89 protein-coding genes, 5 pseudogenes and 1 riboswitch are annotated in these 90,404 nt (G+C 61.8%); of the genes and pseudogenes, 50 read left to right on the top strand and 44 right to left on the bottom strand.

What is annotated here, in order from left to right:
* Positions 1-354, bottom strand: a pseudogene (locus HUI96_RS25335) (plasmid partitioning protein RepA); the annotation flags it as partial.
* 1,015 nt (positions 355-1,369) lie between these two features.
* Here HUI96_RS25335 and HUI96_RS25330 point away from each other — a divergent pair.
* The 3 genes and pseudogenes from HUI96_RS25330 to HUI96_RS25320 form a co-directional block, all read left to right on the top strand.
* Positions 1,370-1,606 carry a WGR domain-containing protein gene (locus HUI96_RS25330; protein ID WP_188257486.1) on the top strand — a complete coding sequence of 79 codons (237 nt, stop codon included), beginning with the start codon at positions 1,370-1,372 and terminating at the stop codon, positions 1,604-1,606.
* 183 nt (positions 1,607-1,789) lie between these two features.
* A pseudogene (locus tag HUI96_RS30340) lies at positions 1,790-2,044 on the top strand (hypothetical protein); the annotation flags it as partial.
* Between the two features lie 90 nt (positions 2,045-2,134).
* Positions 2,135-2,269: pseudogene (locus tag HUI96_RS25320) on the top strand (cold-shock protein); the annotation flags it as partial.
* A 68-nt stretch (positions 2,270-2,337) separates the two neighbouring features.
* On the opposite strand, the gene HUI96_RS25315 reads toward HUI96_RS25320, so the two are convergent.
* Positions 2,338-2,532: a hypothetical protein gene (locus HUI96_RS25315; protein WP_188257483.1), complete on the bottom strand. Its 195-nt coding sequence runs from the start codon at positions 2,530-2,532 to the stop codon at positions 2,338-2,340.
* A 982-nt stretch (positions 2,533-3,514) separates the two neighbouring features.
* On the opposite strand from HUI96_RS25315, the gene HUI96_RS25310 reads away from it, so the two are divergent.
* The 12 genes from HUI96_RS25310 (at position 3,515) to HUI96_RS25255 (ending at position 15,482) form a co-directional block, all read left to right on the top strand.
* Entirely contained in the window at positions 3,515-4,036 is a 522-nt protein-coding gene (locus HUI96_RS25310) for an arsenate reductase (azurin) small subunit (RefSeq protein WP_188257482.1), read from the top strand.
* 14 nt (positions 4,037-4,050) lie between these two features.
* Positions 4,051-6,729, top strand: a complete 2,679-nt coding sequence (locus tag HUI96_RS25305) for an arsenate reductase (azurin) large subunit (protein ID WP_188257481.1) — start codon at positions 4,051-4,053, stop codon at positions 6,727-6,729.
* A gap of 150 nt (positions 6,730-6,879) precedes the next feature.
* Positions 6,880-7,212, top strand: a complete 333-nt coding sequence (locus HUI96_RS25300) for an ArsR/SmtB family transcription factor (protein ID WP_188257480.1) — start codon at positions 6,880-6,882, stop codon at positions 7,210-7,212.
* 11 nt (positions 7,213-7,223) lie between these two features.
* On the top strand, positions 7,224-7,730 hold the full coding sequence (locus tag HUI96_RS25295) for an arsenate reductase ArsC (protein ID WP_188257479.1): 507 nt from the start codon (positions 7,224-7,226) through the stop codon (positions 7,728-7,730).
* A 60-nt stretch (positions 7,731-7,790) separates the two neighbouring features.
* Positions 7,791-8,834: an ACR3 family arsenite efflux transporter gene (gene arsB, locus HUI96_RS25290; protein ID WP_188257529.1), complete on the top strand. Its 1,044-nt coding sequence runs from the start codon at positions 7,791-7,793 to the stop codon at positions 8,832-8,834.
* A gap of 13 nt (positions 8,835-8,847) precedes the next feature.
* Complete coding sequence (arsC, locus tag HUI96_RS25285) at positions 8,848-9,270, top strand: arsenate reductase (glutaredoxin) (RefSeq protein ID WP_188257478.1); 423 nt, start codon at positions 8,848-8,850, stop codon at positions 9,268-9,270.
* Between the two features lie 114 nt (positions 9,271-9,384).
* Positions 9,385-10,116: an arsenical resistance protein ArsH gene (arsH, locus tag HUI96_RS25280; protein WP_188257477.1), complete on the top strand. Its 732-nt coding sequence runs from the start codon at positions 9,385-9,387 to the stop codon at positions 10,114-10,116.
* A gap of 136 nt (positions 10,117-10,252) precedes the next feature.
* Positions 10,253-11,119, top strand: coding sequence for a DMT family transporter (locus HUI96_RS25275; protein WP_188257476.1), 867 nt, complete (start codon positions 10,253-10,255; stop codon positions 11,117-11,119).
* 75 nt (positions 11,120-11,194) lie between these two features.
* A complete protein-coding gene (locus HUI96_RS25270) occupies positions 11,195-11,551 on the top strand; it encodes an ArsR/SmtB family transcription factor (protein ID WP_188257475.1) in 357 nt (118 codons plus the stop codon).
* Positions 11,548-12,975, top strand: a complete 1,428-nt coding sequence (locus HUI96_RS25265; protein WP_188257474.1) for an NAD(P)-binding protein — start codon at positions 11,548-11,550, stop codon at positions 12,973-12,975. Before HUI96_RS25270 ends, HUI96_RS25265 begins: the two co-directional genes overlap by 4 nt.
* Complete coding sequence (locus HUI96_RS25260; protein ID WP_337918629.1) at positions 12,972-14,186, top strand: MFS transporter; 1,215 nt, start codon at positions 12,972-12,974, stop codon at positions 14,184-14,186. Before HUI96_RS25265 ends, HUI96_RS25260 begins: the two co-directional genes overlap by 4 nt.
* Positions 14,187-14,285: 99 nt before the next feature.
* Positions 14,286-15,482, top strand: coding sequence for an IS256 family transposase (locus HUI96_RS25255; RefSeq protein WP_188257472.1), 1,197 nt, complete (start codon positions 14,286-14,288; stop codon positions 15,480-15,482).
* A 557-nt stretch (positions 15,483-16,039) separates the two neighbouring features.
* Here HUI96_RS25255 and HUI96_RS25250 read toward each other — a convergent pair.
* The 3 genes from HUI96_RS25250 to HUI96_RS25240 form a co-directional block, all read right to left on the bottom strand.
* Entirely contained in the window at positions 16,040-17,233 is a 1,194-nt protein-coding gene (locus HUI96_RS25250; RefSeq protein WP_188257471.1) for an IS91 family transposase, read from the bottom strand.
* Positions 17,234-17,236: 3 nt separating this feature from the next.
* The gene (locus HUI96_RS25245) at positions 17,237-18,142 is read right to left on the bottom strand and encodes a tyrosine-type recombinase/integrase (protein WP_188257470.1); all 906 of its coding nucleotides are present in this window, start codon (positions 18,140-18,142) and stop codon (positions 17,237-17,239) included.
* Positions 18,143-18,368: 226 nt separating this feature from the next.
* Positions 18,369-18,824 (bottom strand): transposase, encoded by a 456-nt coding sequence (locus HUI96_RS25240; RefSeq protein WP_188257469.1) that lies wholly within the window; start codon positions 18,822-18,824, stop codon positions 18,369-18,371.
* Between the two features lie 343 nt (positions 18,825-19,167).
* On the opposite strand from HUI96_RS25240, the gene HUI96_RS25235 reads away from it, so the two are divergent.
* Positions 19,168-19,614: a hypothetical protein gene (locus HUI96_RS25235; protein WP_188257468.1), complete on the top strand. Its 447-nt coding sequence runs from the start codon at positions 19,168-19,170 to the stop codon at positions 19,612-19,614.
* Positions 19,615-20,121: 507 nt separating this feature from the next.
* Here the strand turns inward: HUI96_RS25235 and HUI96_RS25230 are convergent.
* From HUI96_RS25230 to HUI96_RS25220, 3 genes are all read right to left on the bottom strand, one after another.
* Entirely contained in the window at positions 20,122-21,444 is a 1,323-nt protein-coding gene (locus HUI96_RS25230; RefSeq protein WP_188257467.1) for a type II toxin-antitoxin system HipA family toxin, read from the bottom strand.
* Complete coding sequence (locus tag HUI96_RS25225) at positions 21,444-21,698, bottom strand: helix-turn-helix domain-containing protein (protein ID WP_188257466.1); 255 nt, start codon at positions 21,696-21,698, stop codon at positions 21,444-21,446. Before HUI96_RS25225 ends, HUI96_RS25230 begins: the two co-directional genes overlap by 1 nt.
* Before the next feature lie 465 nt (positions 21,699-22,163).
* On the bottom strand, positions 22,164-22,451 hold the full coding sequence (locus HUI96_RS25220; protein ID WP_237684365.1) for a MarR family transcriptional regulator: 288 nt from the start codon (positions 22,449-22,451) through the stop codon (positions 22,164-22,166).
* A 154-nt stretch (positions 22,452-22,605) separates the two neighbouring features.
* Here HUI96_RS25220 and HUI96_RS25215 point away from each other — a divergent pair, with 154 nt between their 5' ends.
* The 13 genes from HUI96_RS25215 to virB11 are packed head-to-tail and all read left to right on the top strand — an operon-like array spanning position 22,606 to position 32,702.
* Positions 22,606-23,124, top strand: coding sequence for a hypothetical protein (locus HUI96_RS25215; RefSeq protein WP_188257465.1), 519 nt, complete (start codon positions 22,606-22,608; stop codon positions 23,122-23,124).
* Between the two features lie 3 nt (positions 23,125-23,127).
* The gene (locus tag HUI96_RS25210) at positions 23,128-23,802 is read left to right on the top strand and encodes a lytic transglycosylase domain-containing protein (protein ID WP_188257464.1); all 675 of its coding nucleotides are present in this window, start codon (positions 23,128-23,130) and stop codon (positions 23,800-23,802) included.
* A 6-nt stretch (positions 23,803-23,808) separates the two neighbouring features.
* A complete protein-coding gene (locus tag HUI96_RS25205) occupies positions 23,809-24,108 on the top strand; it encodes a TrbC/VirB2 family protein (RefSeq protein ID WP_188257463.1) in 300 nt (99 codons plus the stop codon).
* Between the two features lie 3 nt (positions 24,109-24,111).
* Positions 24,112-24,450 (top strand): VirB3 family type IV secretion system protein, encoded by a 339-nt coding sequence (locus tag HUI96_RS25200; RefSeq protein WP_188257462.1) that lies wholly within the window; start codon positions 24,112-24,114, stop codon positions 24,448-24,450.
* On the top strand, positions 24,443-26,824 hold the full coding sequence (locus HUI96_RS25195; protein ID WP_188257461.1) for a VirB4 family type IV secretion/conjugal transfer ATPase: 2,382 nt from the start codon (positions 24,443-24,445) through the stop codon (positions 26,822-26,824). Before HUI96_RS25200 ends, HUI96_RS25195 begins: the two co-directional genes overlap by 8 nt.
* Positions 26,824-27,522 (top strand): P-type DNA transfer protein VirB5, encoded by a 699-nt coding sequence (gene virB5 / locus HUI96_RS25190; RefSeq protein WP_188257528.1) that lies wholly within the window; start codon positions 26,824-26,826, stop codon positions 27,520-27,522. Before HUI96_RS25195 ends, virB5 begins: the two co-directional genes overlap by 1 nt.
* Positions 27,519-27,755 carry an EexN family lipoprotein gene (locus tag HUI96_RS25185; protein WP_188257460.1) on the top strand — a complete coding sequence of 79 codons (237 nt, stop codon included), beginning with the start codon at positions 27,519-27,521 and terminating at the stop codon, positions 27,753-27,755. The genes virB5 and HUI96_RS25185 overlap by 4 nt, the downstream gene beginning before the upstream one ends.
* Before the next feature lie 4 nt (positions 27,756-27,759).
* Positions 27,760-28,656, top strand: coding sequence for a type IV secretion system protein (locus HUI96_RS25180; RefSeq protein ID WP_188257459.1), 897 nt, complete (start codon positions 27,760-27,762; stop codon positions 28,654-28,656).
* Between the two features lie 51 nt (positions 28,657-28,707).
* Positions 28,708-28,977: a type IV secretion system protein VirB7 gene (locus tag HUI96_RS25175; protein ID WP_188257458.1), complete on the top strand. Its 270-nt coding sequence runs from the start codon at positions 28,708-28,710 to the stop codon at positions 28,975-28,977.
* 4 nt (positions 28,978-28,981) lie between these two features.
* Positions 28,982-29,653, top strand: a complete 672-nt coding sequence (locus tag HUI96_RS25170; protein WP_188257457.1) for a virB8 family protein — start codon at positions 28,982-28,984, stop codon at positions 29,651-29,653.
* Positions 29,650-30,507 (top strand): P-type conjugative transfer protein VirB9, encoded by an 858-nt coding sequence (gene virB9 / locus HUI96_RS25165; RefSeq protein WP_188257456.1) that lies wholly within the window; start codon positions 29,650-29,652, stop codon positions 30,505-30,507. The genes HUI96_RS25170 and virB9 overlap by 4 nt, the downstream gene beginning before the upstream one ends.
* Positions 30,508-30,518: 11 nt before the next feature.
* Positions 30,519-31,682: a type IV secretion system protein VirB10 gene (virB10, locus tag HUI96_RS25160; RefSeq protein ID WP_188257455.1), complete on the top strand. Its 1,164-nt coding sequence runs from the start codon at positions 30,519-30,521 to the stop codon at positions 31,680-31,682.
* A gap of 9 nt (positions 31,683-31,691) precedes the next feature.
* Complete coding sequence (virB11, locus tag HUI96_RS25155; protein WP_188257454.1) at positions 31,692-32,702, top strand: P-type DNA transfer ATPase VirB11; 1,011 nt, start codon at positions 31,692-31,694, stop codon at positions 32,700-32,702.
* A gap of 218 nt (positions 32,703-32,920) precedes the next feature.
* Here the strand turns inward: virB11 and HUI96_RS25150 are convergent, their stop codons facing one another.
* Entirely contained in the window at positions 32,921-33,928 is a 1,008-nt protein-coding gene (locus tag HUI96_RS25150) for an RcgR family putative quorum lactone hydrolase (RefSeq protein WP_188257453.1), read from the bottom strand.
* Complete coding sequence (locus HUI96_RS25145; RefSeq protein WP_188257452.1) at positions 33,918-35,531, bottom strand: RcgA family putative transporter; 1,614 nt, start codon at positions 35,529-35,531, stop codon at positions 33,918-33,920. The genes HUI96_RS25150 and HUI96_RS25145 overlap by 11 nt, the downstream gene beginning before the upstream one ends.
* 461 nt (positions 35,532-35,992) lie before the next feature.
* On the opposite strand from HUI96_RS25145, the gene HUI96_RS25140 reads away from it, so the two are divergent.
* On the top strand, positions 35,993-36,373 hold the full coding sequence (locus tag HUI96_RS25140) for a hypothetical protein (RefSeq protein ID WP_188257451.1): 381 nt from the start codon (positions 35,993-35,995) through the stop codon (positions 36,371-36,373).
* A 52-nt stretch (positions 36,374-36,425) separates the two neighbouring features.
* Here HUI96_RS25140 and HUI96_RS25135 read toward each other — a convergent pair whose 3' ends face one another.
* From HUI96_RS25135 to traA, 3 genes are read right to left on the bottom strand one after another with little or no spacing between them, the layout of a single operon-like run.
* The gene (locus HUI96_RS25135) at positions 36,426-38,180 is read right to left on the bottom strand and encodes a zeta toxin family protein (RefSeq protein WP_188257450.1); all 1,755 of its coding nucleotides are present in this window, start codon (positions 38,178-38,180) and stop codon (positions 36,426-36,428) included.
* 3 nt (positions 38,181-38,183) lie between these two features.
* Positions 38,184-38,453 carry a hypothetical protein gene (locus HUI96_RS25130; protein ID WP_188257449.1) on the bottom strand — a complete coding sequence of 90 codons (270 nt, stop codon included), beginning with the start codon at positions 38,451-38,453 and terminating at the stop codon, positions 38,184-38,186.
* Between the two features lie 16 nt (positions 38,454-38,469).
* A complete protein-coding gene (gene traA, locus HUI96_RS25125; protein ID WP_188257448.1) occupies positions 38,470-43,128 on the bottom strand; it encodes a Ti-type conjugative transfer relaxase TraA in 4,659 nt (1,552 codons plus the stop codon).
* Positions 43,129-43,348: 220 nt separating this feature from the next.
* Between traA and HUI96_RS25120 the strand changes: the two genes are divergently transcribed.
* The 3 genes from HUI96_RS25120 to traG are packed head-to-tail and all read left to right on the top strand — an operon-like array spanning position 43,349 to position 45,826.
* On the top strand, positions 43,349-43,573 hold the full coding sequence (locus HUI96_RS25120) for a TraC family protein (RefSeq protein ID WP_188257447.1): 225 nt from the start codon (positions 43,349-43,351) through the stop codon (positions 43,571-43,573).
* 49 nt (positions 43,574-43,622) lie between these two features.
* On the top strand, positions 43,623-43,886 hold the full coding sequence (locus HUI96_RS25115) for a conjugal transfer protein TraD (protein ID WP_188257446.1): 264 nt from the start codon (positions 43,623-43,625) through the stop codon (positions 43,884-43,886).
* A 23-nt stretch (positions 43,887-43,909) separates the two neighbouring features.
* Positions 43,910-45,826, top strand: a complete 1,917-nt coding sequence (traG, locus tag HUI96_RS25110) for a Ti-type conjugative transfer system protein TraG (RefSeq protein ID WP_188257445.1) — start codon at positions 43,910-43,912, stop codon at positions 45,824-45,826.
* On the opposite strand, the gene HUI96_RS25105 is transcribed toward traG, so the two are convergent.
* Both HUI96_RS25105 and HUI96_RS25100 read right to left on the bottom strand, forming a co-directional pair.
* Positions 45,813-46,082: a hypothetical protein gene (locus HUI96_RS25105; RefSeq protein ID WP_188257444.1), complete on the bottom strand. Its 270-nt coding sequence runs from the start codon at positions 46,080-46,082 to the stop codon at positions 45,813-45,815. The genes traG and HUI96_RS25105 overlap by 14 nt on opposite strands.
* Positions 46,083-46,136: 54 nt before the next feature.
* Positions 46,137-46,550, bottom strand: coding sequence for a hypothetical protein (locus HUI96_RS25100; RefSeq protein ID WP_188257443.1), 414 nt, complete (start codon positions 46,548-46,550; stop codon positions 46,137-46,139).
* A 261-nt stretch (positions 46,551-46,811) separates the two neighbouring features.
* On the opposite strand from HUI96_RS25100, the pseudogene HUI96_RS25095 reads away from it, so the two are divergent.
* Together HUI96_RS25095 and HUI96_RS25090 are read left to right on the top strand one after the other, a co-directional pair.
* Positions 46,812-48,010 (top strand): annotated as a pseudogene (locus HUI96_RS25095) (DUF1173 domain-containing protein).
* Between the two features lie 393 nt (positions 48,011-48,403).
* Positions 48,404-48,688 (top strand): WGR domain-containing protein, encoded by a 285-nt coding sequence (locus HUI96_RS25090; RefSeq protein ID WP_188257527.1) that lies wholly within the window; start codon positions 48,404-48,406, stop codon positions 48,686-48,688.
* Between the two features lie 45 nt (positions 48,689-48,733).
* On the opposite strand, the gene HUI96_RS25085 is transcribed toward HUI96_RS25090, so the two are convergent.
* The 15 genes and pseudogenes from HUI96_RS25085 to HUI96_RS25015 all read right to left on the bottom strand — a co-directional run bounded on the left by HUI96_RS25085 (position 48,734) and on the right by HUI96_RS25015 (position 67,135).
* Positions 48,734-48,898 carry a hypothetical protein gene (locus tag HUI96_RS25085; protein ID WP_188257442.1) on the bottom strand — a complete coding sequence of 55 codons (165 nt, stop codon included), beginning with the start codon at positions 48,896-48,898 and terminating at the stop codon, positions 48,734-48,736.
* 300 nt (positions 48,899-49,198) lie between these two features.
* Entirely contained in the window at positions 49,199-49,507 is a 309-nt protein-coding gene (locus HUI96_RS25080; RefSeq protein WP_188257441.1) for a DUF736 domain-containing protein, read from the bottom strand.
* 699 nt (positions 49,508-50,206) lie between these two features.
* Entirely contained in the window at positions 50,207-50,611 is a 405-nt protein-coding gene (locus HUI96_RS25075) for a type II toxin-antitoxin system VapC family toxin (RefSeq protein ID WP_188257440.1), read from the bottom strand.
* Positions 50,611-50,856 carry a type II toxin-antitoxin system VapB family antitoxin gene (locus HUI96_RS25070; RefSeq protein WP_188257439.1) on the bottom strand — a complete coding sequence of 82 codons (246 nt, stop codon included), beginning with the start codon at positions 50,854-50,856 and terminating at the stop codon, positions 50,611-50,613. The genes HUI96_RS25075 and HUI96_RS25070 overlap by 1 nt, the downstream gene beginning before the upstream one ends.
* A gap of 637 nt (positions 50,857-51,493) precedes the next feature.
* Positions 51,494-52,420 carry an ArdC family protein gene (locus HUI96_RS25065; RefSeq protein WP_188257438.1) on the bottom strand — a complete coding sequence of 309 codons (927 nt, stop codon included), beginning with the start codon at positions 52,418-52,420 and terminating at the stop codon, positions 51,494-51,496.
* Positions 52,421-52,754: 334 nt separating this feature from the next.
* The gene (locus HUI96_RS25060) at positions 52,755-53,342 is read right to left on the bottom strand and encodes a hypothetical protein (protein WP_188257437.1); all 588 of its coding nucleotides are present in this window, start codon (positions 53,340-53,342) and stop codon (positions 52,755-52,757) included.
* A gap of 481 nt (positions 53,343-53,823) precedes the next feature.
* The gene (locus tag HUI96_RS25055; protein WP_188257526.1) at positions 53,824-54,147 is read right to left on the bottom strand and encodes a hypothetical protein; all 324 of its coding nucleotides are present in this window, start codon (positions 54,145-54,147) and stop codon (positions 53,824-53,826) included.
* A complete protein-coding gene (locus HUI96_RS25050) occupies positions 54,147-55,031 on the bottom strand; it encodes a DUF7007 domain-containing protein (RefSeq protein WP_188257436.1) in 885 nt (294 codons plus the stop codon). Before HUI96_RS25050 ends, HUI96_RS25055 begins: the two co-directional genes overlap by 1 nt.
* A complete protein-coding gene (locus HUI96_RS25045; RefSeq protein ID WP_188257435.1) occupies positions 55,028-55,504 on the bottom strand; it encodes a hypothetical protein in 477 nt (158 codons plus the stop codon). The genes HUI96_RS25050 and HUI96_RS25045 overlap by 4 nt, the downstream gene beginning before the upstream one ends.
* Positions 55,505-55,594: 90 nt before the next feature.
* A complete protein-coding gene (locus HUI96_RS25040; protein WP_188257434.1) occupies positions 55,595-57,334 on the bottom strand; it encodes a ParB N-terminal domain-containing protein in 1,740 nt (579 codons plus the stop codon).
* Positions 57,335-57,626: 292 nt separating this feature from the next.
* Positions 57,627-62,717 (bottom strand): lactate dehydrogenase, encoded by a 5,091-nt coding sequence (locus HUI96_RS25035; protein ID WP_188257433.1) that lies wholly within the window; start codon positions 62,715-62,717, stop codon positions 57,627-57,629.
* A gap of 83 nt (positions 62,718-62,800) precedes the next feature.
* Entirely contained in the window at positions 62,801-63,199 is a 399-nt protein-coding gene (locus HUI96_RS25030) for a DUF3085 domain-containing protein (protein WP_188257432.1), read from the bottom strand.
* A gap of 10 nt (positions 63,200-63,209) precedes the next feature.
* A complete protein-coding gene (locus tag HUI96_RS25025) occupies positions 63,210-63,815 on the bottom strand; it encodes a DUF1419 domain-containing protein (RefSeq protein WP_188257431.1) in 606 nt (201 codons plus the stop codon).
* 861 nt (positions 63,816-64,676) lie between these two features.
* Entirely contained in the window at positions 64,677-65,576 is a 900-nt protein-coding gene (locus tag HUI96_RS25020; RefSeq protein ID WP_188257430.1) for a DUF3991 and toprim domain-containing protein, read from the bottom strand.
* A 218-nt stretch (positions 65,577-65,794) separates the two neighbouring features.
* Positions 65,795-67,135 (bottom strand): annotated as a pseudogene (locus tag HUI96_RS25015) (ISKra4 family transposase).
* 5 nt (positions 67,136-67,140) lie between these two features.
* Between HUI96_RS25015 and lspA (HUI96_RS25010) the strand changes: the two are divergent.
* Positions 67,141-67,677, top strand: a complete 537-nt coding sequence (lspA, locus tag HUI96_RS25010; RefSeq protein ID WP_337918626.1) for a signal peptidase II — start codon at positions 67,141-67,143, stop codon at positions 67,675-67,677.
* 31 nt (positions 67,678-67,708) lie between these two features.
* A complete protein-coding gene (locus tag HUI96_RS25005; protein ID WP_188257429.1) occupies positions 67,709-67,957 on the top strand; it encodes a hypothetical protein in 249 nt (82 codons plus the stop codon).
* 136 nt (positions 67,958-68,093) lie between these two features.
* On the opposite strand, the gene HUI96_RS25000 is transcribed toward HUI96_RS25005, so the two are convergent.
* The 11 genes from HUI96_RS25000 to HUI96_RS29150 form a co-directional block, all read right to left on the bottom strand.
* Positions 68,094-68,498 (bottom strand): hypothetical protein, encoded by a 405-nt coding sequence (locus HUI96_RS25000; protein WP_188257428.1) that lies wholly within the window; start codon positions 68,496-68,498, stop codon positions 68,094-68,096.
* Complete coding sequence (locus HUI96_RS24995; RefSeq protein ID WP_188257427.1) at positions 68,495-69,139, bottom strand: SCO family protein; 645 nt, start codon at positions 69,137-69,139, stop codon at positions 68,495-68,497. The genes HUI96_RS25000 and HUI96_RS24995 overlap by 4 nt, the downstream gene beginning before the upstream one ends.
* The gene (locus HUI96_RS24990) at positions 69,136-69,441 is read right to left on the bottom strand and encodes a hypothetical protein (RefSeq protein ID WP_188257426.1); all 306 of its coding nucleotides are present in this window, start codon (positions 69,439-69,441) and stop codon (positions 69,136-69,138) included. Before HUI96_RS24990 ends, HUI96_RS24995 begins: the two co-directional genes overlap by 4 nt.
* 6 nt (positions 69,442-69,447) lie before the next feature.
* A complete protein-coding gene (locus tag HUI96_RS24985; protein ID WP_337918625.1) occupies positions 69,448-69,978 on the bottom strand; it encodes a TlpA family protein disulfide reductase in 531 nt (176 codons plus the stop codon).
* Entirely contained in the window at positions 69,975-70,433 is a 459-nt protein-coding gene (locus HUI96_RS24980; protein WP_188257425.1) for a c-type cytochrome, read from the bottom strand. The genes HUI96_RS24985 and HUI96_RS24980 overlap by 4 nt, the downstream gene beginning before the upstream one ends.
* Complete coding sequence (locus HUI96_RS24975) at positions 70,430-70,567, bottom strand: hypothetical protein (protein WP_188257536.1); 138 nt, start codon at positions 70,565-70,567, stop codon at positions 70,430-70,432. Before HUI96_RS24975 ends, HUI96_RS24980 begins: the two co-directional genes overlap by 4 nt.
* A 34-nt stretch (positions 70,568-70,601) precedes the next feature.
* The gene (locus HUI96_RS24970) at positions 70,602-71,042 is read right to left on the bottom strand and encodes a DUF411 domain-containing protein (RefSeq protein ID WP_188257424.1); all 441 of its coding nucleotides are present in this window, start codon (positions 71,040-71,042) and stop codon (positions 70,602-70,604) included.
* Between the two features lie 27 nt (positions 71,043-71,069).
* Positions 71,070-72,548 carry a multicopper oxidase family protein gene (locus HUI96_RS24965; RefSeq protein ID WP_188257423.1) on the bottom strand — a complete coding sequence of 493 codons (1,479 nt, stop codon included), beginning with the start codon at positions 72,546-72,548 and terminating at the stop codon, positions 71,070-71,072.
* Positions 72,549-72,641: 93 nt separating this feature from the next.
* A complete protein-coding gene (locus HUI96_RS24960; RefSeq protein ID WP_188257422.1) occupies positions 72,642-72,974 on the bottom strand; it encodes a hypothetical protein in 333 nt (110 codons plus the stop codon).
* 89 nt (positions 72,975-73,063) lie between these two features.
* Entirely contained in the window at positions 73,064-74,152 is a 1,089-nt protein-coding gene (locus HUI96_RS24955; protein WP_188257421.1) for a HigA family addiction module antitoxin, read from the bottom strand.
* A gap of 121 nt (positions 74,153-74,273) precedes the next feature.
* On the bottom strand, positions 74,274-74,486 hold the full coding sequence (locus HUI96_RS29150) for a hypothetical protein (RefSeq protein WP_210320319.1): 213 nt from the start codon (positions 74,484-74,486) through the stop codon (positions 74,274-74,276).
* A 47-nt stretch (positions 74,487-74,533) separates the two neighbouring features.
* Between HUI96_RS29150 and HUI96_RS24945 the strand changes: the two genes are divergently transcribed.
* Together HUI96_RS24945 and HUI96_RS24940 are read left to right on the top strand one after the other, a co-directional pair.
* Positions 74,534-74,788, top strand: a complete 255-nt coding sequence (locus HUI96_RS24945; protein WP_188257420.1) for a plastocyanin/azurin family copper-binding protein — start codon at positions 74,534-74,536, stop codon at positions 74,786-74,788.
* Positions 74,789-76,109: 1,321 nt separating this feature from the next.
* Entirely contained in the window at positions 76,110-76,697 is a 588-nt protein-coding gene (locus HUI96_RS24940) for a hypothetical protein (RefSeq protein WP_188257524.1), read from the top strand.
* Between the two features lie 1,916 nt (positions 76,698-78,613).
* Here HUI96_RS24940 and HUI96_RS24935 read toward each other — a convergent pair.
* Positions 78,614-79,027: a MerR family transcriptional regulator gene (locus tag HUI96_RS24935; RefSeq protein WP_188257419.1), complete on the bottom strand. Its 414-nt coding sequence runs from the start codon at positions 79,025-79,027 to the stop codon at positions 78,614-78,616.
* Positions 79,028-79,173: 146 nt separating this feature from the next.
* Here HUI96_RS24935 and HUI96_RS24930 point away from each other — a divergent pair, with 146 nt between their 5' ends.
* The 3 genes from HUI96_RS24930 to HUI96_RS29955 are packed head-to-tail and all read left to right on the top strand — an operon-like array spanning position 79,174 to position 80,257.
* Positions 79,174-79,689 (top strand): copper chaperone PCu(A)C, encoded by a 516-nt coding sequence (locus HUI96_RS24930; RefSeq protein WP_337918624.1) that lies wholly within the window; start codon positions 79,174-79,176, stop codon positions 79,687-79,689.
* A gap of 48 nt (positions 79,690-79,737) precedes the next feature.
* The gene (locus tag HUI96_RS29960; protein ID WP_337918623.1) at positions 79,738-80,019 is read left to right on the top strand and encodes a transglutaminase-like cysteine peptidase; all 282 of its coding nucleotides are present in this window, start codon (positions 79,738-79,740) and stop codon (positions 80,017-80,019) included.
* Positions 79,967-80,257: a transglutaminase-like cysteine peptidase gene (locus HUI96_RS29955; protein ID WP_273033215.1), complete on the top strand. Its 291-nt coding sequence runs from the start codon at positions 79,967-79,969 to the stop codon at positions 80,255-80,257. The genes HUI96_RS29960 and HUI96_RS29955 overlap by 53 nt, the downstream gene beginning before the upstream one ends.
* A 214-nt stretch (positions 80,258-80,471) precedes the next feature.
* Here HUI96_RS29955 and HUI96_RS24920 read toward each other — a convergent pair whose 3' ends face one another.
* Positions 80,472-80,654, bottom strand: coding sequence for a hypothetical protein (locus tag HUI96_RS24920; RefSeq protein ID WP_188257417.1), 183 nt, complete (start codon positions 80,652-80,654; stop codon positions 80,472-80,474).
* Positions 80,655-81,335: 681 nt separating this feature from the next.
* Between HUI96_RS24920 and HUI96_RS24915 the strand changes: the two genes are divergently transcribed.
* The 7 genes from HUI96_RS24915 (at position 81,336) to lnt (ending at position 88,487) form a co-directional block, all read left to right on the top strand.
* Positions 81,336-81,989, top strand: coding sequence for a cytochrome c oxidase assembly protein (locus HUI96_RS24915; RefSeq protein WP_188257416.1), 654 nt, complete (start codon positions 81,336-81,338; stop codon positions 81,987-81,989).
* Between the two features lie 55 nt (positions 81,990-82,044).
* A complete protein-coding gene (locus tag HUI96_RS24910; protein WP_188257415.1) occupies positions 82,045-82,503 on the top strand; it encodes a copper chaperone PCu(A)C in 459 nt (152 codons plus the stop codon).
* Between the two features lie 215 nt (positions 82,504-82,718).
* The gene (locus tag HUI96_RS24905) at positions 82,719-83,726 is read left to right on the top strand and encodes a L,D-transpeptidase family protein (protein ID WP_188257414.1); all 1,008 of its coding nucleotides are present in this window, start codon (positions 82,719-82,721) and stop codon (positions 83,724-83,726) included.
* A 450-nt stretch (positions 83,727-84,176) separates the two neighbouring features.
* Complete coding sequence (locus tag HUI96_RS24900) at positions 84,177-84,911, top strand: L,D-transpeptidase (RefSeq protein ID WP_337918622.1); 735 nt, start codon at positions 84,177-84,179, stop codon at positions 84,909-84,911.
* Between the two features lie 66 nt (positions 84,912-84,977).
* On the top strand, positions 84,978-85,610 hold the full coding sequence (locus HUI96_RS24895) for a DsbA family protein (RefSeq protein WP_188257413.1): 633 nt from the start codon (positions 84,978-84,980) through the stop codon (positions 85,608-85,610).
* 180 nt (positions 85,611-85,790) lie between these two features.
* A complete protein-coding gene (locus tag HUI96_RS24890) occupies positions 85,791-86,495 on the top strand; it encodes a peptidylprolyl isomerase (protein ID WP_237684362.1) in 705 nt (234 codons plus the stop codon).
* Positions 86,496-86,930: 435 nt separating this feature from the next.
* On the top strand, positions 86,931-88,487 hold the full coding sequence (gene lnt, locus HUI96_RS24885; protein ID WP_210320318.1) for an apolipoprotein N-acyltransferase: 1,557 nt from the start codon (positions 86,931-86,933) through the stop codon (positions 88,485-88,487).
* A gap of 15 nt (positions 88,488-88,502) precedes the next feature.
* Here the strand turns inward: lnt and HUI96_RS24880 are convergent, their stop codons facing one another.
* Positions 88,503-89,072, bottom strand: a complete 570-nt coding sequence (locus tag HUI96_RS24880; RefSeq protein ID WP_337918621.1) for a transglutaminase-like cysteine peptidase — start codon at positions 89,070-89,072, stop codon at positions 88,503-88,505.
* On the opposite strand from HUI96_RS24880, the gene lspA (HUI96_RS24875) reads away from it, so the two are divergent.
* On the top strand, positions 89,071-89,805 hold the full coding sequence (gene lspA, locus HUI96_RS24875) for a signal peptidase II (protein ID WP_337918620.1): 735 nt from the start codon (positions 89,071-89,073) through the stop codon (positions 89,803-89,805). The genes HUI96_RS24880 and lspA (HUI96_RS24875) overlap by 2 nt on opposite strands.
* 473 nt (positions 89,806-90,278) lie before the next feature.
* Positions 90,279-90,404, top strand: a riboswitch (cobalamin riboswitch). This riboswitch is flagged as partial in the annotation.

Genomic DNA, 90,404 nt, shown 5'->3' with positions numbered 1-90,404 from the left:
CAGGTGTTCGGCATTGCGTCGATGAGGGACGTATTTCGCTGCCGAGCGGCTGTTTTTATCGAGGAAGTGCCGCATTTCGAGCAGTTGCTCGGCAGTGTATGAGCGACGGCCAGATGGTGTTACCATTGGCTGAGGACCCTTCCCTTCGAGGGAGAGATTCTTGAGGTACCCACTTGTAACGCCGAGATACTGGGCAGCCTCCGATAGCTGGAATAGCCGCAGTGTCTTTTGTGCGTTTGGCGGGAACATCTCCAGCCGATGCTCGTGAAGCATCGCAGAAAGCTCGTTCGCTTGCTGCGTTATCAGCAGATCCACCTCGGAAATTTCGTCCTTGATGCTCGCCGCAACATTCATCGAAAAATCTCGCACATGCACTTTTAACGTAATCTGGGCACATCAAGCGCATGTAGCCGTGATTCTCACGATCCGGCAAGAGGTTTTCAGTTAATGAAAGCTTACTGATGGTTGTTCGATGAACTCGAAGCAAAAGTTGACCGTGGTCAACTCACCCCGAGCTCCTTTGAGAAAGCAGGCGACCAGTTGCCGAGACCCGCATTTGGCCCCTTCGCCATTCCCACCGCGTCACATTCGGAGTGCCCAGACGCCCGACTCCCCCTGCCCTGGACTCGGCCTGCACTCTTGTGGTCTGCTAATTCGATGCTGGTAACCTCGACCAAAGCGGGCAAGCCATCTGCATGTCTGCAGCACCCAATCGGCGACAGTCAGCTCACTTCTCGGGGGCCTTCCTACGAAGCCCTATTCTGCCGTTCCCTCATCCGCCGGCGCAAGCGTGGTCCCGAAAAGCCGCCACACCAGGCCGGACGGTATCGGTATCACCAACGCGGAAAGACACGATCTCCCGTTGCATTATCATTATCCGGAATGACAACCCGGAGAGGCTAACTGAGTGTCGGTTTTGCTCCAATTTCGATTGGATGGCCAAGGTAATGTTCCCTGCTCTCCCGAGTTGGCGACTAAGGGCTCGGGAGGGGAGGGGGGCACTTCAAAGCCCGGACGTCTCGGTGGATTGACGCGGAAACGATCGCATCGCCGCTGATACCTCCCGCTCAACTCGGCTCTGGTGTGGCCAGACTGCCTCTGCAGTGTGATTCTTCGGCAGATCCATTTGCTTGGCATCCCGAGCGGCTCTGAAGGTCGGGCTCTCGAGGCAGGTGAAACCGTCAACACAGACGGGGCTGAGCTACGGACAGCGGGGGCAAGTGGCCCGCAGACGCGCCAGGCGCAACGCGGCCTTTTGCTCCGAACAATCCGATAGAGCGATCTTCCATCGAATCCATGAATCGATCCGGGCCCAGAGATTCAAAACACTCATTGGACGTCGATCCCGCCATTGGCGAGACTCTCTGCCATGTCAGACCACCACGCGCCCATCTCCCTGCGCCGCCTCGATCAAAGCCGCAACATGGCCCGCTTCTATGTGCTCTCGCTCCAGCCGACTTTGTTCGGCGAGGTCTCGCTCGTGCGGCACTGGGGCCGCATTGGCACCAAAGGCCGTCAGAAGATCGAACTGTTTGATACGGGTTGGGGTGCCAACGCGGCGCTTGCTAGCCTTGCTGAGAAAAAGCGCAAGCGCGGCTATCGCTGAAGGGCAGGGGGCCCCAAACGCTACTCTGCCCCCATCGCAGATCGCGAAGCCGACCCTCGCTTCGCAGCTCTCTCCGGAGGCTGAGCATGACTGCTGGGCAACCACCTGCTAGGCTCTGTCGCCCCGCCGCCGTCGGGGTGACCCGAAGCACAGATCACGTCTCATTAGGATGGCGGCTCGCGGCAGCCGATCATGATCGCTTACCGGCAGGAGGCGCTGCAACCTGCGCCGCAGCATTGTCAGAGGGACTACGCCGGCCGCGAGACCTCAAGTCCACTGAACCCAACGCCCAGAGGGATCCTGCACGGCAACCCCGATGGCTGGTTCAATTGGGCGGAGCAGGGGCGATACGAACTCACCTGGACAGGGAGGAAAGCGTTCGGACCTTGGCCGGTGACTCCTAAATGTTTAGTCCCGGCATTTGCTGGAGCGGATTGAGCCTGAAGCCTTCGGGCTGTGAAGCCCACGCCTTCCAGATGAACTCGTGAGGCCCTTGAAGGTCTCCAGCCTACCTGCCGTGCCGACGGCGGGAAGGACGTGTTCGTCCATGCCAGCGCCCTGAACCGCTCCGGCATTAGTACCCTCGTCGAAGGTCAGGGGGTGCAAATAAGCTACGCGCAGCGCCAGAATAGCCTTGAGGCGCGTAGCATCCGGTCTGTCTGAGCAGTGCTCAGTTGCCACTGAGACGAGGGTAGCCTCATCAGGGCCGCCCGTCCATTCGCTGTTGATGTTCAGCGGGCTCCGAGATCAAGCAGAGCGATCACGGCCCCGGCGCCGACCACCGCGATTTCCATTAGTCGAGCGGCCACTGTCTTGGCGCCGGGCCTTGCTCGCGTATCCACCACCAGCACGATTACCGTTGCCGATCCTGCGGTGAGAACCGTCAGGGCGACAACGGTGGTGAAGACGATTTCGAAAGGGTTCATGTCCATCTCCTCCCTTGGAGGAGGAGTGTCTCAGACTTGGCGGGGAGGGGGATGAAATTAGCTAGTTGGCTTCCGGAGAACGTTAGGATAGTGGGTTTTTCGCTTTTGTCAGGAGGCAATCTATCCCCGCTCCAGAAAATCGAATCTGACTAGCTACAAGCGCGGCATTCTGACGGCCTCCGTGTCCATCGAGTAGTTCCGCTCTCCCTTGCTCAAGACGCCCGCAGTTTCAGGTTTCGGGCATCCCGCTGCTCCATGAGCTCGGCAAAGCTGGATGCCGAGGCCTCATCCGAAATCGCTACCCGCCGGATTATCAAGGATTCCTTTGGCGGAATCCTTGCGGAGGTGAAGGATTGACCCATTCCCGGCCGTTCGGCTTCGGGAAAGACTGCTCTGCGCCGTTCTCTGACGTCCAACTAAAACGCCATCCGCTCCCGGAAGCTGCCATTCGCCCAGTGTGCCAGGGATGGCGTGCTAGGGTGGGAAGCGGAATGGCCGCTTTTGGGCGGGCATAGCAAGCAAGCGGACGTTCGGTCAGCCAACACCATCCACAGCGCTGCGCCCGATGTCGGACGTTGAGATCTGCGTTGCAGCATCCTGAAAGCAGGCCGCTCCGGCGGGTCACGCTGGGTTGCACAAATACCCGAGGTTGCCGCTGTGCCGCACGACGGCATTTGGCCGCCAAACAGCCATCAGAGCTTCAATTTCGCCAATAGCAACCCTTGTTCGATGTCTGTGACCCATATGGATGCCGCATTCAGAAAGAACTGCTCCGCTTGACCACCGTCCTGCATGGGAGCACAGTGAACGAGCGTTCGGAACCTGGACCTTCGGCATCGCATCACTGTTCGGCTTTCCGGACGCGGTTGCCCGCCTGACGGCGAACGAGATCGGTTTTTCCTCCATTTTGTGCCGCTGTCTCGCGGGCTGGCATGGGCCAGCGCGCGCTTGGCGCTGCCGCCTCGCGGCACGGGAGGAACGCATGGAACGCTGCAAGAGAATGGTCGACCTCGGCCGTCGCCGCTTCCTGCAGGGAAGCGCGATCGCGGCCGCCGGAGCGGCAGCCGCCGCCAGCCTACCCAGAGAGGCCAAGGCGCAGGCCGCAATGGCGAGGGTGGAGTATCCCTCGAACCGCCTTGCCAATGTCGCCGACCTAAAGGTCAATGAGCCGCTCGAGGTCGCATATCCCGACGAGAACGCGCCTGGCGTGCTCATCAAGCTCGGCCACCGGGTCGCAGGCGGCGCGGGACCCGACGGCGACATCGTCGGCTTCACAACGATCTGCCCGCACAAGGGATTTCCTCTCGCCTACCATGCCGATGACCGCACGTTGAACTGCCCTGGGCACTATTCCCGCTTCGACTGCGAGGCCGGAGGACTTGAGATCTGGGGCCAGGCTACCCAGAACCTGCCGCAATACACTCTCCGCGTTGACGACAAGGGCGACGTGTTCGCCGAGGGCCTCGACGAACTCCTCTACGGCCGCCTCTCCAACGTGCTCTGAAGGGAGGACCTGCCATGGCCTTCAAACGCCAGATCGACCGCCTGCCGATCATCCCGGCGGATGCCAAGGTCCACAATGTGGTCTGCCATTACTGCATCGTCGGCTGCGGCTATCACGCCTACAGTTGGGACGTGAACCACCAGGGCGGCACCGCGCCCGACCAGAACATCTTCGGGGTCGACCTGTCTCGCCAGCAGCCCGCCCAGACGGCAGCTTGGTACTCGCCCTCCATGTACAACATCGTCAAGCAAGACGGCCGGGACGTCCACATGGTCATCAAGCCGGACCCGGACTGCGTCGTGAACTCCGGGCTGGGGTCGATCCGCGGTGCGCGGATGGCGGAGATGAGCTACAGCCGCGCCCGCAGTACTCAGCTGCGACGTCTCACCGACCCGCTGGTGTGGCGCTACGGCCAGTTGCAGCCGACCTCGTGGGACGATGCGCTCGATCTCGTCGCCCGGGTCACCGCGCGGGTGATCGCCGACAAGGGCGAGGATGCGCTCTTCGTCTCCGCCTATGACCACGGCGGCGCGGGCGGCGGCTACGAGGATACCTGGGGCACCGGGAAGCTCTACTTCAGCGCGATGAAGGTGAAGAACATCCGCATCCACAATCGTCCCGCTTACAACTCCGAGGTCCACGGTACCCGCGACATGGGCGTGGGCGAGCTCAACAACTGCTACGAGGACGCCGAGCTTGCCGACACGATCATGGTGGTCGGAGCGAACCCGCTGGAGACGCAGACCAACTATTTCCTGAACCACTGGGTGACGAACCTGCGCGGCACGTCGCAGGACAAAAAGAACGAGCAGATTCCCGGCGAGGCGCACGACCGCGCCAGGATCGTCATCGTCGACCCGCGCCGCACCCCGACCGTCGCCGTCTGCGAGGCAGAAGCCGGGCCGGAAAACGTGCTGCACCTGAAGATAAACCCCGGGACCGACCTGGCGTTGTTCAATGCGCTGTTCACTGAGATCGCCGACAAGGGCTGGGTCGACCATGCATTCATCGAGGCCAGTACGGCTACAAAGCCAGGGCCCCAGTCAAAAGCCGACGTGGCGCATCCGGCGATCCTGACGACCTTCGCCGCCGCACGCGACGGGAACCGCACGTCGCTCGAAGAGGTCGCCGGGATCACTGGCCTCTCGCCCGATGACATCCGGAAAGCCGCGAGCTGGATCGCCGAACCCAAGGAAGGCGGGGCCCGCCGTCGCACCATGTTCGCCTACGAGAAGGGGCTGATCTGGGGCAACGACAACTACCGCACCAACGGGGCGCTCGTGAACATCGCGCTCGCCACCGGAAACGTCGGGCGGCCGGGAGGCGGAGTGGTTCGCCTCGGCGGCCACCAGGAGGGATACTCGCGGCCGGCAGCCGATTTCATCGGTCGTCCGGCTCCCTATGTGGACAGGCTGCTGATCGAGGGTCAAGGCGGCGTGCATCACATCTGGGGCTGCGACCACTACAAGACGACGCTGAACGCCGACGTGTTCAAGGCCGCCTACAAGGTCCGCACCGACAAGGTGAAGGATGCCATGAACCGGGTAGCCTATGGCGACCGACAGACGATGGTGAATGCCATCATCGCTGCGATAAACGACGGCGGCCTGTTCGCGGTCGACGTCGACATCGTGCCGGCCAAGATCGGCGAGGCCTGCCACGTGATCCTGCCCGCTGCCACCAGCGGTGAGATGAACCTCACCTCGATGAACGGCGAGCGGCGGATGCGGCTCACCGAGCGCTACATGGACCCGCCCGGCCAAGCCATGCCGGACTGTCTGATCGCGGCCCGTATCGCCAACAACCTGCAGCGCGTCTTCGAGGAGATGGGCAAGCAGGACCTCGCCGCGAATTTCAACGGCTTCGACTGGAAGACCGAGGAAGACGCCTTCATGGACGGCTACCACCAGCACGAAAAGGGCGGGGAGTACGTGACCTACGCCCGACTTCGCGCCATGGGCACCAACGGATTCCAGGAGCCTGCAGTCGGAATCGAAGGAGGACCGGGAGGTCAGGCCAGCTCGCTCGGCGAGACCACGACGGGGGGCCAACACGGCATGATCGTCCAGGGCCCGGCGATCGAAGGCGCACGCGGGAAGGAACCCGTGCAGGAGCAGGGACCCAATGCCGCCGCCGCGCAGGTGCCTACCACCGGGACCGAACGCATCATTGGCACAAAGCGTCTTTATGCCGATGGGAAGTTCAACACGCCGGACGGCAGGGCATTCTTCATGCACGCGGCTTGGCGCGGGTTGGAGGCCCCGGGCAAGCAGGAGCAGAAGGACACCTACGCCTTCCTGATCAACAACGGCCGCACCAACCACATCTGGCAATCAGCCTACCTGGACGTCGGAAACGAGATGGTGATGGACCGCTGGCCCTATCCGTTCATCGAGATGCATCCGGACGACATGAGCAAGGTCGGCGTAAAGGAGGGCGACCTGGTGGAAGTCTACAACGACGCGGGCTCGACGCAGGCAATGGTGTATCCGACGCCCACGGCCCGGCCAGGCGAGACCTTCATGCAGTTCGCCAATCCGATGGGCGTAATGGGCAATGTCGTCAACGCCGGGACCAACGAGCTGATCATCCCGAACTACAAGCAGACCTGGGCCGACATCCGCAAGCTCGCGGATGCGCCTGGTAGCGTGCAGCACCTGTCGTTCAAGTCGCAGCAGTACAGGGCCAGCTAACATATCGCGACTTCGGCCGCCGCGGCGCATGGCCGTGGCGGCTCTTTGGCTCCGAGCTTCCTCGGCTCTTCGGGAGAGCCGCCACTTCCCGGTTGCACATTTCCTTCCGCCGCCTTATATCCGCGCCGTTGTATCTGGATTTGCGGATATATGGATAAGACAGCAGCCCTCGCCGCCCTGGCGGCGCTTGGCCAGGACACCCGGCTCGAGATCTTCCGGCTTCTCGTGCGCGCCGGCGCGGATGGCATTCCGGCAGGCGAGATCGCGACGCGGCTGGGCACGGTCCAGAACACGACTTCCGCCCACCTCAAGACGCTCGGGCATGCAGGACTGGTCCGCGCCGCGCGCGAGGGTCGCACCATCCGCTACTTCGCCGACATGACTGGCTTCCGCGATCTGCTCGCCTTCCTGATGGAGGATTGCTGCAACGGCGCTCCGGAACTCTGCCAGCCCGCGATCGAAGCCATCACCTGCGGCTGCTAGGGATGCCTGCCATGACCCAAGCCTACAACGTCCTGTTCCTGTGCACTGGCAACTCCGCCCGCTCAATCCTTGGCGAGGCGATCCTGAACCGTCTCGGCGAGGACAGGTATAGGGCGTTCTCCGCGGGCTCCTACCCGAAGGGTACGGTCCATCCCTTCGCCATCGATCTGCTGAAGGGCATGGGCTACGACACCTCCTTCGCCCGTTCCAAAAGCTGGGACGAGTTCGCCGCGCCCGACGCTCCGCACATGGACTTCGTCTTCACCGTCTGCGACGCCGCGGCGGAGGAAGCCTGCCCCGTATGGCCCGGCCATCCCATGACTGCGCACTGGGGCATTCCCGATCCGGCGGCAGCACAGGGAACCGACGCCGAGAAGCACCTCGCCTTGGCAGAGGCTTACCGCATGCTCTCCAACCGCATATCGGCCTTCCTCTCGCTGCCGCATGCTTCGATCGACCGCCTGGCGCTGCAGCAGCGCCTCCGCGAGATCGGGCAGGCCTTTCCCAAACCCGGCTGAACCAAGGACCACGTCATGACGGACATCGCAGTCGAGCCGAAGCTCGAGGCACCCGCAGGGATCGGCTTCTTCGAGAAGTACCTGACCATCTGGGTCGCGCTCTGCATCGTCGCCGGGATCGCGCTCGGCCACATGCTGCCCGGACTCTTCGGGGTGATCGCCAGCGCCGAGATCGCCAAGGTAAACCTTCCGGTCGCCGTGCTGATCTGGCTGATGATCGTGCCGATGCTGCTCCGGGTCGACTTCGCGTCGCTCGCGCAGGTCGGCACCTACTGGCGCGGCATCGGCGTCACCCTGTTCATCAACTGGGCGGTGAAGCCGTTCTCGATGGCGCTGCTTGGTTGGCTGTTCGTTGGCTGGCTGTTCCGGCCGTGGCTGCCGGAAGCGCAGATTGATTCCTACATTGCGGGCCTGATCATTCTGGCCGCAGCGCCGTGCACCGCGATGGTGTTCGTCTGGTCGAACCTGACCCGGGGCGAACCGAACTTCACGCTGTCGCAGGTAGCGCTCAATGACGCGATCATGATCGTCGCCTTCGCGCCAATCGTCGGCCTGCTGCTCGGCCTGTCGGCGATCACGGTTCCTTGGGACACGCTCCTCCTGTCCGTCGTGCTCTACATCCTGCTGCCTGTTGTCGTGGCCCAGTTCGTACGCAAGCGGCTTCTGGCCACGGGCGGGCAAGCTTCGCTGGATCGGCTACTGGGCAGGCTGCAGCCGATTTCCCTTCTTTCGCTCTTGGCAACGCTGGTCCTGCTGTTCGGCTTCCAAGGCGAGCAGATCATAGCCCAGCCTCTCGTGATCGCCCTTCTCGCCGTGCCGATCCTGATCCAGGTCTACTTCAACTCCGGCTTCGCCTACCTGCTGAACCGGATCTCGGGCGAGCGGCATTGCGTGGCGGGCCCATCGGCCCTGATCGGCGCGTCCAACTTTTTCGAACTTGCGGTGGCGGCCGCTATCGCGCTGTTCGGCCTGAACTCGGGCGCGGCGCTCGCCACGGTCGTCGGCGTGCTCGTCGAGGTTCCTGTGATGCTGTCCGTTGTCTGGATCGTGAACCGCTCGAAAGGCTGGTACGAGCGAAGCGAAGCCGTGAAGCAGCCCACATAAAGAGGAGGTCCGGATGAGCATCACGATCTACCACAACCCGGCCTGCGGCACCTCACGCAACACGCTCGCCATGATCCGCCAGTCCGGCGAGGAACCGGAGGTGATCGAGTACCTGAAGAACCCGCCGTCGCGGGAGCAGCTGGTCGAGTTGATCGCCGCCATGGGTATCACGCCGCGCCAGCTGCTGCGCGAGAAGGGCACGCCTTACTCGGAACTTGGCCTGGACGATCCGAAATGGAGCGACGACGAACTGATCGACTTCATGCTGGCGCATCCGATCCTCATCAATCGCCCGATCGTCGTCACGCCGCTCGGCACGAAGCTCTGCCGTCCTTCTGAGGCCGTACTCGACATCCTGCCCAATCCTGACATCGGTCCTTTCACCAAGGGCGACGGAGAGGTGGTGATCGATGCCGATGGCAGGCGCGTGCGCTGAAGCTATTTCGAATTTTTTCGAATTAGCATTGACCCTGCCCGGGGAGACATCCTATATTTCGAGAGAATTCGAAATAGGCCGCAGCGGGAGGTCGCGGCCTCAATGGAGTTTCCAATGACCAAAGCCGCAAGTCCGCTCGACACCTTTCCGAATGTCGACGAGGACCAGTTCCAGCCCATCGACCCGGCCGCGCTCTTCGACGTGCCACGCGCCGCCCACCCGCCACGAATCCTGATGCTTTACGGCTCCCTGCGGGAACGCTCCTATTCCAGGCTGGCAACGGAAGAGGCGGCGCGGATCCTGCGGAGGTTCGGTGCGGAGGTGCGCATCTTCAATCCGTCCGGACTGCCGCTTCCGGACTCGACCTCGGCCGACCACCCGAAGGTAAAGGAGCTACGTGAGCTGTCGATGTGGTCCGAGGGACAGGTCTGGTGCTCGCCTGAGCGTCACGGCTCGATGACGGGCATCATGAAGGCCCAGATCGACTGGCTGCCGCTGTCCCTCGGCGGCATTCGCCCGACCCAGGGAAGGACGCTCGCGGTCATGCAGGTATGCGGCGGTTCCCAGAGCTTCAACGCCGTCAACCAGCTGCGCGTGCTTGGCCGCTGGATGCGAATGTTCACCATTCCCAATCAGTCTTCTGTCGCCAAGGCGTTCAACGAGTTCGACGAGTCCGGCCGCATGAAACCCTCGCCCTACTACAACCGCATCGTCGACGTGATGGAGGAACTGGTGAAGTTCACCCTTCTGCTGCGCGACCGGACTGGCTACCTGACGGATCGTTACTCCGAGCGGGTCGAGAGCGCTGAGGAGGTCTCCAGGCGGGTGAACCAGCGGTCGATTTAAGGCGGGTATTCACCGCGGAGAGGATTGCAAGCGCAGATCGACGGACGGATTATGCCCCGGGGCGCGACGACGTCGGCGAATGTCGTTTTGGGGATCACGTGGCAATTATCCGGGACTTTGACGCTGGGGCGGTCGCATGAGGCCCCGTGACGTTGCCTTGGCGGCCGCGCCTCCGGCGCTGTGGGCGATAGCCTACACGATCGCGAAACCGACCATGCAGAGCTTCCCGCCTTTGTTCCTGATGAGCATCATCTACGGAATCACGGCGATCGCACTGTATCGCCCCAATCCGAAACGGCAGACTCCGTTATGGGTCATCCTCGTTGGCTCGGTACTGGGGGGAAGCGTGCAAAGCGGCCTGATATTCAGCGGCGTCGCGCTCGTTCCTGCCAGTACGGCAGTCATGACAGTTCAATCCCAGGTCCCCTTCGCCGTGTTGGCTGCTTGGGCGATTGGCCTGGAACGGATAAATCGCCGCCGGCTCGCAGGAATCGTCCTCTCCCTCGGCGGTGTCGCCCTTGTCGTGGGGTTGCCGAACTCCGTGGGTGAAATTCGCGGCCTGCTGATGATCGTTGCAGGAACACTCTGTTGGGGCATCGCGCAGGCGCTCATACGAGCCAGATCGACGGAGGCGGGCGGATATCTCATGGGGGCGATGTCCGCGCTCGCGGTGCCTCAGATGGTGGCGATGTCGTTACTGTTGGAAACAGGTCAGGGTCGGGCCGTGCTCGATGCAGGACTCGCCGACTGGGGAGCGATCCTCGTTTTGGCGGTGGGCGGTTTCGTAATTGCCTACACGATTTGGTACGGGCTGCTTCGTAGCTATCGCGTCGACCAAGTGGCCCCGTTCATTCTTCTGATGCCCGTGATCGGCGTGCTTCTGGCGTCTGTGTTCCTGAATGAGCAGCCGTCTGCATTGGTGCTTTGTGGAGGCGCTGTCATTCTGGCAGGCCTCGGGTTGGTTGTCCGTGCGCCAAGGGAAACAGGTTTCCAAACCGCATAAGGCTTGACTCAGTCCTATTTCGAGGATTTTCGAAATTTCCTTGACGGCGCGGGGCAGTCCGACTAGCTTATTTCTATGGAACTCGAAAAAGCAGCACTGCAGCTCGAAGCAATCGGCAACCCGACCCGCCTCCAGCTCTATCGCATCCTGGTTCGCGCCGGCGCGGAAGGGCTCCCCGTCGGCCGTGTCCAGGAGAAGCTTGGCATCGCCGCCTCGACGCTGTCGCACCACATCAAGCGTCTCGTCGACGCAGGTCTCGTCACGCAGGAGCGGCACGCGACGACGCTGGTGTGCCGCGCCCATTATCCTGCGATGCAGTCACTGATCGGCTTCCTCGCCGACGAGTGCTGCGCCGACGGAAGCTGCCCTACCGAACCCGCCAGCCATCCGCCCGGCTGCACCTCACCCTCCGCGAAGAAGGAAACGACATGAACGCGATCACCTCCGCGGAGCTTCCTGTCGCCGTCATCGGAGCCGGACCAGTCGGCCTTGCCGCCGCCGCCCGTCTGGTGGAGCGCGGCCTTCGTCCGGCGATCTTCGAGAAGGGCAACCGCGTTGGCGCAGCGATCCTCGACTGGGGCCATGTCCGCGTCTTCTCGCCGTGGGACTACAACGTCGACGAAGCTGCCCGGGCGCTGCTCGCGGATGAAGGCATTGCCGCACCGGAGGGTGACTACCTTCCCACGGGTGAGGAGATCGTTGCGCACTATCTCGAGCCGCTGTCCCGGGTGCCGTCCATCGCGTCCGGCCTGAAGCTGGGAGCGGAAGTCACGGGCGTCACGCGCCTTAGCCATGACCTCATGTCCAGCGACGGCCGCGTCGATGCGCCGTTCGTCGTGCGGTACCGAGACGGGACCCGAGAGCACCGCCTGCTGGCGCGGGCCGTGATCGATGCTTCCGGCACGTGGTCGTGCCCGAACCCGATGGGGCCCGACGGCCTCGCCGTGACGGGCGAAGCAGAAGCAACGGACCTCATCGCCTACGGAATCCCTGATATCGCCGTCGCGGAACGCGACTCCTACTCAGGCAAGCGGACGCTCGTGCTCGGCAGCGGCCATTCGGCAATCAACGTGGCGCTCGCGCTGCTTGATCTCCAGGAGAAGATCCCCGACACCCGGGTCCTTTGGGCGCTGCGCCGCGACCGCATCGACCGTCTGCTCGGCGGTGGACTGAACGACCAGTTGCCCGGCCGTGGCGCGCTCGGCCTCGCCGCGAAGAAGGCGATCAATGAAGGCAGGCTGGACATGCTCGCTCCCTTCGTTGTCGACCGCGTCGTCCTGCACGGCACCCGACTGAAAGTCGAGGCGCGGCTCGGCAGCCGACCGATCATCGAGAAGGTCGACCGCATCGTCGTCGCGACCGGGTTTCGTCCTGACTTCTCGTTCCTGCGCGAACTCCGCCTGGGGCTCGATCCCGCGATTGAGGCACCGCCCGCGCTCGCGCCGCTGATCGACCCCAATGTCCATTCCTGCGGCACCGTCCCGCCGCACGGCATCCATGAACTGGCGCATCCTGAATCGGGGTTCGTCATCGTCGGCTCTAAGTCCTATGGACGCGCGCCAACCTTCCTGATGGCGACCGGCTACGAGCAGGTGCGTTCCGTCGTTGCCGAACTCGCCGGGGACCGGGTCGCCGCCCGCGAGGTTCGCCTCGTGCTGCCCGAGACCGGGGTCTGCGGCGCTCCGGCCAGCATCGCCGCAAGTTCCTGCTGTGGCGGCCCGGCCCCGACCACCACTAACGCGTGCTGCGCGGACGATGCCGCGGCCAAGGCGCATGGCCAGGACGGATGCGGCTGCTCGGCCCCTGTCGTCGAGCCTGCGGTCGCGAAGTCCAGCTGCTGTCAGAGCGCCGCGTGAGGGCGGCATCCGCGCCCGACGCGCCGGGCTGGTTCATCAGCGCGCTCGGGGCGGCCCAGATCTGCTCCTGGGGAACGCTGTTCTACGGCTTCCCCCTGATTGCCGAGGCGATGCGGACCGATCTCGGCTGGTCGAAACCCACGCTCTACGGCGCGGCATCGATCGGCATGCTGCTGGCGGGCCTCGCAGCCTATCCCGTGGGCACCGCGATCGACCGCGGCCACGGGCGGGTCCTGATGCCCGGCGCGTCCGTTCTCGCGGGCGTGCTGCTCGTTGCCTGGTCGCAGGTGGAAGAACTCGCGGCCTTCTACCTCGTGCTCGCGGTCCTGGGCTGCATGCAGGCCGCGACCCTCTACGAGCCTGCCTTCGCGGTCATCGCCCGCCGCGTCGGGCCGCTCAACGCCCGCAAGGGGATCACCGCGCTGACGCTGTGGGGCGGGTTCGCAAGCACGGTCTTCATCCCGATCATCCAGTTCCTGATCGAGACGCAGGGCTGGCGCGGCGCGCTGATGGCGATGGGGGCCGTGAACGTCATAGTCTGCGGAGGCCTCTACTTCCTCGCCATTGACCCGTCCCGCGATGCTCCCATGCGTTCCGCCGAACCGGGTGCACCATCCCCTGCTCTCGGACGGGCCGCCGTAGCCGCGGCCATGCGAAGGCCTGCCTACTGGGGCCTGATGCTCGCCTGGGTCTCCTATGCCTTCGCCTTCTCGTCGCTCACCTACCACTTCTTCCCGCTGCTGCTGGAACGCGGGCTGGATTCGTCAGGCGCGGTGGCGGTGCTTGCCGTGATCGGGCCTGCGCAGGTGGCGGGCCGCATCCTGGTTCGGGCGTTCGCCTCGGAGGCCCCGGTGCGGTCGGTGGGGTCGGGGATCGTGATCGTCTTCCCGCTGGCGGTCGTCGGCTTTTCCCTCGCTCCGCCTGAGGTGCTTGTCATTGCGGCCGTCGCGGCCTTCTACGGGGCCGCAAACGGCATGATCACCATCGTCAGGGGCATGGCAGTGCCGGAGATGGTGACACGGGACGGCTACGGGGCGGTGAACGGCTCGCTCGTCGCTCCGATGAACGTCATGACGGCGCTCGCCCCGCTCGGAGCTGCGCTCCTTTGGCAGGCCAGCGGAGGCTACGGAGCGGTCCTGGCCGCGATCTTCGCCGGATCCCTGACACTGTGCGCCGGGTTCTGGTTCGCGGCAGCACGATCGAAGGGCTAGGGGTAGCGTGCTGAAGGTTCTGCAAATTCGTCGCTGAGTGGCGGCCATGGCAGGCTGGTGATGTTCACGTCACCTGATTCCCTGGAGAGGAACGCCGCCATGACCAGAAGTGAGGGTACGACTGCGAGCGCCGCCGTCAAAGACATTCTGCTTTCGAGCCCGGACGGACTGCGCGAAGTGATCCGGACGGTACTGCAGGAAGTGCTCGAGGCGGAGATGGACGAGGCGCTCGGTGCGGCGAAGGGGGAGCGCACGCCGGAGCGGCTCGGCTACCGCTCGGGCCATTACGGCCGCACGCTGATCACGCGTGTCGGCAAGCTCGAGCTGCGCGTCCCGCAGGACCGGCAGGGCCGCTTCTCCACCGAGCTGTTCGAGCGCTACCAGCGTTCGGAGCGGGCGCTGGTGGCGACGTTGGCGGAGATGTACGTGCAGGGCGTCTCGACCCGCAAGGTCAAGGCGATCACCGAGGAGCTGTGCGGTCATTCCTTCTCGGCCTCGGCGATCTCGGCCATCAACAAGCGGCTGGACGAGAGCCTCAAGGCCTTTGCCGAGCGCCCGCTGCATGAGCCGTTCCCCTATCTCATCCTCGACGCCCGCTACGAGAAGGTGCGCGAGGCCGGCGTGGTGATGAGCCAGGCGGTGCTGATTGCGGTCGGCATCGACTGGGACGGCCGGCGCCAGATCCTGGCCGTCGACATGGCCGGTCGCGAGAGCCGCTCGGCCTGGAAGGACTTCCTCGTCAAGCTCAAGGCGCGCGGCCTCAAGGGCATCGAGCTGGTCGTGTCCGACGACCATGCCGGGCTGGTCGCGGCGATCGGCGAGGTGGTGCCCGAAGCTGCCTGGCAGCGCTGCTACGTCCACTTCCTGCGCAACGTGCTCGACCATTTGCCGCGCAAGCACGGCGAGGATTGCCGGGCCGAACTGCGCTGGCTCTACGAGCGCCGCGATCTTGCCGAGGCCCGGGCCGACCTCTCGGCCTGGCTTGCCAAATGGTCGGCGCGCTATCCCCGCCTGACCGCCTGGGTCGAGGACAATATCGAGCAGACGCTCACCTTCTTCCGGCTGCCGCGCCAGCACCACAAACACCTGAAGAGCACCAATATGCTGGAGCGCCTCAACGAGGAGATCCGGCGCAGAACCCATGTCGTGCGCATCTTCCCGAACGCCCACAGTTGCCTGCGCCTCGTCAGGGCGCTGGCCGTCGAAACCCACGAGAACTGGATGGAGGCCAACCGCTACATCAACATGGACGATCTGCGCGAGCACAAGAAGCTCGCCCTACGCCAAGCTGCATGACCAGTTCCATGGCCGCCCATTTGCAGAACTTGACGCACACAACCGGGCTAGGAGCGAATGGCTGCTGGGCTGAGCCGGGCCGAATGCCCTGGTAGGTCGTATTGAGACCATCCTGGGGTGGATCCGAACGACAGCTTTCGGGAAGCGGCAGCAGGTCGTGGAACGGCCGAGATGCGGTCGGAAGCAGTCGTTGAGACTAACCCCCGTTCAACGGCCGCTATTCGATCCTCGACGCCCGAAAGCAGAAGGTCTGTAAACGTGAAGAGTTTCGGGCGCCGGTAGGCGTACGAAAGTCCCCGAGGAAGGAACCCGCGGGTGACGGGGCGATGGCTATGGGGATTTCGATTTTGCGCTGGTGTCGGCGATGGCGCGACCGCCGTCGGCAAGCGCTGGGTTTGATGCGGACGGACCGCTTCGTTGCGGCTCCGCGCGGTCTCGCGGACCCGGCCCGCGGCTGGTTGCGGCGGTGTCGGCATCGATGATCGCGATTGACACGCATGGGTTCGTTGCCGGCGGCTGCGTGCCCGCGGCTGAAGGCTGGACCTGGCCATGCCGGGTCATGGGGCTTTCTCCCGGTTCGTTGCCGTCTTGCCCGGCGGTGCGCGCGGCTGCCCCCAGCCGGTGAACACCTCGATGACGATCATGCGTCCACCGCAGCATGGGCACGGCGGGCGAAAGTCGTCTGGCGCCGCCGATGGATCGTTAACGACGGGAGGCGCGGCCGCCAGCAGTTCGCGAGCGTGTGCGAGGCTCATCTTGCGGGAACCGCTGGCGAGCAGGCCGTAATGACGGATGCGATGGAAGCCGCGCGGCAGGACATGAAGCAGGAAGCGACGGATGAACTCGTCGGTGGCGAGCGTCATGACCTGCTGCCGGTCGGCGCCGTCGCGGCGATAGTTCTTGTAGCGGAAGGTGACGCCGCTCGCGTCGAAGGCGATCAGGCGGCGGTTCGAGATCGCCACCCGGTGGGTATAACGCGATAGATAGGCCAGCACCGCCTCCGGCCCGGCGAAGGGCGGCTTGGCGTAGACCACCCAGCGCTTCTTCCTGACAGGAGCAAGATGGCGCAGGAATGCCTGCCGCTTGGCGAGGTGCGCCGCCGATCCGAAGAAGGTGAGCCGTCCGGCATCGTGCAGCGCGACCAGGCGGGTGAGGAACAGCCGGCGGAACAGCTTGCCGAGCACCCGCACCGGGAGCAGGAAGGCCAGGCGCGACGAGACCCAGCACTTGCCGTCGAGCGCGATGCCGCCGCCCGGCACGATCATGTGCACGTGCGGATGGTGGGTCAGCGCCGAGCCCCAGGTGTGGAGCACTGCGGTGATGCCGATGCGCGCGCCGAGATGCTTCGGGTCGGCGGCGATCGTCAGCATCGTCTCCGATGCCGCCTTGAACAGCAGGTCGTAGACCAGCGCCTTGTTGTGGAAGGCGATGTCGGCGACCTCGGCCGGCAGCGTGAACACGACGTGGAAGTAGCCGACCGGCAGGAGGTCGGCCTCGCGCTCGGCAAGCCATGTCCGCGCGGCCGCGCCCTGACACTTGGGGCAGTGCCGGTTGCGGCAGGAGTTGTAGGCGATCCGCCACTGGCCGCAGTCCTCGCAGGCCTCGACGTGACCGCCAAGGGCGGCGGTGCGGCAGTGTTCGATTGCCGACATGACCTTGAGCTGGGCGAGGCTCAGGTGACCTGCATGGGCTGCCCGGTAAGCAGGCCCTGCTGTGCGGAAGATGTCGGCGACCTCGACCGAGGCGCGCACGGCTCAGCCGTCGGATATCTCCTCCATCTTGAACAGGCCGAGTTTGTCGAACGGGCTCGTGACCGTGCGCACCGTGCGGGTTGCGACCTTGGTGTAGAAGGCGGTGCTGTTCAGCTTGGCGTGCCCGAGCAGGACCTGGATGACCCGAATGTCGACGCCGTCCTCCAGAAGGTGGGTGGCGAAGCTGTGGCGCAGCGTGTGCGGCCCGACCCGCTTGTCGATGTCGGCGGCCTGTGCCGCCTCGACGACGACGCGATGAAGCTGCCGGGTGCTGATCGGCTTCATCGCGTGCTGGCCCGGGAACAGCCAGCCGTCGCGGTGCATTACGCCCTGTTGCCGCCCGACCTTCCACCACTGGCGCAGCAGCGCGAGCAGGTCCTCCGAGAGCATGGCGTTGCGGTGTCGCCCGCCCTTGCCGCGCTCGACGCGCAGCAGCATGCGCTCGCTGTCGACGTCGGCGACCTTCAGCATCGACACCTCGGCGACGCGCAGCCCCGCGCCATAGGCGACCGACAATGCGGCCTGGTGCTTGAGGCAGGTGGTGGCGTTGAGGAGCCGGGCGACCTCGTCGCGGCTCAGAACCACCGGCAATTGGCGCGGATGGGCCAGCCGCACGAGCTTGCGCGCCAGGTCCGGGCGGTCAAGCGTGTGGGTGAAGAAGAAGCGCAGCGCCGACACGATGCTGTTCATGGTCGGCACCGGAACGCCGTTATCCTGCTGCTCGACCTGGAACCGGCGCAGGTCGTCCGCTGTCGCCGTATCCGGCGGTCGGCCAAGGAAGCTTGCCAACCGTCCGACATCGCGGAGGTAGTTGCGCTGCGTCTCCTGGCTGAACCGGCGCATGTTCATGTCGTCAATAAGCCGCTGGCGCAGCGCGCTGACGCGTGCATTGAGAACGGGATCAGGCATGGTCAGGCTCCTTGTTGAAGAAGCCCGTCATGCTCTGCCGCTGCCGGACGACGCTCAATGCAGGCGCGACGCCCGACCTGTGCCCGCTACCTCAACCGTAAGCGCCCTCCCGCGCAGCGGGTTCGTTCGACGGCCCAGACAAGACGCTGATTATGTGACGCTAGTTCACACTCTCTAGGTTTCGCACGCGTTAGAAGGCGTGCTTCGATTGTGGAACTTAATCGGGTTACTCGATCCCCAGCTTCCTCTTTAGTTCCGCGTTCTCCCTGCGGAGACGCTCTGCAAGGAGGCTCTTGAGTCGCTTGTTTTCTTCCTCAAGCGCTATGAGATCTTTGAGGTCATCGCTGCTTGAGGCTGGCGCCGCGGCCTTCTTCCAATGATAATAAGTCTGGGCCGAGATACCGGCCTGCTTCGAAGCGTCCTTCAGAGTGGTTCCGCCGCTTATTGACTCCTCAATCTGACTGATCTTCTGAGCACGCTCCTTCTCGGAGTGGAGCTTCCGCCCAGTCGAAGCTCCCCCGACTGGTACTTCCTCTCCCTGCGACTTGCGTCTGGTGCCCTTCCTCCGAGCAGAACCGCTCGGAGGAGCCTGTGCCCGTGCCTTCTTCATCGCTTCCGGCGTCTCTGCTTTGGCGGGCTGTTCGGCGGCGACTTCCGATTCAGCTTGTTCAGGATCGGGCATAACGTGCTCCACTCGCCAAATGTGCGAAGTCCAGCATCAATACATGCGACATTGGAGTCAACAAGCCTTCGATGGCAGCGTGATGAGATCAAGGATGACCCTTCACATGACCAGCGTCGGATCGCGCCTACTTCAAGCGCGACCCGGGGCTTCGTGCTGTTGCGCATGCGAGCAAGGGGATTGCGCGCCAGACGCCTCGCCAAAGACGGATGCAGTCGGCCATCCATTTATGGATGCAATCCCCTTAGCAATTCGGCCCAGTCCGAGTTGAAGGAACCTCACCATTAATCGAAGAACTTGCCCTTATACAGCTCCCTGGAATTTGCCCGCAGCGCGTCACGCTGTGTCTGGTTTTGCGACCGACTGCCTGAGCAGCGCCGAAGTGCTGGGTGTGCGCGGCGTACTGGAGGACCGCCTGGGCTTTATCGAACTGGGCGCGGCACTGTATCAACTCCTGGGCACGGGCTTCCACCTCGGCCGCACCTGCGTCAGCATACGCATTGATCCAGCGGGACCTGCCTTTGCGTGTGGCCCCGACAATGTAGTAGGGCGAGCCAACCAGGTCTGCTACAATGTGAGCAAGCACTTGCATCGTGTCATAATCATCCTGGCGGTGAGCTTTGACAAAGCGCTTGATCAACTCGTCTCGCATCCGCTTCGGCCACTGCGATGCCGGCCCTCCATCAAGTGCATTCTTGCGCATGAAATCGGCCGCATACTCGTCTGCCGCGGCTTTCGTCGCGTTCCGCAGATGGACTTGCCATACGATCTTTTGATCAAGGACGATTAGAATGTAATAGCCCATCGAGAAGTCGGCGACCACTTCGTCGGCAGGCAGTTCTGGATTGACATTGGGGAATATAAGTTTCGATCGAAGTTTTATATATTATTGCCCTACTGAAAGCTTCAATGAGCCCCGCTGTTAACCGAGATGCTACAAAGGGGCGGCTTATTGATATGTGTAATCTACGTCGCCCAGTTTGCCGGGGTCAAAATTAATATGCGTCACGCGGGCGAGAAACGTAGTTGGAAAACTTCACTGAGCGGCACATCATATCGCGAGGTACCAAACAACTTCGCACGGACACATTTGGACGCCGCTCGCCATATCCAACATGGCACAGCACTTATTTTGCAGAGTGATCAGGGAGACGGCTACCGCTACGCGCCATCTTAGCGTGCGTCGTGGGAGCGCCGCCCACGTCATCACATGCAGCCTCCGGCATGACTGCCCCGCTCCCGATTCAGGGGCATCGTGTAGTTCGACTTTATGGATCTGCCCGAAAGAGGCGACTCGTTAGAGTTGGGAGAGCAGATCGCCTCCGAGCAGACGCGCGCGATGGATCATGGCTTGGCTCACCGAATCGATTAGCGCCGACGGAAATCCCTTAGGGAGCGATTCCGTGACAGCGGCCATTTTGTCGTTGGCGTTCGCGGCAAGGTCTTCGAAGATTGTGCGCATCAGGGGCGCGCCAACACCTGCGAGTTCGGCCGTTTGCAGGAAGTGGCGCGGCATGATGCTATCGACCGGGTAGTGGCGGTTCTTGCCCACCGACATGGCGAGCTTGAATTTCTTCTGTTGGATCTGGCCGGCATCAAGACTCGGTTGCGCGGTCAGCACGTCATAAAGCGGCGTCAGGCGGAAACGTCCGCCAGGACCGATGGTGATGCTGAAGTTCTTCGCGTGGCCGTCGGTGGCGCCGATCATCCAGAATACGATGCATGCGCGCAGGAAGGTGGAGATGTCCTGCTCCGGCGTGTCGCTGCCCTTTAGGAGCTGGATGATGTCACGCATGCCGGGGCCACCATCTGACTGATATTTGCGCGTCGGCGGCACGGAAAGGGCTTGGCAAATATCTTCCTGGGGCAGGCGCAGAAGACGGCCATCAGACGTCCAGCGGCGATCGAAGCGTTCGACGATGAGGGTGCGGCGGTCGCCGAAATGGGCAATTTCGGTGTGGGCTGCCGGCACGCCGAAGGCGGCGAGCAGCTTCAAGCAGAAATACTCGTTCTCAACGCTGTCCGAGAGGTCGATGCCATTCGGCAGCTGGCCAATCTGCGGCTTGAGGATATGAGTGGTGGCGGTGGTCCCGGCGGGCTTTAACCATCGCCCGTCTGTGCGCAGCAGGGCGGTCTTTTCCTGGGCGCCCGCAATTGAAATCCGGAAATCATCGTCTTCGCCCATGCCGAGGGGGGCAGCGGCGAGGTTGTTGATGATGGCGGCGACGTCGTCGTCGGTGACGGGGTTGCCGTCGACGGCGCCGGCCTTGCCGGGATCGACGCCGTCCGGGAGGAATTGCAGCGCGCCGACGCAGTCATGGCCCAGGGCGGAAAGCAGGCTGTAGGCATCCGTGCCGCCCGCGCCGACGCGCTCGGCGACGCGCTTGCGGATGGCATCGCTGTCCGGCAGCAGATTGTCGAAGACATTGATGACGGGCGCCCCGATATAGCGGTCCTCTCGCAAAGGCAGAGAGAGGGAGACTGGGAAGGTGTTCTCCCAGTCGAGCCATTCTTTGGCGTACTGGAAGTCGATGGCGCCGGTGGTTTCACGGCGCAGCACGCCGACGAGGCGGCTGTTTAGAAACACATTGAGGGGCGCGTAGGCCCGACGTCGCGCCATCAGAACAAGTCCTCAATATCAGCTTCGCTTGCCTTACTGCGGGGGCGGATGACGAGCTCGAGGTCGAGGGCGGATAGTGCCGCCATCACGGTGCGCAGCTGCACGGCGGGCTCGCCGGCCTCAAGGCGGGAGACGGTCCCCTGGCGCAGATGGATATGGCTGCCCAGCGCTCCCTGCGTAAGGCCGGCCTGCTTGCGGGCGCGGCGCAGGATAGCGCCGAGCTGTTTTTCGTTGCGGGCGATCTGGTCCGTCATGGCGAGCCTCCAATGACATTATACGGAGACGCGTATATAAAGTCAATATGCGCGTTTCCGTATATGAGCTATTTATACGGGATCACGTATAACTTAAGGATATACGGACTCGCGTATGAAGCTCGGCCTGTCCCGTTACAGCCTGGCTGCCTTCGCTTAAACGCCGCAACAACTAAGCCACTATTCTACCCGTTAGACGTTGCGGTTCTCGCCAAAGAGCCCCATCGAAAAATTTCGATCTTCAGTGAACCGGCCTTGGAAGCGCCAACTTCCGGGGCCGTTCCGCTTTTGCCGTATAGCTTCTCCCATCACACGGTTTGTCTACGCGAAACGAATCAGTCTGCCCGTGAGAGGAGGTGAGTCGCATCGCGGACTATGCGTGTGCGCTTGTGCGCAAGCAATACTGTGCGTTTTCACCATGTAATGGAAGACTTTTCACACAGCCCTACGACCGGGCAGCGTGGATCAGGCGCCGTAAACGCCCTGAAGCTTCTCGAAGATTTCCGGCGCGATCTCGTATTGCCGGGCCTTGCCACGGCCGATCGACGTGCGGCCCCAGGATTCCTTAAGGAGGCCGCGCACGACAAGTGGATCAATCGCTTCCTGCGCCGCTTTCCTTGTCATTCCAGTGACTTCCGTCACGTTCGTTATGGTCAGCGCCGTATCTGCCTTTTGCAGGGTGTACAGGAGATTCATCATGCCGAGTTGGCGCAGACGCGAATTTGGCGTCTCGTCGGGCAGGGGCTTTGACATGATCTCATGCGTAGCCAAGGTCGCGAAAACCGTGTTGTGCCAACGCTGATTTAATGGGCTTGGCATCTTCTTATCTATGCGTTATCGTACAGTATGGAAAGGTGGTGAAGCCCACGGACGGCTAGCCAATGGAGAGACAAACGGGGGGATCGGCATGAAAAATACGGTCATTCGGGCACTTTCCGCCTTTTTACTCTACGTTCCATTGTACACCTTTTCGTCGTCTAATGCGCGGGCAGATGACTGGGGCTGCCAGGTTCTCCTATGCCTTTCAAATCCCGGTGGCGCAACGCAGTACGCCGAGTGCCGCCCCCCGATTGAGCGGCTGTGGTCGCATCTGGCGAAGGGCCGATCCTTCCCGATTTGCAGCGGCGTTGGCTTCACAGCGACGAAGCCCCGTTATGAACCGTACTATTGCGATGCCGGGTTCCGGCTGGTCACGCGCTCGGGAGATCGGCGGAACGAAGTCGCCTGCGTCTCCACCGAACCCAAAGTCGTTAGCAGCGCCGTGTGCAGCTATCGTGACGATGGAGGAGCCACGGGTTCCTGGCATTTCGAAGACGGCAAGCGGGTTTGCAAGGCACTGGTCACCCAACGTCCCCATGTGCGCGAACAGCCCAGATATGTCGACGTTACCATCGATGGTGCCGGCCGCCAGCGCGTGTGGTTCTAGCCCATGCCGGTGGCCTTTCTCGATCTCGCTCAAAACTGCGCTCCGCAGATCGCCACAGAAACAATTGCCGCTGTCGTGAGCATAGAGAGTGGATTCCAGCCGTTTGCCATACGCATCAACACAGATCATCCGCTGGCCGCGCAGCCCAAAACCAGAGCCGAGGCAATCGAGACCGCGACAATCCTGATTGCCGAGGGCCACGATATCGACCTGGGACTTGGCGGGATCAATTCTGGCAATCTCGGTCGGCTGGGACTGTCCGTCAGCGACACATTCGACCTCTGCCTGAATATCAAGGCGATCGCGGCACTCCTGGAGGGTTACTACAAAATAGCTCTCCAAGGCGGCGCGACGAGGGCTCAGGCCGAAGCCGTCATGCTGCGGAGCTATTTCGGCAATGGCGACGCCTCCGTCGGCCAAATGGTGGGCTACGACAAAAAGGTGCTTTCCGAGCGCGAACGACTGTCCAGCCAACTTGGGAGCATCGAAATCGGCGAGACGCAGGCGCAGGCATTGCCTGCGCGCGAAAGGGCAGGGGAGTCGTCTGCCGCCACGGTCGACAGCGGTCCGGTCGAGAAGAGCCAGCAGCGGTCGCAGGCTTCAGTGCCGCGATGGGATGTCTACAACGTGGGGCGGCAATCCTCCGTCCTCGTCTTTTCCAACGAGCAAAAGGAGTGATGAACCATGAACCTATCGGCTCGCATAAGACCGTTCGCGGCGACCGCGACGATGGCCGCGGTATTTTCTCTGGCCTTGGTCGAGCCGAGCTTCGCCCAGGCGGGCGGCATTGAAAGCGTGCTGCAAAATATCGTCAACATGCTGACCGGCAATGTCGCGAGACTGCTGGCCATCATAGCCGTGATCATCGTCGGCATCGCCTGGATGTTCGGCTATCTCGACCTCCGCAAGGCCGCGTTTGTCGTCCTCGGCATCGGGATCATCTTCGGCGCGACCGAGATCGTCAACATGATCGCAGGAGGCTAGTGCGTGTCCGAGCGGATTGCCCTTGAGGAAGACACGCTGTTTCTCGCCTGCACAAGGCCGGCGATGATCGGCGGCGTGACGATGGAGGCGATGGGGATCAATATGATCTTCACGACGATCCTCTTCATCGTCGCGGGATCGGTGGCCTACGCCCTTGTAGGCCTCGTGTTCCACGTCATCTTCAAGGCCATCGTCAAGCACGACCACAACATGTTCCGAGTGTTGCTCGGCTGGATCGAGACGCGGGGTAGGACCCGCAACAGCGGGTTCTGGGGCGGATCGAGCCTCACGCCCATGAAGCTCGTTCGGCGCTATGACGAAAGGGATCTCGGCCTTGCCTAGTACCGCGACCGTCAGGAGCCGTGAGCTCGAACCCGAGACCTTCATCCCCTACGTCCGCCACGTCGACGAGCGGGTGATCGCGCTCGACTCCCGTGCCCTGATGGTGGTCATCGCGCTCGAAGGCGTGTCTTTCGAGACGGCCGACACGCTCGACCTCAACGCCCTGCACCGCGACCTCAACACGCTTTACCGCAATATCGCCGATGAGCGGTTGGCGCTGTGGACGCATGTCGTTCGGCGACGGGACAATGAGTATCCCGACGGCGAATTCGCCAACGCCTTCTCACGGACGCTGAACGACAAGTACCGGAACCGCATGATCGGCGAGGACTTGTTCCGCAACGATCTCTATCTCAGCCTCGTCTGGCACCCAGGCAAGGATCCCGCCGAGAGGGTGGCAGCGTTTCTGTCGAAGTTGCGCAAGGCGCGGCGACGTGGGGTGGAGCTTGATGAGGATGCCCTCAAGCATCTCGACGACACCATCGTCGACGTTACGGCTGGCCTGAAGCGCTTCGGCCCGCGCGTCCTCACCCTGCAGGAACGCGACGGCCTGATCTTCTCCGAGCCGAGCGAAGTGCTGCACCAATTGGTAGGTGGCCGCCGTGAAGCTGTCCCGCTGACCGAGGGCCGTGTTTCATCAGCAATTTATTCCGACCGGGTCATCGTCGGACGCGAGACGGTGGAGATCCGCCACGAAGGATCGAGCCGCTATGCCGGCATGTTCGGTTTCAAGGAATATCCGGCCCGCACGCGACCCGGGATGTTCGACGGCTTGCTCACCGTCCCCTATGAACTGATCCTGACCCAGAGCTTCTCCTTCCTGTCGAAGTCGGACGCAAAGACGGTGATGGGTCGCAAACAGAACCAGATGGTCAGCGCCGGCGACAAGGCCGAATCGCAGCTCGAGGAGCTCGACGATGCACTGGACGATCTGGAATCCAACCGTTTCGTTCTGGGCGACCACCACTTGACCCTCACAGTCTTCGCCCACTCGGTGAAGGAATTGACGGACAATTTGGCCAAGAGCCGGACCCATCTGACCAATGGCGGCGCAGTCGTCGCCCGCGAGGATCTCGGGCTTGAAGCGGCCTGGTGGGCGCAGCTTCCAGGAAATTTCCGCTATCGCGTCCGCTCCGGCGCAATCACCTCAAAGAATTTCGCGGCCCTTTCGCCTTTCCATTCCTATCCGGCCGGTCAGCGCGACAGCAATGAATGGGGACCGGCCGTTGCCATGCTGAAGACGGCGTCGGGATCACCGCTCTACTTCAATCTGCACTATGGTGACCTCGGCAACACCTTCATCGGCGGGCCATCGGGCTCGGGCAAGACGGTGCTGCTCAACTTCATCCTGTCGCAGGGCGAGAAGTTCGACGCGCATATCGTCTTCTTCGACAAGGACCGCGGCGCAGACCTCTTCGTGCGCGCGGCCGGCGGAACCTATCTGCCGCTCAAGAATGGCCGCCCGACCGGCTGCGCTCCGCTGAAGGGCATGGAACTGACGCCGGAGAACAAGGTGTTCCTGGCGCAATGGGTGACCAAGCTCGTCGGCTCGAAAACCCGCGAGCTCTCTGTCGCCGAGACGCGCGACATCGACAATGCCATCGATGGGCTCGCCGATCTGCCGGTGGAGCGGCGCACGATCGGCGCGCTGCGCACCTTCCTCAACAACACCGATCCCGAAGGCATCGCTTCTCGGCTGCGCCGCTGGGAGAGGGGAGGGCCCCTGGGCTGGGTCTTCGACAACGTCATCGAGGACATTGGCCTCGGCGACTTTGGTGCCGGTGGCAAGTTCGTCGGCTATGACATGACTGACTTCCTCGATAACGAGGAGATCCGCGCGCCGCTGATGGCCTACCTCTTCCACCGCGTCGAGCAGCTGATCGACGGCCGCCGGATCATCATCGTGATCGATGAGTTCTGGAAAGCACTTGCTGACGAGGGCTTTCGGGATCTCGCCCAGAACAAGCTCAAGACCATCCGCAAGCAGAACGGACTCATGCTGTTCGCGACACAAAGCCCGCGCGATGCGATCCATTCACCGATCGCGCACACCATCATCGAGCAGTGCCCGACCCAGGTGTTCATGCCGAACTCGCGCGGCAGTCGCGTCGACTATGTCGATGGCTTCAAACTCACCGAACGGGAATATGAGCTGATCGCGCGCGAGCTCTCCAATGAGAGCCGCCGCTTCATCGTTAAGCAGGGCCACAACAGCGTCGTCGCCGAACTCAATCTCGGCGGCTTCGACGACGAACTCGCCGTGCTCTCCGGCCGCACTGCCAATGTCGAGCTTGCAGACACGATACGGGCGCAGACCGGCGATGACCCGGAAGCTTGGCTTCCTCTCTTCCAGCAGCAAAGGAGTGCCGGCTGATGCGTATGCGCAATTCGATGATGGCCGCCGTCGCCATCCTTGCCCTGTCGGCCAGCGGCGCCGGCGCACAAGGGATTCCCGTGATCGATCAGACCGCGATCTTGAAGCACATCGAGAGCATCACCCAGCTCAAGTCACAGCTCGACGCGCTCAATCAACAGATCACGCAAGCCGAGCAATTGTTCGGATCGCTGAACAAACTGACGAACATGGCCGATGTTGCCTCCCTCCTGAACCAGCCTGAAATACGCAAGGCCTTACCGCAGGACTTTGCGGCGATAGAAAGCCTGCTCAGCGGCAACGGCTCGGGTGCGTTTGGCGATGCCGCCTCGAAAATCCTCGGCGACAACTCGACCTACCAATCCTCGGCGAATGATTTCTATGCCCAGGAGCTGACGCGCATTCAGAACCGCAATGCCGGCCAGATGAGCCTTGGCCAGCAAATCTACGATGCCGCCACGAAGCGTATCGACGGGATCGATCAGTTGCGCCAGCAGATATCCTCGGCGAGCGATGCCAAGGATATCGCCGATCTCCAGGCGCGCATTCAGGCCGAAAGTGCCTTCCTGCAAACCGATCTCCTGCGCATGCAGGGACTGCAGATGGTCCAGCAGGCGCAGGCCCAGGTCGAGGACCAGCGCAAGGCGGAAGACTGGCGCAAGCGCCTCGACACGATGAACACGGCGCTGTCGCAATGAAGCGTGCCGCGTCCCTCGTCATGATGGCATTGCTGGCGGCGTGTTCGGAACCGCCGCCGGCTACGGTTATCACCGTCAGCGAGTTTCTCGCCGACGAGAGCCTGCGCGCTGATCATATCCGAAAATGCCGCGAGAACCCCGGTGAGCTGGGGCAGACGCCCAATTGCGGCAATGCCGAAGAGGCGGAGGGCAAGGCCCGGCTCGAGCGCATGAACGGGGCGCTGGGGGGATAGCGCCATGTACACCGTCTTCGACTTTCTCGATCGCCAGTTCACGACGCCGCTCCAGAACTTCATCAGCTCCGGTACGAGCGGGATCAGCGCGTGGGTGACGGGACCGTTGACGGCAGCGCTGACCCTTTATGTGATCTTGTACGGATTTCTCATCCTGCGCGGATCGGTGCAGGAACCGATCATGGAGTTTGCCTTCCGGGCGATAAAGCTCGCCATCATCCTGATGCTGGTCAGGAATGCCGGGGAATACCAGACCTACGTAACCAACGTCTTTTTCGAAATTCTGCCCAGGGAAGTTTCCGAAGCTCTGAACACCGGCGGCACCCCAAGCGCGACGACCTTCGACAGCCTGCTCGATAAGGGCCAGAAGTCCGCTAACGATATCTGGGAACAGTCGGCGTGGCCGGTCGATCCGCTGACCGGTTTTGCCGGTCTGGTGGTGATCGTGGTGACGTTCATTGTCGCCTCGATTGGATACGTCGTGTCGCTGTACGCGCGCGTCGCGCTTGCAATCATTCTCGCGATCGGCCCGATCTTCATTGCGCTGTCCATGTTCCAGTCGACACGCCGTTTTACCGAGGCATGGATCGGGCAGCTCGCCAACTTCGTCATCCTGCAGGTTCTCGTCGTTGCGGTCGGCTCCCTGCTGGTCACCAGTTTCGCGACAATGTTCACCACCGTCGAGGCTTACAGCGACGTCCTGATGCGGCCGATCGCCGTCGGCGCCATCGGTCTGGCCTCCCTCTACGTATTTTACCAGTTGCCAGGGATCGCCTCGGCGCTGGCGAGCGGAGGCACCTCGCTCACCTATGGCTTTGCCGCGGGTCGCGACGCCCATCAAAGCACCGTCACGAGAACGATCGGTTGGGGTTGGCGCAGGCTGACCGGCAGAGGAGCCTGACGCCATCACCATGAGGGGCATTCCAGCGTGCATATAGTTCGAGTTGTAACAATGATGGGGCTGTTGGCCGCCGTCTCCGGCTGCGCGACGCTAAGCTACCCGCTGCCCAAATGCGACGGTTATGCCAAACGGCCGCTCAATCGTTCGATGTGGGATTGGGATGCTGGCAAAGCGCAGGGGGATCCACAGCAATCGTCGCTCGCTGGTGGCGACGGCACCGCATTGGCGTTCGCCGAGCAGTCGGCTGAAACAACCGTCGACGCCGTAGCCTTCGCCGGATTCGATGAAGCCGGCTCTCATACCGCCTGCCGGGCAGGGTAGGGGCATGGTGACGACAGACAGTCTCAAGGAATATTTCGACAAGGCGCGCCGCTTCGATCAGGACCGGATGGCCTCGGCCGAGCGCTCAAAGCGGGTCGCCTGGTTCGTTGCTATCGTTGCCAGTTTTCTGGCGTTTGTCTCGGTCGCCGCGGTCGTCGCACTGACGCCGCTCAAGACGGTCGAACCTTTCGTCATCCGTGTCGACAATTCGACCGGCATCGTCGACGTGGTGTCGGCCATGGCGTCGGCTGCCGGCAGTTATGACGAGGAAGTCACCAAATATTTCGCCGCCCGCTACGTTCGGGCCCGCGAAGGCTATGTCTGGTCGGAGGCAGAGGAGAATTTCCGGACCGCCTCTCTGATGTCGAACGCACCTGAGCAACAGCGCTTCGCCGCCGCCTATCGCGGCGGCAATCCGGAATCGCCCCAGAACGTCTATGGACGCTCGGCGACGTCCCGCATCGGGATCAAGTCGATCTCGCTCATCAACAGCAATGTGGTTTCCGTCCGCTTCACGCGGACAATCACACGCGGCGAAGACGTCCGCACAACCCATTGGGTGGCCACGATCAGCTATTCCTATAGCAACGCCCCAATTTCCTCCAGCGACCGGTTGGTGAACCCGCTTGGGTTCGTGGTGAGCGAGTACCGGGCCGATCCGGAGGCCTTGAATTGAGAAAACGATCGTTCCTTGCCGCGGCCGTCGTCGCGGCGCTGGCTACGCTTCCTGTTCAGGCGCTAGAGATCCCGGCAAGCGCACAGCAAGACAATCGCGTGCGTTTCGTCAACTACCAGCCCTACAACATCACGCGGATCGTCGGCACGATCCGCTCGTCGGTCCAGGTGGAGTTTGCGCCTGACGAAGAGATCGCCCATGTCGCGCTCGGCAATACCGTTGCCTGGGAAGTCGCGCCGGCCGGCCACATCCTCTTCCTAAAACCGCGCGAGAATCAGCCGGCCACCAACATCTCGGTGGTGACGACACGGCGGGACGGCTCCAAGCGCAGCTATCAGATGGAATTGGTGGTGCGCGACGGGTCCGTCGATGTGGGGCAGAACACGTATTTCTATGTGAAGTACCGATATCCGGCCGATGAAGCGGAGCGACGCCGCCTTGAGGATGAAGCCAAGAAGCGTGCGGCCGAGGCCGGCTATGCCGATCAGGTCCTCGGCATCCATGAACAATACGGCCCCCGCAACTGGCGCTATTCGGCGCAAGGCTCCCGCACGATCGAACCGCAGGCGGTCTACGACAACGGCAAGGTGACGACCTTTGCCTTCAGCGGCAACCAGGAAATGCCGGCGATCTACATCGAGAACTCCGACGGAACGGAAAGCCTCGTGCCGAAGACCGTCCAGGGCGATCTCGTGCTCGTTCACGCGATCAGCCGCAAGTTCATCCTGCGGCGCGGATCGGACACGCTCTGCATCTTCAACGAGGCCTATTCGCCGGTTGGCGTCGATCCGGGAACCAACACCACCTCGCCCTCGGTCGAGCGCGTGGTCAAGGTTCCGGCCGCCGGACAGTAAGGGAGGCCGACGTGTCAGACACGCCAGAAACGACGATCCCGGGCGAACGCGCGCAAACCACCACAGCGCGCAAAGTCGACAACAATCCCTTGCTCAAGCGCGGCGCCATCGTGCTGGCGGTCGCTGCTTTCATGGGTTTCGCCATGTGGTCGATGCGGCAAGGGCCGAAGGTGGACGTCGAGCAGCCGGGATCGGGGGCGATCCGCCAGACCACAGAGTTCGAACCGGCGCGGGCAGAACCCGAACCGGTGGTCCTGCCCGTACCGGAGATCAAGCTGCCGACGCCGGCCGTCGAGACGGCGGAGACGCCGGCCATCGACGAACTGCTCGACGCGGCAAGACGGGCGCCGGTGATGGCCTTTGGCGGAGGTCAATCAGGCAATAGTGCCAAGACGGGCGACGCGGCGACAGATTCGAACTTCGTTCCGGTCGACGGCCTGCTGGGGGGAGGGGGGCAGGGCGAGAACGAGGATCAACGTTTCAACCGGATGCTTAAGCCAACCGTCCTGGAAGGATCGAAGGCCGGACATCTCGGCAACCGCAACTTCATCGTCGCAATGGGGGCCTCGATCCCCTGTGCGCTTGAAACCGCACTGTCGTCGGATCAACCGGGATTCACCAGCTGCGTGATTACCCGCGACGTTCTCTCCGACAATGGCCGCATCGTTCTGATGGAGAAGGGCACACAGGTCGTCGGCGAATATCGGGGCGGTCTGCGCCGCGGACAGAGCAGGTTGTTCGTACTTTGGAATCGCGCCAAGACACCCACGGGCGTCATCATCACATTGGCGTCGCCGGCGACCGACGCGATCGGCCGCGCCGGTTTCGATGGCTACGTCGACACTCACTGGTGGGAGCGCTTCGGCAGCGCGCTGCTCCTGTCGGTGGTTGGCGATATCGCCACCTATGCCGGACAGGAACTACAGCGCAGTGATGTACAGGCGCAGGGCACGACAAGCGCTGGCAAAGATGCCGCCGCGATCGCCGTCGAACAGTCGATCAATATTCCGCCGACACTGATGAAGCATCAGGGCTCGCTCGTTTCGATCTTCGTCGCGCGCGATCTCGATTTCTCAAGCATCTACGGCCTGCGCGTGACCGAGCCGCGCAACACGATCTACGACCGCGCCGTGATGGGAGACTTCTATCCAAAATCCGACCTGGTGACGAAGTAGGGCAGGGGGATGGCGGAAAACTCCGATGCCGGCGTCGTCCGTCAGCTGCTTCTCCCTCTCGATTCCTTCCTGAAGGACAGGAGCCTCTACGAGGTCGTCATCAATCGCCCAGGCGAAGTGCTGACGGAAGGAACGGCGGGCTGGCAGCGTCACGAACTGCCGGAACTGTCCTTCGACAAGCTGATGCGGCTGGCAAGAGCGGTGGCAAGTTACTCCAATCAGGGCATCGACGAGACCCGCCCGCTTCTCTCCGCGACCCTTCCGGACGATGAACGAATCCAAATCGTGATTCCGCCGGCGACGACGCGGGACACCGTTTCCATCACAATCCGCAAGCCGTCGTCGGTCTCACTGTCAATGGAGGATCTGGAAGCGGGTGGTCTTTTCGAGAATGTGGTGGCGACCACCGATCGGACGTCCGGCGTGGATCCGCTGCTGGCAACTTATCGCAGCGGACAATATCGCGCTTTTCTCGAAAGTGCGGTTCGGGCGCGCAAGAACATCATCATCTCCGGCGCCACGGGCTCCGGCAAGACCACGATCTCGAAGGCCCTGATCCAGCACATTCCACAAGACGAACGGCTTATCAGCATCGAGGATACACCGGAGCTGACGATCCCGCAGCCGAACCATGTCCGGCTGTTTTATTCGAAGGGCGGCCAGGGGTTGGCAAAGCTCGGCGCGAAGGATCTGCTTGAATCGTCCCTGCGCATGCGGCCCGATAGGGTCCTACTGCAGGAGCTGCGTGACGGCACTGCATTCTACTACATTCGAAATATCAATTCCGGCCACCCAGGCTCGATCACCACTGTGCATGCGGATTCGCCAAGCCTGGCGTTCGAGCAATTGACGCTCCTAGTCAAAGAGTCCGAAGGCGGCCAGGATCTCGACCGCCATGACATCCGCAACCTGCTCAAAATTTCGATCGACGTGATCGTCCAGTGTAAAAGGGTTGGCGGCCGGTTTCGCGTGACGGAAGTCTACTACGCGGATCATGCGCACACTGTACCCACCCGTTAGGCAGACGCGCTTCGCAAGAATGGGCCTGCAGCCGCTCCATGAGTCCGCTCCCTTTGATTTGCGAGCGCAGGAAGCGCCATAAGCTGCCGCCCTTTTGCGCGGTTGCAATCGCCCCACGCGCCACAGGCACTCGGCAGGTCCCAGCAATGTGCTGCGTAGTGGAGGTCGGCGATGCGTCGCTTCTCAGGTATGCCGATTCAGCTGACGACAGAAACCGCTCAACGGCCGCGCCTTAGCAACCGCTTCAAGCTCAAACCTGCCAACAAAATGTAAGGCGGCATGGCCAGCGAATAGTGGCCACAGTTTAATTCAAGAACGTTGGGCCGAGCGCCGGTGTCCGTCAGCTTTTCTATGAATCTCGCCGACAACTCTGGCAAAACTACCTTGTCTCTCTTGGCCAGCACGACGTGTAGAGCGAGATCCGGCCGCGCCAGACGATGTGCGTAGTTTTCCAAGTTAAGCGGCGCCCAAGCTCGCCTAAGATTTGCCAGATGAACCTCAGGCTCAAGGCTATCGCGTATCGCGCGTGTCGCGCGACCCGTCCAAACCATATCGGCCAGACTCCCCGCCGTCAGAAACAACGAGGCTTTCGACACAGCCGGGTCATGCGCCGCGATCAATCCAGCGGCCCAGGAACCCAGGCTCATACCGAGAACCGAGATGTCTCCATAGCCTTCGCGCTTCAACCAACGAATGAGCTTTCGACCGTCCAATACTGCCTGCCTTACGGACTGGATCGTTCGACCGAGGTTGGCGCTAAGCATATAATCGGCGTGCAGGGATCCGGGACGGCTGCGCTCGAGGTGATAGGGCATGGCAACCTCGACAACCGTGATGCCGCGCTTCGAGAAAAAGCCGGCAATCTGGCCATTCCGGGAACTCGCATTCCAATGGTGAAAAATCACCAATGCATGGCTGAGGGACCCGCTGTCGGTGATTTTCACCCAGACGAGATTGTTTTCTTCGACATCAGTGGAAATGTCCGATGGAAATTTGAGCCATTCGCCTTTTCTTTCAAAGCCGCGGTCGTTGCCGCCCGGCTCTTCAAAAAAAGCGGAGTTGGCCACCGCCTGGTCCGCTAGGACACAAAACTCCTCGATCGTTTTTATCGTCTTCTCGCCTGGAAAGGCACGGTCGGCGTCAAGGATGAAATCACTTGTTTGCTTCCCTTCCTCACCGCGTCGCGCCCGCCGTTCATCCCAACGATCAAGCCAACTATGATACACTCTGATCGTTTCCTATTTCGCTCGCTCGCCGTCGGCCAAACTCGGGATCAATTAAACCATAGATCGCGCAAAGCACTCCAACGCCCAGAAGGATCGAGAACCCTGCAAATGCGTCGATCAGCAGGTAGCCAGCAACGAGCAGTACCACGACCGCCGACATCTTCCACAGGGGGACTCGGAATTGACTCCCGACGCCTAGACGGACGGCACCGTACAGAAAAACAAAACAGGTCGAAATGGCGATAAGAAGGCTGCTGTAATGCGTCGGCATTCTATAGCTGAAACGGTTGCTCATATCGGCGCGCTGATACAAGGCGGAAGACACATCGCTGACCAGCCAGCCCACGATATTATTGCCATTGGATACGAGGTACGAGCTTTGAAGCTTCATCACAGTGGCGATCAGAATGCCCAACAGCGTACACCGGAAGACCCATCGCATCACCTTGAAACTGGCTTCCTTTAAGTCGCGTTCAAAGCCCATCTCCGGCTGATTTTTCGATGACTCGCTGATTTTCCAACGGTCATCCACGACGGTATAAAGCAAAATGAGACCGGCGAAGAAAAGATAAAAACACAGGCCCATATATAGGTAAGCGAGCCCTGTGAACACGATTGCTACTGGTACCGATACGATCTCAGGCCGCACAATGGCAATCGAGCCCCAATCGGTCGCGTAGTTGCCACCGCCTTTGATTAACGGGATCAAACACACGCCGATCCACTGGAATAGGCCGGCGAACAGCAAACAAATCAAAAATACCGACCAAAATGAATAGGAGGAGGCGTCTATGATGTCCTCCCAGGCGTGGTTGCCTTCATTCGGGCTGTCATCTCCTACAAGCTTTGGCCGTTCTTCATGTTTCCATGAAGTCACCGCCCCAGACACAAAGGCCAAAAAGAGAGGCAGAAACACCATGAACACGAATGTCCAATTCGCGGCCCAAAGAAATCCGACTTGCTTAATGACGCCATCCGCACGGCCATATTTCACGTTGTGAATGCCGATAATGAACGACAAAAATCCAAGAGCGGAGATGCCCGCGAAGACCGAAGCCGGCAGATTCAGGGGAAAACCGTGACTAAATAATGCCTCCGATTTCCTGGCCAGACTGAAACGCCGCCTCGGACCCTTGGCGTCAGTATCCCGTGTCAGCTCTGCCGGGGAGTCTGTCTTGTCATCGAAGGTCGCAGTCAGTGCCGCATCTGGAATCTCCGGTGCAACGCTGCTTGCGGCTCGCTTCCATTCTCGTCTCTTGGCCGATAACCGCGATTGGGCGGCACTAAGCTCTACCTGCCATTCGCTAGTTGCGACCGGATCATTGCATCCAAAAATCCTCGCCAGCCAACGAATGTTGGCAGTGCCAATTCCCTTCTCGTTCTCTTGAAACCAAAGCTGCACCGTTCGCAGATCCACCCCAACCCGGTTGGAATCAATCTGTGAAATCGCCTCTGCAAGAAGCTCGGGCGTCCATGGGCCCGTAGGAAACCCGTCTTTGCCCAGCGGCCGACCCGCACCCGCAGCCGCCAATCGTTTGAATAATTCCTTGAAATCACTCCCGTCTCTCGGCGGAGGGAGATATAATTTTCCGTTTCTAATCAATGACTTAAAGTCTCTGCTTTCGTTCCGTTTCGCTAGATTTCGTATCCTATCGTGCCTTCGTCCTCAATCAACGTATTTATCAACTCGATTTTGGCCGGCACGGAGCGGATCGAATGACCGGCGGTTGTTGCGTGGGAGATGTTTCGCCAAGGCACTGAACTGCTCGGATCGGTCGCAGGGCGGTCGCCCACCTTACGATGCGTGATGACGCTAAAGATCCCGATGTTACAGGCACTTTTCCGGGCCGTCGGATGAGCAGGCCGAGTTTCAGATCATGGACCGTCGCACCTTCGGCCGGTTCCTTGGTCTTCTGGATGACGGCGACAGGGTCGACGCGGGTTGCTGGCAACCACCAACACCGGCTCCGAAGTGTGGGCCGATGCCCTCATGAGGGCGCGGGCAAGACCTCTCATCGGAATCGGCAGACAGATACCGATGCTACCAATGGAAGGAAGTATAGCATGCGCCTCATATGCGAAGCAAAATTAAGACTAGCAAACACCCCCTACGCAATTGAACACGCGATTAAAGACCTGACGATACATTGTCAATCCGTCTCCCAAAGTAATGGTCAATATGAACTCGCCTTCGAGGGAGCAACGGCAGCAATCCGCGCGCATGAGGGAGGTTTGTTGATCCGTGTCGAGGCAGAGGAGATTGTCATCTCTCATGGCACAAAAATGCTGATCGCAAGCCAGATTAGCTCCTATGCGATCAATATGCCGATGAATGTCTTGTGGGTTGATGCATCAGAGGAGCCGTTTGCAACTATCTTATCTCGCGAAAGGCTAGAGACATTTGAAAATAAGCAGGACAATTCAACCAAGCGCTATCGTTGCTAGCTGCCTGCGTATAGATCAGTCGACCAGTCCAGCTGACGGCATTGAGATGGAGCTATCTTTTGATCGAGATTGCAGCATTACGGCCGCGTTCCAATTGCAGTTGGGTCTGGCCGTGCACCGCCTGCATCTGAGACTGGACGCGCGCGAGCGTGGCGACACGGTCAGGAGAGACAGCGAGGTTTCGCGACAGTTGATCGAGATCTCCTGATTTCAAAGCATTTCGGTCCGTTGGCGTCAGCCGTCGATTGATCGACATCGCGATACCGTCCAGTTCCCGTCGCAACTGCGGGGCGGCATGCAACCTGCTGGCCTGCTCGCGAGCCGGCGCCTGCAGGATCCCCGTCAGACCCTTAGATGGCGCGCGGATTTCATGACGTTGGCGATGTTGTTCCTCGCGATGCCTGGTTTCGATCTGATGTCGCTCGAAATCGACCGTGCGGCCATAGTCTTCCATGGCGGCCGCGAGCTGCGGCAGATGCGCTTTGGCGGTCTGGCGCTCAGGGCTTTCGGTGCGGAGAAAACCTCGGCCCGCTCCAGCGATGGGTCCAAGCCCTCCAGTCCGGATGTCCTGTCCCGCGACGGAGCCCGTTGTGGCTCCATCGATGCCGTCGACCACCGCCGATGTGGCAGCGGCATTTCCATAGACTAGTTGCGATAACCGTTCGATTTCAGAACGCTTTTGCTCCAGCCGGGAGGATTGCCGCAGCTTGATGCCGATCTCGGCCTCCGTTAGATCGGGCAGGTCCCTTCCGGGAATGAGGACGCCTCCCGGTCGAACATGGCGGTCGGGTTTATCTTCCTTACTAATTCGGACACGAGAGCGTGCCAGAGAGTCTTCCCCATCGCTTGGAATGATGGGGCTCGGGTCGGTGCCGATCCGCTGCTTGATCTCCCTCGCCGTCTTCATGGCATCGTCCTCACCCGAACGGCGCCGCTCGGCCAGGAACCAAGCGAGATCATCGCGTGAGAGGGCCTTTACTTCATCGATCAGCGCCGCGGGAGCGCTACGAGCCTCCATGCGGGCCACTACCCTGGCCCAGACAAGCGCGAAGCCGTCGATTTCCTCGCGGGACAATGGACGGGAGCGCGTCTCATCGAGAACCTGGGACGCGGTCGTGGCCGAGCGCCATCGCCCATTGGCAAGCTGGTTGTCATAGACGGCTTCTCCGTCGGCCGACTGGATCACGACACGATCGGCGAGCTTTCGACGTTCGATACGCTCAAGGCTTTCGGTGAGGCCGGCAACAGCGGCGTCATGAACTGCCCGCGGCGGAATCCGCGCGGCAGCCCCGGCATGGTGCAGTTCCTCGAAACGGTAGTGGCAACCCTGCCAGCTGACGCGCGGACTGACAGCCAAAACGCGGGCCTCAATCCGATATCCGGCAGATCGTCCGGCGGTCATGATCTTCTCGACTTTGTCCGGCGCCCTCATCGTGGTTTCGAACATGACATGGACACCGCGCTTGGCGGCTGCGGCGAGCAACTTCTCACTCCAGATGCCAGCATCGCCTTGCGTGAAGCGCGACGCCGTCATCGGATCGGCATTCTGGTGCGCGACGAAACCCGGATGGTAGGATCGCAGATCGTCTCCGACGATGCGGATGGCGGGGCAGGTTTGCTCCAGCTCCGTGTGGCTGGCGGTCAGAAGAGCGGTCACGCCGGACCCTGGCTGACCACCAAGAACAATCAGAACCGGACGGTCGGCTGCCTGAATATCGTCAGGAAGATGGTCGGGCAGGATCTCGGTGCGGAAGATGTGTTCGTTCTGGGCCTCCGACAAGCGGCCATTGGCAACCTCATCCGCCATGGCTCAGAGCTCCCGCCAGAATTGCGCAGGGTCTTTGATCCTGGGTCCCCATTTCGCGATCACAGCTTCGACGGTGTCGAGATCATCTATCCGAATGCCATTCTGGACGGCGAGAAGCGCGCGGCGCCTTTCCCGCAGGGCCTCGGCGCCAGCCGGATCGTCCGCCTCGATGGCGGCGACGCGTTCCGACACCAGCCCACGCGCCTGGTTCATGATCTCGATAGCGAGCTCGGCCCGCACGATCGCGTCGAGATTCGTTGTCTGTCCGGCCATTGTTTTGCCCTCCCTGCTATCTGGTGATGCCCCTGGCCTGATTGAGCGCGCGCAGCTGGCGCTCGGCGATAATATCTTGAGCCCGGTCTGACCGAACGGCGTTCTGCAGGACCTTGAGGCGGGGCTGCATCGCCTCGAAGACCTTGCGCTGCGCCGCTGGAATCCGGTTGACGACGTCACCCTGTCCCCGGCCGATCGCGTTCGGCCCGAAGCGCTCGTCGAGGGCCTTGCTGACGGCCGAGAATTCTGCCCTGATTGTCGCGTCGAGCGCGCGGACAAGCTGCGTGATCTCCCGGGGGGATTTCTCGACTGCGGTTGCCAACCGGACCAGCTCGGCCTCCGCCCGCGGCGACAGGCCGGGCACCGCCACGCTCATTCGCTCCCGATCGGCAAGAAGGGCCGCCTTCTCGGCGTCGAATGCGCCCTGCCAAGCCTTGCCTGCCGAGACCACGTTGGCGGCAACGTCCTCCACGGCCGCAACCGCGGCCTTCCGTTCTTTCCCGGGAGCGATGAGCCGATCCATGACGCGGTCGGAGCCGCGCAATGGACCATAGGCAGCAGGGTCATTTTGCACGGCACGGGCGATACGCTCGGGCTCGACGCCCTTGACGACCAGATCCTCAATCGTCGCAAGAGCCGCGGCAGGATCGCGCCAGACGCGCTGCGCGGCCTCGACAAGCGCCGCGCGCTGCTGCCTGTAGCGGGGAACCTCCAGCGCGCGCGTTTTGGCTTCATCATCGACAGTTGCCGCGAACTCGGTGATAGCCGCGAGCATCGGCAAGGCTGGTGGCCTGGACATCTTTGGAGCCTTGGCGGGATCGTAGACCGCCGGCGCCACGATCCGCGAAGGATCGCGCTTTTCGGCCAGATATTGCAGTTCGTTGAAGCGGCGCACGGCCGCGAACAGCGTCGTCAGCTCTTGCCGTTTGGCCTCGGACGCTCCCTCGGGCATGCGCGCGACCATCTGCTTTTCGGCATATTGGTCGGCCTTTTCGGTAAAGGCGCTCCAGCCGAAGCGGGCGGTCAGCGCTTCGCCCACGGCCTTCAACTCCTGCACCAGCGAACGCTCTTCCGCGGCATAGGCAAAGGCGGTCTTGTAGGCACCCTCGCCGCCCTTCTCGCGCACCGCCTCGACTTCATTAAGCCGCGCCATCGCGTGTGGGGAGAGCGCAGGAACCGAAAGCGCCATGGCGGCGCGACGCGCATGTTCCCGGTTCTCATAAGTGGCCCTGTCACGCTTGAAGGTGTCCGCGTGACTGCGCGCCAGAGGCTGGAGCTCTGCGACAGCGGCGAGGGCCTCAGCCCGTTCCTTCCGCGCTCTCTGTCCATCGACCAGGCTGTCGCTGCCACGCACGGCACCAAGCATCGAGGGACTGCGAGCAAGATTTTCACCAAGCCGCCGTGGCTCGACATCGAAGTCCGAAGCTTGCGCGTTCAGCCGATCGAGAGCGGCGGCGGGATCGCGATAGATGCGCTCGAGCACGGATAGCAGGATCGCTTCGCGGTCCTTCCACCGTGCCGACGCCAGATGTTCGATGCGCGCGTCTTCTTCTAGAGAGCGTACAAAGCTCGCCTGTGGCGCGAGCAGATATCGTGCCTCTTCGTCACCCGGCGCAATGCCCGCCACCACGACAGATGCCGGGGCGACCGTTTGCGTCCGAACCGCCTGATCGTCATAGGAGACGCTGCGCTCATTCTCGATTGCAAATCCAAGCGCGATGCTGGCGCGCTCCCACAACCTTGCGACACGATCGCGTTGGGCGCCGATCCACGACAGATGCCGCTCCACGCCCTGCTCCATTCCGGCAGCAAGCTCGATAGCGTGATCCATGTTGCGGCGGCGGGCGAAGTCGACAATCTGGGCCTGGTAGCCAGCTTCGGATTCGTAATCGAGCGTGGTCGACTTGGCACCGGAGCGGGACAGGCGCTCGACCAATTGCTTGAACAGTTTCGGGCGATGGCTTTCCTGGTCGATGCGCTCCTGCCGGATTTCCGCCGTCTCGACCTGCTCGGCGGTCCAGACATTGCGCTCGACCTCCCGTTCCTCGAAGATCTTCTTGCCGGTTTCGAGATCCACGACCGGCACCTTCACGGTGACATGCTCAACATCGTCCTTGCGCAAGGTGACGGTGTCGCCGATCTCCACGCCGCCCTCTTTCATTGCCTTCGGCAGGCTGACGCCCCAGACGCGATGGACCACTCCGTCGTCGGTTTTTACGTCCGCATATGGGCTCTCTTTTGCATCCTCGTCATTCGGACGGAATTTCGCTTCGCCGGTTTCGACCAGTTCGCCGGTGACACCGGCGGCGTGGTCGATGCGCTGCGCCCTGCCCCATTTCTCGCGCGGCGTAAAATCCTCGTGCGCCATATAGAGATCGGCCTGATCGCGATGACGCGACATCGCCACATAGGCGAGATGCTGATCCATCATGCCGGTTGCGAGCACGAAGGTCCGGTCGACGGTTGCGCCCTGTGATTTGTGCACGGTCGCCGCATAGCCATGATCGATATTGCGATAGGTGTCCTGGCCGAAGGTCACCTCACGGCCCGCATCCAGCTTCACCGTGAGCAGCGTCTCGCCCCGATCGTTCGTCGTGCACATGACGGTGCCGAGCATGCCGTTTTTGACGTGCTGCACGGCAAGATGCTCGGCCCGTTTCTCAAAGAAGCGGGCATTCTCGAGGAAGATCAGTCGATCGCCAATGGCAAACTGTCGCGCGCCCCGTTCTGTCTGGTATGCGCGCTCTTCTGTAAGCGCGCCCTGACCTGCCATCACCCAGCGGATCGCCTGGTTGAGCTTCCCGACATCATCATTGGTTTGCGCCAGAACCAGCAGCTCCGAGCCGCTCAAGGCGCGGTTCTCGAATTCAGCCTTCCTTCTGTAGTCCTCCCTAGCCTGCCCCCAATCCTCAACGATCCGCTCGATTACTGCATCGCGGGTTTCAAGCTGATGGATGCGGTCATGCTGCGCATAAGCATCGAGCGCCTCTTCGACCTTTCCACGCGCGAACAGGCGCGACGCATCGCGCGCCCACTGTTCGCGCTGGCGGCGCACGCCGGTCAATTCGGCAAAACCGCTGCGCTCGACAATCGCCCGGAACGCCGCGCCCGCCTGGATCGGCTGGAGCTGCATTGGATCTCCGACCAGCACCGCTTTAGCACCCGCGTCTTCCACGATTTTGAGAACGCGCGCCAATTGCTCCGACGACACCATGCCGGCCTCGTCGACAACCAGCACATCGCCCTTCTGCAGTTCGTCCCGGCCGTCCGCCCAAGCCAGTTCCCATGACGCGAGCGTGCGCGATTTGATCCCGGAACTGTCTTCAAGACCCTCGGCGGCCTTACCGGCAAGGGCGGCCCCGATGACGCTACGGCCGTCTGTCTCCCAGGCAATTCTTGCCGCATCGAGCAAGGTCGATTTGCCCGCACCGGCCAAGCCGACGACGGCGGATATACCACTGTCACCGGTGACATGCCGAACCGCATCGACCTGTTCGGCGTCGAGCCTGAACGGCTTTTCCGGATCGCGGCTCTCCACCACGCCAATGGCGTCATCGACCTTTTCGGACGTTACGTTGAAGCCAGATCGACCCGAAAGCTCCTGCGCCGACTGCGCCATATCGTATTCGGTGCGCAGCATGGCGCGCGTGGTGAACACCGCGACGTCGCCAATCTTTCCGGTGTCCGGATCGATCTGCTGCGGCTTCAGCGTAACCAGATCCGACGACGCCATCAGTTGCGCACGGATATTGGCAAACACCGTCGGATCGTCGACATAGCGATGCAGCGCCTTGGCGATTTCGCGCTCATCGAATGTCGAGCGTTGGCGGCTCAGCTGCTGGAGCAATAGGCCGGGTTCGTCGGCAAGCCGGTCTGCCATTTCCTGCCGACGCGCCAGTGCCGCCGGGGCGAAATACATCTCCCTGCCTTTTCGGGCCAACGCCGCCTTTGCCGGTCCGAGATGGCTTTGGGCGATGCCGTCGAGGCCCTGCTCGGCATAGGCGCGACCATCAAGGCGGATATCATGACCGGCGAGCGCCAGATGCTTGTTGGCCGTTTCCGCCCAGCCGATCTTCCATGCTTTCATCGTGTCCTTGTCGCCGGCCCACAGCCGGTAGACGATCTTGCCCTTCGGCCGATCAGGGGTCACGACACGCAGCGGCTTGCCGTCGTCGCCGAGAACCGCGACCTTCTTCTTGCCGAAACCGTCCTCGGTCAAAGGCCGCAAGGTGGTCATCAGGTGGATATGCGGATTGCCGTCCTTGTCGTGATAGACCCAATCCGCGACCATGCCCTTTGACATGAGGTGGTAGCGCACGAACTCGCGCACCAGGGCAATGTTTTCCGCCTTCGACAGCTCCTCCGGCAGCGCGAAGATCATCTCGCGGGCAAGCTGCGCGTCCACCCTTTTTTCGAACCTATCGACGGCATTCCACAACACCTCGCTCGCGCCCGCGATCGTCCGGCCGTCGATCATGGTGCGCAACCACGCTGGGGTCTGATCCGGCAGCGCCAGCTCCTCATGCACAAGCTCGGCCTTGCCGCCCTCATAGCGGAAGCTCATCCCGGTCTGCTCTTCCTCCATCCTCGTACGATGGCGATAGGCTGCGGCCGAGACGACGCTGCGTCCCGCTCCGCGGCTGATCACCTGTGCCCGTACGAACATGATCGCCATGCGATCCAGGCCTCTCCCAAGCATGTCGCGTTTCGCGACGTATATTGCGCCCTCGAACAGATCGGGCCGCACGGCCGATGCCGTTTCTCGGGATGCGCCCTTGCGGGCGCAGACCAAAAATGAGCCTCAAGGCTCGATGGAAATAGCCTCTTTTACTATGCGTTTCTACACCTTATAACCGCCGCGAAGAAGAAGGCGACCGGAAAGGAAAAGGCATAGAATGCGTGCTAAACCATCGATTTCAGAGATTGACGCCCAGATTGAGAAACTACGCGAAAAACGCCGTGGAATTCTCGCCAAGGCCAATGAGCGCTTCGCGCGCGCGGCCGCCAAGGCGGGCCTGGCCGAAATGGACATTTCCGACAACGAACTCGACGCCGTCTTCGAGGAGATTGCCGCGCGATTTCGCAAAAGCCGCAAGGGGCCTTCAGGCGCATCTCCTTAAGCGCCTCGATCGGCGCATTCTGGCCCTGGAGCGAAGGCGGCGGCAGACGATGACAGAGGATCGCAAGAAGGACGCGCGGGAGAAGATCACGCTCGGCGGCTTGGTGGTGAAGGCCGGACTGCGACAAGCCGACCGCGCGTTTCTGCTCGGTGTGCTGCTGGAAGCCGGGACCGTGCGTGTCGGATCGGCCGAGCATCATCGGCTGAAAGTAAAAGGTGGGATGGCCTTCCGGCGTGACCGCATGAAGGGCGCCGAAGCGGCGGATGCGGGATCGCCCGTCTCCGACGGTTCCGAAACGACCAACGGCGAATAAGCGCCAGCGAAGGGATGTCGGACATGGCCGGGAACACGAAACTGAGGCCGGCGCTGCTATGGGCGATCGTGCCGGCCGCCGTGACAGCGATGACGCTGGCGATCACGTCATACAGATGGCAGGGAATGGCGGCCGGTTTCTCGCCTGGCAATTCCTATTGGTTCTTACGCGCTGCGCCCATTCCCAATCTGCTCTTTGGTCCGATCGCGGGACTGATCACCGTATTCGCCCTGCCGATGCATCGCCGCCGGCCGGTGGCGATGGTCAGCCTGATCTGCCTTCTCGGGGTCGGCGGCTTTTACGCTTTGCGTGAATATGCGCGCCTGTCACCATCCGTCGAAAGCGGCGCGGTGACCTGGGACGAAGCGCTGTCTTATCTCGACTTCTTCGCCGTCATCGCCGCGACCGTCGGTTTCGTCATCGTGGCGATTTCGGCGCGGATATCGGTCGTGGTTTCCGATCCGGTGAAGCGCGCCAAGCGCGGAACCTTCGGTGATGCCGATTGGCTCACCATGTCGGCCGCCGCAAAGCTGTTTCCGCCAGACGGCGAGATCGTCGTCGGCGAGCGCTACCGTGTCGACAAGGAGACGATCCGCGATGTGCCGTTCGATCCGACCGACCGAGAGACATGGGGTAGCGGCGGGACCGCGCCGCTGCTCACCTACAAGCAGGATTTTGATTCCACCCACATGCTGTTCTTTGCCGGGTCGGGCGGTTTCAAGTCCACCAGCAATGTCGTGCCGACGGCGCTACGCTATACGGGGCCATTGATTTGCCTCGACCCCTCGACCGAGGTCGCGCCGATGGTCGTCGAGCATCGGACGCAAACGCTTGGGCGGGAGTGTATGGTCCTCGATCCGACAAACCCCGTCACGGGTTTCAACGTGCTCGACTGGATCGAAACCTCCAAACACAAGGAGGAGGACATAGTCGCCGTCGCGCATATGCTGCTGTCGGAAAGCGCCCGGTTCGAATCCTCGACCGGCAGCTATTTCCAGAACCAGGCGCACAACCTTCTGACGGGATTGCTCGCCCATGTGGTTCTCTCTCCCGAATATGCCGGGCGGCGGACCCTGCGCAGTTTGCGCCAGATCGTCTCCGAGCCGGAACCGTCGGTTCTCGCCATGCTGCGCGATATTCAGGAGACATCGGCATCTGCCTTCATCCGCGAAACGCTGGGCGTCTTCACCAACATGACCGAACAGACATTCTCCGGCGTGTACTCCACGGCATCGAAGGATACACAGTGGCTTTCGCTCGATAATTATGCCGCCCTCGTCTGCGGTCGATCGTTCAAATCGAGCGATCTCGTCGCCGGCAAGAGGGACGTGTTTCTGAACATCCCGGCGGCGATCCTGCGATCCTATCCAGGCATTGGCCGGGTGATCATCGGTTCGTTGATCAATGCGATGACACAGGCCGATGGCGCGTTTCAGCGCCGGGCCCTGTTCATGCTCGATGAAGTCGACTTGCTCGGCTACATGCGCGTCCTCGAAGAGGCGCGCGATCGCGGCCGCAAATACGGCATCACCTTGATGCTCATGTACCAATCGGTCGGCCAGCTCGAACGGCATTTCGGGAAAGATGGCGCGACGTCCTGGATCGATGGCTGCGCCTTCGCCTCCTATGCCGCGATCAAGGCGCTGGAGACCGCAAGGAACGTCTCGGCGCAATGCGGCGAGATGACGGTCGAGGTTCAGGGCAAATCCCGCAATGTGGGGTGGAGCAATTCCAACAGCGGTACGCGCCGGTCGGAAAGCCTCAATCTGCAACGCCGTCCTCTGATCATGCCGCACGAAATCACGCAAAAGATGCGCAAGGACGAGCAGATCATCATCGTGCAGGGGCACGACCCTATCCGCTGCGGGCGGGCAATCTACTTCCGGAGAAAGGACATGGATGCCGAAGCTAGTCCAAACAGGTTCGTCAAGGCGAGTTGACCGCTTCATCGCTGCCCTGATCGAGCGCGTCGTATTCTGCGTTGCTCGGCCAATCGGTGCTTCGTATGATAGACAGCGCCGCCTCTATGGCCTTTTGCGCTTCGATCAAATCCGAGCGACGCATGGAGGGGTCGGAATAGATGCCGTATCCGTTGACGATCCGGCCGTTGAAGCCGCGTTGAAGCCGATCAATTGCGACGCCGACGTGGTCCTGAATCTGGTCCGTGGCGTTTGCCGCTTTGGTGATATTCGACATGCGGCCGTCTCCCTGAATGGTGTTTCTTTGAAGTCTGCCGGTGCGATCCGCGCGCTAGCGACGATCGCCGGCCGTTGGCGATGGCCGATAGCGGTCGAAGGGATCTTCTGCGCCGGGCGGCGCGAACCACCTGAGGAACAGATTGTAGCCGAGCGCGAATACGAACATGCCGATCGCCGAAGACAAGAAGAACCACCACGGCATCGGAGCGGCATCTGGATTAACGAAGACCCCGAGCGATACAGGCAGCATGACGATGCCGGCGAGAACGAGGAATCCGGTGAAGGCACGAAACGCGCAGGCGACGAAATAGAGCAGGTGCCATGTCGCGTAGAAGCCGGCAAGCCCGATTGCCTCGAGCACGTTGAAGGGCAATGCGATCACGAAGGGCATCGGCCGCAACGTCGCCTGCCCATCGCCAGGGGCAGCGTCGAGGGCGTGATGATTGCCGTTTGTGGGATCTCGCATGCGTTGTCCTTTCAGGGAGAGCTTCATTGTACCTGAAATTGGAAGAATGAGAATCGGTAGAAGTCGACCTGTGCAACGGGAACACCAGCGAACGCGTCGAAGTGGACGGCAGGACGTAGCGTTTCGCAGGGCCTTGAGCAGGATTCGATCGACGGCAGGTCGGCGACAATTGCAGGAGCAAGGCACATCGGCGGGCGGCGCGAAGCCAGCTACGCATGAAGAGGAGAATATTCTGATGATGATCGCTGGAACCGGAAGACCATGAGCCGGCATATCCGCATGGGCGGGATTGATGTTGATGCCGGAGATGGCGCGTTCGACGCGCGGTTGACGGACGCCTTTTCGCGTCGTGAACATCCGCTTTGCCTCTGCCAGGCGAAAGGCGTGCCAATGTATATCGCGCGGTTCGGCGACCGCCATATCCCGAAACGGATGCCGGGCACCGGGCGCAGCATGCGCCCGACTGCGAGTCCTACGAGCCGCCATCCGATTTGTCGGGCCTGAGCGCAGTCGAGGGCGAGGCAATCATCGAGAATGTGGAGGACGGCACGACGGCGTTGAAGCTCGGGTTCAGCCTGTCGAAGCTCGGCGGACGCACCGCGCCTGCAATCGGCGACAGCGCTGATCCGTGCGACGTCAGGACCGATGGTGCCCGATTGTCGTTGAAGGCGATGCTGCATTTCCTGTGGGACCGGGCGCAGTTCAATCGCTGGCGTCCGGCGATGGCCGGCCGGCGCAATTGGGCGGTGGTCCGAAAGTTCGTGGTCGAGGCGGCGTCGAGTTCGAGCGCCAAGGGAAAGCCACTTTCGGACACGATCTATGTCCCGGAGATGTTCGATCCGGAGCGCGTGGACGGAATTGTCCAGCGCCGGCAGGCATTTCTCAGCAGAGCGGTTCAGTCGCAGGGCAATCGCCGTTCGCTCGCGATCCTGATCGGCGAGGTGAAGGAGATACAGCCGGCTCGGTCTGGCTCACGCCTGATCGTCAAACACGCCCCGCGCTATCCTTTTATGCTGGCCGAGGATGTCACGCGCCGCATGAACAAGGTCTTCGCTCGTGAACTTGCGCTTTGGGACGCAAGCCCGGAATCGCATCTCATCGCAGCGGCAACGTTCGGGGTCGGCGTCTCAGGCATCGCAGCGATCGAGGCGATCGCGCTGATGACGGTCAGCGAACGGTGGATTCCGTCCGAGAGCCAGTATGAAGGCATGCTGCTTGACACGCTCACGAAGCGCGGTTCCATATTCACGAAGGGACTGCGCTACAATCTGCCGCCCACACAGCCGATGGCGAGCGTCGTGCTGACACGGGACGGGGGTCAGCCCATCGCGATGTACATCGTGCCCGATGACGCGGATGGCGCCTATCGCGAGACCCTCGACCTGCTTGTTTCGGAGAGCGGGATGGACTCCTGGATCTGGGACATCGCGGAAGGACCAATGCCTAATCTTCCCCGGTAAGCGGTGCGTGAAGGCCATCATTAGTGAACGGTCCCGCGGCCGCGAGAGGATCGTTACGCGACTGCGCGGAGACCGCTTGCGGGCGCCGGGAGCACCGATCTTACGGTGCGAGTAGAGCCGTCGCCGAAGGAGCTCGCCCATGATTTTCCGTACCAGAAGCCATGGGTCTTTGGCCGAAACGGCGACTCTCCCGCATTCTTGATACACCCCGATATCGACGCAGGGTGCGCTATGGTCAGGGGCGGGACGTCGGTCGAGGAAGGGCTTGCTCATCGATGGAGTGGACCACCACAGAACCGGAGAGACTTTTCCATCACCAAAATGAATCGGCCGGGTGCAACCGATTCAAAGAAGTCGTTGGACCTTGAACTCGAAGAGCGCGACTCTGTCCCTATGATCGCGCAACCCTACCAGCTTTACGTCGAACGGATGGATCCCACGAAGAACATGGCCCGCTACTACGCCATGTCGATCGAGGCGACGCTATTCGGAGACGTCTGCCTGACCCGCAGATGGGGACGCATCGGCGCGCGTGGCCAGGCCATGCAACATCATTTCAACAAAGAGGAAGAGGCCGTGCAGCTCTTCCTGGAGCTGCTGCGCAGCAAACGCGTGCGCGGTTACGGCCCGCGAGCGGGGTGCCAGCAGTGTAGTCGCCGGGCTCGGCGAACCCCATAGGCCGGTCGATCCGGCCTAAGAGGTTCGAGGCGGCCCGAAAGCCCCCTATAAAGGAGGCTCGGCGTTCATCAGCGCCTCCTGCTCGGCCCAGATGACTTCGCGCTCGGCAAGGGCGAGCTCCAGATCGGCCTCGATTTCGCGGCGCTCGTCGCGGTAGACAGCGTTCCGCAGCTCGGCGCGCAGTTCCTCAATGTGTTGATCGATCGACATGTCGTCATCTCCTTGATGTTGGTGAAAGACGACGCCGGCGGTCATGGTGGGCCGGAGGGGTCAAGGAGCGCGCAGCGACCGGCGGAGCCGGCGAGTGGGGGAGCCGAAATGCGGTAGCATTTTGGGGGTACCACGAAGTCCTTGGGGCCTTCGGATCGCCATGGCATCCTCGGACGATCTGAGCAGACTTCCCCCACCCGGTTGGCGGCAAAAAGCCGGAGCCAGGCTCGATGCCTGGTTCCGGCTTCTCGATACGCAGGAGGAACCCCGCCTGTGCGGCGGGGTCCTCTGTCGGGGCCATCAGTCCCGGTTGGGGCGGGACCAGATCAGCTGCAGGCCTTCCTCGCCTTCCACCTCGATCAGGGTGGCGTAGATCGGAGCGGGGAAGCTCGGGTCGTCCAGCTTGACCGAGAGGTAGTCGCGGCCTTCTGCGGAGACCTTCTGCCAGGCGGCGCCGAGTTCGACATTGCCAGAGAAGATGCGGAAGTGCGGTCCCTTGTCGGAGGGGTTTTCGATGCGGACCAGCTTGGCCTTGACGTTGAGGTTGAGGGTCTTGATCGAGCCGTTGAAGCCGTTGCCCGTGGAAGCGAAGGTGCCGATGGTAGCCATGTGTCTCATTCCTTTGTTGCTCGGGCCGCGCCCATCGCGACCTCGATGACGGTCGGTGGACCGGAGGCGATCGACGGGCACCCGCAGGGCTGGAACGAAGTGGAAGGCGGCCGGGAGAGACTTTCTTGAACCGCGAGGAATGGCGGCGCAGCCGTCAGGGGAAGAAAGTCGCGAAGGCCGTTGCCGGGACAAGATCGAGAGCCCGCTCTGGCGGGATCGGCCTTTCGGTCAGACCAGTCACATCGAGGACGCAGATGGACGTGGCTTTTGTGGAAACCGGAATGAAGACCGGCGTTTCCATCGTCGGCGTCATACACACGAGACAGCGACTGTCCGTTCGAGAGTCCATCCCGGCCACAGTCAGCCCGCGCATCACCTCAGATCCCAAAGGCGAGGACCGGGTCCCCATTGCCCCGCACCGGCTTCGAAACGGGGACGCACCGGAAGACCGGCGAGAGAACCGCCCGACGCTACGCGCCAGACTGACCCACGACTTGAAACCACGCTGCGTCTATCACGCGCGATTGGGGGAGACAGCCAGGAATGCACATCCGGCTCTCGTTCAAACGGGATCGTCAACCGATAGAGGCGGCCGCACAGGCGGGGTCCGTCGGGCGGCAGGTTTTGGTTCCGATCGCGGACCTGACGATCTCCAGGGTGGGAAGGCCGCTCGTCCGAGGCGCAGCGCCGCGGCGCTCGTCACGGAACTGTGGTGAGATCGGTTTGCCGAAACTCGTCGACCGTCGCCAAGATACGCACCGCGAAGTATTTCGCGCATGCGTAATGCAGGCAATCGCCGAGATTGAGACCATGTCGGCCGGAGCGGTACCGGTGTGCCGCCGACAGCGCCAACCTAGTGGTCTCGGATGCGGGCGGCAGATCGCGAACCTCGATCCCGCGCTCATCGAGGAACTCGACAACGATCGGCTCGACCTCTGAGACGGCGAGGGCGAACTTGTCGGGGCGCGCGAGACCGAGCACCGCCTCGAGCACGGCAACCGGCGAGGTGAAGGCGTTCTTCCCGGAAGCAATGGCATCGGAGACGCGGTCTGCTTCCGGCTCATCGGACAGCACGGCGATGATCGCGCACGCATCAACGAACATCACTCCGATTCCCACATCTTATCGAACACCTCGCGCGGGAGGGGTTTCTTCGCCGCCTTGCGCAGGTTGACGCCGTGCTTTTCACGCAGACGCGCGGCAGTCTGCAGCGGGCTCTCGGCAACACGGCGTCGTTCGATAGCCTCCTTCATCGCGATGACAATGGCATCGGTGATGCTGACACCGGCCATATGGGCAAACCTGCGCGTCAGCGCATCCGCCTCCGGATTGTTGACATTGATCGGCATGGAGCCTCCATGTAGATAGTTCTGCCCGATAATGTAGATGCTCTCATCTAGATTGGCAAGATTGTTGATCCGGTAGGGAACTGCCGCAATGCTATCCTCGGAGTGGAGCGCGGTCGGCCGGTTCCTCCGCTTCGTTGGGACAATCGGCAGGCCGCCCGCCTGGTTACGCCTGACTTGTGGATCGTCGCACCACCCCAAAATCACCTTTCGTCGGCCGCGACGCCCGGACCGTGAATCGGTCCCGCCGCGCGATCGGCCGAGTATGAACCAACCATCGGACCGATGGAGATTGCCTTCTGATAGCTGACCGCCCACGGCAGCCGCGTGCAGCGGCAATTGCCGGAAACACGAAGGACCGCCGAAGACGCAGCGCCACGCGGCACAGATCCGGTTTCGCCGCGCAGAGGCGCGAAAGCTCAATCGCATCGTGCCGCGTCAAACCGGCGATACGCTCGCGTAGGGGCGTGTCGCCGAGACGAACGCAAGGAGCCGCCCTTCTTGCCGCAGGCCGCGCGTCGGGCGGCGGATCTCGCCCATCCTGTGTCCTCACCAACTGAGATGGGCGTTGAGCTCGTCGCGTGTGACGGGCTCGAATGTTATGGGACTGATCCGGCCTCACACACCGGAGCTTGCAGCATCACGCCGCCTCCGCGACCTGTGTCACGCCCGGCTGGAGATCGTGCAGGTAGTTGACGGCGCGCTGGGCGTGGGCAGCTGCGGCAAAGATGAAGCGCTTCTCGTTCTTGAGAATTTCGAGCCAGCTCGCCAGATAGCTCGCGTGATCCGGCCGCGGCTCCAGTTCGGGGACGATGCCGAGGTCCGCCGCCAAAAAACAACCGCCGAGATCGGCGACCAGCTCTTCATGGGCGCGAAACGAGCGATCCTTGTGATAGCGCGAGAGGTTGCGATCGAGCCGCTTTTCCGAGCCGACCCAATGGGTCAGTTCATGCCCTAAAGTCGCATAATAACTCGGCGCATCGCGAAAGCTCTCGAATGGCGGCATCTGCACGATATCGAGCGCCGGATTGAAGTATGCCTTATCACCGCCGTGGCGGATGACAGCCCCGGTATTGGTGAAGAAGGCATCCGCGTGCTCGATCCTCTCGACCGGATCGGCCACCGGCGCAGGATTGCCGTAATATTGCGCCGGAAGGTCCTCGATCTGATCGGCGCAGAACACGGTATAGGCCTTGAGGAAGGGAATGCCGCGTTCGACTTCCTCGCCCCTCGCATCGGTTTCGGTTCGCGTGAAGCGGCTGGCGTAAACGACCATCGAGCCGGTCTCGCCCTTGCGGACATGACCGCCCAGTTCGACGCTCTGCTTGAAGGTCATCCAGGCGGGCGAGACGAACCCCCTCGCCACCGCCTCCGACCAGAGAAGCAGTGTATTGATGCCCTGATATGGCAGCCCGTTGTGACGGAGCGGCCGCATGATGCGACCCGTCGTATTCCCGGCGCTCCAGGGCTTTACCCACGGGCGCACGCCCTTCTCCAGATCCGCGACGATGCGGTCGGTGATCTTCGGGTAGATATCGACGCGGGGTTTGCTCTCTTTCCTGCTCATTTTCTTCAACCTCCATTCGAGGCCGCGCCAGTCGCGGCCGTCACGAGGTCCGCAAGCGCAGGACCGCAGGTTCGCGAACCCGCTCGAGAACAATCGGAAGGAGGAGAGATGTCGTCCGCGGGCCGCAACTTCAGTGAAGGACGGCGCAGCCGTTTCGCGGGGCGAGGACCGGAGCAGGACCAACATCCGTGACGGCCGCGACTGGCGCGGCCTGCAGGATCATTTTCATTTGTCGGATTAGGATGGCGGGCACACGCGAAGAGGCCGGCATCCGCAAGGACACCAGCCTCGATGTAGGAAGATGGGAGCGGAGCCGAAGCTAGGCCCGGGGCGGTTAGCCGAGGGCCGCCATCTGGAGATCGGCCACCTGCCGGCTGACGGTCTGGCCGGGATTTTCGACCTGACGCTCGTAGGGCTTCCAGGTCTCGCCGACGATATGCTCGTAGGCAGCCACGGCGCCCTCGGCCGCCATGAACAGCGCGTGCGATTGAAGACCCATGTCGGCGGCGAATTCCCGTTTGCGCTGGGCGTTACTGTCGAAGCCGACCGGACCGTCGAGATCCTCGTCGCGGACGTCGTTGGCGAGCTTGGCCGTGGCGTCTTTCGCCTCGGTGACGGCCTTGGAGTAGAACTGGCCTGCCCCGTAGGCGGAGCCGACATAGGAGCCGACGATCCGTTGCAGATGGATCTGCATCGCCTTGTCGGAAAGCCCCTCGGAGAGGGTATCGGCACCTTCGATCAGGCTCCGCTGATGGAAGTCGCGGATGCCGTCGCTGTCAAGGACGGGGAGGCCGAAGCTTTCGGAGATGAGGGCGGCCTGGTTGCCGTCCGGGCAGCAGAGGCGGACCATTTCGAGGGTCGTGGCCTTGCGAAGCGGGACGACGCGGGCCTTGGACTTGGGGGAGCGGGTTGAACTGGACATTGAGCTTACCTTTCTAGCGATGCCCTTCAGGTGATCCGGCCCTTGTCGGTCTTTCCTGCGGGTGCGGTCAAAAGGAACCGACGGAAGCTGGACGCTTCAGGGTCCGGACCCTGCCAGGCGAGCGAGGTTGGCTTGCGGACAAGCGGGGGCCAGTTCTTCACTGGTCCCTGCGCGGGACGCGAGCCGGCCTTGCCGAGATCGGCGGGGTTCCGGCGCTCCGCGGCGCGACAGCGGCCTTGAAGTGGCCAGCCGTTGGTTCAGACCGCAGCAAACCCGCCGGGAAGACCGGCAAGGGATGGTCTACGACACCGGCATGCTGACCGGTAAGCGCCTGGTCGACCCGCTCCGCCATAGTGTTCGATGGCCTGCCGCGCTTCCGAAGCGCATCCACGATTTGCCCCGGGCCGTTTGGTCACAATGGGTGCAACGACCATCGTCGCCACGGATAAATGGCGTCCTGCGGCGACAACGACATCCGGCGTCAAGCACAGAGCTCTTCTGGTTCGAGCTGCGCCAGCAACGCCGCGATGGCGCTTTCCTGGCGCGCCAGTTTTCGCGTCAAGGCGTCGATCTCCGGCTGACGCTCAGCGGTAATGGCGGCCAGATTGGCACGATACCGTTCGAGGAATGCACCGGGATCGGGCGACTTCCCCCGCCGATACGCGGTCTGGCGCGGATGCAACCGCGGTATCAGCGCTGTCATGCGCCGCGTGATCTGCCGGTCGATCATGTCCAACTGACGCTGGATTTGCCGGCGAGCTTCCTCCATGCGGAAGAGCCGCGCACGGCGAGTTGGCTCGACCATCACGCTGATCTCCCCTGCCTGCTGACAAAGCTCGACGGCCCGCCATAACCCGCGTGGCGCTCTGGATCGATGACGAAGCCGAAGCGGCCGACACGATATTCATCCGAGGGAACAAGGAAGCGGCGTTCCTCGCTGCCCGGCCCGCGCTTGCCGCCAGGAGTGGCGATAACCTCGGTGAAGCCGGATTGCTGATCGGAGATGATTGCCGAGACGACGATCCAGTCATCGCGGTGCTCCGCGAAAAATGCACGCTCATCCTTCTTCCAGGATTTACCGGGACCAAGCAAATTGCCGGTGATCGCCTCCCAGGCATCGGGGAAGCTGTCCTTCATCGTCTTTTCAGCAGCCTGGCGCTCGAAGGCGGTAAACAAGTGAGGGAAGCTGAATGCGACGATCGCCCAGGCCTCGTCCTCTTCATAGGCTCCGCCGGTGACGCGGATCGACTGATGTACCTTGCGGTTGCGGTCCGGCGAAAGGAGAAAGCCGCCATGGCCGGCCGTTGAGTGGAAGACAACGCCATCAGCATAGACGGTGGCGCCCTGTGATGGACCCCATGGTGTATTCGCCGTGGATCGCTCTTCGCGTCGGCCGAGCGCGATCTTCTCGCGTTGGTGCTCGGCGTTTTCCAGAACCTTTGCCCGGAACGCGTTCTCATCGGCGAGGTCGCCGCGATAACCATAGAAGTCGCCTCGCGTCCATTGGGCCATGGGCCGCCGGAAACGCCAGCCCGTGACAAGGAAATGGCGCCCGTCTCGGGCGGGAGCCATGGCAAAAGCGTGCTCGCCGACAAGGGCGACGGGCAGGCCATCAGCGCTTCGGCCAAACGAAACCCCCGGGAAACCGGGGGTTCCTATGACGTTGCTTTCGAGAGCAGATGCGCTCATGCCGCTGCCCTCCCCTCGACAATGTCGGCCACCACGGCGTCGGCGGTGACTTCCTGCAGCACGGCCTTCGGGTAACCGTGGTGGGTAAGCCATTCCTCGGCAGCAGCGCGACTCGCGGCAAGATGGACAAGCTCGGCGTCGTCGCCAGCCCGATCGAGAACGAGGACCGAGCCAATAGCGGGCCGTTCCTTGACCGCGAACTTGAGTTCGCTGTTCACCGAAAACGTCCGATGGACACGCAGGACGATCGTGCCCTGACTGCCGTAGTCACCCTCGTGGAGGGTGATGGACGCGGGAATCGTCGTGTTACCGACACGGGCTTCTGCCTGTTTGCGGATCAGCCGACCACCCGAGTTGCGGTTTTCCCAGGCGGCGAGCTTGTTGCGATGCCGTTCCGGAGGGCGTGGGGAACCGTCAGAATATGTCAGGGTCGAGCCCAGTGGCACGAGGTCGTAGATCAATTGAGCGGACATGGTTTTCTCCATGGTGTTGAGCGGAAAGCAGAACCGCCGCCGGTGATGTGCCGGCGGCGCGATGATCGTTCGGAATGGAAGAAGTGGCGCCTACTCGGCAGCCACCTTGTAGGCCTCCCGCTGCTCGTCGGTGAGATCCTCGTCCTGCGGAGCCGGACCTTCATCGACGTAGTCAAGCGCCGGGTCGACGGCCGCGTCACCGTCGAGCTCGTCCTGGGCTTCCGGCGTGGCGTCGTCTTCAGGCTGTTCGATTCGTTCGTTCTTCTTCAGCCACGAAACGAGCTTTGTCTGATCGGGACCGAACAGCGCCGACGGATGGACGAAGCGACCTTCCTTGAAGTGCTCGACCAGGGCCGCGCGGGTGTCCTTGACCTTCTGCCGGGGAAGGACCGACGTGTCCGCGCACGACGCCTCCAGCGCCGGCCGCGACAGGCACGAGAGGAAGTCCTCCGTACCCATGTTCGGCAGGAAGCTGTCCGCGCCGATCACATCGCCAGCCACACGGGCGACCACGCCGCCGTCCGAACGGTTTTCCCTGCACGACAGCACGTCGATCAGGAGTGAGCGCACGGCGACCCGAAGCGTATCCATGTCGAAGTCGAGCTTGCCCTCCTGATCGAACAGGCGCGCGGCATGTTCGCCAAGGCCGGCCGCCCCATAATACGAGATGTCGCGCGTGCCGGACGCCACTGTCACGTTCTGGCCGGCGAACGCCAGGACCAACAGCGCCATCAGCGTGTCGTCCTCGATCGGTGCCCGAGACAGCGCTTCATGCAGAGCATCGGTGCGCAGATCACCGATCATCTCGATGCCCTTGCGGGTGACATCGGGGCGGGTCTTCACGACGATCGCAGTATCGTCACCCTCGCCGGCCGTCTGCTCGCCTTTCTTGGGCTTCTTCGCCTCCGGCATGCGGAAATGCACCGTCTGCACCTTCCCCTCGCGATCAAGGTAGAGCGCCGTATGGTCGGACTTGCCCGGCTTGCCAAAGACGCGTTCCGCCTTCTTTGGCAGTTCGGGCTGGCCCCAATTGTTGGTCTCGGTGATAACCCCCTTCTTGGGGAGGTGCTGCGTCATCCACTCCTGCTGCGCGCCAAGGAATGCCTCGACGTCGGTGGTATAGCGGCTGTCCTGGTCGGCGGGTGCGAACAGATCCTCGACCCAGGCAATGCCGTAGGCCTGCGAGAGTTCGTCGCCGAAGCTGGCGTCCCGGGCATACATGCGGGTCTTCTGCAGGCCCTGCGCTACGCTCCACCAGGAGACCTGCGGGTCGGCCTTCGAAGGCTTGTGCTTCTTCCAGACCTCCTTCTGTTCGTCGAGCGACGCTGCTGCGATGGTGCGCAGCTGGCTCTCATTGGGCATATCGCCCTTGGCCATCTGGTCGAGCATTGCCGGCAGGACATTGGCGAGCAGACGCAGCTTGCGTATCTGGCGAACCGGCAGAGCCAGAGCGACGGCGATCGCTTCCTCGGTCCAACCGAGCCCGACCAGACGTTCAATCGCCCGCCACTGATCGACGGGATTGAGCTGTTCATGCGCCAGCGTTTCTGCGAGCGAGCGCATCGCACCGCCATCATCGGCTCGCTCGATCACCAGCACGGCGATCTCTTCAAGCCCTGCGGCGATGGCCTGCTTGACGCGGCGATGGCCGGCATCGATGACGTAGCCGTTGCCACCATCGGATTCCGGTGCGACGACAGGCGGCTGCACGATACCGACGGCGCGGATGGTCGCTAGCAGCAATGCGTCAGCCTGCGGGCTGGACTTTGAACGTCGCGCCTTGTCGGGGTTTCCCTTCAGCGCGCGCGGATCAACAAACTTCAGTTCCATAGAAATGCTCCTTACGGGGTTGCCGGACACAGCCAATCGCTGCGTCCTTTCTCGTCTTCTTCTCGAAGACACCCCCCGGCCCGCCGAGCTGGCGGACCGGTGCAACTGCGGCCGAGCATCCCTGCCCGGCAGGACAAGCGGGGCTAACAGCCCTGCGAAGGACGACGCGGCCGGGATTGCGAGCGGCGCGGTTGAGCGCATGCATCACCGGTTCGGCCGATCGGCGAACCGGATTTCCTCTTTCCCTCTTTCCTCCTTATCTTTTCGTCTTTCTCCTCTCCTTCACAGCGAACTATGCCGCGAGCGATTCCTTGGCTGGTTCGATGTCGGCTGCTAGGGCCGCCTCCACCTCCCCAAGCTGCCGTCGCTTTTCGACCAGATCGCCGGCGAAGGCGAACTCGGCACCATTGTCCCGGGACTGGTATGATGCGAGCCTGCGACGAGCGTCGGAAAGGCGCTGACGATAGCGCTCGCGGTCACCCTCGAAATCGTCGAGCGCGTGCTCGAGGCGCGAAATTGCTCCGAGTGGCGTGACCGTCATCGCGAGTTCGACTTCGGAATCCGCGCCGGTGCGCATCAGCACCGTGGTGTAGCGGTAGCCCTCTTTGCCGAAGCGCTGGCCGTCGAATTCGAGGTCGAAGCCGCCGAGGGAGGCGACGATGCTCTCGCCTTCCTGCTGAAGCTGCACCAGGGTCAGGATCTCCTTCATGAGCGCGCGGCCTGCCTCCTTGCGCTCAGTGTAGAATTTGCCGGCCACCGTCATGGAGAATGCCTCGCCGGCGGTCGGAACAAGAAGCTCGATATCCCGGCCGATCTCGGCAACCCGCCGTGTGCATAGCTCGATATCGCGCTCGGCGTCGCGAAACTGCCGGCGGACGGCGTGTTGATCGTCGATATGGGCGGCACGCAGGCGCTCCAGCCGGGCGACATCGGCTTCGAGCCCCGCCTTCTGCATCAAGCGTTGGTCGCCGGATGCGATAGCCTTGGCCATGGCGAACTGGTTTGCCTGCCCCTCACCGAGATCTTCAAGACGCCGGACGGAGGTATCGCCGGAGAGCGCTGCGGCGATGAAGCGGGCTTTGCGTTCGTTGTTCTGCCACATGGTCGCGTCGAGCGATCCTTCGGTGGCGTAGGCGAAGATATCGATCTGGTCGTGCTGGTTTCCCTGACGCACGATGCGACCCTCGCGCTGCTCGATCTGCGACGGCAGCCAGGGTACGTCCAGATGGTGGAGCGCCTTCAGCCGCAGTTGCGCATTGACGCCGGTGCCCATCGTTTCGGAACTTCCGATCAGGAAGCGGACTTTGCCCGCGCGCACGTCGCCGAAAAGCCGCTGCTTGGCCTCCGACTTTTTATAGTCTTGCATGAAAGCAATCTCACTGGCTGGCACGCCCATGCGGATGAGCTCGTCACGGATCCAGCGATAGGCGGAAAAGCCCCTGCTCTTCTCGACGCTGATCGTGCCGAGATCGCTGAAGATCATCTGTGCGGCGCCCGCCAGTTCGAACGGCGTGCCGTCATGGCGGATATAGTCGTTGTTTGCGGTCGCCTTCCAGATATTGAAGGCATTCGAGATGAGGTTGTTGAGCTTGTTGTCCGCCTCATTGTCATTGTCGGGGTCGACGAGGCGGAGGTCGATCGCGGCATGGCGACCATCGGTGATCACGGAGAGCAGGATGTCATCGCCAAGTTCTGGCGGCCGGTCGCGCTTCTCGATCTCGGCAATGCGCGCAGCCAGGACCATCTGGTAGTGTTTGAAGGCCTGTGTCGGCTTCGATGTGACGATCTGGCGCTTGCCGGTGGAGATTGCCGGCACCTTCACGAATTGGCGCAGGTCGTCCGGCATCACGACGTCCGCAAAGGAACGGAACATCGCGATCAGCTCGGGGACGTTGACGAAGCAGGCAAACCTGGAAACGGGCTTGTATTTGCCGGACGGCTGAAGCTCCAGCTCGGTCGTCGTGTCGCCGAAGGTCGACGCCCAGGCGTCGAACTCGTGCAGGCCGCGCTGCATCAACGCCGCATGATCCATGAGGCGCTGTACGGTGAACATTTCGCCGAGCGTATTGGTGATCGGCGTGCCGGAGGCGAGCACGAGCGCCCTACCCGGGTTCTTCGTCTCGATGAAGCGGGATTTGACGTAGAGATCCCATGCCCTCTGTGAACCGTTCGGATCGACGCCCTTCAGCGTCGAGATATTCGTCGCGAATGACAGCTTCCGAAATTCTTGCGCCTCGTCGACGATGATCTGGTCGACGCCGATCTCGGCGATAGTCAAAAGATCGTCCTTGCGGGTGGAGAGTGCTTCGAGCCGTTCCTGCAAGCCCTCCTTCAGCCGCTCGAGCCGTTTACGCGAGACGCGGTCGTCGCTTTCGACCTTGATGAGGAGGGTTTCGAAAAGCTCGAGCTCATCGTGGATCATCTGCTGCTCGAAGGCAGAAGGAACGCCGATGAACTTGAACGCGGAATGCGTGATGATGATTGCGTCCCATGTCGCGGTTGCGGCCCGCGACAGGAAGCGCGCACGCTTGGCTAAAGTGAAGTTGGTTTCATCAGCGACCAGAATGCGCGCGGTGGGATAAAGCGCCAGAAACTCGCGCGCCACCTGCGCCAGGCAATGGCCGGGGACAGTGAGCATGGCCTTGGCGATCAGGCCGAGACGCCGCTGCTCCATGATCGCGGCTGCCATCGTCATCGTCTTACCGGCGCCGACGGCGTGGGCAAGATAGGTCGAGCCGGCCGAAATGATGCGCCAGATTCCACGCATCTGGTGCCCATAAAGAACGAAGGCGCCCGAGGCGCTTGGAAGCTTCAGATGGGACCCGTCGAACGCTCGTGGCGCGATATTGTTCAACTTGTCATTATAGACCCGGGCGAGCCGGTCGGTGCGGTCCGGGTCGGACCAGATCCAGCGCTGGAAGGCCTCCTTGATCTTGTGGAGCTTCTCCTTGGCTGCCTCGGTATCGACGACATTGAGCACGCGGCGTTCGCTCATCTCCTCCTTGATCGTATCGAAGATCTGCGGCACGCGGCTGTTGAGCGCATCAGCCAGCAACTCGCCGGCATGCCGGCGTCCGGTCCCCCATTCGGAGGTGCCGACGGCGAGATAGCCAAGCTGGCGGGCCTCGACGGTCCATGACGCCAGTTCCGGCATGTGATGGATCCTGATATCAGTTTCCATCGTCTCCTTGACGAAGGCGACGACGTCGAGGGCGGGAATCCACGGCGCGCCGAGACGCGCGGTGATGTCAGAGGGGCGAAGGTCGACCCGCTGCACGCCCTGCAGGGCGGTGACGTTGCGCTCATAGACCGGATCGAGAAGGGCAGCGGCTTCCGCGACCTTCAGCTTGTCACGGACATGGCCGGACAGGTAGGCGTCGGCCATCTGCCAGGAGCCGTCGGCGGGATCGCGGAAGATGGCGCTGCCAAGCTCGGCGACGACGTCGGCCGGGTCGCGGTGCAGCAACTCGGCGATATGATCGAGATCGACACGGCCGCGTTCATTGAGAACCACGGCGAGCACGTCGGCTGCGCTGGAAATCACCGGCGGTGCCGGCGGAGAGATCACGCGCTCGGTGAAGATCGGCCCGGGCCTGGCCGTGTCGTTTTCGAGGTCGTAGTCCTCGATCGAGGCGACCAGCCAGCAGTCGGGATCGTCGAGGAAGGGCTGAAGGTTGGGACGCCGATGGCTTTCGCGCGTCTCGCCGGTCTCCGGGTCCTCGCTGATTGAGACAATGGTGTGGTTGATTGGTCCGAAGTCGCGAACGAAGCTTGACCACGCTATGCGTAACCGGACCTGAAGGTCCTTCCAGGGCTGGTCCAGTCCCTGCGCCTTGAGTACTTCCCGCACAGCATCGCGGACCGGGATCAGCTTGCGGATGATGCGGGCATGCTTTTCGGGGATGCCGTCGGTGCCGCGGCCCTTGCGCACCTTCACCGGGACCGGCTCGCCGTCAATCACCTGCATGAGGCCGCGGGCGTTGTCGAGGAAGAAACTGCCTTCGCGCACATGCCGGCCATTGGGCAGATCGACGACGGTCTGATCGTCGGCCTCATCCAGGTCGAAATCGATCTCTGCCGGTTCGCCGTCGTAGCGGCCTTCCGGAAGGAGATTGACGGCGGCGGACAATGCGGCATCGAGATCTTCGCCTTCGCGAGGCAGGCATGTGTAGGTCTCGCCGAAGGAACCGGAGGTCAGCGCATGCGTACCAAGCACGAAGTCCGGATGCCGAGCGAACCAGCGATTGACGCGGATCGCGCCCTCATCGTCGGTCGCCGGCCGCACCTCTTCGGTGTCGAGCCAGGACAGATCGCCTTCAGGCTCCGCGACCTTCCTCTTCCGGAAAAACAGGATGTCCACCACGACGTCGGTGCCCGCATCGGCGCGGAAGCTCCCTTCGGGCAGGCGGATGGCGGCGATCAGGTCCGCGGTTTTCGCAATGTGCTCGCGTGCGGAGACATCGGCCTTATCAAAAGTGCCGGAACTGGTGACGAAGGCCGCCAGCGCCCCCGGCTTCAACAGATCGATCGATCTCGCGATGAAGTAGTCGTGCAGGCGCAGGCTGAGCGAACGATAGGCCCGGTCGGAACGGACGGTGCGGTCGGAGAAGGGCGGATTGCCGATGGCGAGATCAAAGCTCGTCGGCAGTTCGGTGCGGGCGAAATCCCCGATGACGATCCGCGCCCGCGGTTGCAACAGCGTGGCAATGCGTGCCGTGACAGGATCGAATTCTACGCCGGTGAAGTGGGACACATCGCGCAGCGGTTCCGGCAACAACGCCGGAAACAGCCCCGTGCCAAACCCAGGCTCCAGCACACGCCCGCCGCGCCAACCCATCCGCTTGAGGCCAGACCAGATTGCCCGGATGATGAATTCAGGCGTGAAATGGGCATATTGGGTGCAGCGGGCAAGCGAAGCATAGTCGCTTTCGCCGACCGCATCTTCCAGATCGGAGCCGATCTCGTCCCAGCCCTTGCGGAAGTCGATTTCGCCGGGCCGGCGGAAGACGCCGTTGGCAAGATCGGACGCACCGAAGCCGGTGAAGCGGATTAGTTGCTCCTGCTCTTCGGCGGTGGCCGGACGCTCTTCCGCCTCGATCGCGGCGGCAAGCCGGATCGCAGCGATATTGTCCCGGGCGCGTTCCTTCCAGCCGCGCGCGAGACCCCGACTATCGGCGAGATAGAAGTTCGAACCCCGCTCCCGGCAGAGCTTGGAAGGCGCCCGCGCGATGGCTGCGATCGGCATCGCCGGCGCCGGGGACGGTGGTTCCGGATCGTCGTCAGGTTCGAAGTTGCCGGCAAAGGCCGTCACGCTGAGACCGAGACCGGACGAAAGGGCCGTGTTGCCGAAAAGATCGATGGTGAAGGGGTTGTCATGCGACATGATAAATCTCCTTGGTGACAGGCGAGCGCAGTCACGCGGGCGACGGTGTCGGCCACGTGAAAATGCTACTGGATTTGAGGGGGTTAGCGGGCGATCAGGGATAGCGAGACATGCGCCACGGTGAGCTGCACATTGAGATGCGTGCAGCGCAGGTTCCGATCGAACATCGGGATTAGTTGCTCGGCGTCGATGAATTCGATGCCGTCATCGCAACCGAAATGGCGGTGCTTGTAGTGAAACCAGTCGGGATTGCCGACCGGATGGCACTCCTCGGAATAAACGACGAGCGGCCGCTCACCATCGGGGAGTTTTCCGTTCGACATGATGTAGACGCCCTGATCTCCAACGAGCCAGTGCCCAGGAATCTCGCCCTCGGCGGGCTTCATGCCGTAATAGGGATTGCGGAACCCGCCGTTGATGGCGGCATCTGCCTTTCCGCGTTCGATGACCTTGCGAACGGCAACAGTGGGAAACGTGAACATCGTCGCCCCCTCACGCTGCAACGGCCAGAGGAAGATGGCTGAGGTGGACCGGCAGCTTGGCCGCGATCTCTGCGTTCGTGAGCTGGTCGAGCAGCTTGACGTCACGGCTTCGGTCGGGACCGAAAAACAGGACTGTCCGCCGGCCTCGCTGCGCGCGCGGAAAACGCCAATCGGCATAGCCGCGATACTCGTCGTGAGTCGAACTCCAGATATGCTCGATACGCTCTTCACGCGTCATCGCGCGGACGGGCCGGCTTTCCCGCTCGACGATCGCGGCGCGCATGTGCGCGGGCGAGCCCTTGCTGGCAAGGTCGCAATAGCCGTGGAAGAACCGCAACCGGTCATCGATCTTCAGCGTGAAAAAGACGCTGGTGATGCTGCGTGTGAGGAATTCGCGCATGGCAAACATCTCGCCGTTCATGAAGAGCGGCGGCAGGATGTTGAACATGTAGTCATGCTCGGTCTCGGCAAGCTCGAACCATTCGCCGCTATAGAGGCTGCCCTCGGCGTCCTCGAAACGGTTTGGACGCTGGGCATGACGGTCGAACATGCGAAACATCTGCCGGTGGTCGGCAATGCCCTGGTAGACTTTACGGATCGGTGAAACGGGGTTCATTGGCGGGCTCCTTCAGCCTCGTCGGACTGGAGCGCGGCGCATCCTGGGGATCACCATCATCTTCAGTCCTTCCTGACCCCTCCCCAGCGGCCGCCTCTCCGTCCGGGCGGGTCAAGTGCCGGCGAAGCCGGGCGAAGCTTCACACTTGACGCGGCCGGCGGGCATGCGGCAGCCGGGTTTTCATTCATTTCCTTCCCCTCTTCTTTCTCCCAATTCGGCTGCATGGCCGGGCTCATATCCGCCGATGAAACGCGCGCTCGTCTTCGTCCTTGTCGCTATCGGCGCGTACCCATGGTCGAGGAAGCGGAATCCCCGGACAGGCTGAATCCACTCCTGATTTACTCAACGCCGGTTCACGGCGCGGACACACCGGAGAAAGCGAAACTATTGCGGATACAGAATGGCGCCGACGTAATCGTGCGCCAACTGCGCGAGACCTATGCCCCTCGGCTGGCCGGACTGTTCTGGAAGCAGGCGGAATCAGAGGAAAGCAGATTGGTCCTGCGGCTGACAGGCGACGAGCCTGTCGAGAACCAGAGAATGACTGTATGCGGGGAGCCGCTGACCGTCGAGTTCGTCGCTGGCCAGATGCATATGAGGGAAGGGTTCCAGAAGCTCCACAGCAACAATCTGGAATGGTTTCGCGGCAAATTCCCTGGCCTGCAGGGAACCTACGCGGGCGAACGCACGGGCGAGATCGTCCTGCAGATCTACATTCCAGAAGGGGGCCGATGTCGAAGCTCTGAAGCGGGAGGCCGAGTCACGACTTGGCGCCATTGCGGATCGAGACGACGATGGCAAAGGCCGGGCTCGCGATCCTCGATCGCGCACCGTGAGCGCAGGAGATCGCATTCTGCTCGGTCAGGCGGTTGCCGCGTCCTTCAGCATCGCATTCCAGTCTTCCGCGAGCGGCTTCAGACGTTCGAAGTCAGAGGACAGCTCACCGGCAAGCTCACGTAGCCGCGACACGAATGCTTCGCCCTGCGTGTTCGCATCAGTCGCCGCGACAAGGCGCGCGTCAGGCCGTTCCCCCAACAGGCGGATGGCGCCATCGGTGGCCGGCGACCAGCCGCCCCCAGTGCTCACATAAAGCGTATCGCGCCGGATCTTCTCGATCGCTGCAAGGCTCATGGCATCGATGGCGGACTCGGTCACACAGATGCGAACCGCACCCGTGAAGCCGAACCGGAACAACATCTTGCTGCCGCCGGAGGCAAAGCCGCGCCATTCGGGGCCGCGTTCCTCCCAGCCGGTGACTATGCCGCCGTCACCCTGATGAGCTGCCCACATGCTGCCGCGCGGCCCTTCCCGTATAAGGTTCTGCACAATGGCTGACCGAATGACCTGTTCGGGAATGTGCCGCTCGTCGCACAGATATCGCCAGGTCGCCGATCCGGACCATGGCTTGCGCCGCGCCGCCCAACGATCCGGTATCGACTGGTCAGGTTCCGTCTCGCGCGGTTGTCGTTTCCATGCGGGTTCGCACGGCTCGAAACCGACAAGGGAAGCGATCTGCACAAAAGCTTCGAGAAAATCGCAGCCGTCCAGATGCTGAACGAGCGAATAGACATCGCCCTTTGAGTCGGAGAGCGGGTCAAACCAGCCTTTGCCATCGTGGATGACGATGATGATGTCGTCGCCACGGCGGTACTTCACCGCCTTGCGCGTGCTTTCCTTCAAATCGATCGCGAAACCGCCCGTCTCCAGCACGGCCGCACACCCTACCCTGCTTCGCAGCTCTTCGATGTCCGCCTTTTCCATCTCTTTTCTCCCGGCCGCCTTCCGGCCGACCTTTCTTTTAGTTTATCTCTTCCGCACACTTCGCGGAACACGCCGCGATCAGCGCGAAGAGCAAAGGGGGCAAGGGCGCGGCATCCGCCGCGGCGCAGCTTCCCTTGCGGCCTGCCGCTCGTAAGCGGCACGCCGGACGGAAAAGCCGGTTCAATGAACCGGCTGGGGGAGTGGGAAAATCCTGGGGGTTAGGCAGCGAGATTGAGCGTTCCCTGTTTCAGACGACCATCGATCACGGCCGCTCTTACCTGAAGCACGCGCTGAGCTCCCGCCGGCGATCACCGCATTTGTCGTTTTTTGTTCATGCGCGCGTTGACCAGGCAGTTGACTGTCGTCTCGGCTCGCGAACTTGAGATCGGTCGACCTGACCAATGGCGGCGACAATAGTCGACGATCGAGCTGCCGTTCTGGGTCAGGTAGGTGAGGAGATTGCCCACCAATTGGGAGAAGCGCCTGAACCTGATCTCCACGGCCGGCGTTCGCCCATAGAGGCTTCCCACCAGTTGGTATGACATGGCCCTCACCGCGTCCACCGCCTCCCGGACATAGCCACTCCAGAGGAGATGGCGGAGCCGTTGTACGTGGAATGCCACCTGATACAGGAGGATGTTCAGGTTCCCGATGGTCCTAATTCCCTCCCAGGCCTGTTCGACGTGGTGCAGACGCATGGACAGGTGGAACCAGTCGAGAATGTGGGTGACCGGCTCTCTCGTGGCTGTCATGCCCGCGCCTCGCAACGCAGGGTCGCCATCGCTGAAGACGGTGACGTCGCTCTCAGGCATCCATCCCTGCGCTCGCAGCGTGGCACGGACGGTGTTTGCCTGTGGCAACATGAGGGGTTGCCGCGAAATGGCGAGACGGTCGGCCTTTCGCCTCCACGCGCCCCATCGCGATCTCGAAATGCCGGCTCTGATAGCCGGGCACCGCGCGGATGTAGGCGCCATCGATGAAGACGGATATGGGAGTTCCGCCGGTTCGGCTCATGCGATGGGGGCTTGCCAGATCCCAGTTCTCGATCTGGCCCGCCACCTTCGCCAGGCGATTGCTGACCGTGCGATGATTGTGCGGTCGAGCGCTCGGCACAAAGAGGTCAAGAATGCGGCCCGCCTCGCGGAATGACAACCGTGCGCCGAGTTCTGCCTGAATGCGTTCCAGTTCCGGGGTTACCCTCCGGCGATCAGAGCTCCGACCCGACCGTTCTCGGAGCCTGTCGATTCATCGCAGTTGCAGGCGCGGAACCGGGGCACGCGGACACGGCAAAGACCAAAGAGGGTGTGAACGATGCGAGAGCGATAGTCGTGAATGCGGCGGAGGCCGCAGCAGGTCGAACATCGTCGATCCATCTTCGCTGCCTGGTCCGCCTGAAACTGCGTCAATTCCTGCTGCAGCCGGTTTTGCAGGTCCTTACCTTCATTCAACGAGAGGCCGAAATCCTGAAATCGCGCATGGTCGCTATCGCGACGAACGCATCCGATCTTCTGCGTTTGCTGCTCGCCGTCGGCGTCAACCAATTCCACCCAGATATTCATCTTATGTGTCAACGTCGCTCGGCCCTTCTTCGCAAAAGGCCCCAGCTACACGACATCCGTTACCCCCAGCTCTTTCCCACTCCCGTCATGGTGCCGCCGCGGACGATAGAGATCGTCCCGTTTTTCAACCTCAAGCTCGGCTTCACACCGGCGTCAGCTTCGGGCTGTTCAGCGGCGTTTTCCGCGAGCGCCCAGTCCTGCTGGCCGCAATCGCTGTAGCGATCTCGACGGGCCTCATCGTCTGGGCCATGCACGCCGAAAGGCGGGCCGAAGCGTCTGGCCTGGGGCTGATTGCCAGCGGCGCGATGGGCAATGTCGTCGACCGGGTCCGCCAGGGGGCGGTAACCGACTTCCTCGACTTCCACCTCGGTGACTGGCACTGGCCGGCCTTCAACTTTGCCGACGTAATGATTTCGATTCGGCGCCATCCTCCTGATCGCGGGCACCTTCTGCCCGGCAAAGCCGGCCGCCACCACCGCGCTTTCAGTCGAGAAGGAGCGCTGACAATGCGCCCAGCTGGAGCCGAAGCAGGCGGATGTTGACGCCGCGGCTTTTGGAATCGACAGGAAGGGCATGATGACCGAGGATCGGCAAAGCGTTCCAAATGCGGCGTTCACGCCTGCTGCCGGCCACCATTGGCTGACACCATTCTATGACGTCGGCCTGGCGGCGCTTACGCGAGAGCGGCAATGGAGGAACGCCCTTCTCGCGCAAGTCCGGCCAGGCGGAGATGACGTTATCGCCGACATCGGCTGCGGCACGGGCTCGCTGCTCGTGCGCCTTGGGAAAGGCAGCGCCGGCCGCGAAGCTTATCGGAATTGATCCCGATCCGACGCGCCCAAGCCAAGGCCAGGGCGGCGGGCGTCGAGATCGAGCTTCACCAAGGCTTTGCACGGGATGCGGCAGGGCTGCTGGCGGAAAAGGGCGTGACCAAAATTGTCTCGAGCCTCGTGTTCCATCAAGTGCCGATGGACGAAAAGGCGAACGGCTGGCGGCGATGCACGAGAGCCTTGGCCCGAGGGGCGAGCTCCATATCGCCGACTACGGACTTCAGCGCACCTCGCTGATGCGCACCCTGTTTCGGCTGACCATTCAAAATCTCGACGGCCGCGCGAATACTGAACCGAATGCCCGCGGAATTCTTCCGGACCTGATGCGTCGTGCGGGGTTCGAACACGTGGAGGAAACGATCGTGATACCGACTGTCACCGGTACGGTTTCGCTCTACCGCGCGCTCCGATGGCCAATCTCCTCGCCACGACAGATAAACGTATCCCGGTACGCGCCAAGGCGCAACGCCATAACGACATCTGGAACCCGCCGTACGAAAGTTGACGTCCGCCTTGTTGCCGAGCTGGATCACGGCCGCTCGACGTTGTTGGTGAGCCCGTTGAGGTACATCACTAGGTTGAGCGGGTCGAACCTGAGGCCGTGGAATTTCGCAGCAAAGCGCCCGCCACGGTCGATGACGTGGGTGACCACCCCATGCATCTGTTGGCCACCGCCTACCGGATCGAAGCGCTGACTGTATTCCTCGGCGAGCCTCCGTGTCGCTTCCCCGGCCTGCCCATCCCGCGTGGTCAGGAACATCCAGTTGCGCGGGTCAAGCCCATGCGAGGGGCCATAGGCCTTCAGGATCTCCGGCGAGTCCGCAGCCGGATCGGTGGTGACCGTCAGGAACTGCACCATGTCTTTCATGGGCGTGGCGTTCACCATCGACTGGACGCGGGCGATCAGGTCGGAGTGAAGCGGGCAGACGTCGGTGCAGCTTGCGAAGATGAAGTTGAGCACGACGATCTTGTCGGAGAAGTCCGAGAGGCGGACAGGATCGCCGTCGGCGTCGGCCAGATCGAATCCAGGCGCTGCCGGAGCGTCGATCGCCTGGAAGTATTTCTCTTCGCTGCCCATGACCTTGTCGAGATCGGCGCCCGGATGATGGGCACGTGCAGGAAGGGCGAGGACGGGGATTGCGGCCACCGCGGCGAGAAGGGCTCTTCGGTTCATTTCCGGTCTCCAGATTCGTCAACTTGTCCCGATGGCGTTCGGCAGCAGGTCTCCGCCGTCGCCTTAGGCATGAGGCGGTGCATGCAGATCCCGAGCGCGCACATGGCCGCGCAGGGCAGCATCGCGGCGATGATCGGGACCAGGCCGACGGCAGCCAGCCAGTCCCAGTTTGCCCAGAGCGCGACGGCGAGCGCCAAGAGGCCGAGGAGCAGCAATGGGCGGGACCCGTATGGCCGCCCCCGCTCGACTGCGGTTTCGGGTGAAGACGTCCCGGACTCCTCCGGAAGGTAAGCTGTGCTCATGGCTCTTCATTCCTTTTTTTGATGGCGTTCGATGATCGCTTCCAAGAAGGCGACCATCTGCGGCGTGTCCCACTCGGCCGGTCCGGCAAGCCGCGCGAGTTCGTTTCCATCCGGACCGATCAGGAGCGTGGCTGGCAAGCCGAACAGTCCCAGAGAACGGATGGCGGTTCCGTCCTTGTCGACGAGGACTGGCAGGCCGACAGCGATCTCGTCGAAGAACTTCCGGACCACGCTTGGCCCGGCTCGGTCCACTGAAAGGGCGACGACCTCGAAGCGATCGCCGCCGAGCCGCTCCTGGAGGCGTTCAAGCGTGGGCATCTCCACCCGGCAAGGCGCGCACCAGGTCGCCCAGACGTTGAGCAGCACCACCTTGCCGCGCCAGTCCTCAAGGGCCCGGGGTTCGCCATGCTCATCGGTGAATGCCAGTTCGGGAACGGGCTGCGGCTCCTCGTGCAGAGCCATCGCCGCCGGGTCCTCGGCCCACGCGCCCGTGGTCGCGAGGACGGCAAATACCAGCGCCGACAGGATCGCCTTCACTGCGTCTTTTCCTTCTCGCGGCGGCTCATCTCCGCCTGATAGGCGCGCTCTCGCTCCGGCCACGTGCTCTTGATGAAGGCGAGGACGGCGCGGATCTCCTCGTCTGCCAGCTTGCTCCCGAATTCCGGCATGTCGCTCTCGTATCCGTTGCCCACCACGGCAGCGGGACCCTGCTTGGTGATCCGGAACAACACCCCGTCCGGGTGGTGCCAGGTGTGCCCGGAAGCATCGTGCGGCGGGGCGGGCATGCGTCCCGAGGGCAGCGGCCTCTTCCAGTCCGGCTGGCCTTCGAGGCTGGCTCCGTGGCATGAGGCGCAGTTCGCACCATAGAGCTGCCGCCCCTGTGCGATCGCCGCGGCTTCGCCCCGGATTGCTCCGAACGGCAAGGTCAGGGCGAGGGCGGCAGCTCCGGAGAGCGCCGCCACGATGCCGAGGACAATGACCTGTCTGCTCATTTGCGGTCGCCGAAGAACAGGTACTTCACCAAGGCCGCGGCCGCGAGAACAAGCACGGCCAGAAGCAGGAGCCAGACCAGCCCCATGCCCAGCATCATGCCGCCCATGCCGTCCATCATTCCGCCGCCCATCATCTTCGGCTCCTTCCGATGTTGGGTTCGCGCGGTGCTATTCCCGCGCGTAGACCCTGCCGACGGCGCCGGATTTCGTGATCTCCAGCATCTCGAACGGTGCTTCCTTGGTCCCGCTCATGCCGGGCGAGCCCATGGGCATGCCCGGCAGCGTCACGCCCTTGATGTCAGGGCGCTCAGTCAGGAGCTTTTTGACGGTCCCGACGGGCACATGGCCGCTGACCACGTAGCCGTCGATGAAGGAGAGATGGCAGCCCTGGAACTCGTCCGGGATGCCAGCCTCGCGGCTCATCTCGGCCAGATCGTGCGTGGGCTTGGTGGTGACGGTAAAGCCGTTCTCCCGCAAGTAGTCGGCATAGCCTTCACAGCAGCCGCACTGCGGGTTCTTGTAGAGGGTGACGTCCTTCTCTCCTGCGAGCGCCGGGACAGCAGCCCAGACGGAGGAAGCGAGGGCGACGGCAGTCAGGATGGTTCGCATTTCGGTTCTCCTTGCGGCGGGAAGTGATCAGGCGACGCGGAAGACGCCCATCATCCCGGCGGCTTGGTGTTCGAGGACGTGGCAGTGGAGCATCCAGTCGCCGGGGTTGTCGGCGACGAAGGCGATCTCGACGCGCTCGCGTGGCGACATCAGCACCGTGTCCTGCCACTCGCGGTGGCGCGTCGGCTTGCCGTCCCGGGAGATCACCCGGAACGAATGACCGTGCAGGTGGATCGGGTGATGCCAGGCCGTCGCGTTGGTCATCGCGATGACGTGGCTCTTGTCCCGCGCCAGCGTCAGCATCGGGTCCATGATGTGCCCCTCGGCGGCGACCCCGTTGATGAACCAGATGCCGCCGGAATGCATCATGTTCATCATGCCGCCCATGCTGCCCATCATCCCGCCCATCGCGCCCGAGGAACCATCCCCCATGCTGCCGCCCATCTCCTGCATGACCATGGCTCCCATCATGCCGCCGTTGAAGGTGACCTCGTGGCGGGCAGCCGACGCGAGGTCCGGCTCCGGCAGCGGGTTCGGCGGCAAAGCGACAGGCCAGTCGGGAACCGTGTCCCGGAGCGGTTGATCGTCATAGGCGAGATCGACCAGGCGATATTCGAGGTCCTTGTAGAAGCGGTCGATCACCGAAACCCGGCTCCCGGCATCAGCCGCCATATCCAGGATGATGTCCGCGCGCATCGCGGGTCCGAGCACCACCAGCCCGCCCTCCGGGGCGTGCGGCTCGACGGCCTGACCGTCCAGCGCGATGACGACGGGTGCGTGGCTTCCGAAATCGAGGCCGGATATGCGGGCGTTGGCGGCGTTGATCAGCCGGAGGCGGATTCGCTCGCCCTTCCGCACAGCGAAGACATCCGGCACGCGGCCGTTGATCGTCACCGTGTTGCCGACCCGGCCGTTGTGCATCATGTCGTGGCGGCTGCCGAAGTCATCCCGCATCTCGGCCGTCTTGGTCAGCCGCCAGTCTGACAGAACCCAGGTCACGTCGCGGTCGACCCGGACCGGATCGACTTCCTCGACGATCAGCGGGCCGTAGAGGCCCCGGCCGACCTGCTCGAAGCTGCGCTGGTGCGGGTGGTACCAGAAGGTGCCCGCATCGACGGCGTCGAACTCGTAGGTGAAGGTCTCGCCGGGCGCGACCGGCGCCTGCGTGAGGTGCGGCACGCCGTCCATCGCGTTCGGCACGCGCACGCCGTGCCAGTGCACGGTCGTTTCCTCTCCGAGCGCGTTCTCGACCGCGATCCGCAGGCGCTCTCCCTTTCGGACGCGGATTTCCGGACCTGGCAGCTTGCCGTCGTAGCACCAGACGGCGGTGTCGCCATATGGCTCGGGCGCGATCTGCGCGCGGCCGTGTTTCGCGCGGAGCCGGAACTCCCGAATGCCTGCGGCGCGGGCACTGGATTGCAGTGGAAGCATCGCGCCCGCCGAGAGGGCGGCGGCGGATGCAATGAAGGCGCGACGCGTCAGCGTCGGCACGCGGAAATCGGACATGGATCAACCATCCTGGAATAGCCTCATGTGACGCAAACCTAGCCGGGCGCGTCGACGGGTCGGCTGCGAGCGGATGCCGCTGCGGCCGTCAGCTCAGAGGATCGTTCGGGGAGGGTGGGGATCAGGCGGGCCCGCATGGCCGCCATGTGGTCCTGCGGTACGGGCCGCCACGACATTCGTAACATTCGGAAGATCGGTGCCAGCCGGCGGGCAGATCGCGGCAAGCGTGGTCACGCAGAACTGGTCGCATGCCGATGCTTGGCCGTCATCGCCGGGACAGTCCTGGCAGTCTGCCATTCCGCCGTCGTCCATGGTCGCCATGGACATCTTCAGGGACATGTCGGTGGCAGCCGCCACGTGCGCAACCGACCCTGCGGCGTAGGCCGCAAGGAGGACGACTGCGAGGATGCGGACGAGCCTGCTCATCGGGCTGACAGTAGTCCTGCCTCCTCACAGTGTCCATATATTCGGATGTATATGCGACTCTGCGGAGCTTCTCTTGGATCAGGAGACCTTCAATTGCTCCATTCGAAGCGCTGCTTCAGGCAGTTCAGTCGCGTGTTGAATGGAAGAATTCGTTCGTGCTGCAGGCGGCCTACGACGATGCCCGGGGCAATTCCGCATTCTTCGGAAAACTTCCGGATCGACCCTTCATCGAAACGTCGCCGGACGGCGAAGGACTTCCAGACATGCTTCGGGATCAAGCTCGAGGCGGCGAATTCGTTCGCCTCGGCCTCCTTGGGATCGTCTGCGGCGGCCTTGTCCTCATCGATGAACATCCCCTTCTTGCCATGGAGGAGGATGTGGCCGGCCTCGTGGAAGAAGGTGAACCAGAAGTGGTCGTCAGACTTGTGCCTCAGGCTCAGCTGCAGGAGTGGTCGGTCGCCCACCCACCGTGCCGCGCCGCTCAGCTTCGTGCCCGCCAGTTCCGGGGCCAGGACGAGCGCAACGCCGGCATCGGCGCAGATCTGGCCCAGCGTGGACTGGATTTCCTCCGGACCCGACATGGTCAGTCGGCGGGCCTCTTTGAGGCATGCCCTGAATTTCACCGGATCGTAGGTTCTGCAGTCCATGCCCTCGGCGATGCGCTCTCCCCACTGCAGCCAGGCCATCACCGCCTGCGGATGGCCCACGAATGAGGGTGAGCGGCGGTAGGCGACCGCGCCCTGTCGCGCTGCGACCATCTCGTTGAACGACTCCACCGATGCACAGCGGAAGAACGCCAGTATGTTCCGCACGGTCTCTGCAGGACTGCCTGGCTTGTCCAGGAGGCCATGCTGGACCATGTCTTTCACCGGGAAGGCCTTGGCCCATGCGACCTGCCGCGCGAACCGCCGTTCCTCTTCCTGCTCGGCGAGCCTCAGCCGATAGTTGCTTTCAAGGTTCACCCAGACCTGCGGCTCCATGTTCAGGACACGGCCAAACTGGAGCGCGGTCTCCTCGGTAACGGGTGCTTTGCCCGCAATCACCTCGCTGACGAATTTCGGCGAACGGCCGCAGCGTTCTGCAAAGGCCTGCTTGGGGATGCCCCGTTCCTCGAGGATTTCGTCCAGGATGGCGCCCGGCGAGACAATGTAGTCGGGTTTCTTCGTCGCGGTGGCCATCAGTGGTAATCCCCTACGTAGACGATCGTCACCTTGGTGACTTTCTTCAGGTCGACTCCCCCGCTCTCCAGTTCCGGGGTCGGGTCGTGGTTCGGGACCAGGCAAATACAGACGCCGTTCTTCACGGCCACTGACCACTGGCCCTTGCGGTCCCCGCCCAGAAGGTGACGGCGATGAGGCGCCCTGCCGGGACATCCGCCAGCGACGGCGCCGCTTCAAGGAAGGCATAGCGCCTCTCGAATGCCTCGCTGACGGCGCTTCCGAACTCCCTGACCAACGCCCTGCTGGTCAGACAGACCTTCTCGAGCTTCGTGGTCGCAAAGTCAATATCCACCCGAAAACCCTTAACCAATTAGGTAAAGCAAAAGCAGCCTAGGTCAAGTGCGACAAGCCGCCGGCGAAATCACCGTGACCTTCGATGTGGAAGGGATCTACGGCTACAAATGCGCGCCCCATTTCGGCATGGGCATGGTCGGCGTAATCCAGGTCGGTGAAAGCACTGCAAATCTCGATGCGGCCGAAACCGCGAAACTGCCCGGCAAAGCCAAGACCCGCATGGCCGAATTGATTAGCCAGGTCGGCGGCGCGGGAAGAGCCGAGGGAGCGGGCAGCGGTTCCACATGGCCCGCTGACTAGACGGACACCGAATACTCATTCCGAGAGACAGGGCCTTTCGCCCATGTTGCCAGATGGTCAGCGACTGTGAGGCCGCTGACCTACAAGCACCGAGGATTGCGATGAACAGAACCGAACGAGATGGCTCCTGAGAGCAGACCGGGGATGGGATCGGCCGCTCGGAACTGAGGAGGATACCGCGCGGGAGGTTCTGAGCAACGCTGGCTCCACAATCGGTCTGGATCGCCACGCAGGTTTTTCAGGTTCATGGCGTCGATGTTGCCGGAGCAGTCGTCGTTCGTGGGAAGCTTCAGCGATGACGTTGTTGTTTTTCCGAAGGTTTGCCATCATGCCTGATCGGCATCTAAGCTAAGTCCGCGCGACAGGGCACCACTGGCTCGGGTTCTGGCGGGATTCGGCCTTGAGGACGCCTGGGTACCTTCGGATTTAGGCTGATGACGAGCGGGTCCGTCGCTGCATGGTGCCGCAGACATCGAAGGGTTGTCGACCTGCCTGCTCTTGATCTTCCAGAGCATGCCCTCGCCGTCGATGTTGTCCGGCGGCCGGAACCTCTATTCTTTCGACAACACGCGCATCGCACCTTTCAACCCCGTAAGCCTCATTCATCGCATCCTCCCTTCGGCCAGCACGCTAATCCCTCTGGCAGCTAAAGAGGCAAGTGCATTTTTCCCTTGCACCGCGAAGTCGTCTTAGGACGAACCCTTTCCGCGGCGGTCCTGCGCGGTACCCTGCGTCACGGTTAACGATCCACTGTTCTGGCTAGCGGTGAAAAGTTTGCCGGGGGGAGTTCGCGCTTCGGGGATCAAAAATCGCGCGCGGCGCCCAAGCTTTCCGCGCAGCGATTCGTTCAGGTTCCATTGCAGAGCCGCTGCAGTTGGGAAAATGAGATGCGGTCGAGAAGTGTCAGGGCCTGGAAGAACACAAGCGGCTTGCTTTCGGCGCGCGATCGATCAGTCTGCGTTCGGTCGCAGAGAAATTATCAGCCCACTGGCGGCTACTGCGGCTTCACGATAACGTGCCTGCCGACAACATGTTCGTCGGTGAACGGCGTTCTTATTCTACGCGATCTAGGTGGCTCCTCTTTCCTTGCCGAACAGAGGTGCCACGTAGAGTGTAAGAAACTACTCGATAACTTTCCTTCGCGGTTGAGGTTGCTCATTCGTGGCAGGGACCTAACTGGTCTAAGGCAGGTCGTAAATTAGGACGTCATAGAGCTCTACAACCGCAGCCCGCTCGGGACGCCGGTGCTGGTCATTTGACATGGTTATCACCGCTGCGAGACGTTGATTTGGGTCTGCACTGTTTGGAGCGTGAAATGGGGATGAAGTCCGTAAGTTGCCGTCTTGCTGTTCTCGCCATAATAACGGTCGCGGCTGGTTGCCAGTCGGATGACACGTCACCTGGCCCCCGCTTCGTGTCTGACACTCGAGGTGCCGCTGTCGCCGAGTCGCAGCGCGGCAACAGGTATTTTATCGAGTTTCGCTCCCGATACGCTCTCAGCTATGGCCACACGTACGTCATTTTTGGGCGCACGAACCAGGGGGGAGCGATGATCAATCCCCAAGTCGCCGGCCTCGCCCCGGCGTCGCACAGCGCCACTCCTTACGTCCTGGGGCATTTCATACCAGTGCCGGCCGAGACGGGGTGGAGCGATGGTGACCTCGAAGAGGCCTACCGCTCGGCGAGCTGGCGGGTAATGTTGAGCGAACCCGAATACCGAGAAGTCGTGGCTTACATAACAAGGCTGCAGGCGAGTTCGCCGGTCTGGAACGCAACGTTCTACAATTGCAATGCGTTCGTGGGGAAGATTGCGCGTTCGATGGGGTACAAGGCTCCATCCCACTGGCTGCGGCCGCAACAGTACATAACGCAGCTTCGGGAGATGAACACCAGGGCGAATGCGAACTAGGGAACTAGTACCGTTTCACAGTGGTTCTCACTCTTGGAATGTTTTGTCCCGCAGTTCCTCGATTATAGAGCGAATCCACGTTTGAGGCGCTCTCCCGGACGCCTGCGGAAAGTAACGAAGCAGAAGCTCATGCAACAAGGTCATAGTCACGGGATCGACCTCCATCTCAGCAGCGTCGGCGTAGAATTATCTATGAACCGTTCCGCACAGCGTCTTCGGCCCCCCACGGGCCGAGACCACAATGACTCCGCTCTCCTCGACGGTGCTCTCGACAAGAGATCCGGCCGGGATCAAGGATAACAACGCAAGAATGCTCTCCATGATGCTGATTTCCCTCAGGAAACAGCGCCACGCCGTCATGGGGAAATCATCAAATGTGGGTCAGACCCACTTCTGCACGCCGAAACACACCTAGCGACGTTCCCACAGCACGGTCTGAGAAGGGTCAGATTCGCGGGCTGGGAAAACCGTTCCCGTGATGACTGCGCGGGCCTCTACTATGGATTTCTGGATTGCGCCGCATCTCGGCCATAGGGCAAGCTTTGCCGTTGCCCGGAAGCAGACGTCTCCGGCGTCCACGCTTTCGCCCAGGGACACCTTGCTAAGGACGGCGTATTTTGAAACCAGATACGGGGAGTCGAACAGTTGTTTGACCCTAGCGCACAATTATTCTAAGCGGAGCCGACATTGCGCCCATGTCACCTGGAATGGAGAAACACCTTCAGGTGGAGCGAAAGGTCCGCTGACCCTCGACGACATACGGCACACAGAATACGAGGACAGCCAGAGGGTCGTCCTCGACTACCTTGTGGCGGCGGGAACTGCTTGACGTTCCTGTATCGACGATCGCCGCGGCGCCGGCATGGAATCAACGAGGCGCCGATGAAAGACGGACGGGGCCATGACTACTATCCGCAGATCGACCGTACTGGATGCAGACGCCGCCCGGGTCTGGACCGAGGTAAACAAGCCCCGCCTGCTCTTCGAGGTGGCCTGGCCCTTGGTCCGCTTCGTCCTCATGGATCCGGTTCCGATTGGCGCCCCTTGGAAGCCAGCCAAGCATCGCGTCCGCATGCTCCTTTTTGGCTTTGTGCCCATCGGTGAGCAGGTCATCGGCATTGAACGGCCCCCGGCCGTCGACGGAATCAGGTCCCTGCGTGACAATGGAAGCAGCCGTCTGATGAGACGATGGGACCACCTGATTTCCGTGCACGAACTCGCCGATGGAAAGACGCGTTACACGGACTGTGTCGAAATCGATGCAGGGCGGCTTACGTTTTTCGTCTCGTGCTTTGCCCAACTCTTCTATTGGCATCGACAGCGTCGGCTACGTCGGTTGGCGAAGCGGGGTTTCGTTTATCCCGCCGGCTGAGGTCGACGGCGAAGATTTGGCCCTAGTACGGCAGCGATCAAGGTGGCGACCGAAAGGGGCACTGCCGCCAACATCGAGATGTTTGCAGGCGAGAAGGAACACGGCCGCGACGGTTGTTCCCGCCGCTTCCGGGCCGGAAAACCGGCCCGGCCCGTTGGTGTTCGGTTCGCCGTAGATGATAGCTGGCGGGGCTTCGATTTTCGGGATTACTGTCGAAGTCGGTGGGACATGACACAGGCGGAAGCGATGGCGAATGCGGCCGCTCGACGACTTATGAGGAGGATCCATTCTGAAGCCCACAGGCTCAAACCGCAGGACAGTCCGCTGGCCGCCTGGCGGCCGAGGGATTGTCTGCCCCGGAGATTGCCAAGCACGCAGCGCACCGCGGTCGAAGGCGGCCACATTGCAGCTGACGCTGAAGCGCGGGCGCTCCAACCCGCGAAGGTCCCAGTTCGGTGGCGCGAGCGTGTGCCAAATTTGATATCGCACCACTTCGCGATGTGTGTCGTTTACCTGTTTAGGACGTCTCGTCCCGCTGCGTCAGTTAGTGTTCACTTGCGCACATATTGTGATTCGCTAGAGATTGCAGGACGTAGCAGTCCCTTACATGATCAACTTGGCAGCGGGTCGTTATGCGCTCAAGCTCCTTTTCGAGAGGCATGAGCTTTGCGATCTTGTCACGCACGATCTGGAGCTGTCGGATAGCGATTTCATCTGCGTCCACGCATGGGCGTTCCGGATGCGCGCTTAGTTCCAGTAGCTCCCGAATGGCCTCAATTGGGAACCCCAGATCGCGCGCGTGCTTGATAAAGGACAGACGATCCCGAGCTTGAGGTTCGTACCGCCGCTGGTTTCCTCCAGACCTTTCGGCAGGGGCTATCAACCGCATCTGCTCGTAGTACCGGATCGTCGGAATTTTGACGCCCGTGACGCGTGACAACTCTCCGATCGTCAACATATCTTCCTCCAGCTACGATGTTTTATGACTCACCATTTCCGCGTGCAAACGCGTGCAATTGCCGCATTGTCCGGGAGAGTTGATTCATAGGTATGCCGAGATCGTGCTGGACCAAGAAGTTGACATTAGAGAGAAGGCAAAAGCTCGTGAACAGAGCACTTCTGACGACTATGGCTCTCGCCGGATTTTTTGCAGCCACACCGTTGGAAGCATCCGACGGCCCGCTCGATCATGCCAACCCGCCAAAATTTCTGACGGTCGAGCACGCGGAAATCCTGGTGCCAGGCCGTGACGATGCCATCGCCGAGGGCTACCTGACGATCTGGAATGGGACCAATCAGCAGGTGAGCCTGGCCTCGATTCGAAGCGACGCGTTCGGCAGGATTTCCGTCGTGCGCAGCGCATTCGGTTCGGGTCCATCCGCCGCAATGCCAGTGGAGGGAATTCTTCCTGTACCTGGGCATGCCGAATTGACAATGCGTGCTAGTGGCGTTCGCCTCCTGCTGGAAGAACCGTTATCGCGGCTCGACGGACTGGCCGACAGCCGTCTTACGCTGGTCTTTGAAGGCGGCCAGGAGCTGAAGGTTACCGCTGACATCATTCGATCCCGCGACCAGCTGACGATACATCACCATGGCCTCGGAGACACTGGCATCAACTGATTGTTGGCCGCGGACCGCTTTTCGACGCCGCCGGCCAGCGTCCGCAACATGCTCACCTGCGGACCCACCAGCATGCCGGTGGGATACCATGACTATCGTCGTCGCTACAGCAAACGGTGCGACCGGGGGCCGGACGGCATCATGATCAGGCATACCGAGCGACGCTGGCGGGAAATCGTGTCCGTCAACGCCGAGGTGAACACCGCGATTGCGCCGTTGACCGACATGCAGATTTTCGGCGTCGAGGAGCGGTGGGAGGTTGGCGACTGCGGAGACTATGCACTGCGCAAGAGGACGCGATGGGATATCGGCTGGGCGCGCTACTGCTGACGGTGCTCGGAATGCCAAGGGCGGTGGACACGCTGTCCTGACAGTCGTCACTGATCTGGGTGACTTCATTCTAGACAACCGCGAGCAGAAGGTGCTCCTTTGGAAGGACACGGATCTCAAGCGTCAGTCGCAGGAGGACTTGAATCGTTGGGTTAGCCTAGTGGATGAAAAAGAGATTCTGATCTCGTCTGGCAAGATCCAGGCACCCACTGCAGCTGCAGCGAGGGTGAGAAGGTAAACGGCAGTTCCTCCGTAGAGCATCTCCATGGAATTGTGTCCAAGCCCAACACAGACCAACCAGAACAAGGTGGATAGAGTCAGATAGGCTGCCGCTCCGACGGCGAAAAAGGATCCAAGGCGCAACATCATGGAAGGAGTGGGCCCTAGTGGTTCAGGTGCGACCCACTCTTACATTGCCCCTGCGGATTGGCCAAGCGTTGCTGGTTCTACGTCTATCTGGTGCTGACTGACGCCGCGGACGCATTTGTCTCGCCACGGATGTGGTTGAAGCTGACCAGATAAACTGTGACGACAAAGGCGGTCAGAAGCGCAAGGATGATCCGATTCGTTCGCCTCCTGCGCCGGGCGAGCGCGCTGGTCTGGTCGGCGGTGAGGCGCTGGAGTGCTTCGGTCATGATGTGCCTTGATCCTTCTCCGTAGGAAATCCGTCGCCCTCATATGTAGCCGATCAATGCATGATAGCCGCTGTGTTTCTTTGACGCTTGCGCTTGCGCCGCTAGCGCGAGACCGGCGCGGTGGAAGCGCGCAAGCAGGGCCAGCCGTCGCGTTCGAAGCTCCTTCATTCTTGGCCTGATCGACGCGGAGCCAGACCTCACGCTTGCCGAGATCGGCGAGCGCCTTGCCAGCGAGCGTGGCGTGGGCGCGGTGACGTCGACGATCTGGTTGTCCTCGACCGGCGTGGCATCACGTTCAAAAAAAAGACGGCGCACGCCGCCGAGCAGCAGCGCCCCGAAGTCCTGAGCCGCCGCAGAGCCTGGTTCTCGAAGGCCAGCGCGATCTCGGTCCCGGGAAGCTGACCTTCATCGATGAGACCGCAGCATCGACAAAGATGGCGCGGTGGCGCGGACGCAGCCGGCGCGGCGAGCGGTGTCGGGCGGCCGTCCCTCACGATCATTGGAAGATCACCACCTTCACGGCTGCCCTGCGGTTGAACGGCTTGGCAGCACCAAGTGAGCTGAGCGGTAGCACACAAGCTGACGAGTGCGTCAACACGGCGCGCGCCTTGGTGTCGCGTTGCTCATGGCGCATCTCAGGCAGCAGGTAGGAAACTGTTGGTCCGACTGGAGGGCATTCGGATGAGAAGACGACAAGGCAAGATGTGGTCGCTAGCGGCCAGCGCAGGAATTCTTTCGGTCATGACTGCACTGGTGGCGTATTCGCCAGCGCTCTATCGCATGTTTTGCGATCTTACCGGCTATGGCGGCACTGTTCAGCGATCGGCAGAGGTCGTGAAACGGGGCCCGTCTCCAAGCAATGAGAGCATAAAGGTGTTTTTTGACGCCAATGTCGCACCTGGATTGCCCTGGGAGTTTCGGCCGGAACAAAGGAGTGTCGAGACCAAATTTGGAGAGCCCACCAAGGTATATTACTATGCCAAGAACATTTCGAACGAGACGGTCGTCGCACGGGCGACGTTTAATGTCACGCCGTATCAAACCGCGCCATTTTTCTTTAAGATAGAATGCTTCTGCTTTACTGAGGAGAAGCTTGGTCCGGGTGAAAGCGCGCGTATGCCGTTGGTTCTGTATCTCGATGAGCAGATGCTGAAAGACGAAGACGCCAAGCCGTTTCGTGAGGTAACGCTCTCCTATACCTTCTTCAAACAAAAGAACCTCGCTGCCGAGCAGATCGACGCCGCACGTGATCTTGCAAAAGGGTCGGACGATACGGACGCTCGACTGACTGGTTCGTCGACCGTCGAATTCGACAACGATGCCCCGAGAAGATGACATGGTAGGCAATAGGTTTCATTTTGACGAAGTACGGTCAGGCCGGACGGGGCTGATGACTGACCGATGGCCTTCCATCCTTCTGGTTGCCATGGTGTGTCTGTTCCTGCCGCTCGCCACCATCGGCGAAGCGTCAGCTCACAGCTACAAGCTGGGGTCCATCGCGATAGGTCACGTCTGGGCCCCGGTCCCGCCAGAGGGAGTGGACGGGTTGCCTGTATACGGCGCTATCCTCAATCAAGGGGCCGACACAGTATCGCTGGTCGACGCTGAATCGCCGGTCGCCGGCGAAGTACGTTTCCGCCTCAAGGTTGGCGACAAAGAGACCTGGCCTCTGAGCATCAGTCTCGTTCCCAACAAGCCACTCGGGCTTGCCGAATGGCGTGAACACATCTGGGTTACTGGCCTGAAGACATCGCCCGCGGCCGGCGACACGTTCGAACTTGTGCTCGACTTCGGCGACAAGGGAAAGGTGACCACCATGGTCATAGTCGAGGATGAAGCCGGCCATTGACCGCGACGAAGAGAACATGATCGGTATACGGGGCACCGATGGCTGGAACTTTTAAAGCATGGTCTCTTCTTTGGCAGCCTTGCTACCTGGGTGGGCGAGCTAGGTGCGGTTGATTGCCGCTCGCGGGCTTATGGGCGGAAACATCATTTTAACTATGGTGGGCGGACAATGCGAGGGGCCGCCGCGTATGGTTGTGGCCGATACGAATGGCTTTGATGATGGTGACGGCTTTAAGAATGGGCTGCTTTGCTGCACTTGCGCTCCTCCTGAGCGCATGCGTGTCGAGCGTTCTTGAGGTCGACGGGAAGGCGACGCAGCCGATCCCTGCCGCACTCGTGGCGAAAATGTCGGGCAAGTCGATGACGCCTTCGGCGCCCATCCTCGTCAGGATCTTCAAACAGGAAAGCGAACTGGAGATCTGGAAGCGCGACCGTAGCGGCAAGTTCGCCTTGCTCAACACCTACCCAATGTGTCGGTGGTCGGGAAAACTTGGACCTAAGAAAGAAAATGGGGATCGGCAGGCGCCCGAGGGCTTCTACCATGTCTCCGCGGGGATGCTGAATCCCACTTCCCAATTCTACTTATCTTTCAATCTCGGCTATCCGAACAAGCTTGAAGCGGCTCTCGGCTATACCGGGGAAGCGCTGATGGTGCACGGAGCGTGCTCGTCTTCCGGATGCTACGCGCTTACCGACGAAGGTGTTGCTGAGATCTATGCGGTCGCACGCGAGGCCCTGAAAGGCGGTCAGGCCTCATTCCAAGTCCAGGCGTTTCCGTTCCGGATGACCCCTCAAAACATGGCGAAGAACCGGAACGACCCGAACTTTGCCTTCTGGTCCGACCTCAAGCAGGGCTATGACATCTTCGAGGTCACGCGGAGGCAACCGAAGGTTTCCTATTGCGAGGGACGCTATGTCTTCGACAGGGAGTTCGAAGGCGGCGAGCCACGAAATGTACTAGCAGCATGTCCGCCGGCGTTGAACGCGCCTGACCCCCAGGTCGCCGCCAGAACGGAGTCCGATCGGCTCGCCATGGAAGGTCTTTTTGCCGCCGGCGGCGTGCTTTCGGCCCACGCCTACGCCGATGGCGGCATGCATCCGAGTTTCCGCAAGCTGCTCGAACGCAATGGCCAGTCGGCACTGGCGAAACGGACCTCCTTGACATCGGTGCCGATCAGTCGTCCCGATGCGGCCTTGGCCGACCCTCACTCGCCGAGCGAATGACGCGATGGCCAGGACGCTGCTTGCTCTTCTCATGCTTTGCTTGCTCAGTCTGCATGCCGTGGTCTCGTCGGTCGAAGCCGGCGAGGAGCCGGCCAGGATCGCCTCACTTTTTGCGGATTTTGCATCAGATAGCGACGACGGGACCGCGCCGATTTCGTCCAACGCGGCGGCGAAGTGCCATGACAGTTGTAGTTGGCTCGCCGAATGGAATGTACCCGTCATCCGTGAAGCGCATTGTTCGCCACCGGAAGGGCATATTCGCGCCATCCCTCCTGGGCTCATTTCATTAGTCGTCCCCCCGCCCCGATAGCGTCACAAGACGAGAACGATCGATTGTCGCTCCGATCGGGAGACATGCCCGACATGATGCGCTGAACAGGTCGTTCCTCGCGCTCCGGAGCGCTTGCCATGCAAGCGCCGGATCCAAATGACCCTATTGCGAGCCTAACAGTGACCCTAAGAGACGGACGAACATATTTCTCCCGGCGACAACTCCTGAGCCTGAGCGCGGCGGCCGCCAGCGGGCTGGTTTTGCCTGCCTGCGCGACGACCGGCGGCCCGCCTGTGGTGCCGGCACCAGACGCGCCTGCCGCCGAGCCATCTGGCGGTAAGACCCGACGTTGGTCCACAATGTACGGGGCGATGCCGGAAGAGGATTTCTCGATCCCGGCGGTCGACCTGACCAAGGTCGATGAGCGCTTCTATAGGCAACTCGTAGATGATCCAACCGGTGAGCGCCCCGGCACTATCGTTGTCGATACCAGATCCTACTATCTCTATCTCGTCCGTCCCGGCGGCAAGGCGATGCGGTATGGTGTCGGCCTCGGCCGCCAAGGCTTCGCGTGGTCGGGAGAAGGCGTGATTCAGTGGAAGCAGCGGTGGCCGAAATGGACCCCGCCGGCAGAGATGATCGCGCGTCAACCTAAACTTGCAAAGTACAGTGCGGAGAACGGCGGCCAGGCGCCCGGGCTCGACAATCCGCTTGGGGCGAGAGCGCTCTACATCTTCCAGAATAGACAAGACACGCTCTACCGCCTGCACGGCACGCCGGAATACTGGACCATTGGTAAGGCGGTCTCCAGCGGCTGCGTTCGATTGATGAACCAGGACATCATCGATCTCTACGATCGCGTCGCAACCCCGACGCCAATCGTCGTTAGAAGCGGCACTCGAGCATTTGCATAGCGAAAGTCTCTTGCCTCTCAAGCGGCTAGAGCTTGCACAACCTCGTCCTCACGAAAGGAGCTCGAGATGAAACGTCGCAATTTGATTTTAGGCATCGCTGCCACGGGCATGGTTGCAAGCTATCCTGGCCTGCTGTCCGCACAGCCGACGCCCGAGGCGCTGCTGGCGCCGGGCCCACTTCCCGAGAAGAGTTTCGGGCCTGACGATGCACCGGTCACGATCATCGAATACGCCTCGCTGACCTGCCCCCATTGCCGCACCTTTCATGTCAACGTGTGGCCGGAGCTCAAGAAGAAGTATGTCGACACCGGTCAGGTCCGGTTCATCATGCGAGAGTTCCCCTTCGATCCTCGGGCCGCGGCCGGCTTCATGCTGGCGCGGTGCGTAGGCGACGACAAATGGTACCCCACCATCGATCTGCTCTATCGAACCCAGGACAAATGGGCACGGGTGGCTGACGGTACGGGTGCGCTCAGGTCGGTCATGGGCATGACCGGAATGAGCACTGCGGACTTCGAAAAGTGCCTTGAGGACCAGAAGCTGCTCGAGCAGGTCACGGCCGTTGCGGATGCGGGCAGGTCCTTCGGCGTCGATTCCACGCCCACATTCTTCATCAATGGGGAGATGCAGAAGGGTGCTCCCAGCATTGAGCGCTTCGGCGCGATCATCGATCCGCTGGTCGCTGCCGCCAAGCAGTAGGAAGGTTTCATGACCAGCAGGACCAAATGTCGGGGATGGAAGAACCGGCTTCTCATCGGCACGACAATCTTCTCGCTATCGTGGTCTCTCGGGCCGGTCGCCCGAGCACAGGACGCCGACGTTGTCGGCCGCGTCAACGGCCAGGAGATAACCGCGGACGATCTCGCTACTGCCGAGCAGATGTATTCGCAGCAGCTCGGCCAGATGCCCGAAGATGCGAAGCGCTCCGTGCTCGTCGATGCCTTGATCGAGCTCAAGATCGTGGCCGACGCAGCGCGTGCGGCAAACGTGGCCGAACAAGACGCCTACAAACGGCAATTGGCGTTCTTTGAGGCTCAAACGCTGCGCTCCCTGTTTCTGGAACAACGCGTCGCTGCGGCCGTAACGGATGCGGCTGTCAGGGCCGCATACGCCGAACAGGCGGCGAAGATCCCGCCGGTTCTGGAACGTCGCCTTCGGCACATACTGCTTCGCAGTGAGAGCGATGCTCTCGAAGTCATCTCGGCGCTAAAAGCTGGTCGGGCTTTCGCGGAGCTCGCAGAAGAACGTTCCGTCGATGAGCTCTCCAAGCAAAATGGCGGCGATCTCGGCTTCATCGCCGAAGGGCAGATCATGCCCGAAATCGACGCCGTCGCCGCTAAGCTACAGCCAGGTGAATTCACCCAGACGCCGGTTGCAACAGCCTTTGGCTTCCATGTCGTTTGGCTCGAGGCGACGCGCAACCGGCCAGCCCCGCCTTTCGATGCCGTAGCACCACAGATCCGGCAAGCCCTCGCAGCTTCGGAGGAAAGACGGATTATTTCGGAACTGCGGGCCGCCGCGAAGGTGGAGAAGCTTATTGCGGACGTAACCCCTCCCGAGGCGGAGGATGGCCATGAACACTGACTGCGGGAACGCCGCCTGCGCTTTGGCCTTGTGATGATAGGTCCGATCAAGGTACCGGTGCTTTTTAGGGATCTCAGGCTGCCAGGGCTTGGACTTACGTTCGCTTTCGGCTGGATGCCTTTGCAGAGGTCCGATCTCGGTTCCCTTCCTGCCCTTACGGCGGTATCGGCCGGCAGTCGTGCAATTCTCCTCGCGGCCTACAGCTTAGGGCTTGGGATTTCCCTTTCTCGTTGTTGCTATCGCATTCCGCGCTATCGCTGCTGGTTTCAAGCGCGTCCGATATGCCGGCCACGTTCTCAATAGTCTCGCCGGCGGCATCATGATCGCTATGGTCATACTGATGACGGGGCGCCTCACGCTTATCGGCTTTTGGCGGCTCAAGCGCTTTCCTGGGCTTGGTTACGTCGGCTGGGGCCGGTGCGGAGCGGCCCAGACATGAACCGGATTGGCTTGATTTCGAATATCGGGTCTTTCATAAGACTTCGTCATCAATTCGTACTTTCTGTAGCGATTGGTGGGCTGAGCGGGTTGGGATTCGCTCCCTATTTCGCCTTTCCAGTCGCATATTTTGGCGTTTGCGCGCAGGCGTTTCTGATACGCCATAGTCCGAATGTCTGGGCAGCGTTCGTGGTCGGCTGGGCCTTTGGCTTCGGCCAGTTTATCGTCGGCCTGAGCTGGATAAACGAGAGCTTTGCCGTCGAGGCCGAAAGATTTGGCGTGCTGGCCTGGCCAGCGGTGGCCACGCTTTCCGCATTTCTGGCTATGTTTCCGGCGCTCGCTGCAATGGCCACGCGTTATCTCGGCGGACCAGGCCCGGCAGCACTCGTCATCTTTCCGGCTGCATGGTGCATGGCGGAGATGGGCCGCGGTGCAGTACTTACAGGATTTCCCTGGAATCTGATAGGATACATCTGGGGATTCAGCGATGAAGTCCTTCAGACTACCTCCGCAGTGGGGATCTATGGTCTCGGGCTCCTCACCGTTCTCTTGGCGACTATGCCAATCCTGATCATCGAGAGATTCCGGTTCGGCAGTTTGTCGACTGTGCTCGTTCTCATCCTGGCGCCGGTGATCGGCTTCGTCGTTCTATGGGCGGGCGGCGCATTGCGTCTGGCTGCCGCTGACGCCCCTGCCAACGGCCAACGGTTACGTCTCGTCCAGCCGAACATTCCTCAGAACCAGAAATGGGAGCCGAACCAAGCAAACGGAATCCTCGACAAGCTCCTTGCTCTCAGCACGTCAGGTGGGGGCGATCGGCCTCGCTACGTGGTCTGGCCCGAAACGGCGTATCCTCTCCTCTTTGAACTCGGCCGCAACATGCCTGCTGCGCTCGTGGCCAGCGTGCCACCCGGCGGCCTGCTTCTCTTCGGAGCCGTCCGGGAAGCCCCTGAGCGTCGCTCTAAGGATGCAGCCTTGTTGAACAGCCTTCTGGTGATAAACGACCGGGGACAGCTCGTCGCGGATTATGACAAGGTGCGACTGGTGCCGTTCGGGGAGTTCACTCCGTTCAAAAATGTTCTCGGCGCCATGAAGATGACCGTAGGAGACATAGACTATATTCCGGGTAACAGCAGTGCGCCAGTTTCATTTGACGGGCTACCAGCCGCGCGGGTCTTGATCTGCTACGAGGCAATTTTCCCACGCGCTCGCGAGGGCGACGAACGGTGGATCCTGAACATCACAAATGACGCTTGGTTCGGCTTGTCCGCCGGGCCTTACCAGCACTTTCTTGCGGCAAAAGTCCGTGCGATCGAGGCTGGATTGCCGCTCCTTCGTGCGGCCAACAGTGGTGTCAGTGCGATTGTCGACAGTTATGGTCGAGTGGACGGCATGCTTCCTCTGAACGTCAGCGGTGTGATCGATGGTCGGTTGCCCGCACCAGCACCCGCCGGGACTCTGTTCGGCCGGTTTGGACACGTCCCGGTGTTGGTGGTCGCAGCGCTGCTCGTCACCGCTGGCACGTTCGGCCGACGACGACCACCAACGAGCTGAAGCATTGCTCCGGGCTTAGTGAACAGAGCCGACCAGCGGCGCATCACCGTCTCGGATCGACACCCATCGCCCGGTATGATCGATCGCTTGTCGCTTCAGATAGATATATCCGGTCTCGTCCCAATTCAAAACTGCGTCCGTGAGGTTGTCGAGAATGACGTCTCCGACGTCGGTTCGAACGGTCAGGACCGCATGTCCCTCGCCGGTTTGACGTCGTAATACGGTGAGCAGGAGATTCGACGCCGGGATGCCGGCTCCAAGCAAAACTCGGCGTTTCGCCAGGGCATAGTCCTCGCAATCGCCTGCATCGACCGGATAGGTCCAGAATTCCTCTTTTCCGTACACCGCTAGGTCGGTTTTCGACTGGATGGCTTTATTCACAGACACGGTGAGTTTCGCCAGCCGTTCAAGAAACTCCTTCGACATAGTTGTCGGCGTCACGTCGCGGGAGCGTATCGAGCACTCCGAAGCATTGCGCTTGCAGAACTCATAGTGCCCGATCGGTTGAGATGTCAGACTTCCTGTGACCATCGCGGATGGATGGGTCCATGCATCGCTGGCCCAAAACGACCAGACAGCCATCATGCACATGGCTGCTATCGACTTCCGCACGGTCACTGCGCAACCCCCGTCCGATTTTAATCTATGTCACCAAATTGCTAACGGCTCTTGCGGTTCGCGTCCATTGCGGATGGGCCACGAGTTCGTGAGATGTCGCCGCACCACACGCGAGTTTCCACAGGAAACTGCAGGCTGCCGATTGAAGCTCAAGCAGCTAGAGCGGCGAAGCTGTCTCCCTCCATCCCGGCAGAGGCTGACAATGAAGCGATACCGAAATGTCTCCCGAGGTCTCTTGGGCCTCGCTTGCGTAGTTTCTTCGTTCCTGATTGATCAACTGTCGAAATTTGCGATCGTCGAGATCATCTCGAGGTCGGAGAAAGACATATATGTAACAAGTTTTCTAAACATTACTTTATCATACAATCGCGGTATTAGTTTCGGCCTCCTGTCAAGTCATTTCGAAGACTCTTCTCTTGTCCTATCCGTGATCACATCAGGTATAACGTGCATTCTGTTGATATGGATGCCCTATGCGAAGGACCGCACCGATGCAATGGCCTTCGGATTGATGGCTGGAGGTGCCAGTGGGAACATCTACGATCGAATGCAGCAAGGAGCGGTTACCGACTTCATTGATCTTCATTTAGGCACTTGGCATTGGCCCACTTTTAACACTGCAGATATCGCGATCGTCACCGGAGCCGTCTTCTTAGCGATCAGCTCACTACGGTCGGCTCCGATCGCATCGACCAAATAGTGCTGACTTGACGGGAGCCGATTCGGATGCCCCATCGCCACGGGAAATGGGCTGGTCAGGCGTGCACCTGTGGCTTGAGCGTGGACGCGGACAGGCGGTGAGAGTGTGATCGATATTGTCGTGGCGAACCGATGGCCCCCGGGTCGGGATTTTGCCTGCGGGGCAAGGCCATCGCTTCCGGCATCCGCTACGGCGAGGAGGCCGCGCTTGGCATTGCTGGAGGTCTGTGCCTCGCGGATGCCGGGGAGAACCCCAGTCCCGGTCGGCCAACACCGTGCCCCCCCCCGAATCCCGTTGCTTCACGGGCTTCGTGACCCACCAAGCGGACACCAAAAGGCGGCTTGGGGATTTCGCCAACGAACTACACAGCGAACTGGATGTGCGGGACGGCCGGCTCTGCTGAAGCGGACGCGTTTACCCAAGGCGATTGCCCGAGGCCTGGACCGATGCGGCTTGATCCGGTCGGCGCATTTGGCTACGAAGCCCGCGTCGGTTTCCGCAAGGAAGTAACAGGGAATTCGCCGCGGCTTGCCGCGAACCGAAACTGCCCCCGCAACTGTAGGCGGCCAGTCCCTCTCGAACATGCCACTGGGCTGCAC

Origin of the sequence: Pseudaminobacter soli (ex Zhang et al. 2022) (assembly GCF_014595955.1) — a bacterium.
Taxonomy (GTDB): domain Bacteria; phylum Pseudomonadota; class Alphaproteobacteria; order Rhizobiales; family Rhizobiaceae; genus Kumtagia; species Kumtagia pseudosoli.
Note: the sequence above shows the minus strand (reverse complement) of the source record. Positions and strands in the feature narration are given on the sequence as shown.

What these genes read in the sequence shown, in the direction of transcription:
- HUI96_RS24895 (WP_188257413.1), top strand. Translation starts at nt 84,978, where the DNA reads ATGAAACGTCGCAATTTGATTTTAGGCATCGCTGCCACGGGCATGGTT.
- virB11 (WP_188257454.1), top strand. Translation starts at nt 31,692, where the DNA reads ATGGCGGAAAACTCCGATGCCGGCGTCGTCCGTCAGCTGCTTCTCCCT.
- traG (WP_188257445.1), top strand. Translation starts at nt 43,910, where the DNA reads ATGGCCGGGAACACGAAACTGAGGCCGGCGCTGCTATGGGCGATCGTG.
- HUI96_RS25090 (WP_188257527.1), top strand. Translation starts at nt 48,404, where the DNA reads ATGATCGCGCAACCCTACCAGCTTTACGTCGAACGGATGGATCCCACG.
- arsC (WP_188257478.1), top strand. Translation starts at nt 8,848, where the DNA reads ATGAGCATCACGATCTACCACAACCCGGCCTGCGGCACCTCACGCAAC.
- HUI96_RS25230 (WP_188257467.1), bottom strand. Translation starts at nt 21,444, where the DNA reads ATGGCGCGACGTCGGGCCTACGCGCCCCTCAATGTGTTTCTAAACAGC.
- HUI96_RS25185 (WP_188257460.1), top strand. Translation starts at nt 27,519, where the DNA reads ATGAAGCGTGCCGCGTCCCTCGTCATGATGGCATTGCTGGCGGCGTGT.
- HUI96_RS29955 (WP_273033215.1), top strand. Translation starts at nt 79,967, where the DNA reads ATGCACTGCGCAAGAGGACGCGATGGGATATCGGCTGGGCGCGCTACT.
- HUI96_RS25275 (WP_188257476.1), top strand. Translation starts at nt 10,253, where the DNA reads ATGAGGCCCCGTGACGTTGCCTTGGCGGCCGCGCCTCCGGCGCTGTGG.
- HUI96_RS25130 (WP_188257449.1), bottom strand. Translation starts at nt 38,453, where the DNA reads ATGGCCGGACAGACAACGAATCTCGACGCGATCGTGCGGGCCGAGCTC.
- lnt (WP_210320318.1), top strand. Translation starts at nt 86,931, where the DNA reads ATGAACCGGATTGGCTTGATTTCGAATATCGGGTCTTTCATAAGACTT.
- HUI96_RS25045 (WP_188257435.1), bottom strand. Translation starts at nt 55,504, where the DNA reads ATGTCCGCTCAATTGATCTACGACCTCGTGCCACTGGGCTCGACCCTG.
- HUI96_RS25300 (WP_188257480.1), top strand. Translation starts at nt 6,880, where the DNA reads ATGGATAAGACAGCAGCCCTCGCCGCCCTGGCGGCGCTTGGCCAGGAC.
- HUI96_RS24980 (WP_188257425.1), bottom strand. Translation starts at nt 70,433, where the DNA reads ATGAGCAGACAGGTCATTGTCCTCGGCATCGTGGCGGCGCTCTCCGGA.
- HUI96_RS24920 (WP_188257417.1), bottom strand. Translation starts at nt 80,654, where the DNA reads ATGACCGAAGCACTCCAGCGCCTCACCGCCGACCAGACCAGCGCGCTC.
- HUI96_RS25140 (WP_188257451.1), top strand. Translation starts at nt 35,993, where the DNA reads ATGCGCCTCATATGCGAAGCAAAATTAAGACTAGCAAACACCCCCTAC.
- HUI96_RS25170 (WP_188257457.1), top strand. Translation starts at nt 28,982, where the DNA reads ATGGTGACGACAGACAGTCTCAAGGAATATTTCGACAAGGCGCGCCGC.
- HUI96_RS24910 (WP_188257415.1), top strand. Translation starts at nt 82,045, where the DNA reads ATGACTGACCGATGGCCTTCCATCCTTCTGGTTGCCATGGTGTGTCTG.
- HUI96_RS25050 (WP_188257436.1), bottom strand. Translation starts at nt 55,031, where the DNA reads ATGAGCGCATCTGCTCTCGAAAGCAACGTCATAGGAACCCCCGGTTTC.
- HUI96_RS24915 (WP_188257416.1), top strand. Translation starts at nt 81,336, where the DNA reads ATGAGAAGACGACAAGGCAAGATGTGGTCGCTAGCGGCCAGCGCAGGA.
- HUI96_RS25310 (WP_188257482.1), top strand. Translation starts at nt 3,515, where the DNA reads ATGGAACGCTGCAAGAGAATGGTCGACCTCGGCCGTCGCCGCTTCCTG.
- HUI96_RS25305 (WP_188257481.1), top strand. Translation starts at nt 4,051, where the DNA reads ATGGCCTTCAAACGCCAGATCGACCGCCTGCCGATCATCCCGGCGGAT.
- HUI96_RS25080 (WP_188257441.1), bottom strand. Translation starts at nt 49,507, where the DNA reads ATGGCTACCATCGGCACCTTCGCTTCCACGGGCAACGGCTTCAACGGC.
- HUI96_RS25205 (WP_188257463.1), top strand. Translation starts at nt 23,809, where the DNA reads ATGAACCTATCGGCTCGCATAAGACCGTTCGCGGCGACCGCGACGATG.
- HUI96_RS25035 (WP_188257433.1), bottom strand. Translation starts at nt 62,717, where the DNA reads ATGTCGCATGACAACCCCTTCACCATCGATCTTTTCGGCAACACGGCC.
- HUI96_RS24955 (WP_188257421.1), bottom strand. Translation starts at nt 74,152, where the DNA reads ATGGCCACCGCGACGAAGAAACCCGACTACATTGTCTCGCCGGGCGCC.
- HUI96_RS25085 (WP_188257442.1), bottom strand. Translation starts at nt 48,898, where the DNA reads ATGTCGATCGATCAACACATTGAGGAACTGCGCGCCGAGCTGCGGAAC.
- lspA (WP_337918620.1), top strand. Translation starts at nt 89,071, where the DNA reads ATGCACATGGCTGCTATCGACTTCCGCACGGTCACTGCGCAACCCCCG.
- HUI96_RS25315 (WP_188257483.1), bottom strand. Translation starts at nt 2,532, where the DNA reads ATGAACCCTTTCGAAATCGTCTTCACCACCGTTGTCGCCCTGACGGTT.
- HUI96_RS24975 (WP_188257536.1), bottom strand. Translation starts at nt 70,567, where the DNA reads ATGATGGGCGGCGGAATGATGGACGGCATGGGCGGCATGATGCTGGGC.
- HUI96_RS25075 (WP_188257440.1), bottom strand. Translation starts at nt 50,611, where the DNA reads ATGTTCGTTGATGCGTGCGCGATCATCGCCGTGCTGTCCGATGAGCCG.
- arsH (WP_188257477.1), top strand. Translation starts at nt 9,385, where the DNA reads ATGACCAAAGCCGCAAGTCCGCTCGACACCTTTCCGAATGTCGACGAG.
- HUI96_RS25180 (WP_188257459.1), top strand. Translation starts at nt 27,760, where the DNA reads ATGTACACCGTCTTCGACTTTCTCGATCGCCAGTTCACGACGCCGCTC.
- HUI96_RS25120 (WP_188257447.1), top strand. Translation starts at nt 43,349, where the DNA reads ATGCGTGCTAAACCATCGATTTCAGAGATTGACGCCCAGATTGAGAAA.
- HUI96_RS24935 (WP_188257419.1), bottom strand. Translation starts at nt 79,027, where the DNA reads ATGTTGACGATCGGAGAGTTGTCACGCGTCACGGGCGTCAAAATTCCG.
- HUI96_RS25115 (WP_188257446.1), top strand. Translation starts at nt 43,623, where the DNA reads ATGACAGAGGATCGCAAGAAGGACGCGCGGGAGAAGATCACGCTCGGC.
- HUI96_RS25255 (WP_188257472.1), top strand. Translation starts at nt 14,286, where the DNA reads ATGACCAGAAGTGAGGGTACGACTGCGAGCGCCGCCGTCAAAGACATT.
- virB5 (WP_188257528.1), top strand. Translation starts at nt 26,824, where the DNA reads ATGCGTATGCGCAATTCGATGATGGCCGCCGTCGCCATCCTTGCCCTG.
- HUI96_RS24965 (WP_188257423.1), bottom strand. Translation starts at nt 72,548, where the DNA reads ATGTCCGATTTCCGCGTGCCGACGCTGACGCGTCGCGCCTTCATTGCA.
- traA (WP_188257448.1), bottom strand. Translation starts at nt 43,128, where the DNA reads ATGGCGATCATGTTCGTACGGGCACAGGTGATCAGCCGCGGAGCGGGA.
- HUI96_RS25070 (WP_188257439.1), bottom strand. Translation starts at nt 50,856, where the DNA reads ATGCCGATCAATGTCAACAATCCGGAGGCGGATGCGCTGACGCGCAGG.
- HUI96_RS25005 (WP_188257429.1), top strand. Translation starts at nt 67,709, where the DNA reads ATGATGACCGAGGATCGGCAAAGCGTTCCAAATGCGGCGTTCACGCCT.
- HUI96_RS25135 (WP_188257450.1), bottom strand. Translation starts at nt 38,180, where the DNA reads ATGGCGGATGAGGTTGCCAATGGCCGCTTGTCGGAGGCCCAGAACGAA.
- HUI96_RS24970 (WP_188257424.1), bottom strand. Translation starts at nt 71,042, where the DNA reads ATGCGAACCATCCTGACTGCCGTCGCCCTCGCTTCCTCCGTCTGGGCT.
- HUI96_RS25215 (WP_188257465.1), top strand. Translation starts at nt 22,606, where the DNA reads ATGAAAAATACGGTCATTCGGGCACTTTCCGCCTTTTTACTCTACGTT.
- HUI96_RS24995 (WP_188257427.1), bottom strand. Translation starts at nt 69,139, where the DNA reads ATGAACCGAAGAGCCCTTCTCGCCGCGGTGGCCGCAATCCCCGTCCTC.
- HUI96_RS25100 (WP_188257443.1), bottom strand. Translation starts at nt 46,550, where the DNA reads ATGCGAGATCCCACAAACGGCAATCATCACGCCCTCGACGCTGCCCCT.
- HUI96_RS25210 (WP_188257464.1), top strand. Translation starts at nt 23,128, where the DNA reads ATGCCGGTGGCCTTTCTCGATCTCGCTCAAAACTGCGCTCCGCAGATC.
- HUI96_RS25065 (WP_188257438.1), bottom strand. Translation starts at nt 52,420, where the DNA reads ATGAGCAGGAAAGAGAGCAAACCCCGCGTCGATATCTACCCGAAGATC.
- HUI96_RS25225 (WP_188257466.1), bottom strand. Translation starts at nt 21,698, where the DNA reads ATGACGGACCAGATCGCCCGCAACGAAAAACAGCTCGGCGCTATCCTG.
- HUI96_RS25330 (WP_188257486.1), top strand. Translation starts at nt 1,370, where the DNA reads ATGTCAGACCACCACGCGCCCATCTCCCTGCGCCGCCTCGATCAAAGC.
- HUI96_RS24905 (WP_188257414.1), top strand. Translation starts at nt 82,719, where the DNA reads ATGATGGTGACGGCTTTAAGAATGGGCTGCTTTGCTGCACTTGCGCTC.
- HUI96_RS24960 (WP_188257422.1), bottom strand. Translation starts at nt 72,974, where the DNA reads ATGAGCAGGCTCGTCCGCATCCTCGCAGTCGTCCTCCTTGCGGCCTAC.
- HUI96_RS29960 (WP_337918623.1), top strand. Translation starts at nt 79,738, where the DNA reads ATGCTCACCTGCGGACCCACCAGCATGCCGGTGGGATACCATGACTAT.
- HUI96_RS25265 (WP_188257474.1), top strand. Translation starts at nt 11,548, where the DNA reads ATGAACGCGATCACCTCCGCGGAGCTTCCTGTCGCCGTCATCGGAGCC.
- HUI96_RS24990 (WP_188257426.1), bottom strand. Translation starts at nt 69,441, where the DNA reads ATGAGCACAGCTTACCTTCCGGAGGAGTCCGGGACGTCTTCACCCGAA.
- HUI96_RS25175 (WP_188257458.1), top strand. Translation starts at nt 28,708, where the DNA reads ATGATGGGGCTGTTGGCCGCCGTCTCCGGCTGCGCGACGCTAAGCTAC.
- HUI96_RS24880 (WP_337918621.1), bottom strand. Translation starts at nt 89,072, where the DNA reads ATGATGGCTGTCTGGTCGTTTTGGGCCAGCGATGCATGGACCCATCCA.
- HUI96_RS25040 (WP_188257434.1), bottom strand. Translation starts at nt 57,334, where the DNA reads ATGGAACTGAAGTTTGTTGATCCGCGCGCGCTGAAGGGAAACCCCGAC.
- HUI96_RS25030 (WP_188257432.1), bottom strand. Translation starts at nt 63,199, where the DNA reads ATGTTCACGTTTCCCACTGTTGCCGTTCGCAAGGTCATCGAACGCGGA.
- HUI96_RS25220 (WP_237684365.1), bottom strand. Translation starts at nt 22,451, where the DNA reads ATGTCAAAGCCCCTGCCCGACGAGACGCCAAATTCGCGTCTGCGCCAA.
- HUI96_RS25240 (WP_188257469.1), bottom strand. Translation starts at nt 18,824, where the DNA reads ATGCCCGATCCTGAACAAGCTGAATCGGAAGTCGCCGCCGAACAGCCC.
- HUI96_RS25245 (WP_188257470.1), bottom strand. Translation starts at nt 18,142, where the DNA reads ATGCCTGATCCCGTTCTCAATGCACGCGTCAGCGCGCTGCGCCAGCGG.
- HUI96_RS25060 (WP_188257437.1), bottom strand. Translation starts at nt 53,342, where the DNA reads ATGTCCAGTTCAACCCGCTCCCCCAAGTCCAAGGCCCGCGTCGTCCCG.
- HUI96_RS25295 (WP_188257479.1), top strand. Translation starts at nt 7,224, where the DNA reads ATGACCCAAGCCTACAACGTCCTGTTCCTGTGCACTGGCAACTCCGCC.
- HUI96_RS25025 (WP_188257431.1), bottom strand. Translation starts at nt 63,815, where the DNA reads ATGAACCCCGTTTCACCGATCCGTAAAGTCTACCAGGGCATTGCCGAC.
- HUI96_RS25020 (WP_188257430.1), bottom strand. Translation starts at nt 65,576, where the DNA reads ATGGAAAAGGCGGACATCGAAGAGCTGCGAAGCAGGGTAGGGTGTGCG.
- HUI96_RS24890 (WP_237684362.1), top strand. Translation starts at nt 85,791, where the DNA reads ATGTATTCGCAGCAGCTCGGCCAGATGCCCGAAGATGCGAAGCGCTCC.
- HUI96_RS25105 (WP_188257444.1), bottom strand. Translation starts at nt 46,082, where the DNA reads ATGTCGAATATCACCAAAGCGGCAAACGCCACGGACCAGATTCAGGAC.
- HUI96_RS24940 (WP_188257524.1), top strand. Translation starts at nt 76,110, where the DNA reads ATGAAGTCCGTAAGTTGCCGTCTTGCTGTTCTCGCCATAATAACGGTC.
- HUI96_RS25055 (WP_188257526.1), bottom strand. Translation starts at nt 54,147, where the DNA reads ATGGTCGAGCCAACTCGCCGTGCGCGGCTCTTCCGCATGGAGGAAGCT.
- HUI96_RS25270 (WP_188257475.1), top strand. Translation starts at nt 11,195, where the DNA reads ATGGAACTCGAAAAAGCAGCACTGCAGCTCGAAGCAATCGGCAACCCG.